This window comes from Pseudoalteromonas sp. Ld20 (assembly GCF_045064175.1).
Classification (GTDB): Bacteria; Pseudomonadota; Gammaproteobacteria; order Enterobacterales; family Alteromonadaceae; genus Pseudoalteromonas; species Pseudoalteromonas neustonica.
Genome location: NZ_JBISHB010000036.1, coordinates 1 through 115343, shown reverse-complemented (window position 1 = coordinate 115343; position 115343 = coordinate 1). Strand labels below are relative to the sequence as shown.

The following is a 115343-nucleotide window of genomic DNA, read 5'->3' as shown; positions in this document are numbered from 1 at the left end:
GTGAAGGTCATTTTTACTATTTAAGATATTAAAATGTATCGATTATTTGAGCGGATGACTAAGCCGTTCCCTGAAGATAAACCAACGCAACCGCCCTCAACCTTATTTGCCTTTTGCCGCCATTATACAAAAGGTATGGAACTGTCGCTCGTTTTCATGTCACTTAGTGCTGCGCTGCTCGCTATTTTAGAAGTATCGCTGTTCAGTTATATGGGGCAATTAGTTGATTGGCTAAGTATTCACACACCCGAAACATTATTTGTTGAGCAAAAATCTGAACTTATTAAAATGGCTGTGGTGCTATTAATTATTTTACCACTGGTGGTCTTTTTTCATTCAGCAATATTACACCAAGCTCTATTGGGTAATTACCCAATGTCAATCAGGTGGTTAGCTCATCGTTATTTACTACGTCAAAGTGTCAGTTTCTATCAAAATGAGTTTTCAGGAAGAATTGCAACCAAAGTAATGCAAACCTCTCTTGCTGTGCGCGAAACGGTGATGAAGTTACTTGATGTACTGATGTACATTGTGGTGTATTTTAGCGCTATGGTATTTTTAGTTGCCGCGGCAGATTGGAGACTGATGATCCCACTGCTGGTATGGCTTACATTTTATACCCTAATACAGCTTTATTTTGTGCCAAAACTCAAAAAAATAGCCAGCTCGCAAGCCGATGCCCGCTCAGAAATGACAGGTCGTATTGTCGACAGTTACACCAATATTTCTACCATTAAGCTTTTCTCTTACACACAACGTGAAGAACAATACGCCAAAGACAGCATGGATGTTTTTTTACAGCCAGTTTATAAACAAATGCGTTTGGTCACGAGCTTAAATTTTGCGATTCAATCCCTTAACTACCTTTTAGTGTTCAGCGTCGCTGCATTATCTTTGTATTTATGGTCGTTAAGTGCCATTAGTGCCGGTGCTATTGCGATAGCAGTAAGTTTATCACTGCGATTAAATGGTATGGCCCAATGGATAATGTGGGAGATTAGTGGTTTGTTTGAAAACATAGGCACTGTTGCTGATGGCATGAAAACACTTTCAAACCCTATTGACGTTGACGATGCCCCAGATGCTCATACTCTTAATGTGAGTGATTGTGTTATAAATTTTGAAAACGTGCATTTTAATTACGGTAAAGCTGCCAATGAAACAAATAGAGGCCCTGTGATCAATGGTCTCGATTTAAATATCAAAGCAGGCGAAAAAATAGGCTTAGTTGGTCGTTCCGGTGCGGGCAAATCAACCTTGGTTAATTTACTGTTGCGTTTTTACGATGTTGACAGTGGAGCTATTAAAATTGATGACCAAGATATTTCAAAGGTCAGCCAAGAAAGCTTACGCAAACACATTGCAATGGTCACTCAGGACACGTCATTACTACACCGCTCTGTTAAAGAAAATATCTTATATGGTCGCCCTGATGCGAGTGACCAAGAGATGTTAAACGCTGCAAAGCAGGCTAAAGCCCTCGAATTTATAGATGACCTTGAAGATAGCCAAGGTAACAAAGGTTTTGCAGCACAAGTGGGTGAGCGCGGTGTTAAACTCTCGGGCGGGCAACGCCAACGTATTGCGATCGCACGCGTACTCCTAAAAAATGCACCTATCCTTATTTTAGATGAAGCTACAAGCGCACTTGATTCTGAAGTTGAAGCTGCAATTCAAGCAAGCCTTGATGATTTAATGACAGGTAAAACAGTAATTGCAATTGCACACCGTCTTTCAACGATCGCTCAAATGGACAGACTCATTGTACTTGATGAAGGCGGTATTGTTGAGCAAGGTAGTCATGATGAATTACTCGTTCAAAATGGGATTTATGCTGCGTTATGGGCACATCAAACGGGTGGATTTATTGGGGTTGAATAGAGTACTAAAATGTCCGAATGATAAAAAAGAGCCTTAGTGGCTCTTTTTATCATTATTAATAAGTGGTTAGATTATTTACCGCGTTGCGCATCTTTTTGTGCTTTTTTAGCATCTTTGCGTTTTTGTAAAACCGCTTGCGCTTCATTACCTATATGACCTTCACCACGCGCTTGTGCCAGCTCAATTTGCTTTTGGCGCTCTGCAAATCGTTCTCTTTGTTCATCTGTAACGTTGTCAATACAGTGATGACACGATACACCTTCCATATACTCTGATTTTAGTTTTTCAGCCTCTGTGATTGGCATACGACAAGCATGGCATTGATCATACGAACCTTTTTGTAAGTCGTGATCCACCGCAACGCGGTTATCAAAGACAAAACATTCACCTTCCCACATTGTTTCTTCTTTTGGCACTTCTTCTAAGTATTTTAAAATGCCGCCTTCGAGATGATATACATCTTCAAAGCCTTGCTCTTTCATATAAGCCGTTGATTTTTCACAGCGAATACCACCCGTACAAAACATCGCTACTTTTTTATGTTTTGTAGGGTCTAAGTTTTCCTTTGCCCACTGCGGGAACTCGCGAAATGTTTTAGTATTTGGATCAACGGCATTTTGGAAAGTACCGATTTCAATTTCATAGTCATTTCGGGTATCAACTAGAATAACCTCAGGGTCTGAAATCAACGCATTCCAATCTTGTGGCTTGACGTAACTGCCAACAACTTTGAGCGGATCAACACCTTCAACACCCATAGTCACGATTTCTTTTTTAAGCTTTACTTTCGTACGATAAAATGGGCATTCATCATCAAACGACTCTTTACTCACAATGTTATCGAGGTTTGGTTGAGTATCAAGCCACGATAGTAAATTATCGATACCTTCGCGCTTAGCTGATACTGTGCCATTAATCCCTTCAGCAGCAATTAATAAAGTACCGCGTACTTCATTGGCTTCCATTACATCTAAAAGTGGTTGACGAAGTGCTTCAAATTCAGGGAGTGCAACAAATTTATACAGCGCGCATACAACAAAGTGCTCACTGGTGACATTATCTTTATGTACTGCAGTCATGGGTATTCCTATTTTGCTTTAGCCGTTATTGGCGGTAACCGAATCGTAAATCCGGCGCATTGGGGCGCATATTTTACGCATTTTACGGTTAAATGCAAAAAAAGCAGTGATAAACAGGTTTTTACTGTCGGCCAAGCACTCTACTACGCTATAATAGCGACATTATTGTTGGCTTATACCCAATTAATTGCTCATTTGGAGAAATACACTTTGCACTTTACTGATCTTGGGATTGATACTCGCCTTGAAACACAATTAGCTCATCAAGGGATCACCCAGCCTACAGATATTCAAGCCCATGCAGTGCCAACAGCACTTGCAGGTCATGACATTTTCGCTCAGTCTAAAACTGGGTCAGGCAAAACCTTAGCTTTTTTACTCCCAGCAGTTCAACGAGTCATGAAGCAAAAAGCGCTCAGTAAACGCGATCCTCGAGTACTTATCGTCGCGCCTACTCGCGAACTTGCTACACAAGTATTTACTCAGCTTCGACTTTTAATTGCGGGTACTAATATTAAAGCGGTAAAAATACTAGGCGGTGAGAATTTTAATGATCAAATTAAAGCTCTTCGTAATGATCCACAATTCGTTATTGCAACACCTGGACGTTTAGCTGATCACATAACAAAACGCTCATTACAATTAAGTGGCCTTGAATTACTTATTTTTGATGAAGCAGACCGAATTTTAGATTTAGGTTTCACCGAACAGCTAAAAATGATCAATGAACAAGCGGATCATCGCCTGCGTCAAACCTTATTGTTTTCTGCAACACTTGATCATGCCCAAGTTGATGCGCTATCACGTAATTTATTAAAAAAGCCAAAACAAATTACGCTCAGTGCCGCTAACGAACAACATTCAGACATTAAGCAAAGTTTATTTTTAGCTGATCACCTTGATCACAAAGAAGCATTGCTTGAGCACTTTTTAAAGCAAGATGATGTGGGCCAATGTATTATTTTTACAGCAACCCGTGCGGATACAAGCCGTTTAAGTGATGCGCTCAATGCAAAAGGATTTAAAGCACAAGCCTTAGCAGGTGACCTTGCACAAAATAAACGTCTTGAGATTATGGACAGCTTTAGTCGTGAAAACTTTAAGATTTTGATTACAACAGATGTCGCATCCCGCGGCCTTGATTTACTCAGTGTCACACACGTAATTAATTTTGATTTACCTAAACACGCTGAAGAGTATGTTCATCGTATAGGCAGGACAGGTCGTGCAGGTTTTAAAGGCACTGCAATTTCACTCGTTGGACCTAAAGATTGGTTAAGCTACAAAGCAATTAAAGCTTTTTTAAATGATGAACTTGAGTTTCATACCATCGAAGGGCTTAAAGGTAAATTTAAAGGTCTCCGCGAACCAAAACCTGATGCTATTTGGGCTAAAGAGCAAGATAAAGCAAAACCAAAAGCAAAGGTAATGACCAAGCGTAAGTCTAAGTCTAAAAAGCCACAAGCACCGATTAAAGCCCCCCTTAATATTGATGGCGATGCCCCAATGCGCCGTCGTAAAAAGCCAGAACAGGAATAATTATGAGTTACCTCGGAACCACCCAAACACTATTCGTTAATGAAGTAAGTAACGAAGGCGCGTACCTTGATGGTCATGACCTAGGCGAGGTTTTCTTACCAAGTAATGAAATCAAATATGAATTAGAAGCTGGCGATAGTATCAGCGTATTCATTTTCTTAGATAATGCTAACTTAGCAACAGCAACAACTAAAAAGCCATTAGCACAAGTGGGTGAGTACGCCCTGCTTCGCGTAAAAGAAATGAACAGCATTGGTGCTTTTTTAGATTGGGGTCTTGAGAAGGATGTACTTGCACCATTTAACGAACAAAAACCTAGAATGCAAGAAGGCTATTCTTATTTAGTTCGTTTGTACTTAGATAATGCAAGTGGCCGTATTTGTGCTTCAAATAACTTTAATCGCTTCATCAATAAAACTGAACCAGAATATACACCACTGCAAGAAGTACAATTGATTGTCGCCGGTAAAACGGATATTGGCTATAAAGTGTTAATTGAAGAAGCACATTATGGCGTAATTTTTTACAACATGGTGTTTAAAAACATGTTTGTTGGCCAGCGCTTAACTGGTTTTATTCAAAAAGTACGTGAAGACGGAAAAATTGACGTCATTCTTGAAAAACCAGGAATGGGAAAGGTAAGTGACCTTGGTGAAAAAATAATGGATAAATTAAAAGCCGAGGGTGGTGTCATTGCACTTGGCGATAAATCAGATCCAGAAGTAATCAAAAAAGTTTTTTCAACCAGCAAAGCTAATTATAAAAAAGCGATTGGTGGTTTATTTAAGCAAGGTTTAATTGATATAGAAGCAAAAGCAATTCGCTTAAAAGCTTAAATAACAAAAACTAACCCACTAAATTTTTATAGGGCAAGGTACACTGTTTGTAATCTTGCCCATACTCATCTAAATCTTCTTTATTTTCAATATTAAATGGCGCTAAACGTAAAACTTTTACCTCACATTTATCCTTAGCAAGATCATGAGCTGAAATACATTCTGAAACATCACTTTTCATTTGGGTTAATCTTTCTTCATTCTTCTCGCATACATGATGGATATATTTAACAAGCGTTAGCTTAAAGTCAACGAGATTGACAGGATAAATATTGAATGCATCGCTCACATTTGATGAATCATCAAATGAATTAGCAGAAACCCCATATTTATTAACCGAAAAATAGATAACAAACAACAAAATAGAAGTAATAATATATTTCATAAAAAGCCCATACAACAAACTAATATAGGCTAATATAACAGATCAGTTATAAATTGTAATTAAAAACATTGGTACTAAAGTATAGGTAAAAGTTAATTTTAAGAAATCGAATTATTAACATTTATCAAAACAGAAACAGGATCATCTGCTTGCGTTATAGGACGACCGATAACTAGATAGTCACTACCATCGTCAATAGCTTGTTTTGGTGTCATTATCCGCTTCTGATCACCTGCTGCGCTGCCTTCTGGGCGAATACCAGGTGTAACAAGTTTAAAGTCACTTCCTAATATTGATTTTAGTTGTTTGGCTTCTTGTGCTGAGCACACAACGCCATCTAACCCCGACTCTTTAGCCAGTTTTGCTAAATAAACTACCTGTTCAGCAGGTGTTTTATCAATACCGAGTCTTTTTAATTCGGCACTATCCATACTTGTTAATACTGTAACTGCAATTAATAATGGCGCTTCATCACCAAATTGTTCAAGTGCTTGCTTCGCTTTAGTCATCATTTCAACACCGCCACTGGCATGAACATTAACCATCCAAACACCCATTTTTGCAGCCGCCGTTACCGCTTTTGCAACCGTATTAGGAATATCATGAAACTTCAAATCTAGAAATACATCAAAACCTAAATCAATGAGTTCTTTAACAAAAGCAGGCCCAAAGTAAGTAAACATTTCTTTGCCAACCTTTAAGCGGCAAGTATCTGGTGATAATTGTTTAACGAAATTTAAAGCTGTTTGTTGATCATCATAATCGAGGGCGATAAGAACTTTTTTTGAATGTTCGAGAGACATAACTTTCCTAAAACTAATTGTAGAAGTAAGTGAATATTTTATAGAAAACTAAAAACCGTCTAAACCACGGCTTGGTACAATGGTTTCCCAATGTTTACACGATGGACAAACCCAATAAATTGTATGGCTGGTGAAACCACAGTGTTGACATTGAAAATCTGGTTTTGTGGCAATATAAGAGGTGACTAACTTATCGATTTGATCAAGCACATCTTTAATATCTGTATTTTGTTTAGCAAGAAGCTGTAATAAAAAACTAAAACCGCGAATTGTAGGTTGACGCTTTAAGCTATCAGTTAAAAATTTAATTGCTTGATCTGTGTGCCCTTGCTCAAGTAATGCTTGGCAATGTTTTATTTTTATCAACACCCCGCCCTTATCAAGCAATTGTAAAAGTAACGCATGAAATTGCTCAGTCAACTTTAACTGATTATAGCTGTGAGCAAGATCATCAATAAATAAAGGAGCAAAAAAAGTAAAAGTACATATCAGCTCACGCCAATAATAAATCGCTTTTACATAATCCTCTTTTGCATAAGCAGACTTACCTAATTCATACAAAGGGCGAATTGCTTTATGATTTAGACTAATAGCTTTGCGCATAACTTGTGGGTCGTTATCTATTAACGCAGCCTCACAATAAAAATTGGCTATGGCTTTAAAGTGCTGTGGCTTTGAAAATAAGTCGCTGTGAGCCTCGAACATATTAATACCTTTTTCCCATTCACGTGTTTGTGAATATAAATTAAGTATCGGTTCTAATGCATCACTGTGGTTTGCTTTTATCAACCACACTAAATGCTCTTCGGCGCCATCAAGCAAACCCGCCATAATATAATCTTCGGCAAGTTCAAGTCGGCTACTGGCAGCTTGTTGTTCATTAAGGCTTGGGTGTTTAAGCAGCAGTTCGTGAATTTTTATCGCGCGGTCTAACTCGCCTCGACGGCGAAACATAGTCGCAAGTGTAGAATAATGTTCAACAGAGTCAGCTGATACCTCAAGCAAGTTAATTAGATGCTCAAGACCTTGATCTTCTTCTCTGTCGAGTAAAAACTTTAAGCCTTTACTGTATTCAGACGTGATCTGACGATTTAGCTGATGAGCTTGGTTTTTAGCACTGTTCTTACCCATTATCCAGCCATAACCAGCCGCAACAGGCAAAAGTAAAAACAAAAGCTCAATCATAATTAAGAATCTTTATTAGCTACGAGCTTATTTTTATTTTTTTCAGGTGCTAATTTTTTTTTCAAACGGTAGTTTTGCCACTTCAATTGTGAAAACAACTTAAAGCTTATAAAGCAACCGATCACGACACCTAAAGCAAAACAGATACTTATAATCATTGCGAGGGGTAACGTATTACTGGCAATAATATAATTGATTTTCACCAAGTGCGGATTTTGCGAACCAAGTACAAATGCAAAAATTAGGCATATTGCTACCAGAATAATTTTTAATACCCTAAACAAGTAACTACTCCAACTTAATAACTAGGCAATACTCGCATTTACACGATCGCGTAATTCTTTGCCTGGTTTAAAATGTGGTACATGCTTACCTTCTAACTCAACAGTATCGCCTGTTTTAGGGTTACGACCTGTGCGAGGTGAGCGAAAATGTAATGAGAAACTACCAAAACCACGAATTTCTATGCGATCTGAGCTTGATAATGAGCCGGCCATTTGTTCAAGAATTTCTTTAACAGCATTTTCAACATCTTTCACAGGGACATGTGCGTGTTGCTCGGCTAATTGTTCTATCAATTCTGACTTAGTCATAACGTTTCCTTAAAAAGAGATAAAGGAAGGGCAACACTGCCCTTCCAATTAAGACTGATTAATTAGTCTTTTTGTGCATTTGCGAAAGCAGCTGCCATTGCGTTTTCAAACACTGGCTCTTCTTTCTTAAGCTTTTCTAGTACTTCTTTCTCTTCTGCTTCGAAAAGAGCTTTAACTGAAAGGCTTAAAGTGCGGTTCTTACGATCAACACCAACATATTTCACTTCAATTTCGTCGCCTACAGAAACAACAGTAGTTGCATCTTCAACGCGCTCTTGAGCGATATCAGCTACACGGATGTAACCTTCAACGCCTTCGATAAGTTCAACAGTTGCGCCTTTCGCATCAACTTCAGTCACTTTACCTTTAACAATAGCACCTTTTTTGTTTGCATCAAGGTAGTTATTGAATGGGTCAGCTTCGATTTGCTTAACACCTAGAGAGATACGTTCACGCTCTGGGTCAACTTGCAATACGATAGCAGTGATTTCGTCGCCTTTCTTGAATTCACGTACAGCGTCTTCGCCAGGTGTATTCCAAGAAATGTCTGAAAGGTGTACAAGACCGTCAATACCACCGTCAAGACCGATAAAGATACCGAAGTCAGTGATTGATTTGATCTTACCAGTAACTTGATCGCCTTTGTTTTGAAGACGAGCAAATTCTTGCCAAGGATTAGCAATACATTGCTTAAGACCAAGTGAAATACGACGACGTTCTTCGTCAATTTCAAGAACCATAACTTCAACAGTGTCGCCAAGGCTAACAACTTTTGAAGGATGGATGTTCTTGTTAGTCCAATCCATTTCAGAAACGTGTACTAGACCTTCAACGCCTTCTTCGATTTCTACGAAGCAACCGTAATCAGTAAGGTTAGTTACACGACCAGAAAGTTTAGAACCTTCTGGGTAACGACCAGCGATAGCTGCCCATGGATCTTCGCCAAGCTGTTTAAGACCTAGAGATACACGAGTTTTATCTTTGTCGAATTTAAGAACTTTAACTGCGATTTCGTCGCCAACATTAACGATTTCTGAAGGGTGCTTAACACGCTTCCACGCCATATCAGTAATGTGTAGTAGACCATCAACACCACCAAGGTCAACGAATGCACCGTAGTCAGTAAGGTTCTTAACGATACCTTTAACTTCTTGACCTTCAACAAGGTTAGCAAGAAGCTCTTCACGTTCTTGTGAGTTTTCAGATTCGATAACTGCACGACGTGAAACAACAACGTTGTTACGTTTTTGATCAAGCTTGATTACTTTAAATTCAAGCTCTTTGCCTTCAAGGTGAGTTGTGTCACGTACTGGACGAACATCAACAAGTGAACCAGGTAGGAAAGCACGGATTGAATCAACTTCAACTGTGAAACCGCCTTTAACTTTACCGTTGATAACACCAGTAACAGTCTCTTGCTCTTCACATGCTTTCTCAAGACGGATCCATGCTTCGTGACGCTTAGCTTTCTCACGAGAAAGGATAGTTTCACCGAAACCGTCTTCAATTGCATCTAGTGCAACATCTACTTCGTCGCCAACAGCAACTTCTAGTTCACCAGCAGCATTTTTGAACTGCTCTGCAGGGATAGCACTTTCTGATTTAAGACCAGCATCTACAAGTACAATGTTGTTCTCGATTGAGATAACTGTACCTTTAACAATAGAGCCTTGCTCTGCTTCAAAACCCTTTAAGCTTTCTTCAAATAACTGCGCAAAATTTTCTGACATACGAATATACGTCTCATATATTATTACCAATTAGCAACCATGCTGCATGGGGTTGTTAAAATAGCACTGGCATCCTGCTGGTGCATAAAATGTGTTTAGTTTCGTTTAGGAAACTTACCTTCAGATATTGCAATATCGATTAAAGTTATAACTTTATCAAATACTTGCTGAGCATTAAGCTCGCTAGTATCGAGTTCAATTGCATCATCTGCAGGCACAAGCGGCGCAACAGCACGATTCATATCGCGATCATCACGTGCTTTAATGTCTTCTAATAGACCACTTAGTGTAACATCAAGACCGCGCTCATTCAACTCAACAAAACGTCTACGAGCACGTTCTTCTGCACTTGCGGTTAAATATATTTTCAATGGCGCATCTGGAAACACGACAGTGCCCATATCTCGGCCATCTGCAACTAAGCCATTTTCTGTGCGAAATGCGCGCTGGCGGCGTAATAAGGCCTCTCTAACGCGTGGTAACGCTGCAACTTTTGACGCTGCAGCACCAACCTCTTCATTACGTATTGTAGTTGATACGTCTTCGCCTTCAAGAATAACTTTTCCAGCATTTGTTTGACTATCCACTAAAAATTGCACATCTAAATTGGCAGCTAAAGGCACTAATGCCTCTTCATTGTCCAATGCAATTTGATGGTGAAGTGCAGCCAGTGATAAAACACGATAAATAGCACCACTGTCTAATACATCCCACCCTAATTTCTCGGCTAACAAGCGACAAACAGTTCCTTTACCTGAACCACTTGGGCCATCAACGGTGATTACGGGCATTAATAACGCCTGCATTTAAACCTCCTTCAATGCACACCAAAATAAAACCGCCATATTATACGTCAGATAATTAAATTTATCCGCTTTTTGTATGTAACTTTTTATATCAACAACGCTGTACCTTAATGACTTACTGACGCTAGGGTCTTGAAAAATGTCGGAAATGTTTTATAGGTACATTTAGGATCATTAATTGTAATTGCTTTTCCACCTACTGCTACCATAGCAAAACACATGGCTATCCGGTGATCGTCGTATGTATCAATTGCAACGTCATTAAAGTGTGTTGGGGGGATAATTTCGATAAAATCTTCCCCTTCAACAACTTCAGCCCCGACTTTACGAAGCTCAGTTGCCATTGCATGTAAGCGGTCAGTTTCCTTTACGCGCCAATTATAAATATTACGAATAGCTGTAGGGCCATCTGCAAATAAAGCCACTGTTGCAAGTGTCATCGCTGCATCAGGAATAGCGTTGGCATCTATGTCTACACCTTTCAATTGCCCTTTGCGAACAACTAAGCGCTCATCATACCAATCAATTTTAGCACCCACCTGCTCCATCACTTTGGCAAAACCAATGTCACCTTGCACTGATTTAGCACCAACGCCTTTGATTTCTATTTCACCACCTGCAATCGCAGCTGCAGCTACGAAATAAGAGGCTGATGACGCATCACCTTCAACCATAATGCGTTCAATCGCTTGGTATTGCTGTGCGCCTTTTACGATAAAGGTTTTGTAATCATCATTCGCTACTGCAATACCAAAACGTGCCATTACATCGAGGGTAATATCAATATAAGGTTTTGAAACTAACGCGCCTTTAATTGTGATCTTGGTGTCACCACTGAATAAAGGGGCTGCCATTAATAGCGCGGTTAAAAATTGACTTGAAATACTGCCGTCAATTTCAACCTGTCCGCCCTTAATCTGTCCACCCACGATTTTTAGTGGCGGATAATCTTTATTTTTTAAATAAGTTACATCACCGCCAAGCGCTTGCAGTGCATCAACCAAATGACCAATAGGTCGCTCTTCCATGCGCGGTTCACCAATTAATTCGTACTCGCCTGATACAGCAGCAAGTACGGCCGTTAGAGGACGATACGCTGTACCAGCATTACCAAGAAATAATGGCTCTGATGGGGTTAATAATTGCCCGCCAACACCTTTTACTGTTGCAACTGTTTTATCATCATTGAGGCTTACACCTACACCCAATAATTTTAATGCGCCTAGCATGTGGCGAATATCGTCACTGTCCAATAAATTTTCAACAACCGTTGTACCTTCAGCAAGTGCTGCCAATAATAAAATACGGTTTGATAAACTTTTTGAGCCAGGTAATGTCACGCTACCATTTACGTTATTAATTGGCTCTAAACGTAGTTGCTCCATTAGCTGTTCTCCTTGGCAAACTTTGCCATGAAATCAACTAAAGCCTGTACACCGGCAAGTGGCATTGCGTTATAAAGACTCGCGCGCATGCCACCAACAATACGGTGTCCCTCAAGGGCTAGTAAACCAGCTTCTTTAGCGTGTGATAGAAATTGCTGATTCAAACTTTCATCGTTTAACCAAAATGGTACATTCATGCGTGAACGACAGTGTTTTGCCACTTTATTGTTATAAAATGGCGACTCGTCAATAAAACCATAAAGTAATTCGGCTTTTGCAATGTTTTGCTGTTCCATGGCTTTAACGCCACCATTTTGCTCAAGCCATTCGAACACTTCCGCTGCTAAATACCATGCAAATGTTGGCGGTGTGTTATACATACTGCCTTGCTTAACCTCTAGCGCGTAATCAAATACACCAGGTTTAGCTAAGCCTTGGCGCTCTAACAAGGTTTTACGGATGATGACAATGGCTAAGCCTGATGGACCAATATTCTTTTGCGCGCCAGCATAGATTAAATCAAACTTATTGACGTCAAATTCACGAGATAAGATCGTTGATGACATATCTGCGATTATGGGTGCAGTAGGATGACTTGGTACGTCAAATACTTCGATACCATCAATGGTTTCATTAGGGCAATAATGAATGTATGACGGATCAGCGGGGAATTGCCATTCGCTCACTGGCTTGATTGAAAATTGCTCATCACTATCATTACGTACATCAAGCTCTGTCACTTGTGTAAATTTTAATGCCTCAGTTACTGCGCCTTTTGACCATACGCCGTTTTCACAATACACGGCGGCTTTGTCATCGAGGTGCAAATTTAACGGTACTGCAGCAAATTGACCGCGACCACCACCGTGCATAAATAATATTTCAAACTCGTCACTAATATCCATCAAACGGCGTAGACTTGCTTCACATTTTGCTGTGAGCGCTAAAAACTCTTTACTTCGGTGGCTTATCTCCATCACCGACACACCTAAATCTTGCCAATCAACAAATTCTTTTTGTGCTTTTGCCATTACTTCTGGCGGCAACATTGCAGGCCCCGCACAAAAATTATATTTACTCATTACCTTTCCTCATTCCAGTAATTTAACAATAAGAGTGTATATTTATCCCCGTATCTGGGGATTAATATTATTGCTCAGTTTTATTTTAACAATAAAAAAAAGCGGCCAAAGCCGCTTTTATTTATTAATGCTATTCTGCTGGAGGGTTATCCCCAGCGTCATCATTAACAATCTCGACTACTTCAACGCTTTCGCCTTCGATAGCTTCAAGCTCATCGATTTCAATTTCTTCGATACGTTGTAAACCAACTACTTGCTCTTCGTCAATAGTTCTTATCAAAATAACACCTTGGGTATTACGCCCAACTGTAGAAACTTCGTTAACGCGAGTTCGTACTAAGGTTCCACGATTAGATATAATCATGATTTCATCGTTATCATCAACTTGAACTGCACCAACAACAGCACCATTACGCTCACTTACTTTGATTGATACCACACCTTGAGTCGCACGACTCTTCGATGGATAATCTTCAAGTAAAGTACGCTTACCGTAACCGTTTTCAGTTACTGTTAAGATAGCACCATCTGTCTTAGGTACAATTAATGAGACAACACGTTGACCTTCAGGCATTTTAATACCACGAACACCCGTTGCTGTACGACCCATCTGGCGTACACCTTTGAACTTGATTTCTGGCTTACCATTTTCATCAAGTACTGGGTTACCATTTTCATCTAATACTGGAGATTCTTCAGCTTCTTTAAAGCGAACAACTTTACCAGCATCAGTGAATAGCATGATCTCGTTGCTTCCATCAGTGATGTCTACACCAATTAAGCTATCACCATCATTTAAGTTAACGGCAATAATACCGCTAGCACGTTGACGGCTATACGCTGTCAGTGGTGTTTTCTTAACTGTACCAAATGCAGTTGCCATAAAGATGTATTTATCTTCTGCATATTCACGCACCGGCAAGATTGCTGTGATACGTTCGTCAGCCTCAAGCGGCAGTAAGTTTACAATTGGCTTACCGCGGGCAGCTCGGCTAGCAAGCGGTAATTGATACACTTTAAGCCAATATAAGCGACCAGCTGTTGAGAAACACAGAATCGTATCGTGCGTATTTGCAACTAATAAACGTTCGATGAAATCTTCATCTTTCATCTTCGTTGCTGACTTACCTTTACCACCACGACGCTGTGCTTCGTAATCAGATAATGGTTGATACTTAACGTAACCTTCGTGAGAAAGTGTAACTACTACGTCTTCTTCAGTGATCAAGTCTTCTAAACTGATATCATGCGCTGCGGCATTGATTTCCGTACGACGTTCATCACCATATTGCGCTTTAATTTCAACTAGCTCATCGCGGATAACTTCCATTAAACGCTCTGGTGTAGCAAGAATATATAAAAGCTCAGCAATTAAATCTAATAACGTTTGGTATTCGCTTAGAATCTTTTCGTGCTCAAGACCTGTTAGCTTATGTAAACGCAAATCAAGGATAGCTTGGGCTTGTTGCTCAGAAATATAGTACTGACCATCACGAATGCCTAAGTCATCAGCTAACCAATCAGGACGCGCTACATTTGCTTCACCCGCTTTTTCAAGCATGGCTTTAACATTACCTAGTTCCCACGGACGCGCAGCTAAGGCAATTTTTGCTTCAGCTGGGGTTGGCGAGTTACGAATAAGTTCGATAATTGGGTCAATGTTTGCAAGTGCAATCGCTAAACCTTCGAGCATGTGTGCACGATCGCGAGCTTTACGTAAATCAAATACGGTGCGGCGCGTTACAACTTCACGACGGTGAATAATAAACTCTTCAAGCATTTCTTTTAAATTGAAACACTTAGGTTGATTATTAATTAAGGCAACCATGTTCATACCAAACACAGTTTGTAACTGAGTTTGTGCATAAAGGTTGTTTAGAATCACTTCACCTACATCACCACGTTTGATCTCGATAACGATACGCATACCGTCTTTATCTGATTCATCACGTAATGCACTAATACCTTCAATCTTCTTATCTTTAACCAGCTCTGCAATCTTTTCGATTAAACGCGCTTTGTTTACTTGATAAGGGATTTCGTGAACGATAATCGTTTCACGATGAGTTTTTTCGTCGACTTCGATTTCTGCACGTGCACGCATGTACACTTTACCGCGACCGGTTAAATAGGCTTGTTCAATGCCTTTTTTACCATTAATAATTGCCGCAGTTGGGAAATCTGGCCCCGGAATATAATCCATTAACTCAAGGATTGTTAAATCAGGGTTTTGAATAAGGGCTAAACAACCATTCACAACTTCAGTTAAGTTATGAGGCGGAATGTTTGTTGCCATACCTACCGCAATACCCGATGAACCGTTTACTAATAAGTTAGGAACTTTCGTAGGCAATACGTCAGGAATTTGCTCTGTACCGTCGTAGTTAGGTACAAAATCAACCGTTTCTTTTTCAAGATCGGCCAAAAGCTCATGAGACATTTTCGCCATACGGACTTCCGTATAACGCATTGCTGCTGCTGAGTCACCATCAACTGAACCAAAGTTACCTTGGCCGTCTACTAGCATATAACGTAATGAGAATGGCTGTGCCATACGTACGATCGTGTCATACACAGCGCTGTCGCCATGGGGATGGTATTTACCAATTACGTCACCAACCACACGGGCTGATTTTTTGTAAGGCTTATTCCAATCATTATTAAGCTCGTTCATAGCAAACAAAACGCGGCGGTGAACAGGTTTTAAACCGTCACGTACGTCTGGTAATGCTCGTCCTACAATTACGCTCATCGCGTAATCTAAATAGGAGTTTTTTAACTCGTCTTCAATATTGACTGGCAGAATTTCATTGGCGAAATCAGTCATTTGATATCACATTCCTTCAGTATTTACCCCTAAAGTGCCACATACTGGGCGCTTGCGGGTATTTAGTTATTATTACCAAGTCATGCTACCACAATTTATTTATATTTACAGGCGCTAAATCTTTGCGATTTATTAATTTCCCCCTATATAATGGCCTCAGATTGACGAGGAAGCTTTTTATGACCGAACATCAAAATGTAGATAACGCAGAAATTGCAAAATTTGAAGCCATTGCCGAACGATGGTGGGACCGAGATGGAGAATTTAAACCTCTTCATGAGATCAACCCGTTACGATTAGACTTCATAGCCGACAAAGCCCATGGTTTGTTTGACAAAGAAACACTCGACGTAGGCTGTGGTGGTGGAATTTTAAGTGAAAGTATGGCGCGAATGGGCGCACACGTGACCGGTATTGATATGGGTCAAGAACCATTAACCGTGGCTAAATTGCACAGTTTAGAAACAGGTGTAAATGTTGAGTATATAAAAATACCAGCAGAAGAGTATGCAGCGCAGTACCCTGCTCGCTTTGATACTATTACCTGCATGGAAATGTTAGAACATGTACCTGATCCCGCTTCTATTATCCATGCCGTTGCCAAACTAGCCAAACCGGGTGCGGATGTATTTTTTTCAACCTTAAATAAAACCCCAAAAGCATATTTGTTTGCCATTGTTGGCGCAGAAAAGTTATTAAAAATGGTGCCAGAGGGAACTCACGACCACAAAAAATTTATTAAACCTGCACAACTTATTGCATGGGCAGAGCAAGCTGGATTAAAAGTACGTGCCAGCGCTGGCCTTAGTTATAACCCGCTATCAAAGCAATACAGCTTAAATACCGATGTCAGCGTTAATTATATTTTGCACTTTGAGAAACTGGCGTAATGGCTGACTCTAAAACAGCAACGCCAGTTATTAGCTATGATGCCTTTATTTTTGATTTAGATGGCACACTACTGGACACCGCAGATGATCTAGGCGCAGCGCTTAATAGCGTACTCGTTGATCATGATCAACCACAGGTTTCGGCTGACATCTATCGTCCTGCAGCTTCTAATGGTGCCATGGCGCTGCTGGAAGCCGGGTTCGGCCAGCAGTGGCATGCTCACCCAAAGCAAGGTGATTTACGCCAGCAATTGTTAAATGCTTACGCAAATAATATTGCAACGCATAGCCACTGTTTTTCTGGTATAGCGTCTTTATTAATTGCTCTTGAGCAAAAAAACATTAAATGGGGAATAATGACCAATAAACCTGGCTTTTTGACCACCCCATTAGTTTCAGCGATTACTGAATTAAAAGGCGCGCAAGCGGTTGTCAGTGGTGACACGTTAGCAGTAGCCAAGCCTTCCCCATTGCCGCTACTACACACCGCTAATTTATTAGGTGTTGAACCAACTCGGTGTTTATACATAGGTGATGCACAGCGTGACATTGTCGCAGCCAAAGCTGCAAACATGCACAGCGCTACGGCATTATGGGGATATATCCCTAGTGTAGCTGATGCAATAGGCTGGCAAGCTGATTTTAATTGGTACTCCCCTATTGATGCTTTTAACCATATATAGTGCCTAGCTAATTTTTAACCACTACATATTGTGATTGTGTTAATTTTTGTGCATTGATTGCTGATAAAAAAAGCAGCAGAAATTTATTTTTAAAATGAGATAATTTACTCAATCTGGAGTTGATTTTTATAAATTTCATTTTAATCAGAAGGTCAAAGGTTAATGCCCACTAACACAATCATGTTATCCCAACCTTATCCACAATCAAGGGTATTTATGTACCTTGCAAAAGATCGCAGACCACTCTATCTTGTGACCTAGAATTTGATAAGCACCAGATGTTGTGGCTAAGACTTATACAATTAAATTCTCGTTAAAGTAGAATTAACACAATAAAAATTTTTTTAGAAAATATTTCCTCAAGGAATACAGGCAAAATTATGAACCAACAGCTATCTGTAAGCAAACGTGACGGCCGCAAAGAGTCACTTGATTTAGATAAGATCCATCGCGTTATTGCTTGGGCCGCCGAGGGTCTAAAAAATGTCTCTGTCTCGCAAGTTGAATTAAAATCACATATTCAATTTTATGACGGTATTCGTACCGAAGACATTCATGAAACCATCATTAAAGCGGCAGCCGATCAGATCTCTAAAGAGTCTCCTGATTATCAGTACTTAGCTGCACGTTTAGCTGTATTCCACCTACGTAAAAAAGCATATGGTCAATTTGAACCACCTCGTTTATATGATCACATTGTTAAGCTAGTTGAAGACAAGCGCTACGACGCTCACTTACTGGCTGATTACACAGAACAAGAAATTGATGCATTGGACGAGTACCTTGATCATGGACGTGATTTAAACTTCAGCTACGCTGCGGTTAAACAACTTGAAGGTAAGTATTTAGTCCAAAACCGCGTTACAGGCGAAATCTATGAGAGCGCGCAGTTTTTATACATTTTAGTAGCCGCCAGTCTGTTTTCAGATTACCCAAAAGAAACACGTTTAGATTACATTAAACGTTTTTACGACGCAGTTTCATTATTTAAAATTTCATTACCAACACCAATCATGGCCGGTGTACGTACGCCGACACGTCAATTTAGTTCATGTGTACTTATTGAGTGTGGTGATAGCTTAGATTCTATCAATGCAACATCATCCGCGATTGTAAAATACGTATCGCAACGTGCAGGCATTGGTATTAATGCTGGTAGCATTCGTGCACTTGGTAGCCCTATTCGCAATGGCGAAGCCTACCACACCGGTTGTATTCCTTTTTATAAGCACTTCCAAACAGCCGTTAAAAGCTGCTCGCAAGGTGGTGTGCGTGGTGGTGCAGCCACTTTATTCTACCCGCTTTGGCATTTAGAAGTTGAAAATTTATTAGTACTTAAAAACAACCGTGGTGTTGATGATAACCGTGTACGTCACCTTGACTACGGTGTTCAGTTTAATAAACTTATGTACTCGCGTTTAATTAAAGACGATTACATCACGCTCTTTAGCCCATCAGACGTGCCTGGTTTATATAATGCATTTTTTGAAGATCAAGATGAATTTGATAAATTATATGTGCAGTACGAACAAGATGACTCAATTCGTAAAAAACGTATTAAAGCCATTGAACTGTTTTCAATGTTTGCACAAGAGCGTGCAAGTACAGGCCGTATTTACTTACAAAATGTAGATCACTGTAATACGCACAGCCCGTTCATTGCTAAAGTTGCGCCTATTCGTCAATCTAACTTATGTTTAGAAATAGCGTTACCAACTAAGCCGCTTAACAATGTAAATGATGAAGAAGGCGAGATTGCTTTATGTACTTTGTCAGCATTTAACTTAGGTGCGATTGAGTCACTGGATGAGCTTGAAGAACTTGCAGAGCTGGCTGTACGCGCCCTTGATAATCTGCTTGATTTCCAAGACTACCCAGTCCCTGCTGCAAAAAATGCAACCATGGGTCGTCGCACATTAGGTATAGGCGTAATCAACTACGCTTACTATCTTGCTAAAAATAGTAAGCGTTACTCTGATGGCAGTGCTAACGCATTAACGCACAAAACATTTGAAGCAATTCAGTACTACCTAATGAAAGCATCAAATGAACTTGCAAAAGAACGCGGTGCTTGCCCTAAATTTAACGAAACAACGTATTCACAAGGTATTATGCCAACAGATACGTATAAGCGTGATTTAGATAAAATCTGTGATGAGCCATTGCATCTAGATTGGGACACATTGCGTGCCAATATTAAACAGTATGGTATGCGTAACTCAACGTTATCTGCGTTGATGCCGTCAGAGACATCATCACAGATTTCAAACGCAACGAATGGTATTGAGCCTCCTCGCGGGCATATCAGTGTAAAAGCCAGTAAAGATGGTATTTTAAAGCAAGTTGTGCCTGAGTATGAGCGCCTAAAAGATAGCTACGAGTTATTATGGGATATCCCATCAAACAAAGGTTATTTAGAACTTGTTGGTATTATGCAAAAATTTGTTGACCAAACAATTTCTGCAAACACTAATTATGATCCAAATAAGTTTGAAGGGGGTAAAGTACCTATGAAGGTGTTACTACAAGACTTACTAGGTGCATATAAACTAGGAGTTAAAACACTTTACTACCATAATACACGTGATGGTGCTTCTGATATGCAAGACGAAACACCAGAAGTGGAAGATGATGATTGTGCAGGCGGCGCATGTAAAATCTAATCGATTATAAATATAAATTTGAAGCGGGCTTTACGCCCGCTTTATCCTGTTCGTTTTTTGAGTGATCTTATGTCTTATACTACTTTTAGCCGAAACCATAATAACCAACTACAAGAACCGATGTTTTTCGGCCAAACCGTTAACGTATCGCGTTATGATCAACAGAAGTACCCTATTTTCGAAAAATTAATTGAAAAACAACTTTCGTTTTTTTGGCGCCCAGAAGAAGTTGATGTAAGCAAAGACCGCTTAGATTTTCAAGCCTTGCCAGATCACGAAAAACATATATTTTTAAGTAATTTAAAATACCAAACTTTGCTTGATAGTGTACAAGGTCGATCGCCTAATGTTGCATTACTGCCAATTGTGTCTATTCCTGAGCTTGAAACTTGGATTGAAACATGGGCATTCAGTGAAACAATTCATAGCCGTTCATATACACATATTATTCGTAATGTAACCCAAGCCCCTGAACTTATTTTTGACGATATCGTCAGTAATGAAAAAATTAGTGAACGTGCTGATGCGGTAACTAAATATTACGACGAGTTAATTAATAAAGTTGCCGTATACAACTTATATGGTGAAGGTAAGCATGTGCTTAACGGTGAAACCGTTAATATCAGTTTATTTGAGCTTAAAAAACTTTTGTACCTTGCCATGATGTCAGTGAATATTTTAGAAGCGATCCGCTTTTATGTTAGCTTTGCTTGCTCATTTGCATTTGCTGAGCGAGAGCTAATGGAAGGTAATGCAAAAATAATAAAACTTATTGCCCGTGATGAAGCACTGCATTTATCTGGTACACAACATATTCTTAATATTATGCAAGATGGCAAAGATGACCCTGAAATGGCTATTGTAGCCGCACAGTGTCGTGAAGAAGCAATTCAAATGTTTGTTGATGCTGCTGAGCAAGAAAAAGAATGGGCTGAGTATTTATTTAAAGATGGATCCATGATTGGTTTAAATAAAGATATTCTTTGTCAATACGTAGAATACATTACCAATGCACGTATGATTGCAGTTGGCCTACCTGCACAATTTCCGAGTAACAGCAATCCAATTCCTTGGATCAGCTCATGGCTTGTTTCTGATAATGTACAGGTTGCCCCACAGGAAGCCGAAATAAGCTCATACCTTGTTGGCCAAATTGACTCGCAAGTAGATGCGTCTGACTTTGGTGATTTTGATCTCTAATGTCTGTACAAAAAACTGCAAAGGTTCACCTTGCAGATGACAGCCAGTGTTTTGACTTTAATACTGGCTGCCCTTCTCTTTTAGACTGTTTAGAACAAAACAAATTAACTGTGCCCTATCAGTGCCGCGAAGGCTATTGTGGTGCCTGTAGGGCAACGCTTATTGATGGAACTGTTAATTATAACCAAGAGCCTTTAGCGTTTGTCAGAGAAGGCGAAGTATTACTGTGTTGTTGTAAACCAAATGGCAGTATTACCCTGAGTTTTAAATGATTAAAAGACGAGATATAAACATTGGTACGTTTTAGTGCCAATCAAATTTATTCGTTTCATAGCAATGATCTTTATCGCTTATCATCAAACTTGTGTCATCTATTATAACATCCCAGCTTAAGTTTCTCGTTAAGCCAGCCCGTATATCATCAATAAACTGCTGATCAATTTCAATAATATGGCTGTTTGAAAAGAAACTCAATCGTGTCTGAACATCCGCTAGCCAATCAGTATTGGCGGCGGTCAATATAAGAAGCTCATCAACATTTTTGGCTATTTTAATTAGCTGCTCTGCATCGGGCTTATCAACACTTAGCCATGTCTTATAATGCTCGTCTAAGGCTTTAATACTAACGTCTGGCGTTAGTTTATCAAATTGCTTATTTATCACCGCATCTTTATCATAAGATAGCAGACAGTAACCAAGTAGCTTTAAAATAAAATGCTCTAAGCTCTCATTCTTAACTAAAGCCGTAGTGAACACTTCTTGGTGGTTCCGTTGCTGGCGCAAATCAGCAATAGTAAACCGAGCTTTAAAAACGCGGGTTTTATCACTCATTGCAAATACCTATGATCGGCTACTTAAAAGTAAGTATAGCGGATATAAAAATTTAAGCGGATTATTAAAAGTTATGGTATAACATTATTGATCCACTTTATTGTTGGTGTTATATTATATCACAACATAATCATCACGATGTAGTACCCATGATCCGACATTCATTAATTTCCACTGCAATAATCACTGCCCTTAGTTCATTTTCCGCTCATGCTGGCATTATCAAAGGCCAAGTATTAGATACTAATAATCAACCAATTAGTCAGGCCGATGTACATATACACGGGAAAACACAATCAATTAAAACTGATGACAATGGTCAATTCAGTATTAATGTTGATGCCAATAGTCAATTACACATAAGTAAAAGTAATTACATTGATGCACGTATTGCAGTAAATGAAGCTAGCTCGGCTCTAAATATTACACTCACCCCAACGTCTGTTGAAACGATGGTCGTATATGCGTCAGCTTTGCATAAAAACAGCTTAGAAATGATTTCGCCAGTGAGCGTACTTGCTGGTGATGAATTACGTAACAAAGCTAAACCAACCCTAGGTGAAACTCTCAAGGGAATTCCTGGCGTAAATGCCAGTTATTTTGGTCCGGTATCATCAAGTCCAATTATCCGTGGTTTAGATGGCCCGCGCGTTAAGATCACACAAAATGGATTAGACAGTAGTGATGCGTCACGCATTGGTCCTGATCACGCGACCTCAAACGATAGTTTAGCTGCAGAACAAATTGAAGTTTTACGTGGACCTGCAACCCTACTCTATGGGTCAGGTGCGATCGGCGGCGTGGTAAATGTTGTTGATAACCGAATTCCGACTGATAACATTGAACAGCTAACTGGTGCTGTTGAATACACCCATGACACGGTTTCAAATGCTAATACGTATGCAGCAAAACTGGAAACAGGTCACAACAACTTTAATTTTCATTTTGATGGTACAAAACGTACTGGTGATGATTATCAAACGCCGCGTTTTGATTTACCCGAAGAAGAGCACGAAGATCATGACGGCCATGAAGAAGAAGAACATGAAACCGCAACATCTGTAGAAAACACATTTATTGATAGTCAAACCGTTAATTTTGGTACCAGTTATGTGGGTGAACATTTTACTCTTGGTTTGGCTTACGGACGTATTGATACTGACTACGGTATCCCTGCACATGAACACCATGAACACGAACACGATCATGAGCTCGGCCATGACCACGAAGATGGTGAAGAAACGCCAGTTTATGCACGTGTAGAGCAAGATCGCTGGCAAGGTCTTATGAGCTATGCGTTGCATAATAATTGGATAGAAACGATTAACTTACGTGTTGGTTATACTGACTATCGTCATGCTGAAATTGAAGATGGTGCTATTGGTACTATTTTTAGTAACGAAACTACAGAAGCACGATTAAACATTGAGCATAAGTTTGCTAATTGGCACGGTATGGTAGGTTATCACTTTAGCGATTCTGACTATGACGCTAATGGCGAAGAAGCATTTACTCCAGCCAGTAAAACAACCAGTCATGCAATCTTTATTTTAGAAGAGCAGCAAATTGGTGATGTTACTATTGAGTTTGGTGCACGCTTAGAAGATTACACTATTGATAGCGCAATCGCAGACCATGACCATGACCATGACCATGACCATGACCATGACCATGACCATGACCATGATGAGTCAAACGCACAAACACAGCTATACAGTAAAAGTTTCACTAATTTAAGCGTCTCTGCAGGTGGTATTTGGCAGTATACGCCAGGACAAAGTATCGCACTAAGCTTATCTCATTCTGAACGAGCACCGCTTTCTGCTGAATTACTTTCAAATGGTGTTCATATTGCCACCGGCACCTATGAACTTGGCCTAGGCTATGAAATTGAAGAAGGTGAGATTCACTTTGAGCCAGAGGATATAAAGCAAGAAACATCAACTAATATTGATTTAAGTTTTAGACGCTTTAGTGGTGATTTTGGTTATACCGTTAACTTTTTTTATAACGATATTGAAAATTTCTATTATCAGCAAAATACGGGTCTAGTCTTCGATGAAGAGCATGGTTTAGAAGCTGCAGAAGAAGGTCACGAAGGTGACATGACTGTATATCAATTTGTAAGCAAAGATGCACAATTATATGGTCTAGAATTTGATGCGCATTACAAAATAAATTCAAATGCGATGATCAAGCTTTTTGGTGATTCTACAACGGCCAAGCTATCTTCTGACGATAATAACTTACCGCGTATACCTGCGAACAAGTTAGGCTCTGAGTTACAATATAATCTTAATGATTGGCAGTTTAGCTTAACCGGCACACATTATTTTGAACAAAATGACATTACCGCTTATGAAACTGCAACTGATAGCTATACATTATTTGATGCACAAGCAAATTACCAATTAACCGTTGGCCCTGTTGATACACAATTTTATATCAATATAGATAATATTACAGATGAATTAGGCTTTGTTCACAGCTCTTTTATCAAGGATAAAGCCCCTCTACCTGGTCGTAATTTTAGAATTGGTGTACGTGGTTACTTTTAATACCAATCTGGGTCGATATGGGGTCTATTTAATGACAAGTAAATTGCGTTATAACGAGGACGTGTTGACCTTTTGTGATTAATTTTGCAGCAGTATGTTTGGCATTTAGGCAAGGCAGCGCCTATGGTGTGGGTTGTTCCCCATAAATAGGCGATAACGCAGTATAAATGCCAAACATGCGCTGCCCAAAGGGTTCTTCCTAAGCAAAAATTTTTATATCCAGTGGTTCTAAATTAAAAATTTTTAACGCCGTTATAGCGTGATTTACTTCGTTAAATTGTTCAAATGTTTATGCAGATTAGTATAATATTACTTTGTAACAACAAAAAGCCGCGCTAATAAATATTAGCGCGGCTTTTTAATATCAAAATGTCTAATTAAAGAATTTCGATTAACTCAACATCAAAAATAAGCGTTGAGAAAGGAGCAATTGCAGCGCCAGCACCACGTTCACCATAAGCAAGCTCATGAGGAACATATAAACGCCATTTTGAGCCAGTGCCCATCATTTGTAATGCTTCAGTCCAACCTTTGATCACGCCACCTACAGGGAACTCAGCAGGTTGACCACGCTCATAAGAGCTATCAAAAACAGTACCGTTGATTAATGTACCATGGTAATGAGTACGTACAGTTGATTCTGCCGTTGGCTTAGCGCCTTCACCAGCAGTTAATACTTCATACTGTAAACCAGACTCAGTTACTGTGATTTCAGAACGTTTTGCATTTTCTTCTAAAAATGAAATGCCTTCAGCAGAGAGTACTTTTGACTCTTCTTCACGACGTGCTTGAATTTCTGTATTGATTTTTTCGAATGCAGCTTGGATCTCAGGGATCTCGACTTGGAAGTCGCTACCAGCATACGCATCTTTCATGCCTTCAAATACTGAATTTAAGTTTAAACCTTCGAATGGATTAGCTTTAAGTTGCTCACCCATTTGTAAGCCAATACCGTAACTTGCTTTTTCAGCATCTGTAGTAAAATTATCTGACATAATGTGTTTCACGTTTTGTTTATACCAACCTATCATGCGCTGGTATCAGTTAAAAGACGCGTCTATGCTATCATAAAAAAAAGCCCTTTTGGGCTTCTTTAAGCTTAGTTTTTATTGAGTTTTTGCTTAATTAGGCCCATTGCAAAAGTAAATACTGGCAGGCTGATTAAAATACCAGCAAGCAATGGTCTACTCAATAATGCATGCGTACCAACTAATACCGCAGGTACTACAACAACACCAACGACCCCAATAAAAAATGCACCAATCACAGGCCAATGTTTGTCATATTTTGTGATCAAATGTCCACTGAGAATATTGAAACCTAAACAATAAACAAACGACGTAAGTAAAACAGCATCAGGTTGGGCATCAATAGCCATTTTGACGAGCAAGTTGATGGCACTGTGATAGCAATAAGCAAATACAGTCCATAACAGGACATGTTTGACCACCCGTTGCACCGTGTTTAATTGGTTTTGTTGAGACATCATAAACTCCAGATAGCAAAAAGCCGCCCATAAGGCGGCTTTTTAAATATGGTGGAGAGATAGGGATTTGAACCCTAGATGGGCTATAAACCCATGCCGGTTTTCAAGACCGGTGCATTCGACCACTCTGCCATCTCTCCGTACGGCGCGGATAATAGTGGGAATGACTCTTTTTGTAAACCCCTAAAATGCAAAAAACCTAAAATAATTGATATTATAGGTTTTTTAACTCATTTTAAGACAGTTCAATAATATTGCTTAGGTCGACGAGCAATTAGTGAGCATAATGAACACGCTAATAAACTTAAGCTAACAAAGCTAATAACTTGGAATATCAAATCAAATCTGTTTAGGTCACCGCTTGGCATAATCACCAAAATAAAGGCCGGTAATACACTTAACATCACTACGTACAAACACACTTTAAATGCTCGACCAAAATCAAATCGTTTACTGCGTTGCATCCACCAAGTCAGTAAAACAAGAATACTCATCGCTGAAAAGGCCACTAAATACGGTGTTTTTGTACTCATTGCGATATAAAGAGTCAGCGCTGCGCCAACCAAGCCCCATAAGGACCACGTTAACCATTTCTCTTTTTCACGTAGAAATAAATTTCCCATCATTCTCGTCTTCTTTATCGTTATTTTTATAAGACTATCCATACACTAACAAAAAACAACAGATTAAAAAACATACTGCAGAAGAAATAGTTCAATTAATGCATCCATGCACTTCTTACAGCTAAAGCAGAGTAACACGTTTAAACTTAATATGATGTGACCAGATTTTTAGAGAAAAGTTCATTCATTTGTGAAAATGATTATAAATTTGTAAAAAAGTGTTCAGGGCTATGACGGACAGATTTTTTACAATCAACTGCTGGTGTCCCTAAATAAAGATACCCGACAATTTCATCTTCACGAGTTAAGCTTAAAGCACCTTTAACTGCATCACTCTGTGCAAAATAACCCGTGCGCCACACACCACCTAAACCTTGAGCGAAAGCTGCTTGTTGCATAGCTAACACCGCACACCCAGCACTTTGAACTTGCTCTACGCGTGGAACTTTTGGGTGAGCTTGGTATTTTGCAATAGCGATAATAATCATCGGGGCACGCAGCGGTAATTCTTTCGCACGATTAATCACTTTTTCATCTTGTTGCTCTGTAATGGCACTTTGATGATAGATCTCACCCAAACGTTCACGCCCTTCCCCCTCAACAACAATAAATTGCCATGGTGCAATACAGCCATGATCTGGCACTCGCAGCGCCGCCTGTTTAATAATACTAAGTTGATCATCATTAGGGCCTGGGGCAATCAATCGAGGATCTGATTGGCGGGTTAATAAAAGTTCAATAGCATCCATAGCAAATCTCTTATTTAAAAGAAAAGAGCATACCATTGATAGTGAACGCTGAGAAAGTGATCTGAGCCAATACTTTGAGATACTTCGTTGATAAAATAAAATGACACAAAGCGACATCTGAACACTTACTGGTTGATTAAACTCAATGATATTACAGTCTGGATCGCTGATGAAAAAAGCCGAGAGCGATATAAATTTAATCAGGAGACATAATAGAACTTCTTATCTCATATATGATTGCACTAACCTGAAACTTCCGAACTCGTAAATCACAGCTTTTATCCTATTTTAGCTGAAATAATCATTATTTAGATGTTTAAACACATACGTACATTATGCATCAACTGTTCAGAAGACATTGAACAACAAAAATCCTCCATTGTTTAATTTTTACAGTTAGACGAGTATGCGCTACAACCATCATACATTCACAAGATTGATAGTGAATATTCATTTCATATATACAAATTATGGTGCAAGTACGATAAAATCCTACCTTGTGTATAGATACCGTCAACGTAAAACCAGCTATAATTATAGTTGGGCACAAAGCTTTTTTCATTTGGGCATTACTAGTCACTGTAAATCAGTTAAAATGCTTAACTTCATATCAAGTAAAATACCGAGAGTTTTCTATGAGTTTGTATACAAAATATATGGAAGAAATCCAAACCCGTAAAACGGAACTTGGATTAAACCCAAAACCAATTGATAGTGCAGAGCTACTATCTGAAATCATCACTCAAATAAAAGATACGAACAACGAGCATCGTGAAGATTCTCTGCATTTCTTTATCTATAATACATTACCAGGAACAACGAGTGCTGCGGGCGTTAAAGCACAGTTTTTAAAAGAAATTATTCTTGGTGACGAAGCTGTAACAGAAATCACTACTGAATATGCTTTTGAGCTTCTTTCACATATGAAAGGCGGCCCTTCAATTGAAATGCTACTTGATCTAGCATTTGCTGATAACGCAGAAATTGCTGCACAAGCGACTGACGTACTTAAAACACAAGTGTTCTTATACGATGCAGATACTGCTCGCTTAGAAGCAGCATATAAAGCAGGCCACCCTGTTGCTAAAGAGTTATTAGAAAGCTACGCACAAGCTGAATTTTTCACTAAGCTGCCAGAAATTGCAGAAAAAATCGATGTTGTAACCTACATCGCTGGTGAAGGTGATATTTCAACTGATTTATTATCTCCTGGTAATCAAGCGCACTCACGTGCCGACCGTGAATTACACGGCAAATGCATGATCACACCAGAAGCACAGCAAGAAATCGGTGAGTTACAGAAAAAACACCCAAATGCAAAAGTAATGCTAATTGCTGAAAAAGGCACCATGGGCGTGGGTTCATCACGTATGTCTGGCGTTAATAACGTCGCACTTTGGGCGGGTAAACAAGCAAGTCCATACGTTCCGTTCATCAACATTGCACCAGTGGTTGCGGGAACTAACGGTATTTCACCAATCTTCCTAACAACCGTTGATGTAACTGGTGGTATCGGTCTTGACCTTAAAAACTGGGTTAAGAAGGTAGATGCTAACGGTAACACAGTAACAGATGCTAACGGCGACGCAGTTCTTGAAGAAGCGTATTCTGTTGCTACTGGTACAGTTTTAACGATTAATACCAAAGAGAAGAAATTATACAACGGCGATAAAGAGCTTGCTGATGTGTCTTCTGCATTCAGTGCTCAAAAAATTGAATTTATGAAAGCTGGCGGCTCTTATGCCGTGGTATTTGGTAAAAAACTACAAACATTTGCAGCAGAAACTTTAGGTATTGATATACCGCTTGTATATGCACCTGCTAAAGAAATATCGCATGAAGGTCAAGGCTTAACAGCCGTTGAAAAAATCTTCAACCGTAATGCCGTAGGCGTATTGTCTGACTCACCGCTACACGCGGGTTCTGATGTACGTGTTAATGTAAACATTGTTGGTTCACAAGATACAACTGGCCCAATGACGGCGCAAGAACTAGAAGCAATGGCAGCCTCTGTTATTTCTCCTATTCTCGACGGTGCATATCAATCAGGTTGTCATACAGCATCAGTATGGGATAGCAAAGCGCAAGCAAATATTCCTAAATTAATGGCGTTCATGAATAAATTTGGCCTGATCACAGCTCGTGATCCGCAAGGCGTTTATCATGCAATGACTGACGTAATCCACAAAGTATTAAACGACATCACAATTGATGACCGCGCTATTATCATTGGTGGTGACTCACATACCCGTATGTCTAAAGGCGTAGCGTTTGGTGCTGATTCAGGTACTGTGGCATTAGCACTTGCAACGGGTGAAGCGGCAATGCCAATTCCAGAGTCTGTTAAAGTAACCTTTAAAGGCAGCATGGCTAAGCACATGGATTTCCGTGACGTTGTTCACGCAACTCAAGCGCAAATGCTTAAGCAATTTGGCGGTGAAAACGTATTCCAAGGCCGTGTTATTGAAGTACACATTGGTACTCTAATGGCTGACCAAGCGTTTACTTTCACGGATTGGACTGCAGAAATGAAAGCGAAAGCATCAATCTGTATTTCTAACGACGAAACGTTGATCAAGTCTATTGAGTTGGCTAAGAGCCGTATCCAAATCATGATCAACAAAGGTATGGATAATAAAGCACAGACACTTCAAGGTCTTATCGACTTAGCTAACACACGTATCGAAGAGATCAACAGCGGCACAAACCCTGCGCTTGCACCTGATGATGTAGCTAAATACTACGCTGAAGTAGTGGTTGATCTTAATGAAATCGTTGAGCCAATGATTGCCGATCCAGACGTAAACAACGACGATGTATCTAAGCGTTATACTCATGACGTTATTCGCCCTGTTTCATACTACACTGACAAGCCAGTTGATTTGGCGTTTGTTGGTTCGTGTATGGTTCATAAAGGCGATATGAAAATCATCGCTCACATGTTACGCAACCTTGAAAAGAAAAACGGTTCAATCGTCTTTAATGCACCATTAGTTGTTGCACCACCAACATACAACATCGTTGATGAGCTAAAAGCTGAAGGCGATTGGGCAATCTTGGCTAAGTACGCTGGTTTTGAATTTGACGATGCGAAACCAAAAACTGCGGCACGTACTAAGTATGAAAATATCTTATACTTAGAACGCCCAGGCTGTAACTTATGCATGGGTAACCAAGAAAAAGCTGAACCTGGTGACACTGTAATCGCCACATCAACACGTCTGTTTCAAGGTCGTGTTGTAGCTGATACATCAGATAAAAAAGGTGAATCACTGCTTGGTTCTACACCACTTGTAGTACTTGCAAGCGTATTAGGCCGTTTCCCTACAATCGAAGAATATAAGTCTGCGGTTGAAGGCATTGACCTAACATCGTTCACACCGGTTGAAGAAGCAATGATCACTAAATTCAGTGCTGAAAAATCTGTGCCTGTCAAAGTAGTTGACGCTAGCTAATTTAGTTTAGTAATTAAAAAGCGCGTTTTAAACGCGCTTTTTTAATATTACGAGCAATCGATAAGAAATATCATTTACCAGACATTGCACAGAGCAAATTCATAAATTTCTATTTAAGTTTATAACCCCCTCCAAAAAATGAGAAATAAGAAATTTCCCTAGATGAAGCAATTAAACGCATAATTATGGACGGTCTTTGGTATATCAAAGTACTTTATCTCTCTGTCCTCAGTTTTTTACTAATTTGCTTCTTGAACATTTGTTCCGTAAAGGTGCTCAAGCATATCATTCTCTTAATGTTGAATATGCCGCTAATGAAGTAAATAGTGCTGAAAATATAGTAGAAAATCACGTACTGTTGTAGCAAAGTTCTCGTAAAAGAGTTAAAGGGTTAAAGAAAAATAATATTCTTCATATTGAGGTAGCTTGGGTATAAATATACCATGCCCGATGAAACCTACCGCTAAAACAGCAAAGCGACCTCCGTAATCGCTGCATTAAGTAATGTATGATAATTAAGCTGAAAAACACCAAAAATCATTGTTAGTATATTTATACTTTACTCTGTTAAGTGGCTATATTTTTAAATAATTTATGTCAGTAAGATAAATTAAATTAGTTCAAATGAGTCCATAAACTCATTCATTTGCCCCTTATGATCATCCGAGTTTTCGTACTGACAACTAAGGTTGTATGAATTACTCATATACTTAAAAATTTGCATTCTCAACAACTTACTATCTTTTGTCGTCACATCGAATTGATAGCCACTTACCCCCCCAACAGAGATAAACTCTTCACTATTGATGCTACTGCCATATCTGTTGAGCAGATTTCTTTTGGCAACATCTATTTGGTCATAAATATCCCCTGTCACTTCATCTGCATCTAAGTAATCAGATATTACAATACCGCAAACAAGTTCAGGCTTACGCACAAAATAACTCACTGTTTTGAATTTTCCGTAATTAGGGAGATCAATGATTTCAGATTTTTCTCTTGGCTTGTCAGGAAATGTAATCTTAAACTTATATTCACTTGAGTGGATCTCACTCATATTTGATTTAATTAGCCCTTCAGAAGAGAAGAAAAATTTATAAGCACCAAATGCAGCTGCTAGTATTAAAATATACTTAATCATTTATTGTCCTTTACGCATTATTTTTGAAAGTTAAGTATCTACAAGTATTAGTCTCTTAACTGACTTTAAACATTTACTCATCCATGCTGAATAAATTTATGGATTACCCATTTAGATTAATTCGGTTATACACAGACCATAGCTGAGTTCCTATTTTGATACAATCAATATCTTGTTTGAGTGAGTCTCGTGAAATTTTATCGACCTAATCGCTATGCTTGTGAATCGCACTCTTTACCTTCGTTACGAGAAATAAGGTTCAGAAGCTTCTATGGTGATCAAACCAATGTAATGACTGGCGGGAACTGAACTAAAAACTAAGTTTTCAACCAGCGTGATAATAATGAAGCGAGTAAATTAAACTCAATTGGTTTACTTAAGTAATCATCCATTCCAGCTTGAAAACATGCGTTGACATCTTCTTGCATTACATTCGCCGTTATCGCAATGATAGGAAGATTTTTCCATTTTTTATTTTCACGGATAATTTTTGTTGCACTTACTCCATCAAGATTAGGCATATGCATATCCATCAAAACAATATCAAAATCTTGCTGCTGTAGAATATCTAAAGCGATTAAGCCATCATTTGCTATTACTACATCTAGATTTAACTTTAGAAGCATTGCTTTGATCACCAATTGATTGACCATATTATCTTCTACAACGAGTACTGTGGCTGACACATTTGAAAAATCCAGCATTGGATCTGTGTTCTCAATTTTGTTTTCATTTTTTTCAACGGTTAAAATACTAAAAATGACCTCAGTTCCCTTACCAAATTCTGAATGAATCGTAATTTTACCGCCAAGCATTTCTACAAGCTCTTTACATAAACTTAAACCTAACCCTGAACCACCATAAACACGTGTTGTACTATTATCAGCTTGACTAAATGGCTCAAAAATATCAGCGAGTTGATCGTCTTTAATCCCGATCCCACTATCTTTCACTACACACTGCAATGTTAAATCAGCACCTTCTTTTTGTGTATTAATCGTCACATTCACATTTCCAAATTGTGAGAATTTAATACTATTACCGATTAAATTTACCAATATCTGTTTCAAGCGTGTTTTATCTGAGTAAACACTAAGTGTGTGGTTATCGCTATGCCATTGTATAATAATTGACTTTTTTATAGCTAAGGGCTGAACTATTGCGAAAACTTCATCTTGTAACTGTTGTAATGTAAACACTGAATTATCGGCTTTTAATTTTCCTTGCTCTAATTTAGAAATATCCAGTATGTCATTAATTAGCGACAATAAATGTGTTGCTGAAGTTACCCCTGTATTTACTAACAGCACCTCATCTTCTTTCAGTCCAGGAGCTGTTTGTAATAACTGCAAAGTACCTAAAACACCATTGAGAGGCGTTCTGATTTCATGACTCATATTGGCTAAAAAGCGACTTTTGGCTGTTAACGCATCACTGGCTTTTTCCGTTGCAATTTCAAATGCTTTTGTACGTTCTTCTACGCGTTTTTCAAGTTGTCCTTCTCTCATTGAAAGCTCATCACGCATGCTAATAAAAACACGTGATAGTTCACCGAGTTCATCTTTACCTGATGAGGCGATCTTCACGCTATAGTCACCTAAAGATAAAGCATGTGAAGCCTGAGTTAAGTTATGAATTGGCGCATACAGACGAACAGATAAGCGAATGGCTATAAATAAGGCTGCCACGAAAACAATAGAAAAAATTATCCAGAGAGTTTTTTGTAACTCTTTTATTCTGGAAAATATAAGTTTATTTGGGATCACTACAGCAATGCTATAACCAGCTGAAGATATTGGCGAGAAGAAAATATGCTCTTTTTCTTCAGTTTTACTATTAAATATTTCTGCAAACCCTGAATGTCCAGCCACCATACGAACCCCAATATGGTTCATCTCTTCGTTTGGCTCTTGTGTAACCCTTAACTTAACACTGACCTTTTCACCAATATTATTTAAGACCCAGCGCTCATTTTTTTTCAAAAGTTGAATTATTTTATCAGCTTCCCAGTGGTACATATAAATACCGCTATTTGATACAAGCATAAAACGTACGCCATCATCAAAAGAATTCATAACCTGTGTTTGAACTGCTTGTATCAAACGCTCGATTTCGTTCCAACCAATACTGCCACCGATCAAGCCAACAACTTGTTTCTCGTCATTTAAAATTGATGAGCTTATTACAATTTGTCTTACTCCCGTTGTATAGGAGATCATGGGTTCTGATACAAAAATAACAGGATCATTAGCTGTATTTTCACCAACGGTCGTCAACCAGTAGTCTCTTTTTTTAATTGAACGAGGTTTGGAGTTCGCGATTGAATCATCAAAAGTACGTTTTAGATTTTGAAAACTATTTCCCCCTTCAGTGTTGTAAAAACTGCCATCAATTTCACCTACAATGAATTTTTCATAGGAGCCACTACCTTGTTTTTTTTCACTGATCAAATAATCGCGCATGTTGACAAATTGCATAGACTTTATTCGTGAATCTTTTGCTAACATTGATATTTCAGCTTTTCTTTCGATAAAATATCGATCAAATATCCCTGCGGCGTTACTTACTTTTGCTTGGGCTGCAACGATACTTAAACGTTCTGCTTGCTCAGTGCCTTGTATACTCACTAAAACAAAAACCACTAATAGCGGCAATAGCGAGCTGATTAATAATACGGTGATCAAACGAGTCTTTAGTTGCATATGATGGGTTAACGATGAATGAAGTTGTAAGTCTAGACGAGCAAAGAGAAATATACGAATATTTACAGGTAAAAAGCATTATTAGCTTTTATGATTTATAGGCAGAGTAAAAGCTACGATTTATCACAAAAGTTAATGTAAAAAACGGTGTGAGATTCAGGTTAAATTACATTAAGCCAACATCGTGTTACAAAACCGATCCTGCATATTAAGGTAATTTGAGTATACAAGTAACCTAGATTCAGGTTACTTGTTAAAAATACTGATTAGTTACCAGTAGATTCTGGGCGGATTTTTTGCTGCACGCCTGTTAAGAAGTTACGTAATATTTGATCGTTACACACACGGAAGTGTTTGTTATCTGCTTTACGAGAAAAAGCACTTAGCTCATGCTTGCTTAGAATAAAATCAGTAACGGCGAGTGCATCAATAACGTCTTCAGCTTTCATGTTTAACGCTATGCGTAATTTCATTAAGATCATATTGTTATTGAGCTTATTCTCAGGCACTGGCTGCTCACCTTCACGTTTACCACGTTTAGTATTAATAAGGCCATTTAAGTAAGTCGCAAACTCAGTATCAGTAATCTCAATATAGCCTTCATCCCCTTCTTTACATAACCACGCAACAACTTGTTCCTTCGTTACTTGACAATCTGCCGCGGCAAAAATCTCAATCATTTTAGTATCAGATAAATCAAAGGTATAGCGAATGCGGCGTAAGATATCATTATTAGTCAAAGTAAATTCCAAGAGTAAAGGTATTGGTAACCAAGCAATTTGTTGCTGGTTTATTAAATAGCCACACAGTCTAACAGAGATAGCTTTATCCCACTATTGATTATTATTTTATAAAAGTATGTGGCCATTTAAAGTATTCGATCTAGTTTCCTAGTACCTTCGCAGGGTCTACACGGGTAGCTTGCCAAGCAGGATAGATCGTTGCTAACACCGCAAGTACAAATGTAACAATAACCGTTACAACAATATCTTGCCATACTAACTTACTGGGTAAAAATTCAATAAAATAGACCCCTTCTAATGGGTTACTGCCAGCAAATTGACTAAGTAAAGTAAACAACTCGCTAATATTTAACGCGACAATCACACCAATAAAAGAGCCTAAAATAACCCCAATAAACGCTTGGCTTAAACCTTGAAGGATAAAGGTCGCTAGTATCGTACTGTCTTTCGCACCCATGGTCTTTAATATAGCAATATTAGCTTGTTTTTCTCGCACTTCCATGACTAACGATGAGACAATATTAAAACTCGCGACAGCGATAATTAAAAACACCACAATATAAACGATGGTTCTAACCATTTGTATATCTTGATATAAACTACCCTGCGTTCTAAACCAGCTAGAAATATACACATAATCATCTATTGTTTGGCCAACTCGCAACGCAATTTGATGTGCATAATAAACATCCGCTACAGCTAAGCGCAACCCAGTGACTTGCTGTGAGTCATAACCTAACACCCTTTGTGCTTTTTCAAGGTGAATAAATGCAGCGGAGCTATCGATTGGGCCGCCCATTTCAATTATCCCAGCCAGCGTCAAAGTAACTCTTTTCGGTGCTAAAATGTCGTTACTCGTTTTGTTAACTTGCGGGATCAATAATGTTATTAACTCCCCCTGCGTTACACCGAGCTGTTTAACGATTTGTTGACCTAAAATAACCTCATCAAAACCTAACTGGCTAACTAATTTACCTTTCGTGTATTGATTAACCGCCGACACTTTGCTCTCTAATGTAGGATCTATGCCACGCACTTCAACCGCTTTTAGTTCACTTTTGTACTGCGCCATACCGTTAACGCTAATAAAAGGCGCGGCCCCAACCACATCTCGCTGCTGAGTAAGCTTTTGTACTTTATCAGGCCAATTATCGATAGGACGATTCGGTGCAACATATTCAACTTGCGGAACAACACTCAAAAGACGATGCACTAATTGTTGTTCAAATCCGTTGATCACTGAAAGCGCAATAATTAAAACTGCAACACCAAGTAAAATACCGACTGTTGATGCTTTAGCAATAAAACTAACAAACCCGTTCTTTTCGTCTTTACCGCCTGAGCTTGCTCTAAAACGCTTGCTCAAATAAGCACTAAGCAACATGACTTGCCTCTTTGATTGCTAATTTTCCATCATCAAGATAAGCAATTTTACCCAATTTATCAGCCAATTCTAAATCGTGTGTCACTACTACAAAACTGGTATTCAAACTGCTATTAAGTTCTTTGATCAAATCGTAAATTTTAATCGCATTTTGTTTGTCCAAGTTGCCCGTTGGTTCATCTGCTAATACTAATGCGGGCTCTGTTACAAGCGCGCGAGCAATGGCTACACGTTGACGTTCGCCGCCAGACAACATCGACGGTTTATGGCTACTACGATGCGATAAACCGACTTTATCTAACATAGCCAATGCCTTTAAATTTGCCTTTTTTGCGCTAAGACCTTTAATCAATAATGGCATCGCTACATTTTCAACGGCATTAAACTCCATCAATAAATGATGAAATTGATAGATAAAACCTAAATGCTCATTACGAAACTTAGCCTGTTCAGCACGTGAAAGTTTAGCGACTTGTTGACCTTTAATTTTAGCCACTCCACTAGTTTGCGCATCTAAAGTACCCAGTATATGCAAAAGCGTACTTTTTCCAGACCCTGAGCTGCCCACAATAGCGAGCATTTCACCCTGCTGAAGAGATAAATCCACTCCTTTCAATACTGCAACTTCACTCGCACCATCTTGATATATTTTACTTAACTTCTCACATTGAATAACTAAATCATTCATATCGCAATACCTCTGCAGGACTAACATTGGCAGCTTTACGCGCCGGGTATAAAGTGGCTAAAAAGCTCATGGTAATACTACCAATGGCAATGAGGGATAAATTCATTACGTCAAATTTTACGGGTAAAGCAATACCTGTTAATAAATTCAAACCTATCAAAGCTAATGCTTCATTAATATATGCACTTAATAGTAACCCGAATGCAGCGCCAATCCCTGTGCCAATTAAACCGTTGTAAAGGCCTTGGATCATAAAAACTTGCTGTACTTGAGAAGGCGTCAGTCCTAAAGTCTGTAATATTGCAACTTCACTTTGTTTTTCACTGACCATCATAGTTAAAGCCGAAACAATATTAAATACAGCCACTAATACTATTAGCGCCAATAGCATCGACATAACGCGCTTTTCCATAGCGACGGCCGCAAATAAGGTGCCCTGCGATTGTCGCCAGTCTGTCACCTTATATTGACTTAAAAGCGCATTTGACGATGCAATAAATGCATCCAATTCAAAGGGGTCGTTTAGCGATATGCTTAAGTTAGGCGCGCTGCTGTCAGGGAGTTTTAATACCCGTTGCAATGATTCTCCACTTGTAAATGCAAGGCCCATATCGATTTCAGAACCAGTTTCATAAATCGCTGCAACGGTAAATAAACGTTGGCTTGGCACACGCCCTAATGGCGTGTAGGTTGATGCATTTGGCATAATTACACGTACTTTATCACCTAAGCCAATGCCTAGTTTGCGCGTTAAATAACGGCTAATAGCAATATTATAACGCGTCGCCATTACGACTTGCCAATTACCCTGAATGACTTTATCGCTGATTTTATAAAGCGATGCATTTTCATCGTACAAGCCTTGTAACAGCACACCGTGCAAATCACGGTTTGTTTGTAAAATAGCTTCGCCATGACGATACAAGCTCGCCTGCTTAACAAAATCAGACACAACAACGTCTTTTTGTAGCTGGATCATATTAGTTTGAGTGTGCCCACTTGATGAGATTTCTACATGAGGGATCAATCCCAACATATTGCTCTTTAGGTTATCTTCAAAGCCATTCATCACTGAGCTGACGGTAAAAAGCGCCATTAAACCAATTGCAATACCAGCAATTGAGAAAAATGAAATAAAAGAGATAAAAGCATTCCCCTTAGAGGAACGACTATATCTCAGCCCGATAAACAGGCTAACAGGTTGAAACATAATTATTTATGATCGCATCTAATGCCAATTATGCCGCCATACTAGCATAAACTGTATTTATTTGGGTATCGTCAAAAGTGTAAAAAAATAATTAAAAATCTGATACTTGATAATGCGTTTTTAAGTTAAAATACGCCAAATTACAAGATGAGGAACCCCGTTTTGTCTTTAAAGCGATTTAAACACGTAAATTTAAAAGGTGATTTATTTGGTGGTGTGACTACTGCGATTATTTCATTGCCTCTAGCGCTGGCCTTTGGTGTTGCCTCGGGTGCTGGTGCTGAAGCTGGTATGTGGGGCGCAATCCTCGTTGGTTTATTTGCCGCCCTTTTTGGTGGTTCTACTTCATTAATATCTGAACCGACCGGTCCAATGACCGTAATAATGACCGCCGTTTTAACCACTATGCTCGCCAGTTATCCTGAGCAAGGCCTCGCAATGGGCTTTACCGTTGTGATGATGGCAGGCGCTTTTCAAATAATGCTCGGCACTTTAAAGCTTGGCAAATATATTACGCTGATGCCCTATAGCGTTATTTCAGGTTTTATGTCTGGTATTGGGGTAATACTTATTATCTTACAGTTAGCGCCATTACTTGGTCACTCCTCCCCAGGTGGCGGCGTACTGGGTACTTTGGGCGCACTGCCTGATTTAGTTATGGATTTGCATTTCTCCGAATTATTTTTAGGGTTATGTACACTCGGTATTTTATTTTACCTACCGCAAAAATTTCGACAGTATGTGCCTGCCCAACTTGTTGCCCTTGTAGTGGTAACTATAGTCTCTATCTTAATCTTCTCTACCGACGACATTCGCCGTATTGGTGTCATTCCAAGTGGCTTACCCAGTATTGTATTTCCAACTTTTACCGCCGATCTTTTTACTGAAATGGTTATTGATGCGCTTGTATTAGGTACTCTTGGTTGTATCGATACCCTATTAACCGCCGTCATTGGCGATAGTTTAACCCGTACCGAACATGACTCAGACAAAGAACTGCGTGGCCAAGGTATTGCTAATATGGTTGCTGGTTTTTTTGGCGCACTTCCTGGTGCAGGTGCAACAATGGGCACCGTAGTCAATGTACAAGTTGGCGCGCGATCCCCTCTGGCTGGGATCCTTCGGGCTGTGATCTTAATGGCTGTCGTGTTTGTGGCTGGCAGTTTAACCGAACCGATCCCTATGGCCGTACTTGCTGGTATTGCAGTGTATGTCGGCTTTAATATTCTTGATTGGAGCTTCATTCAACGCGCCCACAAACTGAGTATTTTACAAATGGCTATTATGTATGGTGTGATGCTGCTCACCGTATTTGTCGATTTAATTGTGGCGGTAGGTCTTGGCGTATTTATTTCAAATATTATTGTGATCGAACGACTTAGCCGAGAACAAGCCAAACATGTAAAAGCGATTAGTGACGCCGATGACGATGATGTACCTCTTGCCGTTGAAGAGCGTGAACTTCTAGAACGAGCTCAAGGAAAACTGCTGTTTTTCTACTTATCAGGCCCGATGATATTTAGCGTATCAAAAGCAATTGCACGCCAACATCGTCACATTAGTGAATATGAAGCCATGGTGCTTGATTTGTCTGATGTACAGATGCTTGATGTTACCGTGTCTTTAGCCATTGAAAATGCAATTCAAGATGCGTTAGATGCCAATTGTGACGTTTTCATTTACTCACCAAATCGTGATACCAGTGAACAACTAAAACGACTACAAATAAAGGATAAGCTGCCTACAAATGCTTTTTGTATCAGTCGAAGCGAAGCCCTCAATAAGGCACTTGTGAGTATGCAAAGTGTTGAGCAGGATATCTCTACTGTTATAAACTAAACTAAACTAAGCTAAGCGCTGCTACTAAATGATCGAGCAGCGCTTTCACATTAGTCGCAACAAACTGCCGTGGAGGGTATACGCCCCATACACCTTCAGGCTTTGGTTGGTTATTCGTTAGGATAGGCACTAAATTCCCCTCAGCTAAATCCTTTTCAATGTAATAATTAGGTAATTGAACAATACCAAGGCCTTTTTTTGCTGCGTCCGCCAATGCCCAGCCACTATTACACTGTAACCGCCCTGCTATTTTAATATGCTTATCACGCCCTTGTTCACATACTCGCCAATAACTGCTATTACCCACTAAGCATTGATGTTGTTGTAATTCCGCTAATGTATGAGGCTCTCCGAAGCGTTCTAAATACGCTTTTGAACAACAGATCACAAAATGACGCGCACTTAAACGCCGTGCTTTTAAACTAGAGTCTTTTAAATGACCAAGGCGAATAGCTAAATCAAACCCACCTTCAAGTAAATTTTCTTGCTCATTACTCAGTGACATCACCACTTCTAAATCTGGATACTGCTGCATAAACGTATGCACCGCCGGCATCACAAATGTTTCGCCATACATTACAGGCGCTGTGAGTTTAATTTTACCTTTTGGCGTACTTTGTTGCTCTGCCAATAGCGCTGTTGCATCGTCCATTGCGTGTTGTAAATGCTTAGTTTGATGTAAAAATGCTTCGCCTTCTTTGGTCAGTACCACTTTGCGCGTCGTACGCGTTAACAATTGCGTATTTAAGCGTTGCTCTAATTGCGTTACTTGTCGACTAATATGTGCAACGGAAACCCCTAATACTACGCTAGCACGAGTAAAACTTCCCTCTTCACCCACTGCGATAAACTCATCTATACCTAACCAACGACTCATTATTACCATACTGTAAAAGTGTTTTATTAAAATGAAGATTAACATTGTTTGAGAAACAAATAAAATAGCGTCATTGTTTTTAAGCACTGTATATAAGAGAGTCACTATGTCTGAATTTATAAAATCTAAAGCAGCTATCGCTTGGGGCCCGAATCAACCACTGTCAGTTGAAGAAGTGGATGTAATGATGCCTAAAAAAGGCGAAGTAATGGTAAAAATTACCGCAACAGGTGTATGCCATACTGATGCATTTACTTTGTCTGGTGCTGATCCTGAAGGGATTTTCCCAGCTATTCTAGGCCATGAAGGCGCTGGTGTGGTTTATGCAATTGGCGAAGGAGTTACAAGTGTATCGGTAGGCGATCATGTTATTCCTTTATACACTGCTGAATGTGGTGAGTGTAAAATGTGCACGTCAGGTAAAACAAATTTATGTTCAGCTGTGCGTGAAACCCAAGGTAAAGGCTTAATGCCTGATGGCACCACACGTTTTTATAAAGACGGTCAGCCAATCTATCATTATATGGGTTGCTCTACGTTTTCTGAATACACCGTACTTCCTGAAATCTCTTTGGCTAAAGTGAATAAAGCAGCATCGCTTGAAGAAATATGCTTACTCGGTTGTGGTGTAACAACGGGCATGGGCGCAGTTACAAATACTGCAAAAGTACAAGCTGGCGACACGGTTGCGATATTTGGTTTAGGTGGGATTGGTCTATCTGCCATTATTGGTGCAAAAATGGCTGGTGCTTCTCGTATCATCGGTGTCGACATCAACACCAGTAAATTTGATCTTGCCACCAAGTTAGGTGCTACAGATTTAATCAATCCAAAAGATTATGACAAACCAATTCAAGACGTAATTGTTGAAATGACCGACGGCGGTGTTGATTACTCATTTGAGTGCATTGGTAACGTTGATGTTATGCGCTCAGCCCTTGAGTGCTGCCATAAAGGCTGGGGGGAGTCGGTGATCATTGGTGTTGCTGGTGCAGGTCAAGAAATTTCAACTCGCCCATTCCAACTAGTCACTGGCCGCGTATGGCGTGGTAGCGCATTTGGTGGCGTAAAAGGTCGTTCACAACTGCCCGACATTGTTGAACGTTACATGGCCGGTGAGTTTGCGCTAAATGACTTTATCACTCATACCATGGGCCTTGAAGACATAAATGAAGCGTTTGATTTAATGCATGAAGGTAAAAGCATTCGAACTGTTATTCATTACTAAATTAATTGGCTGCATCGCACTGCGGTGTAGCCGTTAACAAAGAGAGAGTTATGTTAGATAATTTAAGCGCTACAAAAGTAAATGGTGGCTGGCATAAACAGTACAGCCATATTTCCACCAGCACTCATTGCCAAATGCGTTTTGCCATTTTTTTGCCACCAGGGGCCAGCCAAACCAATAAAGTGCCTGTGTTGTATTGGTTATCAGGCTTAACGTGTACTGACGAAAACTTTATGCAAAAAGCCGGTGCACTTAAAAAAGCGGCAGAGCTTGGCATAGCAATCGTTGCACCTGATACTAGCCCTCGCGGTGATAATGTCCCCGACCTAGACAGCTATGATTTTGGCCAAGGTGCAGGCTTTTACCTAAATGCGACACAAGCTCCCTATAACACGCACTACAACATGTACGATTATATTGTTCATGAATTGCCAGCGCTTGTTGAGCAGCACTTCCCCGTGACGACTAAAAAAGCCATTAGTGGTCATTCTATGGGTGGTCATGGTGCAATGGTCATTGCACTACGTAATCCAAAAAGTTACAGCAGTGTGTCAGCATTTAGCCCAATTACAAACCCAATTAATTGCCCTTGGGGACATAAAGCTTTTAGCTTGTATTTAGGTGATGATCAAATAATGTGGGCTAATTACGACAGCTGTGAACTTATGAAAAATACGAGCAGCGATGACTTTTTACCCATGCGTGTTGATCAAGGTGATGCCGATAGCTTTTTAATCGATCAACTTAAGCCAGAAAACCTAACAGCCGTTGCTAAACAGATAAACTTTCCGCTTACACTACATATGCAGGCAGGCTATGATCATAGCTACTATTTTATAAGCAGCTTTATTGACGAACACTTATCATTTCATCATAGTCATTTGCGTAGCTGATTTTTTTATTCACATGGGGTTTTTCAATTGTAACGTCTTGGCATTCTTTAATTGTTCGAGAAATACGCCTGCAAACATTCGATGTCTGCGGTTTAATTTGATCTTTAATAAACCCCACTACAGCACTGTCTATTTGAAACCCTAACTCAGAAAAAGAAAGGGTGTTTACATCACCATCAACAATAAATGTTTTGGGTTCGGTATGCGGCCCCGATTGCGCAAGATCAGCATCATAATTCTCATCAGCTTTAGAATAAGCGGTACCATCAATTAATACACCCGCCACTGTACAGCCTGTTAGTAATTGGCATAATACCAAGGCACTAAAAATAAGTCTTAACATAATACAAACAACCTTCTATAAATTTAAACTCCATCTGACATGACTATAAACGAATTAAGTAAAAACACTGTTAAAAACTGTAAGAGGAATTAATTAATTGAATATGCTATACTTTCGTCGAAATTTTATTTCTATGTACACTCAATAATTCCGGGGAATATCAATGTCCACCACAGAAGAAAAATCCAAACTCAATCCACCTGTATTTTACACAGCCTCCGCGCTGATTATTATGCTCGTGCTATTTACTGCATTAGCCCCACAAAGTGCTGATGTCTTTTTTAACGGCTTACAAAGTGTCATTGTGCAAAATGCCAGTTGGTTCTATGTACTTACCGTTGCCATTATTTTGATCACCGTCGTTTTTTTAGGCTTGTCGCGTTACGGTAACATTAAACTTGGCCCTGATCATTCAACACCTGACTACAACCACATGACTTGGTTTTCTATGCTCTTTAGTGCGGGTATGGGGATAGGCCTGATGTTTTTTGGCGTAGCCGAACCTGTGATGCACTATATGAATCCACCTACAGGTGATGCTGCGACTGTTGAAGCTGCACGTGAAGCGATGAAAATCACCTTCTTCCATTGGGGATTACATGCATGGGGAATTTATGCGATTGTCGCATTAATATTAGCTTTTTTTAGCTACCGACATGGCCTGCCATTAACTCTGCGCTCTGCGCTATACCCCCTTATTGGCGATAAAATATATGGTCCGATCGGCCATGCGGTTGATATTTTTGCCGTTATAGGTACCGTGTTTGGTGTTGCAACATCCTTAGGCTATGGCGTATTACAGGTAAACTCCGGACTCAATTACTTATTTGATGTCCCTGTAGGCATTGTTACCCAAGTCATTCTTATTGCCGCAGTCACCGGTTTGGCAATTGTCTCTGTCACAACCGGCCTTGATAAAGGTATTCGCCGTTTGTCAGAGCTAAACATGGGCCTTGCGGTCATCATGTTGCTATTTGTATTAATACTTGGTCCTACTGTTTATTTGTTACAAGCTTTTGTACAGAACGTGGGCTCTTATGCTTCAGATATAGTCAGTCATACTTTTAACTTATTTGCCTACGAAAAAACTGAATGGATGGGCGGCTGGACTATTTTATATTGGGGTTGGTGGATGTCTTGGGCACCGTTTGTTGGCTTGTTTATAGCCCGAGTTTCCCGTGGTCGTACAATCCGTGAATTTGTTATGGGTGTACTCTTTATTCCAACTGGCTTTACCCTTATGTGGATGACATTCTTTGGAAACTCAGCCATTGATTTGATCATGAATCAAGGCGTTGCCAGTTTAGGTGAAGCGGTTTCAAAAGATGTTGCGATTTCTATTTTTGCATTTTTAGAAAACTTCCCAATGTCAGGAATTTTATCATTCATTGCCACTTGTATGGTTATTGTATTTTTTGTTACATCGTCTGACTCAGGCTCAATGGTGGTCGACATGTTATGTTCAAATGGTAAAGACAACACACCTATGTGGCAGCGTATTTATTGGGCTGGTGGCGAAGGTGTTGTTGCTGCAGTCTTGCTCATGGTTGGCGGTTTAGGTGCTCTTCAAACCATGACTATAGCCAGTGCCCTGCCCTTTGCAGTTGTACTGCTAATAGCGACGTATGGCTTGATAAAAGCATTACGGGTAGACATTGCTAAACGTGAAAGTTTACAAATGAACATAGCCCCTATAGCCCCCACTTTACCAGGCAGCGAAGGTGCAAGTTGGCAAGAGCGACTAAATAATATTGTTGATTTTCCTAACAAAGCCAATGTAAACCGTTTCGTTAAATCAATTGCGTTACCGGCAATGGAAAATGTCTCTAAAGAGCTTAAAACACATAGTCTTGATGTTGAAATTGACTTAGAGCAACTTGAACGCGGGCATGTTAGTTTAAAAGTATTGCTTGGCGAGGAAATTGACTTTTTATACGAAGTTAAACGCCGATCATATGAAAAACCATCTTATACACAAGATGAAGATGAAGATGACGACAGTGATAATAATTACTATCGAGCAGAAGTTCATTTACGTGAAGGCGGTCAAGATTACGATGTTATGGGCTGGTCTAAAGAAGCTGTGATCAATGATATTATCGACCAATATCATAAACATATGCACTTTTTACATACTCTTCGCTAACTTCCAATAGTGCTTTATACCAATCAGCGTAGATATGGGGTCTATTTAATTCGTTAAATTGTTCAAATATTTATGTAGATTGGTATAAATGTTACAGGAGTAAGCTTGCTTGTTCCTGTAACATTTATAGGTTTTTGATTTTATTTTATACTCAACAGCAGTCCTACCCAATAAGTAATATCCCCTCGCTAGTCTGTAAATATTACCTTGCTCAAATCCGTAGTAAATAATTAAAATATTGTAAGTAATTAATAATAAATGTTTTTATATTTGGTTCGTTCTTTGCCTACTTCATTAGGGGCTAAGGCTAGACAGGATCAAAGATGGAACTCAACTTACAATGGCATGAAATAATCGATAACCTAATCCATTTAGGGATCGCCTACATGCTGGCATTACCTATGGCGTTCGACCGAGAGCGATCAAATCATGGTGCAGGCCTGCGCACTTTTCCACTTGTTGCTGTCGCATCTTGTGGTTACGCTTTAGTTGGTATGTCTGTGCTTACTTCAACCGAAGCTGAGTCTAAAGTTCTCGAAGGTATAATCACCGGGATTGGCTTTATTGGCGGTGGAGCCATTTTAAAAAATAAAAATTCAACTTATGGCACAGCAACCGCCGCAAGCATATGGAATATGGGGTTAATTGGTATAGCGGTGGCATTTAGTCGTTACGAAATTGCCTTACTAATGGCTATTATCAACTTTATAACCCTGCGTTACGTAAAAAGATTAAAGTAAAAATGTTTATTTTTGTTGATATTATTTGCCATCTATTTAGATTTTAATAATGCATTTTATCTTTTAGTTGGTATAGACTTGCTTGGAAAATATAAATATTTATTGATTGTTGTGTTCTTTGTGAAAAAAGAGACGCTCACAAGTTTAGTTAAACGCAAGAACCGCCTATAAAGTAAATACAGTCAATAGTGTAATTGAATAGCCATTTTATGAAAGCCTGATTTTTCTGACGGATAATATCCATCGTAATACAAGTTTAACCAACAAATAGAGCAACTTATTTCAAGTTAAATTCTAGGCTAAAAAATAAAAAGGCCGCAAATGCGACCTTTCTATATAAAACGAACAAGCAGATTATTTTGTATAAGCGCGCGGCATCTCAGACTCTGCCATATAACGGTCACGTAACTTATCTTGGCGAGACTCGGTTGTTACCTCTTCGCCATTAATAAACATTTTTGTAACGTGGCTGCTTAGTTCAAATGGGTCGTTATTCCACATTACTAAATCTGCGGCTTTACCCACTGCAACACGGCCAGCATTGATACCAAACACATCAGCAACATTCGCTGTGATGGCATGTAATGCGCCTTGTTGGCTCATCCCGTAAGAAACTGCGTTGCCTGCATCAAAACGAAGCTGATAAACATTGTGGCTGCCATCACCTGCGATAGCAAAAATAACTTTAACACCCGCTTTTTCAAGCTCGCCTGCGTTATTTAGATTCGCATGGAGTGAATCAAAGCTGCCAGGTAAGTTATCCATTGCACTGATAATAACAGGTACGTTTGCTTCAGCTAATTGTGCTTTAACTACCACAGCATCTTGTGCGCCAGAGATCACCAAGTTAAGTTTAAATTGCTGTTTTACTTTGAGCAGCTCAAGAATGTCAGACGCACGTGATGCACTTACAAGTAATGGCATTTCACCTGCTAACACTTTAGTAAGCACTTTATCTTCTGTACTTGGTTTAGCGTCGTCTTTTTTATCTTTTTTGCTGGTTTTTTGCTGATGTGCTTCAAACTTATCGATTAAGTTTTTAAGCGACATTGCACGAGAGCCTTTACGCTGCTCACCTAGATTAACCACAAGTGCTGCATGTGTTTGGCTGACGCTATCAAATTCACCACTTAAATCAACTACGCTTGCTAAACCTGCAAAGATGCTATCGCCACCATGCGGTGTGATCACATCACGTGTTATACCGCCTTTACGTGCGTAAGGGATCAAGCTACTGCGTGGATTAAAAGCCAAGCTTGGGTCAAAGTCGATCCCTGCTTTATCATCACCAGCATCACGCGAGCCTGCCACAGCGCCCACTTCAACTAAACCTAGCTGGTTCATGCTACCGATAAAGCCGGCAGTTACAATTTGGCCTTTCGCATCAATGATGGTATCTGCTTCAACTTTTGTTGGATTGATGGCAATAATTTTGCCCTCATCCATTATAATACTCGCGCCTTGTAAAATACCTTGCTCTGTTGAGGTATGCACAGTTGCGTTGATGATAGCCACTGACTCGGCGTTAACGCCAGTACTTGCTAATAAACCAGCAGCAACTAGCGAGAGCGCAAATGAATGTGTTATTTTTGTCATTCTAGTTACTCCTTATTTTTGACCTAACATAAAATCGCTTTGTGCTTGGTAAGCATCGTCATGGCGATCATATACTTTTGCACCATCTACAAATACTTGCTCAGCTTTTGCATACACACTAAAAGGATTCTGATTCCAAATTACCACATCACCTTGCTTACCCGCTTCTAGTGAGCCTGTTTTATCAGCTATACCTAATGATTTAGCGGCATTTGAAGTGATCCACTTAATCGCATGCTCTTCAGATATATTAAAACCATTGTCATTAGCGCGGAACATCACCTTGCCAGCTTCTTGGTTTAAACGCTGAATTGTCGTGTCTGAATCTGAGTGAACTACTGCACATGAATTTTTCACGGCATCAACGATAGCAACGTTTTCTTGAACCATGTCGTAAGCTTCCATTTTAAAGCCCCACCAATCAGGCCAAAGTGCTGCACACGAACCATTATCAGCTAACATTTCTGCAATTTTATATGCTTCAATACCGTGATGGAATGTGCCTGCGTGGTAACCAAACTCTTTAGAAAGATCAATCATCATTGCCATTTCTTCGGCTTTGTAACAATGATTATGGATCATTACTTCGCCTTCTAGCACGCCACGTAACGTATCAAATTTAATATCACGATGCGGTACTTCAGGGTTTTTACCCGCAGCGTAATCACTGTCATATTTATCCCACTCACGCTTATATTCAGCAGCGTCAATCCAGGCTGTACGGTAGCCTGCCATATTTCCCATACGTGTTGATGGTAAAATACCTTTGCGACCATATACGCGTTTAGGGTTTTCACCACACGCCATTTTTAAACCATAAGGTGCATCTGGGAACTTCATGCTTTGCATAGTATGCGCTGGCACATTTTTTAAAGTAACGCCACGCCCGCCAAATAAGTTGGCAGAACCAGGCAGGATTTGTAATGACGTAATACCACCTTCACGCGCACGATTAAAGCCTGGATCTTGTGGCCAAACAGAATGTTCGACCCAGACCTCAGCTGTATTTGGGCTGGTCATTTCATTACCATCTTGGTGTGATTCAACCGATGGATTTGGGTACGCACCTAAATGCGAATGTACATCAATAAGACCTGGTGTAACCCATTTGCCTTGTGCATCAATTGTATTATCAACTTGTACTGTTAAATCTTTACCAACTTGTTGTACTTTCCCATCAATAAGTAGTACATCAGCTTCTTCTAAACGCTCACCCGTACCAGTTAATACGGTCGCATTAGTAATTAAGGTGCTTGTTGATTTAAGTGCTTGATATGTACTTGGATAAGGATTTTTATTAATTGTAACTTTTTCATCTTGTGGTCCGCTGTCTTGGCAACCGGCTAACGCCACACCAAGAGCAACAACCAACAATGAAGGAGCAAATTTTTGCATCATGTTTATCTCTGTTGTTTTTTTATTACTTTATATAAATACACGCAATAAAGCCAAAAAATAAGCTAGAGCCTCATTTATATAAGATGAATGTAAGCAACTAAATGTTTAAATAATATTATTTCTTAATATAGTTGATATACAGTTTCTCCAATGCACCTTCTGTCGTTAAGCTTGGATCTTTAGTTATAAAGTGCTTTACGGTTCGCGTGACAAAGTCTGAATTTTGTTTATGTAATTTAGAAAAATCTTTAATTAAGCAATTACCATCTTTTGCTGCTGTGACTTTATCGTGACGATGACGGTACTGACTCAGCGCTTTATTAAAGTCACCTTGGTAATCTTCGACCAAAATTTTATAAAAATCACTTTTTTGTACTTTTAAGTTGCTTATGCAGTAATTTAAAGCTTCTTTGAAATCGTAAAAAACGAGTCCTTCAACATCAAACTCTGCGGTTTTTTCACGTACCGTTACTTTAGCTTCCTCTGTGGCATAACTGAAGCCGCCAAACGCAAGACGCTCTGCGGCTTCTGCACCGAGCTTCATACCGGCTTTAATACTGTGCGCAAATTCATCACTCATATCGCCAAGTTCATTTTCATGCCACATGTTATACACTCGCAACGGCTTTGCGTATTTAGTGCCGAGTTTACTTTTTAGCTTAGTAAAACGCTCATCAATCGTCATTAAACGTTCATTATGTAATATTGCATGACACTCATAACACGCTGCAATACTTATAAAGTCAGCTTCTTCGCCTAAGTCGATAATACTTTGAAGCATATGCAATGGCGGGCAATGATCGCGCTCTGTTGCTTCACAGCCACAATAAAAGCAACGATTAAAATTATGCTGCTCACAAGCATATGCTTGCTGGTAATAACTCGCCAATGTTTTACTCACAGTGTCTCCTAATAGACCGATATCTTTATAATCATGGCGATCATAACAGGGTTTTAAAATATGTCAGTATTACAGCACGATAAAGTGCATTTACTCTAAAGTAAATGGTGTGTAAAACCAATGAAAACAGATTGAAAACCAACCAAAATCAATAAAAAAGTTAAAAAATAATTCTAGTTAAATATGTCAAAAAACACATATTAAACATCTTATTTTCATGCGCTTAGATATTAATACACACATCCACATACCGTGTTACATTTTGTCGATTTTCATTTACAGCATTATTAAAGAATTTAGCCAATAATGAACTCGTCAACAAGATAACTTATATCAAAAACACTGGAGAATGATGATGAATACTTTAACAACCACATTATGTACTACATTACTTTTAGGCACAGCAGCACTTACATCAACTAACACAGAGGCTGCGCAATTTGTTGCAGCGGATAACAGCCCTGGTACACAAATTTGTATGTCTGTAGCGTCAAATAAACCAATAAAGCTCTCAATGGCGATGAGAGAGTTACGCGTAAGTAAAAAAGTAGCCACTGATAAACTAAGCTGTAACAACATGAGCATGGAAAATTTTGCAGGTACTTATGGCTTTAATAGAACAGCAAAACTCTTAAATTTAAAAGCTGAAACAAATACATCAATACAAGATTTAGCTAAACTAGATCAACAAACAATTATGGTTGTTGCAGGTTCAAAATAATATGCGTTACTTTATTTAAGCAGGCGAGTTGTTGGCCTGCTTAAAAATTTGCATATGTTTAATACGTTTAAATTACATTAAAGTAGAGCGGCAATTAAACCAAACATTCCACCAAATACTCCCCCCCACACGACCAACCAACCTAAATGTTCACGGATCATGGTTTGAATAATATCTTTAACCATTTTTGGCGTTAGTTCATCTAAGCGATCATCGACCAAGCCAGAGACCGTTGAATATAGCGAGTCACTCGCTATACCTGATTGCGTCAATTTTTTATTTACCAACGCTTTAAAATCATCAGTTTCGCTCATACTTAATAATGAACCGCGCATTTTATCAATAAATGCTTCGCGCATAGGCTCTACCGCAGCACTGCCACCAAACATTGCTAACATACTGCCAAACTGAGATTGCTCAATTACTTCTAGTAAGCTGTCAAACGCAGGGTTTAAATCAACCTCGTTGATGACAGGTTGAAGATCAACATTGATATTTTTATTACCCAACAATTGGGCTATCTTTTGCTCTGAAAAAAACTCGGTCAAAATAAGATTTTTTATCGCAACCTTAAAGCCCGCAAATTTTAATTGAATAACGCCTGAGCCATATAAAAAAGGGACTTTTTCAAACAACATATGCACAGCGAGTAAATTAGTTACAGCCCCCGATAAAGCAAACAAGCCTATAGACAACACAATTGCTTGATCATAAAAATAACCAATAACCACTAAAACACTCGCAATCACATTAGTGATAAGGCTTTTGTTCATCATTTTTTCCTCTTAGTAGTACTTAACAATATACGTATATTTATTAAATACGAATTTTACTCTCAAGAGATTGTTTATTTAACTACTTTTTGCCATAGTTTAAACATATGTATAAAAGGTGAGCAATCTCATGTGGAATACGGTTAACGAACAAATCAGCCAAGCCATGCATTTTGACTTTAAGCACACCAACAAGCGTCAACTTCAAAGCACTAGCAGCGATATGCTATTTAAAATAAGCGATGGCACACACTCATTTCTTGTTAAAGTAGCCCATCGAAATAATTTAGAACGCTTTGAGAATGACGCTTACAATTTAAACTTGCTGACCAAAGAAAGTATGTTCATGGTACCAGACTGTATTACAACTGGGTCAAATATTGAATACTCCTTTATTGCCTTAGAATGGCTGACGCTTGATCAACAGCCTCACACTAACTGGCATATTATGGGACAACACTTAGCTCATTTACATTTAAAACATCAGCAAGCCATGTTTGGTTTTGATCATGACAATTTTATTGGTGCAACTGCTCAGCCTAATCGCTGGCATAAAAAGTGGGATGTATTTTTTGCTGAAGAACGTATTGGCTGGCAACTACAGCTTTTACATGAAAAAGGTATAGAGCTTGTTGACCACAATTATTTTGTAGGGTTAATCAAAAGTATGCTTCACAGCCACATCGTAAGTCCGTCACTATTGCACGGTGACTTTTGGCGAGGAAACCTAGGGTTTATCCATAGTATTCCCAGTGTATTTAACGCCAGCTGCTATTATGGTGACCGAGAAGTAGATATTGCGATGAGTGAACTGTTCGCGCCCCTTCCTGAAGCTTTTTACATCGCCTATAACAAACATTACCCATTGGCTTCTGGCTATGAGCAACGCAAGAAAATTTATCAACTTTACCCTATATTAAATCATGCGAATGTATTTGCGGGCCACTATCTCACTGAAGCAAAACAACAAATAGAACAATTAATGAAATAAATGCAATTATATGCTTTCGTTGATGTCATAAACCAGTAATACAGTCTATATTTAAGTTACTCTTTAATTAAACATACCAAGTAATGAAAGGCTTTATACCCAAACCACCCTAGGCCAAATATTAACATGCAACTTTAATCAACTTGGCTCTGGTAACTTATGTAAGCATTGCTAGGTTGAGGCATTTATGAAAAATCATCTATCACAACGGATCAGCTGCCCACATTGTGGCCACCATATTCACATAACACTTGACGCAAGTGATGGCGATCAAGATTACTTTGAAGACTGCACCGCCTGCTGTAACCCTATTCATTTTAATATGCATATTGATTACGCAATTAACAAAATAGAGCTACATATTGACAGTGATGACGAACAGATTTTTTAATGCTGATTAGCTAAATAGTTTTCAACGGTATTAATGATCGTAAACGTTTGTTGGTCAACTTCAATGTTTATCACGTCACCGCTTTTTGCATTGCCAAGGTTTGTGATTGAAAGCGTTTCAGGGATAAGGTGCAACCAAAACCCATCTTCATCGGTTTCCCCCACCGTTAAGCTAGCACCATTAATTGCAACAAACCCTTTGTAAAGTACGTATTTTTGCCACTTTTTAGGTAAAGTTAGATACATTTTACAATTATCTTGCGAGTGAATAATGTTACTTATATTAGCTGTGCAATGTATATGCCCAGAGACTATGTGACCGCCTAACTCAGTACCGAATGTCATTGAGCGTTCGTAATTAACTGTACTACCAATTTTTAGCTTACCTAAATTGGTCAGGTTCAGCGTCTCGTCAATCACATCAAAATAAACATGGGCAAGACTGCTATTATCTAATGAATAAAATTTAACGGCGGTTAAACAACAGCCATTAATTGCAATACTCGCCCCCAGTTCCAGTTTATCAATAAACTGTACCGGTATAGATAATACTAATCGTAACACACCATGTTCATGGTTATTTGATACTACCAATGCTTGAGTTTGCACTATGCCTGTAAACATAAATCTATTCACCTTTTCAAATCTGACCATTGTAATTTTCAGTGTTAAGTGTACCTGAACCAATATTTTTTTACTTTATTGAAAGTAGACTCATCGTTTATAATTTTTTATTCATTACGGATCGATTACACTAGTAGACCACTTTATCTTATTTTGCATGCAATATGACTTTTTGTAATTGGGAAGCTAAACGCCTTATATCTCTTGCGATCCCAGTATTTTTAGCACAAGTAACGCTCGTTTTAATGTCAGTGGTTGACACCATCATGGCAGGACAAGTTAGTCCAACTGATCTTGCTGCATTATCAATTGCAACCGGCATTTGGAATCCGGCCATGCTCGCGCTCCAGGGAATACTTTTAGCTCTAACAGGTATTGTTGCCCAGTTTAGTGGCGCCAATGATAAAAACGGTATTAGCCATTATTTTCAGCAAGGTTTATACCTTGCGGGTGTATTAAGCATAGTGGGTATCTCCATTGCTTATTTTGCCGATATTATTATCTTCAAACTTGATACAAGTGCAGCTATTGCTACCATGGCAAATGACTATATTCACTTTGTTAAGTGGGGAGTATTCGGTTTTTTATTTTTTAGTGTCTATCGTAATATTACCGAAGGAATGGGCATGACTAAGCCCGCTTTTTATATCAGCCTTATTGGCCTTGCGATCAACATACCTGCCAATTATATTTTTATTCATGGCAAGTTTGGCATGCCCGCTTTAGGTGGTGCTGGTTGCGGGATAGCCACGGCTCTCGTGTTTACGGCCATGGCCATTACACAAGTAATTTACTGCCAACTAAGTAAAAAAGTAGATGCTCAAACACTGCTTGCTAACTTTCAAAAACCACAACTCACTACCATGTGGACGATTACAAAGGTGGGAATTCCGATATCACTGGCTACTTTTTTTGAAGTTACTTTATTTGCCTGTATTCCATTATTTATAGCTCATTTAGGCGCTGTCGCCGTGGCGGGGCATCAAATTGCAGCAAGTGTAACAACACTCTTATTCATGATGCCCTTGAGTTTATCTATCGCTATCAGTATTCGCATTGGTAATTTATATGGGCAACATCATTATGAACAGCTCAAAAAAGCAATCTCCACAAGCTACATTTTAGCCGTGATGATTGCCATACTCCTTGCTACTCTTACATTTTTTGGCCGCGATATCATTAGCCACTTATACACAGATGATGCCCGTGTAATTGCATTAGCCACCTCAATCATGGTTTTAGCGTGTATATACCAGCTACCCGATGCGCTACAAGTAGCCGCCAATGGCATATTACGAGGCCTAAAACACACCACCCCTATCTCATACATTACATTTATTTCGTATTGGTTAGTTGGCTTTGCTCTAGGTTACGTTTTAGCACGCACAGATTTAATTGTGCCAGCTATGGGCCCACATGGTTTTTGGATTGGTATTATTGTAGGCTTAAGTGTTGCCGCCATTTTATTAATGCTAACCGTTGCGAATAGATTCAAACATGAGCCACTTAAAAACGCTTAAAACAGATAATCAGCACAGTAACCAAACTTGGCTGTTTGGTTACTTATTTACATTGTTAAGCTGCTTATTACTCAGTGCCTGCACAGATAATCCCAGCGATGTTTATCTACAATACCAACAACGCCTAGCCAATACATTAGAACAACCGCTAAGTCAGGCTCCCGAACTCAACAATATAGTGTTAACGCCTATTCATTATGAGCAAGAAGCGCTAACAACCCAGCAATTAAGTCTATTACAACTGGCACAGCTTTCTCATTGCAAACTAAATACCCTCATTGCTGAACGTAATAGTCAATTGGGTAAACTTGCAACGCCTGCCAGTCAATTAATCTATCAAATTCAATTTATTCAACTCGCACCCGCTTGTTTAGAGAAACTAGAACCTAGCTCAAAAAGTTATCTTGCAATCAAAGGAGAGTTAAATAATAAAAAGCAGCAGTTAGTAGTGCAGTTCAATCAATTGCTTTATAACGATCCAGAATTAAAACGGACATGGCAACTCACCAGTTATACATTAGATACTAACCTAGCTGGCCTTACCGAGACTGAAGCTGCACTAAATCAGTTAGCAACGTTGAAACAGCAAATTAAGCAACAGCAATATGCACAGATAGATACCCAAGCGCTCTACCCACTTTTGTCACAATTGCACCAATATAACTTTAATCAAGCCCTGATAAGCGCCGTACGTCAGCAAACACAGTTAAATAATAGTACCAGTGACTATTTGGCAAACGTTGATCTAACCATGCTATGTAATCCACTGAAGAATAAACGCCAAGCGCAGATCGTGAGTAACATATTCAAAAAATATTACTTAGCGCAATTACAACCTTACCAAGCACAACTATCAGGAGCGTTAGAGCGTTTAATGCCGCTATACCAAGCCCTTTGGCTAAACTCTACAAGCATGCAACCGCAAATAGCAGCCCTGTTAAGCCCAAGCCAGCCTAGTAATTTACTCATAGCATTTAAGGATTCAGCTAAAAGCCATGTATTTTGGTGGCAAAATTTTTATAAAACGTGTGAAATCAGCCCAATATGAGTAAAAAAACGGCAAACGAACTAAAAAACACGTTTCCCGCTTGATTCACTAAAGCACACGCTATATATTAGCGACCGTTGTTAAGCAATTAACACAACTTAAATTTATGATACGACCGTAGCTCAGTTGGTTAGAGCACTACCTTGACATGGTAGGGGTCGGTGGTTCGAATCCACTCGGTCGTACCAAATTTATGTGAATATAAAATAAAAGTACAATCGAAAGAAAAAGCACTCCCTACTCTTGATCACCCGGTCCAAGGGTCAGTAGCTCGAATTCACTCGGTCGTACCAAATTTATGTGAATATAAAATAAAAGTACAATCGAAAGAAAAAGCACTACCTACTCTTGAACACCCAGTCCAAGGGTCAGTAGCTAGAATTCACTCGGTCGTACCAAATTTACGTAAAGCAATTCAAAAAATTGTACGACTGTAGCTCAGTTGGTTAGAGCACTACCTTGACATGGTAGGGGTCGGTGGTTCGAATCCACTCAGTCGTACCAATTCTAAATATTAAAACTCTAAAAAGAAAAAGCACTCCCTACTCTTGAACACCCGGTCCAAGTGTCGGTGGTTCGAATCCACTCGGTCGTACCAATTCTAAATATTAAAACTCTAAAAAGAAAAAGCACTCCCTACTATTGAGCACCGGTCCAAGAGTCGGTGGTTCGAATCCACTCAGTCGTAAGCGTCTAGCAAAGTGCACCTGCCAGTAATTCGTCAAACCGATTAAGCTATTTCTGAATTTCAATTAGGAGATAGCCATGAGAAAAACACGTAGCCTTGAGCAGTGGCGTAACATTATCGAAGAACAACAAGCCAGCGATTTAACTATTACTGAGTTTTGCCAGCAACATGCTTTATCAAAAACAAGCTTTTATGCGGCACGAAGTAAGCTTAATACTGAATCCAGTCGTTTTGTTCAAGCAAAAGTCACTAAACACGTCGCCCCCACCGAACAGCAACAGCTGATTATGGTTACTATCGGCAGCGTGAAAATTAGCTTCCCACCCACAATGCCTGTCGCTTATTTGAGTCAATTGTTGCGTGAGCTTGCCTTATGAAAATGTTTGTTGAACCCGCGCGTATTTACTTGCATCGTGACGCCGTGGATTTTCGAAAGTCCATTGATGGTCTGGTCGCACTCGTTGAAAGCGAGCTTGAACGTGATGCTTACACTGGCGCATTATTTTTGTTCTGCAATAAATCGAAAGATAAACTCAAGCTGGTTTACTGGGATAAAACGGGGTTTGCTTTGTGGTACAAGCGCTTAGAAAAACAAAAGTTCAAATGGCCAAGTAAAGTCAGTTTGCAAGAATTTGAACTCAGTCCTGGGCAATTGGATTGGTTGTTGTCGGGATATGATGTGCTTGGTCATGAAGAATTGCAGTATCAATTAATCCATGCGCATAACCGAGTAAAATAATCTTTAACATCACCGTGGGCGGATACGCTGCCGCGCCTGTTTTGTCGTTGTTATACCACGCGTCAAAGCCCGACAAGTCGAGTTTATTTTCGACAATATAACAAAGCGCATACTCAAATGTGCCTGGCAGGATTTGCTCAGAAAAATTGATAGGAATGAATTTATTTTGGCAGGATAAGTCAGGCTCGTAGTTGGCCATAACGGTTTACCGTGGGTGAATAATATCTATTAGATCACAGTAACCCAGTGGATTCAAGGTTAAAAAGCAATCAAGTCAAATGTGTAGAATCAGTTCCTAAAAAGAGTAATTCTACAGCCACAACGCCTCACTAAGAGGCAAAAAATTGTTGGTTAAAATAAGCGACGCAGGAGCAAAAACCAACTGTTTTTTGTCCTTTTAAGTGACTTGTTATATGTATTATTCACCGCGCCAAATAAATTCTGCTTCTTGAGTTATTTTATTAAATTCCCTTTCGTCAATATCACCCTCAGCAAAGCGTTTTTCTGCATCAAGCATTTTGAGATGATACTCATATTCGGTTGCAGCTAGAACATACCCTAATTCTCTTTCAGTTATTTGACCACTTTTAAAATGGCTCATCGCCAATTTTTTATTCCATGGTGTACCTTCTGGAGACTTAGGTAGTGTGTAATCTCTATCTAAGGGTAAGACACCAGAAATTTTATAACCCTTATCAATTAAATCCTTAGCGCACTGATAAAGCATATAGTCTATAGAATCTTCCAATCCATAAAAATGTAAGTAATATCCTGCCATACACTCACCAACTTCTTTACCTGAATCATCAACAATATGTATAACTCGGTTGGAACAACCAACAATAGAGGACAATAGAAGAAGACTAATTATTATTTTTCGATACATTGCAGAACCTAATTTACATATAACGTCTTAGTATTTATACGTTACGTTGTTTGTATCGTATAAATACCTTGTTGAACGAAGCATACTCCTCACTCAACATTTTTATTGGTATGCTTAATGCTATAGGAATTCTCTTTTTTAGGGAAGTTGTTGATTGCAGTTTTATTGGACACCTATTTACCACTAGACGTGTTAATTACTGTTTATTTATTTCATTTTTACGCTTTTTTATATCGTTTCTTGCCTGCTGTTATCTTTTTTGCTTATTTTAGGCAGCACCAAATCTAAGCTGATCCTCTGTTACACCAACTTAGTTAACAAGTTATTTTTAACGGTTCGACTTACTATTAACCACTATTCATTATGATGCTTCCCGTCGCTAGGCCGTCTATTTTTGCATCCTTTATACAGAGGCTTTTCAGTATCAGCCGCCCTTGCTTACATGATGGACACGGCCAATTAACGCTAACCGGCACTGGTGTCTCTGACTTTCCTTGATTTCCAGCCTCATACTTACCTATTTGTGCGCTGATAATATCCCGCTTTTTGGCTCTACACGCACTGGCTAAAAAACCGTAGTGTCGTATTCGCATAAATCCACTTGGGAGCACATGCAGTAAATAGCGCCTGATAAATTCTATGCCCGTTAATGTCATTCGCTTTATTTTGCTGTCTCGGTAGTCTTTATAGCTAAACGTGACACTTTCTTTTGTTACCTGTTTGAGTCGTCCTTCATGCAACATGCCTTTACGTGTGTAGCGCCCAAGGTATTTCAACACCGTTTTCGGCTCGGTCAAATTCACCTTGCTGTGAACGCACCATGACTTTTTCATGAGCAATTCGCTTTGAGGTATCGTTAGTTTATGTGCCCTAATGGCTGCTAGCATTTTTGCTCTAAACACGGTTGCTAAGGCTTTTACTGCAAATAAATACGGCTTTTAAACACCGCGCCACTCACCTGACGATGTTAATACGCCACCTGGAATTAAACAGTGCAAATGAATATGTTGAGCAAGGCTTTGCCCCCATGTATGTAACACCGCAGTCATTCCTAACGTGCCTTGTAACTGTTTTTTACGCTGCGCAAACTGACTGAGGGTTTGCCATACAGCATGAAATAAACAGCTGTAAATCTCACGCGGATATTGCCTTGCTAATCCATTTAGTTCATGAGGGAGTGTAAATACCAGATGAAAATAAGGCGCATTGATAACATCTTTACTTTGTTGTTCACTCCATTGCTCGCTAACATGCCCTTGGCACTGCGGACAGTGTCTATCTCTACATGCGCAGTACACTGTTTTATTATGCTCGCAGCGATCACACTGCCATTGCTGAGTACCTAACTTAACTGTTCGACAGTCCTGTATGTGCTGACACACTCGCTGTTGTTGATAGGTTAATGCATGGACTTTTTTATAGTTACTGAGATGTTGCGCTAAGATATCTGCAACATGATGCGTCGTTGCCATCTTAGTCCTCCTCCCACGCAGCTATAAAATCATGGCTACTATGTGCCATCTCTGGCAACCAGTGTAAATAACGCTCTGTCGTACGAATACTCGTATGTCCCAACTGCTTTTGTAACTGGTGAAGCGACATACCTGCTTCAATTTGATGTGTAGCATAAGCGTGACGCAAACTATGCGCGGATACATTTTTTGCAATCTCAGCCCGCGCTACCGCACGTTTTAATCCACGACTAAACGTTTTTGCATCTATCGCTTTTTCTTTATCCCAATTAGTGCAAAACAGTATACTGCCAAGGGAAAAGCCTGCTATATAAGCGTTTAATCGCCTTGCTGCGCTTTTAGGTAATATGACACGACGGTCTTTATTCCCTTTTCCTGCTCTAACCCATAGGCAGTCTTGGCTAAATTCAATATCAACAACCCGTAAATTCAGTAATTCACTTATTCTGAGTCCACAGCCATAACAAATACAAAGCATGACTTTTTGTTGTGCAGATACCGTATTTAAAAACAGGCGATGAACCTCATCCCGTGTTAGCAGTATCGGTATTTTGTGTGCTTTTTTAGGCAATACAATATCAATGCTGAATGAGCGCTGTAGTACATATTTATATAAAAAATTAACGGCATTGAGTTTTACTGCAATCGTTGCACGCGACAAGTGCTGTGTTAGGTTTACATACCTAAAATACGCCTCAAGCTCTTCCTTATTAATTAAGTCAGGCGATTTATCGTAGTAATTAGCTAACTGAGCGAGTGCATTTATATAAGATTCTTCGGTACGTGGTGAGTAGCCTCTTAAACGGATCTCGTCTATGACGCGTTGTCTTAATGGGGTCATTGGTTTTCTCCGGTAAATGGGGGAAGTCCCAATGACAAGTGTGGCAATTATGCTGAAGGTTGCTAGCTCCGCGTAGCGGCTTTGTTCAACGCCTAATTAACAGGCAAAAAATTGTTGGCTAAAATAGCGACGAAGGAGCAAAAGCCAACTGTTTTTTGTCCTTGTTTAATTTCTTGTTAGGCTTTGTTTAATCTTCAGCCACAACTCTTAATGGTTTTGGTTTTAACTCATACGCCTTTAATAACAATTTTGCCTGCTTGTCATCAATATATATTGATGTCCTATTTATTAAAACGTGCTTTGTATGGGATGCAGAACGCATCAATAACAGCTTAAATGCCTCTTCTCGGAAGTCTTTCGTTAGAAATGGTTGGGTACTAACTTTCATAAAAGCTTTGGCCATATGCTCCCATATTTCTATTTCTCTATCTGGGTTGTGATCTCTAGAGAAGTTTTCTAGAGCCTTTGATTCTTCATTCGGAAACACTTCACAAAAAACATCATTTATTGTGATTACTCTTTGCTTTTGTTTTTCAGTTAATATGCTTGTGTTAATAGGTGATTGACTAATATTAGAAATATCCATTACCACAGAATGGCTAGAATATTCTTCTTCAGTATTTTCAATAGTTGTTTCTAAATCAGATTTTTCATCAATAAATACAGAAATATTATCTGAACCAAAAAGGTTTAAGCAAACTGATAAAACAGTTTTTTTGGCGACTTGAACCGGAAGATGAAAAAACTCACGTCGCTTGTTCTTTCTATATGATGCTAGTACTTGATGTATATATTTCTCTGCTTTAACACAATCAGGGACACCACAGAAATATGCCACCTCAAAATGTTCAGGTACTCCAGTAGCTCCCCAATAGATTTGTTTAGCTCTTATGACAGGAGTTGCTTTGGTTCTTCCTATTTTAACCACATATGGTTCATATGATGGATTCCTCAATACATAAACAAATTCCATTTCCTGAATCCTTAACCGTACCTATTAAAAAGCCTAACAATTTTGTCTATGACATTTGTCGTTTTATAAACCGACAAATGTCCATATATTACAATGCATTTATCTTAGCCCTCAAATAAACACATGTAAACAATTAGTTAACTTCACCTCATATTTTAGAAATGCAGAAATACACCAAAATGGTAGAGATCAGTAATATTGGACAAAAATAAAACACTGTCTACATATACAGCATTTCACTTTAGAGATTCACACTCTCAAATCACCTTTCATTGACGATTAAAATACTGTAAAAATCCTTTGGCTTGAAAAAGTGGTTTTAAGTTAGGCTTACTGTAGTGACGTAAAGTAGCGTGACTTTAGGTGTTACTTTAGAGTGTTACTTTCAAAACTGCTCAGCTTTAGCGTTACATAAAATTGCTGCGACATAACGTGCTTTTAGTAACACCGCTAATAAGAATAAATGAATAGCAGATATTGCTATAGGCCTTCTACTATCATTTCTTTGATTTTTTGGGCTTTTACAAAGTGGTCTAATTGATGGGTTTGTATCCACCACGTTGCAGCTTCCATTAGCGACTGCGGATCATCATTTTTATTTGCAAAAAAAGCATAAAATGACAACCCTACATTGGGCCCTTTTTGTGCGATTTTTTTATTACATACAGTTATGATTTTTTCTCTAAGTTGCGCATTCATTGTATTCGGGGCCTCTTACTTTAATAAAATGCATTACCGTTTTTTAACTTTAAGCAACTGTAATGCATATGACTAACAAGTATGTAGTTATAGTTTAAAGTAGTTAAATAAACTAAACAGCTGCTTTTTCAAAATATTTTATACTCGGCGCTGATGCTAAAAATGATGCAAGTTCAGCAAGCACTCCATTATTATCGATATGCTCAATATAGGCACGGTGGTGTTTAACACTAAGCCACTGCTCTTCTATCAACATTTCTGAGTTTGGTTTATCAAAATAAATCGTTACATCTAAACAGCCGTTAAATGCCCTTACTGCGGGTAAGTGTTTTTCTAAAAATGGCAGTAATAATTCGAGTTGCCCTGATTTTACACAACAATTAAGCGTTACTCTTATACTCATGCCTTTCTCCTGTGATTAATGAGTTGTTGTATTTAATCACCGCTAAAAAATATAACTGCTCAAAAACCATCAAAAGTAACGTTTTTAAATCAATTACTTTGTTTAAATTGTTTTGGCGTTATGTTGTACTTCTTTTTAAACAATTTAATGAAATGGGAGACGTTTTCGTAACCTAAATCTGCTGCTATATGTGTGACGGTTAACTCTGTTTCTTGTAAAAGTTGGTAGGCTCGAACCAAGCGTTTCTCTTGTAGCCACTGGTTAGGCGTAACACTGTAAAGAGATTTAAAGTCTCGTGTAAATGTTGATACACTTTTACCGGATAAATTAGCTAAATCTTTAATTGTTAACTTAAGGGTATTAGGGTTATTTAGCAGCCGCGTGATATTACGCTTCGGTGGGTAAGTTGTGTGCTTTGATTGTACGAGCGTTTGATAAATAGCTTTGTCGTAAATTGCTAATAAATGCAGTAACTCTAAAAGCTTAACTTTTAACAAAGGCGCTGTATTACAGGTTCGTTTATGCAATTTTTGAATTGAATCAAAATAGGTTTTCACTAAATCATCGCATTGAATATTAAGCAACGACGTAGCGCTGACAGTCGTACTCGGCTGACTTTTATTTACTTTGTATGTGCTTAAAAATTCGCTGATCACATCCTCATCAAAAAAAGTTAAGTACGCTTTTAACGATGAGGTTGTTCTTACATAATCTGAATGCACGTTAAGCCCTTGCGGTAAAAATACAGCACTGCCAGCATGCAGCTCATGTGTTTTATTTTCAGATGTTGTAATGGTTTCTTGCCCACTTTCAATGTACACCAAACACGGTGTATTCGTATAAAATTCAACATCTACTAAATCATGGCGAAGGCTTTTATAAAAAATCCCTGTATTTGCGGTGTGTAGCAGCGGCACAACATCCGTCATTGTATAAAGTGACTGGGGTAGTACTAATATATTTTTTTTACTGTGATCAAATACGCTGTTCATTTATCACCTATAAAAACGTGCAATCAGTGTTCTTTTGTTAACATCCTGCACTGTATTTTATTCGCCGGCCGAGCATGGTAAATACGTGTAGTTGAGTATTAATTTTTTACTCTAACACTTTTAATATTCGTTCTTTACGCGGTATATAGTAATTATCGTAATTTAATGACACTATCACCCGCTGCGCTTTGCCGAGTAACTCTTTACGTGGCACTAAGCCTATCATTCTTGAATCTGCACTGTTGTCTCGGTTATCGCCCATTGCTAAATACATGTCTTCTGCGATTGTAATTGGCGCAAAGCTTTGTATGGTGGAGCGCTGCTTATCAACTTTTACAAGGTGTTTAATGCCATTTAAGTTTTCGATTCTTATTTGGTTTGTTGTGTTGTCTGTTGAGGTGTCATAACTGAGTTTTTTACCGTTAATAATTAGCTCATTATTAACTAATGCAACCGTGTCGCCAGGTACACCTATAACGCGTTTAATTAATCGATTATCAGCTGCCACTGAATCAAATACTATAATATCGCCCGCACTTGGCTCAGCTATTCTCGCAAGCGATATTTTTGTAAAAGGAACTCTTAAGTCGTAGGCCATTTTATCTGTGAGGATTCTATCACCTTCAACAATTGTTGGTTTCATCGAACCTGTAGGTACTTCATACCAATCAGCTACTGCGCTCCTAAATACACACATTAACGAAATGAAGACGATAAGTGAGCGATTATTTCGCCAAATTTTATATAGGCTTTTCATGTTAGATTATCCATAAAAGTGGGTTATATAATAGACTTGGCAAATAACCTTAGGTTCATAAAACATGTAATAAACAATGTAACAAACTATGAATACAAAAGAGGATAAAATATAGGACGATAAATAAAAGTAAAGCGCGCTTGGCGCGCTTTACTTTTATACATTACTTAGGGCTTAACGTGATTTTATTGCTTTTTATTATTGATTTTTAAACTGTGCTTTTGCTTGTTCAACTTGGCCTTGATCAATGCCAAGTGAATCAGCCGCTTCTTTAATTAAATGTGGTTGGGTCATTACGACTGCCATTAATTGCTGTAGTTTTTCAGGCGGTATACCAAGTTGTTGCACTAGCGCCATTGCCATCATAGGGTTTTGTGTAAATGCTTGAAAAAGTTCATGTACTTTTTCGTCACTTACGTTGTGCTCTTTTAGGGTTGCTATAATTGGGTTCATTGTATGCCTTGGATTGCTTTTTTCAGTTACCCTAAGTTATATGGGCAAACTTTAATTTTTAAACTACTCAACGAGTAATACAACCTTTCCTGCATTTTCGTTTCGCTCAAGTATGGTATGCGCTTTTGCTGCGTCTTGCCATGGTAGGGTTTTATAAATATTAAAATCAAACGTTTGATTGGCTATATCGTCATAAAACCTTGCTACAAACGCATCGCGCAGCTGACGTTTAAAGGTTTGGCTGCGGTTGCGAAGTGTTGAAGCATGCAATGAAATGCGTTTTTGTAATAAGCGTGCAAAATCCACTTCTGCAAAGCGCCCGTCTAAAAATGCCAACATCACAATTTGGCAATCTAATGCGGCAATGGCTGCATTTTTATTTAAATAACGCCCTGATACCGGATCAACAATCACATTTGCTGTTAAATTATGCTGTTGCATATAATCAACAAAGTCATCTGTTTTATAGTTTATGGCATGGTCCGCGCCGAGCGCTTTGCCGTGCTGACATTTTTCATCGCTCCCTGCGGTGATAACCACAATTGCACCGGTGCGTTTAGCCATTTGAATGCAGGCGCCACCTACACCGCTGGCCCCAGCATGAATAAGCACAGTGTGCCCTTGCTGCAAATTACCTAGTTGGAAAAGCGCACCAAATGCCGTTAAATACACTTCGCTAATGGCTGCACCCTGCGCCATTGTTAAACCACTCGGTAAAACCATTAATTGCGCTGCATCTACTGCTACATATTCACTATAAGCGCCACCAGCGCACAACGTAAATACCGCTTTATTAAGCCAGCTATTATCAGCATCTGCGCCAAGTTCAATGACTGTGCCGGCACATTCTAATCCTAATATGGGGCTATCGCCTTGCGGAGCTGGGTATTTACCTTGTCGCTGCATGCAATCGGCGCGATTAACGCCTATCGCAGCCACTTTAATCAATACTTCGTGCGCTTTTAATTGCGGTTTAACGGTTTCGCTGAGTGATAATTGCGCATGTTGATGGGAAATAAATTGCATAGGTGCTCCCTTTATTAATCGATTTTACGCCATACTTCGGCTTCAATTAACTTACCATTTTCAGTTAAAGAATGATGCCACAAGTTCCCTTCAATTTTATAATCAAAGGCCATTGTTTTACCAAGTAATGAGGGGATATTGCCATATGCGAACGTCTCAACAAACTGTTCATTTTTTAAAGTGTATTGCCCGCCACCAGCATAGTGGAACTTGCCATTTTTTTGGGTAATATAGTTAAAATGCGTTGCAGTAATCAGTTTTACTGAGGTCAGCTCTGGTGCTTTAGCACTCACAAACCCATCTTCAACGGCGTATTTGCCTTGCACAAACTCCCAGCTGCCTAATAGTGGATTAGCCACTGCTATTGGCGAAGCAATTAATAAACTTGCTAACAATAAAGATTTCATACTATTTCCTTGGTTTTATTTTGAGGAATAATATACCCTTTTTCGCACCCAACATTCATTAGACTTTAATAGTGGTATTACTATACCCAAATCACCTCAAGATGCAGGATTCAGCGTTTCACAGGGGCTTAATATCAAGGCGTTACTTTGCAACAATGGCAGTCCCTTTTAAGAAGTAACAACGATGAGAGTAAGCGCCTGTGAAACGCCCAATGGGTTGGTTTAAAAGCGATTTATACTGTGTTATTGATTTTAACAAGGGAACAACCATTATTTGCAATCAATGCCTTGTCTAAATCGCTTTTAACTCCAACTGCAACTCGCATCTTGAGGTGGTTTGGGTATAAAGCGCCAACTTTGTTTATAAGGGTACACATCAGCCAGATGCCCTGCATTGATTTGGTTTTGACATTGCTGCCAAAATTCAGGGCTGAATAAATTGTGATGTTGCTGGCAAAAATAACTAAACGCCTGCCTGTTTGCGCTAAAAAAAACGTTAAATTGACTTGGAAATACGTCGTTTTCGGCTACATCAAAATAGCTTTCGCTACTGATCTCATCAAAGCTATTTTGGCTCGTTGGTAAATCTCTAAATTCGCAATCTGTTAATGGGCATATTTCATCGTAATCATAAAACACCACACGGCCCCAACGTGTCACGCCAAAATTTTTCATCAGCATATCACCAGGAAAAATATTAGCCTCAGCTAAATCTTTAATTGCTTTACCGTAATCGTGCATTACGTTACTAAGCTGTTTGTTGTCACACTGATTAATGTATAAATTAAGCGGGGTCATTTTACGCTCAACGTACACATGTTTTAGCACGAGCGCTTTATTTGAAATTGCCATGCTGTTGCCAATACTCGCGCGCATTTGCTCAAGCAGTTCATCGCTAAAACGGCTTAAATCAAATGCCAAATAGCGAAACTCATGCGTGTCGACTAAACGCCCTACTCTGTCGGCTTGTTTTACAAAATCGTATTTTGCCATTACTTGTGCTTTAGTGGATGTTTTGGGTGCGCTAAATCTATCTTTGATCACCTTGTAAACATAATCAGAGTGCGGTGTCGTAAATACCAGCATCACCATACCTGGAGTCCCTGGGGCAATAATGTACTTATCGTGTGTGGGGCTATTTTTAGTCGTGTCTACTTTGTAACGGTAAAATTCAGTTTTAGCGTGTTTAATAAAACCTATGGCATTAAATAACTCAAATCGTTGCTTATGTGGCATTAACACTGACAGGTAATCTACATAACGGGCTGGTTGATCTGTATCAACCATAAAATAAGTACGTGCAAAGCCAAACAGTAAACTGAGTTGATCAGCCCCCATCATCACAGCATCAAGCTTTAAGCCATTTTCAGTATGTAATATCGCCACTGCAAAAGGCATATTATCGCCATTTTTAGCAATGCATCGGCCAATTAAATAACAGGCTTTATTTCTAAAAAATAATGAATTAGCGTATTCAATAAAACCATCATTTAGATTCATCAATTCATATACTTGGCGACATTGCTGCTTTGCTCCTAGTGTTAAAGTACGCTGTAAAGCATCAACATCCTTGTGTAAATCTGTAAATTTAACCCGAAAAGCTTGGCGATAAATTAGTTGTGCTACAGCATGAGTAAAGCCATTTTGTAATGAAATTCGGCTCACTAAATTGTCAAATGGTCTTGGTTTAGCGCGGTACTTAGCTTTTAAAACAAACAAATGAACAGTGCGTATTTTTTTATCGTCCCAAATAGAGCCAAATGTTGAATTAAAAAATGTGTGCGCAATGGGCTGGTTTTCGTGATTTTCGACCATTTCTCCATAAATGTGTTTTGCTTGCTCCCATAGCCGTGGGTCATGTAGTTCTTTAAAAGCAATTATTCGCACTGCATTACTCACGCTTTTAACTTGGCGCTCATACACTTGTAAGCGCTCGCGCATTGCTGATTGCACATCTAACCATTGTCGTTGCTCAAAGCGACTTTGTGCACCCAAGGTAATATTTAAAAATGCAGCAAACATGCCTTCAAACCCAGCAAATACAGCCCGTGCTAGTTTAGTTGCAATAACATGCTCTATGGCATCATTCGGTGAAGCCGCTAACAGTGTTTGTGTGTTTTGTTTGGGCATATTTTTATCACTTATGGTGGCTATGTAATTTTATGGGTTTACACACCTTAGCAAGCAGGCTTTAATTTAGATAATTAATACAGCGAATGAATAAGATTGATCAAATGAATATAAGAAATGTCGATCTCAATCTACTGGTGTACTTAAATGTACTCATAGATGAGCAAAATGTCTCTAAGGCGGCAAATAAATTAGCGTTAACACAGCCTGCAATGAGTAATGCACTCAAGCGTTTACGTGATTTATTTGACGACCCGCTACTTGTTCGCGCCGCAGGCTCTATGACTCCGACTGCAAAAGCCTTAAGCTTAAAGCCAGAAATAGAGGCGTTGTTAAAAATGGCCGAGGCAATTACTCAGCCCAGTGATGTTTTTGATCCTACTACTGCACACATGACATTTAGAGTGATGGCAAATGACTATTTAGAATCAACCTTAATCGCTCCATTTATAACCGCACAGCTTAATAAACACCCAGGACTTAATTTTGATGTACTCAGTCCTAGCGATGTAAACCTGCAAGATATGGAAAAAGGCACTATTGATTTAGCGATTAATCGCTTTAATGGTTTGCCGCGATCTTTTCATCAATCCAGTGTGTGGCGGGATAATTATTGCTGTTTAATGCACCCTGCAAACCCCTTTTTACAGCAGCCCAATTTAAACCAATATTTGGCCTCAGAACACATTTGGGTTAATCGTGCTGGCTGGGGGGCTGAAGCTGCGGTTACTAATAAATCAGGGAGCCAAAAATTAGGCTGGGTAGATGAGGCACTCTGGCAATTAGAGCAGACCCGCCATATTAGGGTGTTTACCCGTCATTACATGGTGGCAAGTTTATTGTGCCAATCTCCCCAGCTAATCGCAACATTACCAAGACGACAAGCAATGCTACTAACCAAACACACTGACTTAGTGATCAGCCCTGTACCATTTCAAATAGTGCCTATAGAGGTAAAAATGATCTGGAGCCCACTACTGCACCATGCAAGCCCGCATCAATGGTTACGCAGAGAATTACAAAATTTTGCTGCAACAATTGCGGATCGCTGAGATTGTTCAAACCAATCTTTAAAAACTTATGCTACGATTCAATCCAATTCACGATATTGATTAAATCAATATCAGTTATTGAAAACAACAATTTCATAAATAGTGTTCTTAGGGCTAGAGTGAAGTCATACCAAATGAGTTAGCCACTAAAATTAAGAGACAACATTATGATGCAAACTACAGCAAGCTTTACCCAACAAGACGGATTATTCATCGATGGTCATTTACATGCTTTTATTGAGCAACAGCTATGTAAAAAAATGACGATAGATTGTGACGATGTGTATCAGGCATTAGCCACATTAGTTGATGAGTTTGGTTGCCAGTGCCGTAAAAACAAACACCTTGAAGATGATAGCTTAGACGTGCAAACATTATTGCATGCGTACAAAGTTGAACATAATCATCCTCATTGTCATGTTGATGCGCAAACAACAACCGCGGTACTCGATGAATATTGTTGCCAGGTGCCTGCAATCATTGTGGTTGCGTTAATGGATACCCTAAGCGGCACACCTAGCGATGAACATGATGCAAAGGCTATTTATCACCGTGCTGCAACCCTTGTTAACCGCCCTTGTATGTATCGTGCAGAACTTAGTAACGCCAATGCAGCCTAAGCTATGAGTGCTTTAAATGCTCGATTATCCTTTGTGTAAAATCACTGCAACTTAGGGTAGTCGAGTTATGTGGATCTTCTTGTAAATCAAAGGTCAATTCACCCGCTGCAAATGTGTATTGCAAAGCACGCTCTATCTGATCTGCTGCTTCATGCCACTTCATAAATCGTAGCATCATTACCGCACTTAAAATGCTACTTGTTGGATTAGCGCTATTTTGACCAGCTATTCGCTCAAAAGTCCCGTGCGTTGGTTCAAAAAAAGCCACTTCATTATTTAAGTTTGCCGCAGGCATGATGCCAATCCCTCCCACTTGTGCTGTTAGCATATCAGCTAAATAGTCACCATTTTGATTGGTTGTCACGACCACATCAAATTGCTCAGGGTTCATCAGCGCTTGTTGATGCATGTTATCAGCAATCACTTCTTTAATAACCAGTGGTGCTAAGCCTTCTCGCGGAATTTCAAGCCAACGACCATTACTATGTGGTACTGCTGAAAACTCATTCTGTGCAAGCGCAAAACCCCAGCGTTTGAATGCACCATCAGTAAATTTAAGCACATTACCTTTATGCACAACAGTGACTGAGTCACTTTTTTGCTCCAGCGCATAATTAATTGCATAGCGAACTAAACGCTGTGACCCTTCTTTGGAGATATTCTTAATGCCAATACCACATTGCTGATCAAAGCGTAGACGAGTAACGCCCATTTCTTGACATAAAAAGTCCAACATTTTTTCAGCTTCAACACTGCCAGCTTGCCATTCTATGCCAGAATAAATATCTTCTGAGCTATCGCGGATCACCACAATGTTAGTTTTTTCAGGATGTTTCAGTGGCGAAGGTAATACACTGTAGCCTTTAATAGGCCGCATATTGACAAACAAATCCATTTCATGACGAAGGGCTACATTGAGTGAACGAAAACCACCACCAATCGGTGTGGTTAAAGGGCCTTTTATAGCAATTTTAAACTGCCTAACAGCATGTATTGTTTCTTGCGGAAACCAATCACCATCGTAAAGCTGCGCTGCTTTTTCACCATTGAACACTTCCATCCAGTGAATTTTACGCTGTCCTTGGTAACACACATCAACAGCGTGATTTACCACTTTTCGCATACAGGGTGATATATCTTGCCCAACGCCATCACCATCAATATAAGCAATAATAGGTTGTAGAGGAATATGCCATTGGCCTTGTTCATCAATGCTAATCTGTTCGCCATTTGGCGGCACGTCAATATGTTGATAGCCCATAATATTCCTATGTGTTTGTATAAAAAACATAACAATTAAACCATGCTTATAATGATCTGTCGTAGTTAGAGCATCTATAGTTACTATTCAACAATAAAATAATCATGCTAAAACAGTTTTTTGTTGAGCGGTATGTGAACAAAATGCTGAGGACAATAAATCTTTTGGGTTAACGCTCAGTAGCAGATCGCGTGGCTGTGGGGTCACAGTCTAAATAATAAATTCATTGTTTAACTGGGGATATAATCGAGTCCATTTTAGCTAATAATCCATTAACTAAACGACTATCCAAGGTGATGCTATCTGCTTTGAGCGACTTATCTAAACAAACAGCTTGCTGATAAAGCGCATCGCAATCAAACATCCCTGCTGTCCCTTTTATCATATGAATACTTTTTGCTAACCCATCTATATCACCGCTGCCAAACTGGGCCGCAATGGTATCTCTTTGATTTTTTAACCCTTCAATATACGTTTTTTTCAACGCATCAAATTCATGATCAGGCAATTTAACTTCTTCGTGCATTTCTATATCAAGATAACTGGCAATTTTATGGCTAAACTGACTGCGATCTATTGGTTTTGCAATGTGATCAACAAATCCTTGTTTTAGATAACGATCAATCTCATTTTTCATCGTATTTGCCGTCAATGCAACTATTGGTGTTGTTAAACCCGTCGCCTGCATCATATGAATAGCTTGCTCACCATCCATCACTGGCATTTGAATATCCAATAAAATTAAATCAAATTGATTATCAAGTGTTGCTTGCACTGCATCTTGCCCGTTTTCCACTGCCGTAACTGTTAACCCCATACGCTGTAAAATACGCTCGATTAACTGACGGTTCTCAGGGTGATCTTCAGCAACGAGTACTTCACCCACTAAGTTGCGTTGGCATTGTGAAGAGACTAAATCTTTTGGTTGCTCAATTGATATATCTTCAAAGCTGTTAACCCAGCGTGTTTTTTCAGTTATTTGTAACGCTAAAGCTAGGCTAAACTCACTACCGCTGCCTACTTCAGAATGAACGCTGATATCACCATCTAATTTTTGAGCCAAACTTTTTGATATATTTAAGCCTAATCCAGTTCCACCATATTTACGCGTGTTCGTTGCATCAGCTTGGTAAAATGGGGTAAATAACTCTTGCTGCTCAGCAAGGGTCATACCGATGCCCGTGTCTTTGACTTTGATCCACAATTGATCTTTTTCACAACTTACTGATAGTTCTATATTTCCAACGGTCGTAAATTTAATCGCATTAGCAGCAAGATTTAATAGTATTTGCCGTAAGCGTGTTGGATCAGAAATAATCCAATCAGGTAAAGGAAATTCATAATTTACATTAAATTTTAGGCCTTTATCTCTAATTTGTTTACCAAGTATAGATTCAATATGCGCAATGGTTGAAAATAAATCAGTTTCAACTAACGATATTTCTAATCGGTTTGCTTCAATTTTTGACATATCTAAAATATCATTAATTAAGCCTAAGACGTGCCGACTATTTTGCAAAATAACGCGAATACCGTGATTACGCTCGTGAGGCTTTATGTCCCCTAAAATGATCCCATCTGCATAGCCAATAATAGATGTCATAGGGGTACGAATTTCATGGCTCATATTCGCTAAGAAACGACTTTTTGCTTCACTTGCATCCCTTAGCTCTTCAGCTAACTGTTCAAGCTCTTGTGTGCGCAGCTGCACTTTTTGCTCTAAATTTTTAGTTAACTCAACATTATCGTCATGTAAAAGGCTAAATTTATTTGCAACTGCAAATGCCAAGAGCATCGCATCCAGTGATGTACCTATAAGACCCAGTAAATACAAATCAATCGCTATAGGAGGTATCAAACCTAGGTTAGTCAGATTCCCAACCATATTAGGGATCGCCATAGCAAGGTAAGCCATTACAAAATAACGCGCTGGTTTAAACCCACTCATCCAGCTTCGCACACCAATAAACATGCCTAAGCATAAGGTTGCACCGGTAACAAAAGTGGCCCATATAAAACCAAAACCAGGCCATAAAATTGCAAATGGTACGCCTAACGTAGCAACCGCCCCGAGTAATAACGACGCAATGGATAATCTCGGTGAGGTTTCTTTAAGCTTAAGTAAGCTGTTATAAAATAAGATGTTTGTAAGGGGAATAAGCGTAAAGCCTAACCAATGCAAATGTGCATTGTAATAGCCAAATATTTGATCCGGAATATGGAAAAACTGACTCCATGCAAACACCCAACATGCAGTAAACATTGCATAATAAAGGTGTGTCACATCGCGCGCACCAAAATAAATCAGTAAATTATATAACCCTAGAGCAATCCCCACCCCAAAACACAACAGCATTATCATGTTCTGTAAGGTAATTTGAGGAAAAAAATCATCGTAAGGTTTTAAAACTAATTTAGGCGGAGTATAAAAGTAGTCACTTTCAAATTTAGTGACTAATACATAACGCTTCCCTGGGATCAGCGTTATTTTATTACCGTATTGAAATGCGAATTCATTTTTTTCTAAGCCACCTGTAATATAACGTGCTACAGGTGCGCTAGGCGTATCGAGATCATAAATACGTGTTTCAACCCTAGACACCAACGTATTATATGGATACAGGACTAATTCAGTTAATTTAGTTTGGTTTTCTAAAGGTAAAACAAGCCAATAACTACCACCAAAATAGGTTGTACGATTTTGCGGCTTTTTATTTAAGATCCACGTTTCGAGCTCGTCACTTGTGCGCGCAAAACCACTGTGATTACTTTGCAACACAGAACCTACTTGCAAAAGATTGGTTTCATGCTGCTGTTCATCATAAATGAAAAGATCAGGCATACTCGCCGCAGTCGCTGTACCGCAATACAGCAAACTAAAAAGCATAAATATTATTACTTTAAGGCTTAAGGCTGCCTTTACTTCCATATAACGCACCTTAATCTATCTGCATGTTTTTAAAACTGATAGCTAACATCAAGCCCATACCGGCGACCTTCACCTTTAAAGTCTTCTAGCATACCTAAGAATGGGCCTAAATCAAATTTCAAATGAGAGTAATGCGTTTCAAATAAATTTTTTCCCCACAATATCATTGACCACTGATCCATCTGATAACGAATATTACCGTTAACTAAACTATAGCCGTCTTGAAAGGCATAGGGGTTTTGGTTCTGATCAAAGTAATAATCAGATTGATAATCAATAACCAGTTGAGTTGTTAGTGGATTATTTGCAAGCTCAAATGCATACTCTATCGCTGCCGAAACATTCCACTTAGATGTAAAAGGTAGGCGGTTATTGGTCAAACTATTGCCAAGTGGATCTACAAACTCTTCAAACTCGGCATGCGGTATATAACCCAGTGAAAAACGCATTGATAATGCATCATTGGCTTTATAATCAAACTCTGCTTCTAAACCGTAAATAGTAGAATCACCAACGTTTTCTAACAGCTGAACTGGCGGGCTTTGTGGCGATGCTGATGGTTGATTCATAAATACTTGTTGATCATTATAATCATAATAAAATGCAGCCCAATTCATTCGCACACCGTGCTCAGGCCACCAAGATTTAGTACCAACTTCATGGGAGTTTAGGCGTTCTTTATCATAGGCGGCCAACTCAGCTTGCTCTGGTGATGATAAAAACCCACCATTATAACCCCCGCTTTTTGCACCGTTTGCAAACCTATAATATGTGTTTGTGGTCTCACTTAGTTGATAATTTACAGACAACTGTCCTGAAAACCCGTTGTCGCTTTGCTCTCCTTTCACATGATAAAAAGGCACTATAGCGCCTTCTAGGTCGCTAGGATCAACAATGGCATTTAATTGAGAGAGTGAATCGTACTCCAGTGATTCATACGAATAACGAAGCCCTGCCGCAATCCACCACTTCGTACTTAGCTGATAATCAAGTTGGCTAAACAAAGCAAGACTTTGCGTATCAATTTGATTGTCGTAATAAAATGTTGCAGTTAAATTTGTGGGCAAAATACCACGATAATCACGTAATATATCATTTACATTATTTTGCTTTATCGATTCGTCAGCAAAATAAATTCCAGTTGTGAGAGTATGATCACCAAATTGTGTTGCTAAACGTAACTCTTGAGTAATAAAGTCTGTATCTAGCCCTAATGAACCTTCACAAAGACGCTGTGGAGAACCATCACAATTAAACGCATGGTCTCGCTCCAACTGATTATAACTTGATATGGAGACGAGCTCATTTTCAGAATTTATTTGCCAGTTTAAATGTGCACTAAAACCTTTACCGTCGCTTTTATGAGGCGAGTCATTATTTACGCTCACGGTATAAAAGTCGTCGCTGCCATCGTTAAAACCAAAATTATCAAAGCAATTTTGAGAGCCCGCTTGTTCAACAGAGCACGGCTGCAATGTTAGCGGATTAGCTACAATCCCAATACTCCCCACAGGCTGTACAATTCCTTGCCAATCTTCAATGTGTCCTTTTAATAATAGTTGAACATTGTCAAAGTCGGTTAACAAAGAAATACGCGCATTTGTTTGTTGCATACCTGCGGTAGGTGATTGAGTATAAATGTTTTTTGTAGAATACTCATAGTCTTGATGATTAAGCGCCACGCGCAAAGCGCTATTTTCGCTAATTTGAGTGTTATACATACCATCAAGAGTTACTGAATTATTATTGCCAGCACCAACACTCAGGTAACCCGTTTGGGCAAACTCAGGGCGTTTTGTACGAATCAATATCGCCCCACCGGTAGAGTTTCTACCAAATAATGTTCCTTGGGGACCACGCAGTATATCCACTTGCTCAATATCAAAAAAGTTAACTATTTGATTGCTCGCAGAGCCAACCGCCACGTCGTCAACGTATATTGCCACTGGCGATGTATTCGCAGTATTATAATCTACTAAACCAACCCCACGAATGTTAACTGCCGGCGGTGTGCCTTCAGCTGCGTTTTGACTAATTTTTACATTAGGTGCGAATACTGAAAGCTCTGTCGTGTCTTTGTAATGTTGAGATGTTAATGCCTCTCCTTTTACATGACTGACCGCAATACTTACTTTTTCAATCGCTTGAGCGCGTTTTTGCGCATACACTTCTATCACTTCCATGTTACTTTTTGACACCACAGCAGCTTCATTTTGCGCCTGAAGACTCAATGGCAAAATTAAACTTGATGAACACAATAACAACACATGATTTGAAATTGGTTTGCATAGGCTTTTCATTCGTAACAGACCTTTATCCTAGGAGTATGTAAATATACTGTAATTATTTATAATTATAGACTAATTAATTACTAAAAGTAGTCTAAATATCAGTAACTTTAGGTAGTTTTTGTCGGCTCAAATGCATTTTCTCCACTTATATATTGTGGATATCCACATAATGCTCGCGCTGTCTGCATTCCTGCCATAACAGCCGCTTCAACACAACCGGCATTCACACCCGTTTTGATCCAATCCCCTGTTATAAATAAATTACTAAACTGCGTACCATCCGTCGCTAAACGATACTGGCTCGAACCTGCTACAGACAAAACATAGCGTTCACTCGGGTCAACATTAACTCGCCAATATTGTTGATCTAAACGCGCTTTGCCTGACACATCATTTGCATATAATACTGACCAATCAAAGCCATTTTGATCATAAGCTAATGGCCATAATGGCTGCATATTAGTCGTTACCAATTGTGTTAAATTCGTTTTTACATCAGCTTTTGCTCGCGCTGGGAACGTGTGGTCACTTTGTGGTGGATATTCTGCACAGGCAAAGGCACTGCAAAAATAGGCAATGTTTTTTGGACTGTTATTCAATGGCCATTGCTCTTTGTCTACTAAGTTTTGCATTGCAGCCCACGTGTCAAATGGTTCGCTAAAACCACTTAAAATCGGCCCTTCTTCGCTTGGCGGCATATACTCCCAACCAAGCTGCTGATCTGTTTTATTTAACCAAAGCTGGCTGGCTTGCGTTGCTACCGTAAGAACATTTTTAGCTTGTGCAGCAAATGCATCATCAATAGCTAATAAACGCGGGCAAATATGTTCCAATGATGCAACAGAAACACCAAGAATAAGTTGATCAAAATCGTGTTTGAAACGCAATGTTTTGTGAGGCAATGGCTGACCAAATTCAGCTTGATAACGACTTGGCCAGTCTGTCCAAAAAGACTCTAAATTAATATTATATTGCTGTAATAGCGTCGCTTGCGCTGTATTAATTTGATTATAAAGGGGCTCACTTGGCCAGCAAGGTAAACTTTTAACATCAACAAGGGGTTGATACTCAGTATTATTTTTCAGTTCAACCTGTTGTTGCAATTCAATTTCTGTTACACAACGCTTACCATTACTATCATAGCCAGGCGTAATATTTTGAAGTTGATGGAAAAACTCAAACTTAACCCCTCTTTGCTTTAAGAGCTCATAAAGTGGTGAAAAAATCACATCCCCCATTCCAGCCTGCATTTTCCACATAACACCACCACGATAGCATAATGCGATTCTCAACATTGCTAATGCTGCAACCCCAGCTTCTACATTCGGTTTGCTAAAATCCCCTTTAGGGTATGCAAACACTAAATCATAAAACCCACGCACAGGGGCCGAATCCACACTGTATTGTTTATTCGCGCCATTTTTTAGCAGCCATTGGCGAAAATCATACTTATTAATAACACCAAAACCATCACGGTAAACTTTGTCTTTGATTAGCCCGACAAGCATTGCAATTGCAAGATCAGCACAAATATATAAGCGTCTTAATTGTGCATTTTCATCCATTAACTCTGTCAATTCTTGATTAAGCCAGCGCTTTAACTTTCTGACGATATACCAAATTACTAAGCTATCTTTTTTCTCAGATATTTGAGGCTGTAATGTATTTTTATTTTGTGTAAATTCATTTAATTTATCGACCAGTAAGCTGGGCGTTGATGTGATCTCTTGACTTAAGTTTTGTATATCATGTGTAAACGTTTTCCACGCATCACTGCCATCAGTGGCTAGCTCTTGAACATGTTGGTATAGGTGTTGTAGTAAATATTTATCACGTGTTTTTTTAGTTGTTAATTGTGTACTTTTAGCTTGTTGATTTGCTGCAATTTCTAGTTGCGGGATCCATTTTTTTAACCACGCAAGGGTCATTTTAATAAAATCCCATGCTGTAATATCTAAACTGCCGTTTGCAGGGTTACCCGGTAAAACAGGAAAATCAATTGGCCACGTTTCCCACTCATTATCTATATGCTCTTCTAAGGCAATAAAACTATGTGGTTTAAACGCTTGTTGCCACGTGCTTAATGCGCATGTTGTAGGGCGATTTAATTTATTGTAAACCGTTTCGATTGCTTTAAAGCTGTTTACATATGCTCCAAACCAAACATGTAAACCATGTTCTTCTATACGCTCGCCCATCGCTGCATTTCGCCCACTCGCTCCTTTTCCCCCTAAACGCCACCCTTGCTGATAAACAGTAATTTCGCGATGCTGCTGCCAATCATCTTGCTCAGTCAAATACAACGCAGCAGTCATAGCAGCAACCCCACCACCGATAATGGCTATTTTTTCATTACTCATACTATTTTCCTTTATAGAGGGAGGACTTGAGAAGCTTCAAGTTGGTCAAAATCCATGCATATATAAAAAGGTAAATACACATCTTGTGGGCCTACTTTTAAGCCAAACATTTCAGCCAATGGAAAACTATCCAACTGCTCTATTTGTAATTGAAAGTCTGGCTTTAAGAATTTAAATTTATGGATTTCTTTAATTTCTGATGGCGAGTGCATCACAGCTTGATATACCGCTAATTTGCCTTGACCATCTGGGAATTGCTTAAATAATATTTGGTCCATTTGTGGATTAACAAACCCACTAAGCAATTGCTTTAATAAGGAAAAGTCTATACCCATGTGTTCCCCATCAAACAAATTTGCCACACGATCACCAAAATCTTCCAACGTTGATAAAACACTTTCGTTATTTTCTTTAGCTGTGGTTGTTAAGGAAAGTAGCTGGTGTGTCTCTAATTTAGATGATGGAGAGAAATGTTTAAAGCAATCTAGCGATAATGAAAAATCAGTTAGTTTGTTAACAGAGCTAGGCATTTTATATTCACACATATATTTATTGTAGCCCCATGTCTCTCGTCCATTTATGAGTGCATAAATATTATTGACACAAATAAATGCTGGGTACCAATAAAGATGCGTAATATCTTCATCATCTCCTTGCTTTTCTACCTTTACAACTGGCAACCAAACAATAATATCTGTTTCTTGCATCCAACCATGTTCGTTAAAAGGTGGTGTTAATGAGGCGATTTTTTCAATATCAGTAAATGTCAGTAGCGCGTACTCACCCAGCCCTTTAAAGTAAGTGTCCTCTGTTGCTACTGTATTAAGTGTATTACTTATATACGCTTGAACTTTTGTTTGATCTATTTTTATAAAAAAGCCATACATGTTTGCATTAGTCATCCGACATGGCGGCTTTGCTACAGGGTTAGATAAGAAGTGACGATATAGCTTATGTTGGTCAGTCATATAATAAATTAATCTAAGTTAAAAACTTAGTATAGCCATACAACTAATCAATATACTAGTTTGTAGCATTTAATTAATACAATACAACTAGGGCGTGTTGACCTTTGTGGATTGAAATTTGTTCAACCTAGGGGTGATTTAATCGCGGCGCGAGGTTTGTAACCTAGCGGGCTAAGTAAAAACCGAGCAAAGCTTCCGCGTCCTGCTCACGCCCCTTACCTACATCCGTGTAGGTAACAAAGAGTTAATCACCCCTAGGAAAAACCCTTTGGGCAGCGCATATTTGGCATTTATACTGCGTTATCGCCTATTTATGGGGAACAACCACACATCATAGGCGCTGCCTTGCCTAAATACCAAATAGACTGCTGCAAAATTAATCATGAAAGGTCAACACGCCCTATAAGTCATCACTAAACAGTCGTTTACTAAAATATAAGTAACCTTGATTATCAAAATTATTTGATAATGGATTCATAAAGCCATGACCATAGTCACACTGAAAACAGCTGACGTTCGCTTTTGTTTGTAGGCTTGTGATAATAACGCTCACATCAAAATGTGCCTCTTGATAAGGAAATATCAATTCGCATGGTATTGTTGCTGGTAAATTTAAATTATAACGAATTTGATTTGGATAAAATGCCACGAGCTTTTTGATATAGCGATTTTTAGTACATGCTTGGCTACGCCATGCGGCTGCCCCCCCAGCACTAAAACCAATAATTGTGGTATCCGTTTTTATATTATCTAACACTTTATTTAGTTTTTGAAAATAACCGTCATGCCCACACTGAGATATAAACTGTTGATATTGCAGCTCCTCGTCAATAACGGGCTGTAGTTGAGCATCGTATGGATCTACAATAATAAACTCACCATTCAACGCTTGTGCAAACTGTGTCAAATATGATGTTTTTCCAAAAATATCACTCACAATAATGTAATTCATCTATTGTCCTCGCTTTTTCGTGCCTCAAAATACAGTATTTATAATTAAAAAACTATAAAACAACAAAAATGCTTGCCTAAACAAATTTACTGAGGTAAAGTTTCTTCTTGGTCCTAAAAAAGCCTCGCGGTTAACCTCTTTACCCTGATCCAGTAAGCCCCGCAAAACGTATATTTTAAAGCTAAGTTATTGTACGGCGAGAACCCCAAGTCAAACTACGACATATTTTTTAAATAGTCGCATAAATGTCATAAAGATCGTCAACACTATAATGAAGCTAAACACGAAACAGTCTATCTAATCATGTTTTAACTGCTAATATGAAATTAGCGACATAGAAAAGATAACAAGAAAAAAGTGAGTTTTATTATGTCTTATAATTACAATGGATCTATGATCCAAATCGCACATCCAGTGCAATCAATTTCAGTAAATAAACAACGTGTTATTTTTTCTGATACGCAAGGTTTAAAGAATGCCTTGTTTACAAAAGCAAGTGACGCACGTCAGTTTGTTAAATGGCTGAAATCCAATTAATTTATATTAAATTGTATTATTGCTATTGAATTACGCCAGCCTTTGCTGGCGTTTTGCTTTTTTCCAAGAAACTATTTAACTAACTGCTACACTTACTGATAGTAATCATTTTTTAGTGGTATAAATAATGACAGGTGTGTATCTAACTCTATTTTTATTTTTTTTATCTAGCACCACGGTACACGCTAAAACAATTGACTGGGTAGTCACCGACTTCGCCCCATATTATATTTTTAATGATCAATATGCGGGTACAGGGCGTGACGAAAGTGTTATCTCTTTACTTGAAGAGCAACTACCAAACTATACCTTTAAGCGAGTTATTTTACCTTCGAGCAGAACTGTTCGCGAAGTCTCGAACCCAAATCACACCTATTGTATGCTCTCGCTGTATCAAAGTGAGCATCGCCGTGAACATATAGCATTTAGTGAGCAAGCTTCCACTATTGGCTTATCACCTTCCATCGCTATCCATAAAGAACTCTTACACAGCCTAAAATTAGATCCTAACGCCCAAATTTCACTAAAAAAATTGTTAAGTGAATACAAACTCACCTTAGGCATATCAATGAGCCGTTCTTATGGAGAAACGATAGACGACGTAATAAATACTAATGCTGATGCATCTATCATTATTCGTCCGGGACGGGATACACTCGCAAGCTTAACTTATATGCTAAAAAAGAAACGCATAGATATATTGTTAGGCTATCCGAGTGAGCATTTTTATTTAGCTAAATCTATGGGCTTTGATGATGAGTTGATACAGCTACCACTAACCGAGGCGTCAGAACTCAGTTTTGGCTATATTGGCTGCACTAATACCGCACAAGGTAAGCAGCACATAAAAACTTTAAATAGCGCACTGGCAATCATAAAAGAACAGCCTAGTTATCACGAAGTATTAATACGTTGGTTACCTGATAATTTAAAGCCCTTACTTGAGCAACGTTTACAAGCAAACAAAAACGCCTCAACTAAGTGAGGCGTTTTTTCTAACTATTTGTCCGAATATTACTGCGCCTAAACTTTGCTTATTTACGTATGCCTTCAATAAATAAACCAATATCAACATGTGTTGATGCAGGCCCAAGATTATAATCAATACCAAAATCAGCTAATTTCAGGCTGGTTTCACCTTCAAAACCAACACGATAACCACCCCATGGATCTTTTCCTTCACCTATTTTATCTATTTCAAAAGTAATGCTTTTAGTGACGCCATGTAATGTAAAGTCACCCGTTACTTTTGCTTCATCGCCTTTAGCATCAAATACAATACTGGTGCTTTTAAAACTTGCTTGTGGAAACTTATCAACATTTAAGAAATCTTTTCCTCTTAAATGTTTGTCACGTTCTGCATGATTTGAATCGATACTTTTAGTATCAATATTTACCATGATCTGTGATGCATTTGGGTTAGCTGAATCATAATTAAAGCCACCATCAAATGTATTAAAACGACCATGTAACCAACTGTAACCTAAATGTTTAATTTTAAAGTTTACAAATGCATGAGCGCCTTGAGTGTCAATCACATAGTCTGCTGCGTGTGCAGTGCTTGCGCCAAATAATGTTGCTGCAACAGCAGCAGATAGTAGTAATTTTTTCATTTATTAATCATCCTTTAATGGTTTGATCATTCTAATTAAGGTTTTATCTTTATCGATAAAATGATGTTTTAATGCCCCAAGTGCATGTAACGTTACTAAGCCGATCAAACTACATGCCGCCCAGTAATGAACTTTACCTGCAATATCTGCCTGATTTTCTACCGATAAGTCAATTGCGGGAATACTAAATAACGTAAACACCTCAATCGCACGACCATCCGCAGTCGAAATCAAATACCCTGAAATAACAATACCAATCAATAACATGTAGATAAGTAAATGTGCAAAGTGCGCGACTTTATTCACTACTTTACTTGAACCTTCAACAGGTTTTGGCTGTGTGCTCATTACCCGCCACGCTAATCTAAATATCAATAATGCCGCAAGTGTGATCCCTATACTTTTATGTAAATCCATCGAACCACGATACCAGCTATCGTAATAAGTAAGCTCGACCATATATAAACCTAGGCCAAAAAGACCTATAACTATCAATGCCATCAGCCAATGCAAAACAATGGTAACTAAGCCATAACTCGAGTGAGTATTTTTAAACATAGAAAGACTCCCTAAACCAGTAATGCCAGAATAGCCCGTCCCTAACTAAAAGAAAATAGCGAATAACAAACAAGTTATGTGCATATATGCACATAACTTGTTACGGGTTTGCGAGTTAAAGCTTCACGACAATTACTTTGAGTGGGTGAAATTAGTTTTGTTCAACTAAGCCAATATATATTTGTGTGGTTGGATCGACTTGTAGGCAACTGATCAACCCTTCTTTAATTAGTTCTAACATCGCGATAAAACTCACTACCACCCCGCTGCGCCCTTCGTCAAAGGTGAATAAGTCAGTGAAAGGAAGCTGTGAACTGGCTTGTGATAGTTTTTGTAATATTAAGCTCATTCGTTCACGGGTTGATAGTGCTTCAGCTGTGATTTGATGGTGTTCCAGCGTTTTTGCTCGTGCCATCACATCGCTAAGGGCAAACAATAAATCCTTTAGATCTACATCAGGGAGTAACTGCGCTTGCTCATCTTGCTCTGGCACTAGCGCCTGTGCAATATAAATATCACGACCAACGCGTGGAATATCGTCAAGATTTTCTGCGGCTTGCTTAAATTGTTCGTACTCTTGTAATCGGCGTATTAGTTCAGCCCGAGGATCTTCCTCTTCTTCCAGTTCTTCATGTTTGGGCAATAATAAGCGCGATTTTATTTGCGCTAACAAGGCTGCCATTACTAAATACTCGCCTGCTAACTCAAGTTGAAACTCGGTCATCATTTCAACATAATGAACATACTGCTCTGTAATACTAAAAATAGACAATTCAAGAATATCGAGTTTATGTTTTTTAATTAGATACAGAAGTAAATCAAGCGGCCCTTCGAAGGTTTCTAAAATAACTTCAAGCGCATCAGGCGGAATATATAAGTCTTGCGGCGTATTCATTACTTCTTTGCCATGCAAAAAAGCCAGCGGCAGCTTTCGCTGCGCCAGCTCTTGTGTTTGAGCTACCTGTTCAGTGACACGCTCACTCATGGTGTTTAACAAGGTTATTCAAATGGAGTTGTATCACCGCAGCCAACACGTAGCACTTCAACTGTATCTTCTGAAAGATCAATCACTGTCGTTGCTTGTTCGGCTAAGTAACCGCCATGAATAATTAAATCAACCAAAGGGCCTATGCGATCGCGAATTTCATCTGGATCAGATTCTGTAAACTGCTCACCGGGTAATATTAATGAACACGACATCAATGGCTCGCCTAATTCAGCGAGTAACGCACAGGTAATTGGATGCTCTATTACACGAATACCAATGGTCTTTTTCTTGTCATTTAATAGCCGTTTAGGGACTTCTTTAGTTCCTTTGAATATAAATGTGTACGGCCCAGGAGTATTATTCTTAATTAGCCTGAACAATTGATTATCTACGCGAGCATAGGTCGAAAGCTCAGATAGATCGCGACACACTAATGTAAAATTGTGGTGTCTCTCAATGCCACGAATACGTTCAATACGCTCTTTGGCTTGTTTATTCCCTAAATTACAGCCTATTGCATAGCCTGAATCTGTCGGGTAAACCACTACCCCGCCTTTCTTAATTATATCGACTGCTTGATTAATTAATCGTGGTTGTGGATTATCTGGATGAATATGAAAAAAATCACTCATGTGTTACTCCTTCTTGCCCTTCCCAAGTTTGCCAAACGCCTTGGCAATCTTTTGGCAGATATAAGTTTTTTCCTAATTCTAGCCAACTAGTAGGAAAATGAAAATCAGACCCTTGCGAGCACAGTAAGCCGTATTCACGGCTCAATTCACCCAAGAACTGTCGCTCAGTGGGTGCTTGTTGTGGTTGTGCAACTTCCATTGCATCGCCACCAGCATCTTTAAACTGACTTAATAATTTGCGCAGCCACTTATTCGACATTTGATAACGCCCAGGATGGGCAACAACGGCGACGCCACCTGCGGCGTGAATTGCCGTAATCGCCGTTTTCATGTCACACCAATCACTTGGCACATACCCTGTTTTTGCACGACCAAGGTATTTTTTAAATACGCCTGGTATTGTGGTTGCAACACCACGCGTGATCAGCGCTCTTGCATAATGCGCGCGGGTTATCTGTGCATCACCAGCAAGCTCCTGCGCTTGTTCATAAATGCCATCAAAGCCATTTTTTTCTAAGCGCCGGCCAATTTCTATTGCTCTAGCAGCACGCTTTTGTTGCTGTATAGTGAGTAAACTGGTCAATGCTTCTTCATTGATATCTACATTTAATGCCACAATATGGATCTCAAAACTTTCCCACTTGGTGGAAATTTCAACACCTGTGATCAAGGTTAATGGCAGAGACTCGTTTTTTATATAGGCTTGAGCGGGTTTCACCGCAGCGATAGTGTCATGATCCGTAATCGCAAACACATCTATATTTTTTTCAACTGCACGCAATAATAACTGCTCAACACTTAGTTGCCCGTCAGAATGCGTAGTGTGGCTGTGTAAATCGTATTTTATCAAAAGAGAAGACTGCTCATATTAAATGTGCCAAAGTTGTTATTAAGTATAACAAAAAATTTTAATAAATTGTTTTTAATAAATACTTGACATTAACGCCGTTGATACGGTTTACTGTAGCCACTTGAGACACATTAAGAACAAAAACAATGACCAATTCAATCCAAAACACTATCTGGTGGTGGCACTCGTAAATTATCGGGTGACGAATTGTCGTGTCTAACACATTCAAACCCGCTTATTGCGGGTTTTTTTATATTTAAATTTTAGGGTAACAAACATGAATAACGTAGCAACTCTTACACATCATTGGTGGTGGCGCCTGGTATAGCGGGACGGTAATGGTCTATCTAAAACATAGATATCGTTATTCAAACCCCGCATAGCATAGCTTGCGGGGTTTATTTTTTTGAGGGAATGAGGTTTGATTTTTAGTCATATAACAACAACGCCAGGTGAAGTTACCAGCATCACCCAAGTGCGAGAGTACATCCATAGCCCATTAGCTCTTTACGGGCTGCTTGATAAAGACAACTCATTGTTATTAGAGTCAGCCGAAATTGATTCTAAAGACAGTGTTAAGAGTTTAATTTTAGTCGATTGTGCGCTTAAAATTATCTGCGCGGGTAAAACAGTTACGGTAACAGCGCAATCTAATAATGGTCAGCAATTGTTGCCTTATTTACAAAGTAAGTTAGAAAATTGCCACACTCAACTAAGCGAACAAACCCTGACTATTGAGTATAAGGGCTGTGATAGCGACATTGATGAAGCCACTAAGCTTATCGCCGATAACGCATTTAGTGCTCTACGCTGCTGTATAAATAATATTAACAGCACCACTAACAATCCTTTTTCGCTATTCTTAGGCGGTGTATTTGCCTACGATATGGTGGCCAACTTTGAACAACTAAGTGATGTTCCTGATGGCGATAACAGCTGCCCTGATTATGTATTTTATTTAGCCGAAACCCTTGTCATTATTGATCATCAAGCTAAAACAACGGAGCTCATTGGAAATGTGTTTAACGGCCCTGATGTTCATGCTAATTGCTTTGAGGTAGGAAAGAAGCTTGAACGCTTAAATACATTATGCGACCAAGCTGATAATTTTAGTGCAACACAAACAATGGGCGCCAGTGATGTAACTGTTGATATCAGCGACGAAGTTTACTGCCAACAGGTCAAAAGTTTGAAAAAACACATTGTTGATGGTGACATCTTTCAAGTTGTTCCATCGCGCACTTTTTCACTGCCATGTGCAAACTCGCTACATGCTTACAGCCAACTAAAAAAACAAAACCCAAGCCCGTATATGTTTTACATGCGCGATAGTGAATTTGCTTTGTTTGGTGCATCTCCGGAGTCAGCTTTAAAGTTTTGTGCACAGTCACAACAAGTTGAAGTGTATCCAATTGCAGGCACCCGCCCCAGAGGTAAGTTTGCCAATGGTCAAATTAATCCTGATTTAGATAGCCGTATTGAGCTTGAGCTACGTAATGATCAAAAAGAACGTGCTGAACATTTGATGCTGGTCGATTTAGCACGTAACGACGTAGCCCGTATTAGCGTACCCGGTACTCGTCATGCCAAAGAACTATTAAAAGTAGACCGCTATTCTCAAGTCATGCATTTAGTGTCTCGCGTTGTGGGGACTTTAAAACCTGACCTTGATGCCTTGCATGCTTATCAAGCCTGTATGAATATGGGTACACTTGTTGGCGCACCTAAAGTCAGTGCCGCAGAGCTAGTACGTCAAACTGAAGGTAAACGTCGAGGAAGTTACGGTGGCGCGGTAGGTTACCTTACTGGTGATGGGGCAATGGATAGCTGTATTGTTATTCGCTCAGCCTTTGTAAAAAATAACATAGCCTACGTTCAAGCAGGTGCTGGTGTGGTACATGACTCTGACCCGCAATCTGAAGCAAACGAGACTCGCGCTAAAGCACAAGCAGTTATCACAGCGATTCAATCGACGTATCAAGGACACTAAAATGAGCGTAACTAACACTAAACTAACGGATGTAAAAATCTACTTTTTAGATAACTTTGATTCATTTAGTTATAACTTAGTCGACGAACTTTCTATGTTAGGCAGCGATTTAGTGGTATATCGTAACAACATAGATGCACAGGTTATTTTTGAAAAAATGTGCAACGAAACTAAGCCGGTCATTTTAGTGCTATCACCCGGTCCAGGTACGCCTTCAGCCGCAGGCTGTTTAATGGCATTGATTGAACTATGTAAAGGACACTTCCCCATGCTGGGGATTTGTCTTGGCCAACAAGCATTGACACAAAGTTATGGCGGGGTTATTGGCCATGCTGGCGAAACCGTACATGGTAAGTCGTCAATCATTGAACTTGGTGAACACCCTGTTTTTACAGGCATGGGCAAGCGTATGCCTGTGGCACGATATCATTCACTTATGGCAACGCAGGTACCTGATAGTGTAAAAGTAATTGCTAACTATGAAGCAATTCCAATGGCAATCTATCATGCGCAAGATCATGCTTTGGGTTATCAATTTCATCCTGAGTCTATTTTGACGCCAAATGGCGCCGCGCTACTTCAACAAAGTATGCAATTTTTAGCTAACGCAAAGCAGTAGAGGACTTTATGTCAGTAAATCAACAATCAGCCACGCACAACACAAGTGCCCTCATTGATGTGTTACTTACACAAACATCATTAAGCTTTAGCCAAAGCCAACAGTTATTTGATGCGATAATGCAAGGTAAAGTAAATAATATTGCGCTCTCAGCATTATTAGTCGCATTGAAACTCAAAGGTGAAGTAAGTGACGAAATTGCAGGCGCAGCTGCTTCCATGCGTGCTAATGCCGTTCCTTTTAATACAAAATTAGCAATGTTAGCTGACAGTTGCGGCACTGGCGGCGATGGCTCAAACACCATTAATATTAGTACTACCGCAGCCATTGTTGCAGCCGCCTGCGGGATTAATATGGTCAAACACGGTAACCGCAGTGTATCGAGTAACTCAGGCTCCGCCGATTTACTCAAAGCGCTGGGTATTAATATTGATATGACACCAGATCAAGCCGTTGCGTGTTTAGAACAAACTGGGTTTACCTTTTTGTTTGCGCCGCATTACCACAGTGGCGTACGCCATGCGATGGAAGTACGGACAACGTTAAAAACCCGTACTATTTTTAATATTTTAGGGCCTTTAGCAAACCCCGCAGCACCTGAAGTGCAATTGCTCGGTGTATACGACGAAAACTTATGCTTAGCGATGGCGAAAACACTAAAAACCCTCGGTACAAAGCGCGCTATGGTAGTTCATGGTTCCGGCACCGATGAAATCGCCTTGCATGGTAAAACGACCGTTGTAGAGCTTAATAATGGAGAACTTCGCCAGTACACACTCAGCCCTGCTGATTTTGGTCTTGCAAACTATTCACTTGAACAACTCGCCGGTGAAGGTCCAGAATATAACGCCAATGCCAGTCGCGCCATTTTAGCAGGCACAGGGACGGATGCGCATAATGCAGCAATTATCGTCAATGTTGCCGCACTGTTGTATCTCACTGGTAAAGTCGAAAACTTTAAAGCAGGCGCACAACACGTCGTTGAGGTTTTAAAAAGTGGTCGCGCCTTAAACACATTAAACACTATTGTAGAGCAAAGCCATAAAGCCGTAACAAACTCAGAGGTAACCAATGGCTAACGTATTAGACAAAATCGTCGCAGATAAGAAAATAGAGCTGGCTGAGCGTAAAGCAAAGCGCCCCCTTGAGAGCTTTAAAGCACAAGCAGTACCAACAAATCGTGATTTTTATAAAGCCTTAGCAGCACCTGGTACACAGTTTATTTTAGAGTGTAAAAAAGCTTCTCCTTCGAAGGGCCTGATTAGAGAGCCATTTGACTTAGCTGAAATTACAAATGTTTATAAAAACTACGCCACCTGTATTAGTGTATTAACAGATGAAAAATACTTTCAAGGAAGTTTTGATTACCTAGAGTTTGTACGCAGCCAAGTTGAACAGCCACTGATCTGTAAAGACTTCTTTATTGATGAATACCAAGTTTACATGGCTCGAATTTATGGTGGCGATGCAATATTGTTAATGTTATCAGTGCTTGATGATAAACAGTATCAACTATTGGCAAGCGTAGCGCGCAGCTTAAACATGGCTATTTTGACTGAAGTGAGCAATGAAGAAGAAGTAGTGCGTGCATTAGCTCTTGATGCACAGATCATCGGTATTAATAACCGTGATTTACGTGATTTAAGTACTGATTTAGCTACAACCGAAAGACTGCGTACACTTATTCCTAATGACAAAGTCGTGATCTCTGAATCTGGTATCTATACCCATCAAGATGTAAAACGCTTAGCACCTTTGTGTAATGGCTTTTTAATTGGCAGTTCATTGATGGCTGAACGTGATTTAGAACGCGCGTGTCGTCGTGTAATTTTAGGTGAAAACAAAGTCTGTGGTTTAACTCGCAGTGAAGATGCCATTAATGCTTATAAAAGTGGTGCGGTATTTGGTGGATTAATTTTTGCGCCTAAATCACCGCGTTATGTTGACCTTGATTGCGCCTTACAAATAACTCAAAGCGCCCCGCTCGCTTATGTGGGTGTATTTGTAAATGAAAGCATTACAAATGTCGCTGAGCATGCAACAAGCTTAAAGCTATCTGCAGTGCAATTACACGGCCAAGAAGACAATGATTACATAAATACACTGCGCCCTTTACTGCCGCGTGGCTGTCAAATTTGGAAAGCTCAAGCAATTAAAGATAGCTTGCCTGAACCTATTAGTGGCGTTGATCGTCACCTATACGATACCCACAGTGATACACAAGCTGGCGGTACAGGTAAAACATTTGACTGGGCAATTTTAAAAGATGTAAAACAGCCGTTTATGCTCGCAGGTGGTTTAAATGCAGACAATATTCAAGGCGCTTTATACCAAGGTGCTCATGGCCTAGATTTAAACTCTGGGGTTGAGCAAAGCGCAGGCAAAAAATGCCAACAAAAATTAAATGATGCGTTTATCAGCATCCGCAAATATTGAGGTTAATATGAATAATCCAGCTTACTTTGGCGAATTTGGCGGCATGTTTGTCCCAGAATTGCTTGTTCCAGCGCTAAAACAACTAGAAAATGAGTTCAATAAATCACAAACAGATCCAGCTTTTCAAGTTGAACTTGAAAAGTTACTTAATGAATATGCCGGTCGCCCTACACCGCTTACATTAACCCGTAACTTAATTAAAAACCCAAAAGTAAAACTATACTTAAAACGTGAAGACTTACTCCATGGTGGCGCGCATAAAACCAACCAAGTATTAGGTCAAGCATTATTAACAAAGCGCATGGGCAAAAAAGAAGTTATTGCTGAAACGGGTGCCGGACAACACGGGGTAGCCACAGCACTTGCATGCGCACTACTGGGTTTAAAGTGCCGTATTTACATGGGCGCAAAAGACGTTGAACGTCAGCAACCTAATGTATTCAGAATGAAACTAATGGGCGCAGAAGTTATTCCTGTAACCGCAGGCTCTGGCACACTTAAAGATGCTGTAAATGAAGCGCTGCGTGACTGGTCAGCAAATTATAAAGAAGCACACTATTTACTGGGCACAGCCGCAGGCCCTCACCCATTCCCAACCATTGTCCGTGAGTTTCAAAAGGTAATTGGTGAAGAAGCAAAAGAACAAATATTAAAAGCAGAAGGTCGTTTGCCTGATGCTGTACTAGCCTGTGTTGGTGGTGGCTCTAACGCCATTGGTATGTTTACTGACTTTATTGACGAACCTAGTGTTAAATTAATCGGGGTCGAGCCTGCGGGTAAAGGCCTTGATACTCACGAACATGGCGCAACAATTTGCAAAGGCACCAAAGGTATTTTACACGGTACATATACTTATATTATGCAAAACGATGATGGCCAGATAGAGGAATCATACTCTGTTTCAGCAGGTCTTGATTACCCTGCAGTGGGCCCACAACATGCATTTTTACATGAAACTGGCCGGGCTCAGTATGTGGGTATTACAGATACAGAAGCACTTGAAGCATTTCAGCTACTGGCTAAAAATGAAGGGATTATTCCTGCGCTAGAATCAAGCCATGCGCTTGCTTACGCACTCAAGTATGCGGAGCAGCTAACTGAGGAGTCCATTTTAGTGGTCAATTTAAGTGGCCGTGGTGATAAAGACTTAGCACATGTTATGGATGTACTTTCAAAAGGAGAAAACGCATGAGCCAAACTGACCAAAAAACCGACCGCTACGGCAAAATGTTTGCAGCATTAAGCGAGCAAAATCAAGGCTCATTTGTCCCATTTGTGACTATAGGTGACCCAAATAAAGAGCTTAGTGTTGAAATAATTAAAAGTTTAATTGATGGTGGCGCAGATGCGCTTGAATTAGGGATCCCATTTTCAGACCCTATTGCTGATGGCCCGGTTATTCAAGCGGCAAACATTCGCGCCCTTGATGTACACATTAACACGCAAGATTGTTTTGATATCATTAAGCAAGTGCGCCAATACAATGCAGATATTCCAATTGGCTTACTGTTATATTCAAACTTGGTGTTTAAACGGGGCCTAGAAGCTTTTTATAAAGATGCCAAAGCGGTCGGTGTTGATTCAATTTTAGTGGCTGACGTACCACTTCACGAATCTAAAATGTTTCGACAAGCTGCAATGAGTAATAACATTGACCCAATTTTTATCGCCACACCAAATGCGCCTGATGACACACTACGTCAATGTGCATCTTATGGCCGCGGTTATACCTATTTGCTTTCACGTGCTGGTGTGACAGGTACTGAGACCAAAGCACAAATGCCAGCGAACTCTATTGTTACTAAACTAAAAGAGTATCACAGTGCACCAGCATTACTCGGTTTTGGTATTTCAACGCCGGAAGATGTAAAGGCAGCCTTGGCTGCTGGCGCTGCTGGCGCTATTTCAGGCTCTGCGGTGGTTAAAATTATTGAAACAAACCTTGATAACCCGCAAGCTATGTTAAGTGGTTTAAAAGAGTTTGTAGCTACGATGAAAGCGGCTACAGTACGTTAAAACACCATTCATTAAAAAAGGGCCTGAATAGGCCCTTTTTATTTAACAATGCCTCAAAGGTTATCTTTTAGCGCTTTGGCGGGCTTAAAAACCGGCTTGTTAGCGCCTTCAATTTCAATCACTGCGCCCGTTTGCGGATTACGCCCTGCTCTTGCCGGATAATAACTTAACGCAAACGTACCTAAACCATTAACTTGCACTTGATCGCCTTCTGATAATGACTTAGTTATAGCCGCTAACATACTCTCTAAAGCTGCTTTAGAGTCTTTTTTAGTTAATTCACTGTGTGCTGACATGGCACTGATAAGTTCTGCTTTATTCATAAAATGCTCCTAAAGACGCCGCTAAACCTAACTAGGTTCACGGATTTTGGTAATGGTCGAATACAAAGCCAAGCAGGCTAAGGGTTAGTTACCCCTAAGTCAACCTTGTAAAGAACACAATAAGTTGATACAACCACTGCAATTATTTTGGTGTTATACAAGTTTTATCAAATTGGTATTAAAATTACGGGCATTCTATGCATGCAATAATTGAATTCATTCCGCTTATTTTATTTTTTGTGGTCTTTAAATTGACTGATATCTACTGGGCAACAGCCCTATTAATGGCTGCCACATTGATTCAGGTGACTTACTCTTATTTTAAAACAGGTAATGTCCCTGTACGCCAATGGCTATTTTTTGCCATTGCCATCATTTTGGGCACGCTGACACTGGTTTTTCATGATGAACAGTTTGTTAAATTTAAAGCGACCATTATTTATGCGGTAATTTCTTTAAGCTTACTCATCAGCCGCTACTTTTTTGGCAAAAACTTAGTCAAGAAAGCACTGAGTTCAGTTTTGCAAACAGCATTTGAATCAGAGCAAGAGGTTGCCGTACCAGAGTCTCTCTGGGATAAACTCAACATGTTATGGATGGCCATTACTGCCGGAATATCAGCATTAAACATTTACATTGCCTATAACTTCTCACTCGATTTTTGGGTTAACTTCAAAGTATTTGGTTTAATGGGGATTACTTTTATCAGTATTTTTACCACTATGATCATATTGTATAAATACTTACCTGATGAAGATGACGAAGTCGATAGTAAACACCTTTAACGTCATAAATCTGTCGTCTTTACTTGTTAGCCTAGGATACAAAATCACGCTGAGACGACCTTGAACGCCAATCAATACCGCTGGTTTGAATTTACACTTATATTTATTTGCTTGCCTTTAATTGGGTTTTATCTGCGTGCTTATTTAGCAAACTGGCTGATCCCCGCACTTATTATATTAATGAGTGTATGCGGCATGCTCTTACTTGGTGATCCTCACTTTAAACGCTTTAGGATTACCAGCCTTGGCCAATTTTCGGCTGTTAAACGTCGGTTGTTTAGTTTCTTTTTTATAGGTGCTCTATTTTCTGGCGTATTCTACGGAATAATTAATCAAGGAAATTGGTTTGTTATGCCACGAAACTCACTTCAAGACTGGTTAATGTTACTCATTCTTTATCCTGTTTTGTCTGTGATGCCACAAGAATTAATATTTAGAACCTACTTTTTTCATCGATATAAGCGCATTATGCCAAACAAAACGGTGCGAATTCTCGTCAGTGCCACGGTATTTGCATTAGCGCATATTGTTTATGCTAATTGGGTGGCTGTAATACTCGCATTTATTGGCGGTTTATTATTTGCGTTCACCTATGCACAAAGCCGTTCGACGTTTGTGTGTGTAATTGAGCATAGCTTGTGGGGCTTGTGGATGTTTACATTGGGGATAGGACAATATTTAGATTCTGCAATAGTGCCTTAAACAAAAGCCGCGCTAAATAGCGCGGCTTTTGAATCAAAAACTACCTAACTTAAAAACCAAATATACTCACTGCAAAAAATTTCGTCGCAACAGTATTTACCAATATTACTGTTAATATCACAGGAATAAACGTAGAAAGAGAAAAGTTTACGTACTTTTCAGTAAAGCTACCCGCATAACTAGGGCAACCTTGGCTTAACTCTTCACTTAAGCGAACTTTCTTCCAGCGGTACATAACAAATAAACATACCATCAAACCATTAAGCGGTAAAATTGTGTCGTAAAACACATCATACACAATATCAAATAAGCTTTTTGAACCACCGCCATAGTTGGTAAATGATGTTAATCCTTCAACCATACCAAATGACATTGTGCACAATACTGTCAGTACACCAATACTACCCGTTAAGATAAGCAACGCCATTTTACGGCTGATACCTTTACGATCACATAATGTTGCCGTTGGTACTTCAACGATTGATACTAATGATGTTATCGCCGCAAAAAATACTAATAAGAAAAAGATAAACGCAACAATTGATGCGCCTACATAACCAATATCAGTTTGTAGTGCTAACAATATTTTTGGTAGAAATTCAAAAATCATTGATACAGAAGAATCTGAAAGCTTAGTTGGGTCTGTCTCTGGATTAAAACTAAAGATTGCTGGTAACACCATTAAGCCGGCAATAAATGCAACTAACGAATCTGTTACCGCAACCATTTTAGCACTGCCTACAATGTCGTCTTTTTTAGAAATATACGATGCATAGGTCATTAAAATACCCATACCTAAAGACAATGAAAAGAATGCTTGTGCTAATGCACCATTGAGTACGCTCGCGTTCATTTTAGTAAAGTCAGGGATAATATAGTATTTAACACCTGCCATAGCATTATCAAGGGTCAGTACATAAACAACCAACGCGATTAATAATACAAACAACGCTGGCATTAAAAATTTCGCTGCCTTTTCAATCCCTTGCTTAACACCACCGACAAGAATCAAGTTAACAATTAGCGCCACAACCGCCATATAACCGAACACGCTTGAGCTATTTATAAATACCCCAAAACTTTTAGGGTCAGCCAACATATCTAAATTACCGAGTGCTACTTGACTTAAATAACCAAATATCCACACGGTGATAACCATATAAAAAACAGCAATCATAAAGGGGGTTAATACAGCTAAAAAGCCTGCAAACGTCCACTTTTTATCATTACCAGAGAGCAACTTATATGCATTTAATGGATCTTTTTGTGCTTGGCGGCCCATTGCCATCTCAGCCATCATTACGGGTAAACAAATAAAAACGACAAACAGTGCATAAATAAGTAAGAATGCACCACCACCATTTTTTGTTGCCGAGACAGGAAACCCAACTAAGTTACCTATACCAACTGCAGAGCCTGCCGCTGCTAATATAAAACCTAGGCGAGAGCTAAAGTGCTCACGATTATCGCTCATTTAAAAACCTTATTATTATTTTTTAACATCCCAGCGACTCTAACAGTGTTGTGCTGGGCTTTTCAAGCATATTCAGTTTAAAAGTATAATGTGGCTGTAAACCACACAGTCAACAAATCAAAGGTTAAGTAATCGCAATTTATTCGCCTAACAGATCTGCTGTGCTAATATCGAAACAATTTCAATAATATTAAAATGTAGAGAACACACTATGCTGTATATGATTTACTCAACTGATGTTGACAAGAGCTTAGCGTTTAGAAAGGCAGCCCGACCAGCCCATTTAGCACGTTTACAAGAGCTAAATGAACAAGGCAGATTACTCACTGCAGGCCCTCTTCCTGCAGTTGATAATGATGACCCAGGTGAAGCTGGTTTTACAGGCTCTTTAGTTATTGCTGAATTTAACTCGTTAGAAGCTGCACGTGAATGGGCTGCTGCCGACCCTTATGTCAGTGGTGGGGTATATGACAATTCTGTTGTTAAACCCTTTAAAAAAGTATTCCCAGCTTAAACCTTAAAATTATACCCAAACCAACTCAAGATGCAGAATTCAGCGCTTCACAGAGTTGGTTTAAAAGCGAATTATACGGCGTTATTGATTTGAACAATAGAACCACTATTATACCAATCAGCGTAGATATGGGGTCTATTTAATGACAAGAACACTGCGCTATAACGGGCGTGCCTAAATCGCTTTTAATTCCAACTGAAACGCGCATATTGAAGTGGCTTGGGTATATCCCTAGTCTCATAATTGCAATTTGAGCTGCACAGTTCAGTGTTTGTTCACGAGTTGTTAATTAAACTCATCCAGCTTAAATCATGTTTTTCATGATTTTTACTTGAGTTTTAGCTAGTTGGTTCATTAAACTAACAAGGTCTGGTTTAGGAGTTGCCCATCATGCGTATGTTATTAGCCCTTGGCGTCGTCATTTTTACACTATTTTCGTTCTCTTTTTCGAATAATAGTTATGCTGACTCTCAGGTAAATAAAACACCCATCACAAAAAAACAAGCGGTTGAGCTTGCTAAAAAAATAGAAGATGGTAAAACTCTCAAAATTACCGTACAAAATGACGTTTATACCGTAAGAATATTAAAAGCTGACGGCCATGTTGTCGACATTCACGTAAATAAAAAAACCGGCGAAGCGAAAAAGGATTAAAAAATGCGAATTTTAGTAATTGAAGATGATTTACACCTAGCAGATAATCTACGCAATGCATTAGAAAAAGAACGCTATAGTGTTGATCTATGTCATGACGGCGAAGCTGGTTTATTCCATATCACTGAATACCCTCTTGATATGGCGGTCGTTGATTTAGGTTTACCAAAAATAGATGGTATTGAACTTATCAATAAAGCGCGAGCGCAAGGGATTACCATTCCTATACTTATATTAACTGCACGCGATCGTTGGCAAGATAAAGTAGAAGGCCTTGATGCGGGCGCTGATGACTATCTAACAAAACCATTTCATGTTGAAGAATTGATTGCACGTTGTAATGCCCTCATTCGACGCAGTGCAGGTAAAGCAAATCCAGAAATGACTGCTGGACCAATTAAAATTCATACGCGCTCACAACAAGTATGGGTTGATGACAGAGAATTAAGCCTGACGGCCTATGAATACAAAGTTCTTGAGTATTTAATGGTTAACCCGCAAAAAGTAATCTCTAAATCTGAATTAACCGAGCATATTTATGATCAAGATTTTGATTTAGATTCAAACGTCATTGAAGTGTTCGTACTGCGCTTACGTAAAAAGCTCGACCCTGATGGCACACTAAACCCGGTAGAAACCCTACGTGGACGTGGTTACAGGCTCAAAAGCCAGTGGTAGCGTCGCAAATATCGCTTAAAATAAGGCAAGGATTTATCCTTGTCTTTGTTTTATTGGTCGCCTTACCTATTTTATTTTTCTCTATTGGTAAGGCATACTACGCGTCATTAATCGAAGCCACCGAAAAAACCCTCGAAGCCCATTTATACTCATTAATTTCAGAGGTTGATTTTACGGAACGCGGCATTATTATGCCCAGTACCATTTTAGCCCCAGAACTGAACCGTTTAAATTCTGATACGTATGCAATGATCTATCGCGATGAACAGCCCGTTTGGCATTCTGAGTCTGCGGTTAATGTAAATTTTGCCCCACAAAGTATCGAAGCACGTGCTGGCTCTGCTGATTTTCGCCGTATTGAGTACAAAGGGACTGCTTATTGGCAATTAAGTCTAACGGTCATTTTAGGTAATATTGATCAATCGGAACAAGCGCGCTTTATATTATTAAAGCGTAATGATGCCCTACTGCGTTTAATGGACGGTTTTAAACAAACACTCGTCAATTGGATGTATGTAATGGGTGTTGCAATAGCAGCATTAATGGCTATTGGGTTTGTTTGGAGCGCACGTCCGCTACAGCGTCTTGATAAAGAGATAAAAGCCATTGAATCGGGTGATATTCAAGAAATAAAAGGCCTATATCCCATAGAGCTGCAAACAATAAAAGCTGATTTAAATCTACTACTGCAGACCCAACAACGTCAAAAAGAGCGTTATCGAGCTTCTTTAAGTGACTTAGCACACGCGCTTAAAACGCCTTTGGCCGTGTTAAAATCAAGCCCACTGGCCAATGACGCTGATGCTCAAGAACAACTTGATCGTATCAACGTAATGATCGAACATCAATTAAAGCGAGCTGCAACTGGTGCAGCTGATACATGGAAAAAACAAACCATGATCAAGCCTGTTATTGATTCAATACTCAGTGCTATGAGCAAAGTTTACCGAGACAAAGATATTATTTTTACTTGCGATGTCACTGACAAGCAGTACTTTTTAGGTGATAAAACCGATTTGCTTGAACTATTAGGTAATTTAATTGATAACGCATGTAAAGCGTGTCGTTCACAAGTGGCTATCCATGTAATACAAGATAAAAACCTCAGCGTTGCTATAAGTGATGATGGCCCTGGCGTACCTATTGATAAACGTGAGTCTTTACTCACTCGCGGAACTCGCTTAGATACATATGAAAATGGCCATGGTGTAGGAATGGCAATTGTGTCAGATTTAGTAAAATCGTATAACGGGACACTTACCATTTTAGATTCTCACACCTTAAATGGTGCTAACTTTATATTAGAGTTTAATTATAATGATAAAAAATAATAGCTTAACTTTACTATGTGCATTAATACTGCTCTTTACTGAAAATGCTTTAAGTATGGATGACTGTATCTTAGATGATAAAGCGACTACCAATGAAGCTAAAAAGTATATTCAATGTTTAGATAGAAACATTGCTAACTTAAAGAGAACACAAAAAACGTGGATCAATAAGCTCAACTTAGATTTAGAAAAAATTCAAGAGGATACGGGGAACACGCAACTTTTACCTATATTTACTCGTAGTTTAACTTCCCACACTCGCTTTTTAGAAGACAGCTGCCGTTGGCGCTATCTGCAAAAGATGCCCAACGCCACCCAAGCGGCAATAGTATATAAACGCTGTGAGATTTTACTATTAGAGCAATACATAGCCACTTTAAAACAACCTTTATAGGTAGCGTAATGCGCACCTAAGTAACCAACACAGGTAACGTGTTGGTTACAATTTTAGTCAAAGCTATTCTTTTGACCCTTCTAGTTCTTCACCATTTCCTAATAAAGTTGCTAGCCATCGGCCTTCTTCACTGGTCTCGAGTGCGATTTTCACTATCATTGTTAATGGTACAGACAGTAACATGCCAACCGTACCTAATAGCCAGCCCCAAAAAATCAATGACAAAAATACGACCAATGTAGATAAACCAAGCCCCTTACCCATGTATTTTGGCTCAACAATATTACCCATAACTGTATTAATTGTTAAGTAACCCGCCCCAACAAAACCAGCGATTAAAGGGCCTTGGGTTATTAATGCAAGGAGAACCGCAGGAATAGCAGCAATAATAGAACCGATATTAGGGATATAATTAAACATGAAGGCGATTACCCCCCACAACACAAAGTAGTCAACGTTCAAAGTCCACAATAATAATGCTGCCAGTAAACCCGTACCAAGACTCACCACCGTTTTAATCGCTAAATATGAGTTAATTGAATTTAAGAAGCGGTCTATCTGCTTCATCTTCATATCAGGATCATCTAACGCCATATGAATTTTATGGCTTAACATTGGCCCTTCAAATAACATAAATACTACGGTCAAAATAATTAAGAACAGGTTTGCCATCACTCCACCAAGCCCAGTTAACATACCTGTGGCAACATCAATCATTTTTCCGGGATCAAACATCGATATGAGCTGTTCTTTATTAATTAATATGTTATAGCTCGCAGCGACATCCACCAGCCAAATAAACTCTTCTTTAAGTTGTGCTTTATATTGTGGTAAATCTTGTGAAAAATCAGTGAGTGATTGACCAACTAGGCCACCAAGACTTACACCGACACCCACTACCATTAGCATGACAAGCATAATGGCAATACCTTTAGGTATTTTATAGCGACCAAAAAAACTTAATAAAGGATTACAAATAATGGCAATAAATCCAGCTAATACAAACGGGATAACAATAACACTTGCTGCTTTTATACCTGCTAAACCAATTACTAATGCCGCGAAAATAACTAAACTTTTGTTTACTCCAGTTAATCCAGCCAAACTATAATCCTTGAAAATAAAAACTGCGGTTAGTGTATGTGAAAAGTTAATCAAATGAAATATTTGCAAAGTGATCAAAGCCGTCTATCTTTCGTATAACATTAATATTGCTACTAAAAAGAAACCTCTTATGCACATATTGATCACTGGCGCGACTGGCTTAATCGGCGGCTATTTATGCTCCGCATTGAACAAGGACCATAAGCTAACAGTACTTACTCGCAATATAAGTAAAGCAACGCAACAACTTGGACCAAACATTCATTACATTGATGCCCTCACTAGCGTTGATTTTAACGACCTAGATTGTGTTATTAACTTGGCGGGTGAACCCATTGTAAATAAACGTTGGAGTGATAAACAAAAGTGTATTCTGCGTAATAGTCGTATTACACTGACCCAACAAATTAGTAATGCGATAAAGCAATGCCATACACCACCGCATACGTTTATATCAGGCAGTGCTATAGGGTTTTATGGCAGGCAATCCAGCACCCACATTGACGAGCAGTTTGTTGATGTAACACCTGAATTTAGCCACCACCTATGCAATGATTGGGAACAAGCAGCACTGAGTGCTCAGTCAACTGATACCCGCGTATGCTTACTACGTACCGGTATCGTCTTAGCAAATAATAACGGTGCTTTAGCAAAAATGCTGCCCCCCTTTAAACTGGGTTTAGGTGGACCTATTGGCAGTGGTCGCCAAGGTATGTCATGGATACATATTGAGGATATGATTAATCTAATTATCCACATGCTCACGCATTCACAACTCAGTGGTGCAATTAATATGACCGCACCAGCGCCAGTATCAAATGCCGAGTTTAGTCAACATTTAGGGAAAGCATTGAACCGCCCCGCTAAAATTCCAATGCCTGCATGGATACTAAAATTAGCAATGGGTGAAATGGCTGATTTATTACTTTACGGTCAATATGTACAACCGAAAAAAGCACTTAATAGCCACTATAATTTTAGTTACCCTACATTGGACCTAGCATTAGAAAACCTATTGGGATGATAATAAATAACCATAAGATGAGGAATCAAAAAACAATAATTTAATACTACCTTGCTATTTAAACGCTAATAAATAATACTTGCATCACAATTGTAATTATTGACTTAAATCGGTCAATCGAGCTGAGCAAATTATTAATGCTTCATTTACCTACTGTAATTAGCATATCGCTGCTGTTGAATATACTCATCGGCGGCTTTTTTATTACCGTTTATAATTATAAAAAACAACGGTGTTACTTATATTTAGGGGCTTCTTGTGCTGTGTTTGTTGTTGCACAAATTTTTGCTTGTTTACGTATTGTTTTAGACAATACATTTATTACCCACTACCTTGCTGATTTGTGTATAATAATTAGCCCTGTATTGGCGATTATTGGTTTACAAAAAGTGACTCATACTCATAGCCGTACTAGCCGTCATTTTTTAACCTTAATTTTTGTAAGTGCTATTATATTACTCCCTATTTACGCGGTTACCGCTGGGCAAATGGTCACTAGCATTATTATTGCAACGCTCTTTATGTACGCAGCTTATTTAGTACATAAAATGAAATGCGCCGCTCCTATACAGCAAAAAATACTCTCAGCGTGTTTTATTAGCCACAGTATTATTATGTACATACAAAGCATGATGCTAGCAGCCCCGCATATAACAAATACAGTGCTTGATTTTCATCAACCTCTACAAACTATTTTGATCAACCACATTATTTTGGCAACTGCTACAGCCCTAGTATTACCATTTTTATTATTTGTAAATATTGAAGAAAAACTTCAACGCCTTGTCAATCACGACACGTTAACGTGCTTGTTAAATCGTCGTGGTTTTTTTATGCAAGGACAAGCACTGCTAAAACAAGGTGTTGCACATCAACAATCTTTTGCTGTTGTTATGATCGATATAGATCATTTTAAAAGAGTGAATGATAGATATGGTCACAGCACGGGTGATACCGCAATAAAATGGATTGCTCAACATATTATGGCACAGCTGAATGACCACGATATTGCTGCGCGTATTGGTGGTGAAGAGTTTGCCTTATTGCTCCCAGATCAATCGTTATATCAAGCTAAAGAAACTGCACAGCGCTTGTGTGATGCCATAAGGGAACATAGCTTACACTTTAAAGGTAACTCTATTGATTTATCAGTAAGTGTAGGGATCAGTAGCAGTTATGATGCGAATGCATCTATTAAGACACTGTTAGATCAAGCTGACAAGCGTTTATATATTGCAAAAGCTAAAGGCAGAGATCAAGTTGTTATTTGCGACCATCAAGCAGGCCAAATGGTAAACAACACAATGTAAATGCAGCTTTCTTGATTCACTTTTAGAGACTGGATTTACATGCTTAATCAGGCTCCAAAATTAGCATTTCCTATCGCTTTATAGATTATACTAATCTGCGTAGATATGGGGTCTATTTAATGACAAGAAAATTGCGCTATAACTAGGGCGTGTTGACCTTTGTGGATTGAAATTTGTTCAATCTAGGAGCGATTTAATCGCGGCGCGAGGTTTGTAACCTAGCGGGCTCGATAACTGCTCCTGCGTTATTCTACTAGCTCACATCCATGTGAGAATAAGTAAAAACCGAGCAAAGCTTCCGCGTCCTGCTCACGCCCCTTACCTACATCCGTGTAGGTAACAAAGAGTTAATCGCCCCTAGGAAGAACCCTTTGGGCAGCGCATGTTTGGCATTTATCCTGCGTTATCGCCTATTTATGGGGAACAACCACACAGTATAGGCGCTGCCTTGCCTAAATACCAAATAGACTGCTGCAAAATCAATCACGAAAGGTCAACACGCCCTAGGCAAAAATCTTTATATCTAGTTGTTCTAAATAAAAATTTCAACAACGTTATAGCGTGATTTAGTTCGTTAAATTGTTCAAATATTTATGCCGATTGGTATTACCCCAGACAATATGCGTAATCCCTTGCTTTTTGAATATATCAGTAGCTTCAAGACTCAAACTCAATGGCACATCATCCGCTACAAATAACCACACTCGATCAGTCGGGAGCTCAGAGAGCATCTCAAAAATCAGTTGGTTTATAGCTTCTTTTTCACTGAGATTGTATGTTGTTTTATCATGTGAAAATCGCAACGATCCACTGCGATTCAATGAGACTCTAATGGCTGGGTTGTGCGCGCACCAGTTGCGATAACTACCACAATTATCAAGCATTGTGCCTTTAATTACCTCAACTGCGGTCTCTTTTTGAAAAGAAAACAACATAACAAAAAAAATTAACAATACAAAACCTAAATCCATGTAAGGCTGGGTATTTAAAACGCCTGTAGTTAATCCATTTTTTCGTTTTTTTCTCATACTGTATACTCCTGCCTAATACAGCCATTCATTTATTGGTAACTTTATAGTTTTATTATTTATAAACAATGCGCTAATGGTAACTTTTGTATCCCTGCTGTAACTAACTCACTGAGTATTTTTATAAACGGCTCTATAATTCTTTGCGCGACACTTCGGCTTAACCACCAGTGTGAATAACATTTTTAACGAATAACACATGTTTGTGCAAACTTTGAAATACTGTGCGCGGTATCTGACATGCTTTTTACACAGTCTTTTTTATTACTTTTTATATCTATTGCCATTAATGTTTACAGTAAACTTTACATCTGCACTGTTTAGTCACACACTAAATCATCACTAATAAGTTTCTAAAATCAGAATGAAATCATTTATTACACTTTGCACTATTACGCTTATGTTACTTTTAAACGGTTGTGGTAGTGAAGATTCACCAAAAGGTGAAAACAATACACCAGGCAATAGCGCCGCATTATTCTTTGATGTGTTATATAACGAAAAAGATCTTACTAAAGCCAGTAGTATGGCTACGCCAAAAATGGCTAGGATCATGAAGTCCTATGGCACCGCTAAACAATTTGCACGAAACTTAATTAACATGCAATTTGATGAAGTGACGATTGAAGTTGATATGACCAATATGAGCTTGAGAGAGCAATATGGTGACAAAGCAAATATTAACCTCATTTTTACCGGCTATCTTAATGGGAATAAAGTCGATGATATGCGCAGTGTAAAAATGGTACGTAAAAAAGGCAACTGGTACGTTGATAAAATAAATGCAGACCCTTTCGCACGCTAAATCTAAACATAATTGCAAGCCTTGTTTATAACAAGGCACGTACTTTAACTGACTTTGCAGCCTCTAACAAATATCAGGTTACCGAGGTTTGGAATCGAGCGGGCTAAGTAAACCCGCGTCCTACTCACGCCCCTAGAAAGAACCCTTTGGACAGCGCGCCTGTTTGACATTTATACTGCATTATCGCCTATTTATGAGAAACACCACACACCATAGGCGCTGCCTTGCCTAAATACCAAATAGACTGCTGCAAAATCAATCAGTAAAGGTCAACACACCCTAGCTATATTCAGCCTTTGATGATTGCCCACACCCCTAGTTCAAAATCCTTTTACATGTATAGCCACACCACCCCATTCGCTAAGTGATTAAAACGCCTAAATATTGAAGCAATATGTTGTGTTTATAAAGTATAAGTAAATGCAATTTTCTCGCATTAAGATACAATGGCGCCACAATCAAAGTTATTAAATATTAGCCCCTAAGCGCTACTTTGTAGACTACGCGAAAAAGAGAACTTAAGATGATCCGAACGGTACACCTCACTCTACCAGCCTTATTATGTAGTATATCAACGTTGTCATTCGCAGCAGACGAGACCGATACAAAAAGTATAGAAAAAATCACTATTGAAGCGTCACCAACAGCGAACAAAGAACCTGTCGGTACCTTCGACTCTCCAGTTTCTAACTTAGAATACGACCCTCGGGTTGATTTACAATCACGCAATATGGCTGAAGCGCAAGCAGATGTGACTATTCGCGGCGGTATTTTTGAAAACACTGGTTTTAGAGTCGGCAGCGCCACTTTATTTGATCCACAGTCAGGCCATTACTTTGCTGAAATTCCTATTGCGCCACAGATGTTAACGAGCCCTAAAGTCATAACAGGGGTAGATAACGCACTTTATGGTGTCAATAGTTCAGTCGGAACGGTCTCTTTTGGTTGGAAGCCAATTAACACAGGAGGTAGTGTATCGCTTGGTGCTGGTAATAATGATTTTAATCGACAAAGCTTACATGGCGCTGTTAGCCTACCGCTAGAGGGAGTTAATGAGTGGCGTGTGGGAGTTGAAGGTGAGTTTTCTCACTCTCAAAGCGATGGCTCAATTGATAATGGCGATCATGACTTTAGCCGCGCATCAACACGTGTACAATTAACCGGCCCTCAATCACAAACCGACCTGTTCTTTGGCTATCAAGAAAAGTTTTTTGGCTGGCCAAATATGTATACGCCATTTAATGTAAATGAAACCGAAGATCTTGAAACCCGCTTAGTGATGCTAAACCATCAGCAAGAATACGCAGCCGACAGTGAGTTTGAAATATCTGCATATTATCGTAAACATAACGACCATTATGTTTTTTCACGTGAAAACCCATCTATGTTTGAGGCGTTTCATGAGAGCGAAGTAAAATCACTGGCGCTCTCAGGTCGTCATGCTCGCAATGATTCATTCGCGCTCAATTACTCTGCGCAGTATATTGAAGATTCGATTGAATCAACGACTTTAGAAAATAACTTTACGTCGCGCAGTTACTATAAGGTCAGTATTTTACCTGAATATAAAGTAACACTTGAAACTAATCAAAGCATTACTATGCGCCTTGGTGCCACTTTTGACGATACAAATAGAGACGATTCTGACATTTCACTCATTGGTGATGTTACTTGGAATACAGTAACCCAAGATGGTACTGAACGAGCACTTTATTTATCGTACGCACAAGCAAGCCAAGTGGCTGGTTATACTGCCATTGGCGGTAGTGACTCTGGAGGCTTATTTAGAAGTAACTATTCGCTTGAACGTGAAGTAACTAAAAACCTAGAACTAGGCTTACTTTTTGAGCAGCAAAATTGGGTGTTTAACTCTGCCCTCTTTTATCGCCAAGATGAAAATTTAACCGATTGGACCTACAGTTTAAATTCAACATCAGCCCGCTTTGCAAACCCGGTTGATATTGATACATCTGGCGTTGAATTTTTTGCCACTAAACATTTTGATACCGCAGAAGTTATTGCAAGCTACACCTTCTTAAATAAATCAGAAGATTATGGCGTTGCAGACATAGATGCCAGTTTTTACGCATTAAACTACCCTGATCACAGGCTAACCCTTGGCGCGATTTGGACCCCAAGCGATTTACTTGAGTTTCGCATTGATAATGAATGGCGTAAACAACACGAAAACACGCTTAGAAATGGTGATGATGACGCGTTATTTACGCACCTAACCTTAAAAATAACGCCACATCAATTTGAAAACTTTTTTATTACGCTTGCAGCGGATAACGTGTGGGGCGAATCATTTGAAGAGATCCCAGGCACCCCAGGACGTGGTGAACAATATACACTCAGTGCAACCTACAGCTGGTAACAGCATATAAAGCCTTCGCAAAGGAGGCTTTAGTTCCTATACCCAAACCATCTCAAGATGCTGTTTCAGTAGGAATTTAAAGCGATTTAGGCAAGGTATTGATTGCAAGCAATAGTGATTTTATTATTAAAATCAATCCCTTATAAAATTAGCGCAGTATAAATCGCTTTAAAACCAACCCGTTGGGCGTTTCACAGGGACTTACTCTCATCGTTGTTACTTCTTAAAAAGGATGGCCATTGTTGCAAAGTAACGCCTTGATATTAAGCTCCTGTGAAACGCTGAATTCTGCATCTTGAGGTGGCTTGGGTATATAACCTAAGCAAAAACGCCCTATAAACATTCTTCAAACCAATGACGCGTAAAAAATGTGTGTATAAATTTTACGTTAGGTCAGCTCTTCTAGCTCTGTGATCAACGCTAAAGCATGTGCGTTACTGGTACCGCAAACATCCAAAGTAGCACTAAAATCACTGCACACTTTAGGGCGACTTTCATCGCCAAATAGTTTGCATAAATTGCCTTCATCCAGCTGAATACAACGTTCTCCGGCCTTTTTACCATTAGGCATGCCGGGAATTGGCGAGCTGATACTTGGCGCAATACAGCACGCACCACACCCTAAACGACACGTCATTGTTAATGTATTCATACTTGCCCTTTTTGTACCTTACTTATCTACTTTGTTAACTGTGTAATGACTTGTTACATCTTCATACGGTTTTAAAATATTTTATTCTCTATAATTACTCTGTCACCTAATTATGAGGAAAGCCCTGTGGCTACTAAAAAACAAATTATTCTACCTATCGCGGTACTGGTTGGCGGGATTGCACTTGCTGCAGGCTTCTCTTCAATGAAGAAACCACCAGAAGAAAAACCAGCAGTTGATACTCGCCCGTTAGTATCAACAACGGCTGTCCACCTTGACCCAATAAACTTGGATGTAAAATCCTATGGTGTAGTAAAAGCAAAAGATCACACCATGCTAGTTGCCCAAGTAAGTGGGCAAGTTGTATTTGTCTCTGAGCAATTTGTTCAAGGCGGATTCGTCAAACAGGGCGATATTCTAGCACGAATTGATCCAAATGATTATGAAGCTGCATTGATTGAAGCACAGGCTGGCATGGCACAAGCAAGCGCTGATTTAGAAATTGAACGTGCTCAAGCACATGTAGCACAAGCTGAGTGGGATCGCATCAAAGATAATTCAAGCCAAGTAATTCCATCGCAGTTGTATTTACGTAAGCCACAACTAGCAGAAAAACTAGCCCGCTATCGTGCGGCGCAAGCCTCTGAAAAACGAGCTAAACGTAATTTAGAGCGTACATATATCAAAGCCCCTTATGATGCAATTATTGCAGCGCGTGATATTAGTTTAGGCAGCGTGGTCAATCCAGGTAATAAATTTGGTGAATTAAGCTCAACTTCCATTGCAGAAATACGCCTTCCAGTTGCAGACAAAGAACTGCAATATTTGATTAATGGTGGTATTGGCGCCACAGTCACTCTTAGTGCTGATTTTGCAGGGAAACCAACGCAATGGCAGGCAAAAGTAGTTCGCAGTGAAGGCGTGATTGATCAAAAAAGCCGCATGAGCTATTTAGTCGCACAAATTGCAACCCCATATGCTAGTGAGCAACCTTTGCGTTTTGGCTCTTACATTAATGCGACTATTTCAGGGCGTGAATTAAACAATGCGATTGTTGTACCGCACCATTTAGTAAAGGACGGCAAAATTGTCGTACTCAACGATGATTTAACATTATCATTCAAAACAATTGATATAGTTAGAGAATACAACGGCATGGTGATAGCATCACAAGGCCTAACGGAAGGTCAACAACTAATAACCTCTGCGCTTGAGTACCCAAGTGAAGGTATGCTGGTAAAAATTAATGATGCTGACAAGCCTCTTGGTGCAACCCAACTTGCATTGAAAGAGGAATAAAAAATGACCATTCATAGCGAAAAGGGCTTAATTGCTTGGTTTGCTCGCAACCCTGTTGCGGCCAACCTCTTAATGATTTTTATTCTCGTGGGCGGCATTTTAACGGCGTTTTCTATTCGTAAACAAATGTTTCCGCAGTTTGAAAATAACTGGATCAGCGTGCAAGCGGTGTATCCTGGTGCAGCGCCACAAGAAGTAGAAGAAGGCATTACCATCAAGGTCGAAGAAGCACTTGAAGGCCTTGAAGGTATAAAACGTAAAATCACCTACTCAAACCGCAGTTTTTCTCAAGCATGGATTGAAGTCGCAGAAAAATACGACACCCAAGAAGTACTAGATGAAATAAAGATGCAAGTTGACTCAATCAACACTTTTCCAGCTGAAATGGAACGCCCTGTTGTTCGTCACGATAAGTTTGAGCAAGAAGTAATGATACTCGCTCTGTATGGCGATATGTCGAACCATCAGCTCAAAGAGCTGGGCAATAATATTAAAGATGAACTCCAAGCCCTGCCATTAATAAACCTCGTTGAATTTAACAGTGGCTTAGACTATGAAATAGGCATTGAAGTCAGTCCAGATAAACTACGTGAATATGGCCTAACCTTTAGGGATATTTCAGGGGCTGTACGCGCGTTTTCAGCCAATATGTCAGCGGGGCAAATACGCTCTGAGAATGGCTATATTTCAATGCGGGTTGAAAAACAAGCGTACCGTGGTAATGAATTTGAAAAGCTTCCTCTAATTTTACTCCCTGATGGCGCACAAGTCTTTTTAGGCGACGTTGCGACCATCAACGATGGCTTTGAAGAAGGCTTACAATACTCTAAATACAATGGTAAAAACTCACTCTCATTTGAAGTCAACGCGTCAAAAGATCAAGACATTACTAAAATTGCTAAAGTCCTCAAGCAATACCTTGCAGATAAAGCCGATACATTACCTGCGGGCGTAAAGTTAACCCCTATTGTTGATCTAACTTACTACCTTGAAGGTCGATTAGATATGATGATCGATAACATGGTATGGGGCGGCATTTTGGTTATGGTGGTACTCGCCTTATTTTTACCACTGCGCTTAGCTTTTTGGGTAATGATGGGTTTACCTGTGTCGTTCCTTGGCGCATTTTTGATGATGCCAGTGGGCTTTTTAGATGTCACAATTAACTTAGCATCGCTGTTTGCCTTTATATTAGTGCTAGGAATTGTCGTTGATGACGCGATAGTCGTAGGTGAATCTGCCAGTGCCGAAATAGAAAAGTACGGCCACAGTCTTGATAATGTTGTACGCGGCGTTAAACGCGTTGCTATGCCCGCCACTTTTGGTGTATTAACCACCATTGCAGCTTTTTTACCGCAAACTTTAGCTACAGGCCCAGGTGCTGCGTTTTCTAAAGCCATTGGTGGCGTTATTATTCTATGTTTGATTTTCTCGTTAATTGAGTCAAAACTTATTTTACCTGCGCATATTGCCGCAATGAATCCACGTAAACCAAACCCTAAAAATCCACTGCACCGCTTACGTAACGTAATGGATGGCGGATTAAGACGCTTTGTAGAAAATTATTACACACCGTTTATTAGTCGCTGTATTCATTATCGCTATACCGTTATTATTGGCTTTGTCTGTGTATTAATCGTCAGCGGCGGTATGTTTGCAGGTGGCCTCGTTAAGTTTGTTGCTAACCCTAAAATACCTCATGACTTTCCGCGTATTTCCGTCGAAATGAACTTAGCATCATCAGAGCAAGCAACACTAGAAACTGCGCGTAAAATTGAGCAAGTCATTATAAATGTTGATAATCAGCTTAAAGAACAATATGGCACTGCTATGGTTCGTGATTTATCAGTAAGCTTACGCGGTCGTACTAATGCCAGCATCATGGCGATATTGGTTGAGCCAGACCTACGCCCTATTGATACCTTTGCATTAAGTGCACTTTGGCGTGAACAAATGCCACCTCTGTCTGGTGTTAAAACATTAACCATTCAAGATAGCATTATGAATGGGGGCCGAGATGATGGCGATATTAGCTTCCGTCTTGAAGGTAAAAACGTTGATAAACTTAAAGAAGTTGCCGCAAAACTGAAAGAAAAACTTAATACATTGGAAGGCGTGGGTGATGTAAATGACTCAATGCAAAGTGCAACAGATGAAGTACAACTTGATTTAAAACCACTTGCTTACAGTATGGGATTAACCCTTGCTGATGTTGCTTCCCAAGTAAGCTTTAGCTACTACGGCCTTGAAGCACAGCGCATTCTTCGCGATGGCGAAGAGATTAAGGTGATGATCCGCTACCCTGAAGATGCCCGTAACTCAATCAGCGACATTGACAGTGTACGTATTGTTACGCCAAGTGGCGCGGAAGTACCGCTGGCTGAAGTCGCCGAAGTTAAATTAGTTGATGGTGTGAATAGCATTCGCCGTGAAAACTCTAAACGTACCATTAATGTGTGGGCATCTGTTGATACTGATCAAGTTGAACCGTTTGCCATCGCAGAGCAAATTCGCGATGAATATTTACCTTCATTATTAAAAAGTTACCCCGGTGTACAGAGCAGTGTTGCTGGACGTATTCAAGAAGAGATGGACAGCGTTGCAGAGCAAGTACGTGATTTTGCTTTATCAATGATGATTATTTTTGCACTTTTAGCAATTCCGCTACGATCATACTCGCAGCCATTAATTATTATGTCGGTGATACCGTTTGGTGTCATAGGTGCCATGTTTGGCCACATGGTACTGGGTATGACGATGAGTGGTTTGTCAATTTTCGGTATTATCGCGGTGGCCGGTGTGGTGGTAAATGACTCGCTGGTTATGGTTGATTTTGTAAATAAAGCGCGCGCTGATGGCGTTGCAATTAAAGATGCCGTAACTCAAGCAGGCGCACGACGCTTTAGAGCAATACTACTCACCTCTATCACTACATTTATTGGTGTAATGCCCATCATTATGGAAACCAGTCTACAAGCGAAGATTGTTATTCCGATGGCAGTGTCACTTGCGTTTGGCGTACTGTTTGCCACGGTTATCACTTTAATACTGATCCCATGCCAATACGTGGCGCTAGAAGATGCCAAACGAGTTATTCGTAAATGGCGTGGTAAAGAAGCGCTAGTCGATGGTCAACCTGTTGCAGTAACGCCAACCAATACATAAAATTTAACATCCCAACCAACTAGCCCGCACTGTTTACAGTGCGGGCTTTTTTATATTAATAATCACAACAACCGTGAATTTAGTACATAAAATCAACATTATAATTATTTACTTAGCACACAATCCACGCTACAAATAGACGATAAAACGAACTAAAAACAAATAAGGACGCACATGCTATCAAAACAACTCGTGTTACTTTACTCTTTTTTAATAGTATCCCTCGCATTATTCTCTGGTGCTACAAACGCCAATAATCAACAGCAAAAAATGGATTCTTTTATCCAAAAATACCATGACTTAAAACAGTTTAACGGCAATATTTTAGTGGCAAAACAAGGCAAAGTGATTTTTGAAAAAAGCTATGGTTATGCCAATTTTGAATGGGATATTAAACATACACCCAATACAAAATTTCGTATTGGCTCAATCACTAAGCAATTCACCGCAATGCTGACTTTACAACTAGTACAAGATGGTAAAATAGAGCTAGACAAACCCATCGCCACTTATTTACCCGATTACCGACCAGACACCGCGCAGCAAATTACCGTCAGGCAATTACTTAACCACACCTCTGGGCTTACTAATTACACTCAAGCTAACAACTTTCGCCAGAACTATAGCCGTAATCCGTATAGCGTAGATGAGTTCATTAAACTGCTATGCAGTGATGATTTACTCTTCGAACCCGGCAGTAAATTTCGCTACAGTAACTCAGGGTACTTTTTATTGGGCGCAATTATTGAAAAAGCATCAGGCAAAACGTATCAACAACTTTTGCAAACAAATATTTTAACGCCTCTTGGTATGAGCGACAGTGGTTATGACTCAAGTAGTAATATCATCAAATATCGCGCTAGTGGCTACAACAATAACTTAGATGGTTATACTAATACTGCTTATTTGGATATGTCGATCCCCTATGCGGCAGGCTCTATGTACTCGACTGCTCGTGATTTAGTTAAGTGGGATCAAGCACTTTACACAAATAAACTGCTCAATAATGAGCTAAAAAGTCAAATGTACACCACCTCAACACAACGTAATTACGCACTGGGTTGGGAAGTAAATCAATTAAAGACGCAAAAGTATGGCAAGCCACTAACTCAAATCCAACACGGAGGGGGGATTAATGGTTTTAATGCATTTATTAGTCGTATTGCTGAGGAGCAATTATTGGTGGTTATTTTAAATAATACTGGCGGAGCGCCATTAACTCCGATGGCCGAAGGATTATTAAATATTTATTATGACAAACCCTATAAAATCGCCACAGAAAATGTTGATAGCCAACTTATGTGGACTCCCTCTTGTCAACAACAAAAACTTTTAACACAAAGAAATAAATGCATACTTATGTACGAGCTCTAAACTGAGAAGCTATCTCTGGCTCTTTGATATTTACGCGAACTGGTTGT

At 39.3% G+C, this 115343-nt stretch carries 102 protein-coding genes, 3 tRNA genes and 1 pseudogene; 48 read left to right on the top strand and 58 right to left on the bottom strand.

The window, feature by feature from the left end; all coding sequences use genetic code 11:
- The first annotated feature begins 33 nt into the window (after window positions 1-33).
- Window positions 34-1881 carry an ABC transporter ATP-binding protein gene (locus ACJJVX_RS13135; protein ID WP_054203635.1) on the top strand — a complete coding sequence of 616 codons (1848 nt, stop codon included), beginning with the start codon at window positions 34-36 and terminating at the stop codon, window positions 1879-1881.
- Window positions 1882-1952: 71 nt separating this feature from the next.
- Here ACJJVX_RS13135 and ACJJVX_RS13130 read toward each other — a convergent pair whose 3' ends face one another.
- Window positions 1953-2960 (bottom strand): rhodanese-related sulfurtransferase, encoded by a 1008-nt coding sequence (locus ACJJVX_RS13130; RefSeq protein ID WP_054203634.1) that lies wholly within the window; start codon window positions 2958-2960, stop codon window positions 1953-1955.
- A 210-nt stretch (window positions 2961-3170) separates the two neighbouring features.
- Here ACJJVX_RS13130 and ACJJVX_RS13125 point away from each other — a divergent pair, with 210 nt between their 5' ends.
- Together ACJJVX_RS13125 and ACJJVX_RS13120 are read left to right on the top strand one after the other, a co-directional pair.
- A complete protein-coding gene (locus ACJJVX_RS13125; protein WP_054453526.1) occupies window positions 3171-4499 on the top strand; it encodes a DEAD/DEAH box helicase in 1329 nt (442 codons plus the stop codon).
- A 2-nt stretch (window positions 4500-4501) separates the two neighbouring features.
- Window positions 4502-5335: a S1 RNA-binding domain-containing protein gene (locus ACJJVX_RS13120; protein WP_054203633.1), complete on the top strand. Its 834-nt coding sequence runs from the start codon at window positions 4502-4504 to the stop codon at window positions 5333-5335.
- Between the two features lie 10 nt (window positions 5336-5345).
- On the opposite strand, the gene ACJJVX_RS13115 is transcribed toward ACJJVX_RS13120, so the two are convergent.
- From ACJJVX_RS13115 to gyrA, 10 genes are all read right to left on the bottom strand, one after another.
- On the bottom strand, window positions 5346-5720 hold the full coding sequence (locus ACJJVX_RS13115; protein ID WP_054203632.1) for a hypothetical protein: 375 nt from the start codon (window positions 5718-5720) through the stop codon (window positions 5346-5348).
- A 98-nt stretch (window positions 5721-5818) separates the two neighbouring features.
- A complete protein-coding gene (gene pyrF, locus ACJJVX_RS13110; RefSeq protein WP_054203631.1) occupies window positions 5819-6523 on the bottom strand; it encodes an orotidine-5'-phosphate decarboxylase in 705 nt (234 codons plus the stop codon).
- Window positions 6524-6571: 48 nt separating this feature from the next.
- Window positions 6572-7708 (bottom strand): lipopolysaccharide assembly protein LapB, encoded by a 1137-nt coding sequence (gene lapB / locus ACJJVX_RS13105; RefSeq protein WP_054203630.1) that lies wholly within the window; start codon window positions 7706-7708, stop codon window positions 6572-6574.
- A 2-nt stretch (window positions 7709-7710) separates the two neighbouring features.
- Window positions 7711-7992, bottom strand: coding sequence for a lipopolysaccharide assembly protein LapA domain-containing protein (locus ACJJVX_RS13100; protein ID WP_054203629.1), 282 nt, complete (start codon window positions 7990-7992; stop codon window positions 7711-7713).
- A gap of 21 nt (window positions 7993-8013) precedes the next feature.
- Window positions 8014-8301 (bottom strand): integration host factor subunit beta, encoded by a 288-nt coding sequence (gene ihfB, locus ACJJVX_RS13095; RefSeq protein ID WP_016707218.1) that lies wholly within the window; start codon window positions 8299-8301, stop codon window positions 8014-8016.
- Between the two features lie 62 nt (window positions 8302-8363).
- The gene (gene rpsA / locus ACJJVX_RS13090; RefSeq protein ID WP_029216020.1) at window positions 8364-10031 is read right to left on the bottom strand and encodes a 30S ribosomal protein S1; all 1668 of its coding nucleotides are present in this window, start codon (window positions 10029-10031) and stop codon (window positions 8364-8366) included.
- Between the two features lie 95 nt (window positions 10032-10126).
- On the bottom strand, window positions 10127-10837 hold the full coding sequence (gene cmk / locus ACJJVX_RS13085; protein ID WP_054453454.1) for a (d)CMP kinase: 711 nt from the start codon (window positions 10835-10837) through the stop codon (window positions 10127-10129).
- Window positions 10838-10944: 107 nt separating this feature from the next.
- On the bottom strand, window positions 10945-12222 hold the full coding sequence (gene aroA, locus ACJJVX_RS13080; RefSeq protein WP_405631801.1) for a 3-phosphoshikimate 1-carboxyvinyltransferase: 1278 nt from the start codon (window positions 12220-12222) through the stop codon (window positions 10945-10947).
- Window positions 12222-13304, bottom strand: coding sequence for a 3-phosphoserine/phosphohydroxythreonine transaminase (gene serC / locus ACJJVX_RS13075; RefSeq protein ID WP_405631799.1), 1083 nt, complete (start codon window positions 13302-13304; stop codon window positions 12222-12224). The genes aroA and serC overlap by 1 nt, the downstream gene beginning before the upstream one ends.
- A gap of 130 nt (window positions 13305-13434) precedes the next feature.
- Entirely contained in the window at window positions 13435-16131 is a 2697-nt protein-coding gene (gene gyrA / locus ACJJVX_RS13070) for a DNA topoisomerase (ATP-hydrolyzing) subunit A (RefSeq protein ID WP_054203625.1), read from the bottom strand.
- A gap of 179 nt (window positions 16132-16310) precedes the next feature.
- Between gyrA and ubiG the strand changes: the two genes are divergently transcribed.
- The 5 genes from ubiG (at window position 16311) to yfaE (ending at window position 21839) form a co-directional block, all read left to right on the top strand.
- Window positions 16311-17021, top strand: coding sequence for a bifunctional 2-polyprenyl-6-hydroxyphenol methylase/3-demethylubiquinol 3-O-methyltransferase UbiG (gene ubiG, locus ACJJVX_RS13065; RefSeq protein ID WP_054203624.1), 711 nt, complete (start codon window positions 16311-16313; stop codon window positions 17019-17021).
- On the top strand, window positions 17021-17704 hold the full coding sequence (locus ACJJVX_RS13060; protein WP_054453449.1) for an HAD family hydrolase: 684 nt from the start codon (window positions 17021-17023) through the stop codon (window positions 17702-17704). The genes ubiG and ACJJVX_RS13060 overlap by 1 nt, the downstream gene beginning before the upstream one ends.
- A gap of 380 nt (window positions 17705-18084) precedes the next feature.
- On the top strand, window positions 18085-20367 hold the full coding sequence (nrdA, locus tag ACJJVX_RS13055) for a class 1a ribonucleoside-diphosphate reductase subunit alpha (protein ID WP_405631794.1): 2283 nt from the start codon (window positions 18085-18087) through the stop codon (window positions 20365-20367).
- Between the two features lie 69 nt (window positions 20368-20436).
- Complete coding sequence (gene nrdB / locus ACJJVX_RS13050) at window positions 20437-21567, top strand: class Ia ribonucleoside-diphosphate reductase subunit beta (RefSeq protein WP_054203621.1); 1131 nt, start codon at window positions 20437-20439, stop codon at window positions 21565-21567.
- Complete coding sequence (gene yfaE / locus ACJJVX_RS13045) at window positions 21567-21839, top strand: class I ribonucleotide reductase maintenance protein YfaE (RefSeq protein ID WP_054203620.1); 273 nt, start codon at window positions 21567-21569, stop codon at window positions 21837-21839. Before nrdB ends, yfaE begins: the two co-directional genes overlap by 1 nt.
- A gap of 31 nt (window positions 21840-21870) precedes the next feature.
- On the opposite strand, the gene ACJJVX_RS13040 is transcribed toward yfaE, so the two are convergent.
- Window positions 21871-22398 carry a YaeQ family protein gene (locus tag ACJJVX_RS13040; protein ID WP_054453443.1) on the bottom strand — a complete coding sequence of 176 codons (528 nt, stop codon included), beginning with the start codon at window positions 22396-22398 and terminating at the stop codon, window positions 21871-21873.
- A 149-nt stretch (window positions 22399-22547) separates the two neighbouring features.
- Between ACJJVX_RS13040 and ACJJVX_RS13035 the strand changes: the two genes are divergently transcribed.
- Entirely contained in the window at window positions 22548-24956 is a 2409-nt protein-coding gene (locus ACJJVX_RS13035; protein ID WP_405631790.1) for a TonB-dependent receptor, read from the top strand.
- Between the two features lie 377 nt (window positions 24957-25333).
- Here the strand turns inward: ACJJVX_RS13035 and ACJJVX_RS13030 are convergent, their stop codons facing one another.
- From ACJJVX_RS13030 to ACJJVX_RS13010, 5 genes are all read right to left on the bottom strand, one after another.
- Window positions 25334-25951, bottom strand: a complete 618-nt coding sequence (locus tag ACJJVX_RS13030) for an FKBP-type peptidyl-prolyl cis-trans isomerase (protein WP_054203617.1) — start codon at window positions 25949-25951, stop codon at window positions 25334-25336.
- Window positions 25952-26055: 104 nt separating this feature from the next.
- On the bottom strand, window positions 26056-26442 hold the full coding sequence (locus ACJJVX_RS13025) for a hypothetical protein (RefSeq protein ID WP_169326437.1): 387 nt from the start codon (window positions 26440-26442) through the stop codon (window positions 26056-26058).
- Between the two features lie 49 nt (window positions 26443-26491).
- Window positions 26492-26582 (bottom strand) — tRNA-Ser (locus ACJJVX_RS13020).
- Between the two features lie 105 nt (window positions 26583-26687).
- Window positions 26688-27065 (bottom strand): hypothetical protein, encoded by a 378-nt coding sequence (locus tag ACJJVX_RS13015; RefSeq protein WP_054203683.1) that lies wholly within the window; start codon window positions 27063-27065, stop codon window positions 26688-26690.
- A 200-nt stretch (window positions 27066-27265) separates the two neighbouring features.
- Window positions 27266-27814 carry an NAD(P)H nitroreductase gene (locus ACJJVX_RS13010; protein WP_405631788.1) on the bottom strand — a complete coding sequence of 183 codons (549 nt, stop codon included), beginning with the start codon at window positions 27812-27814 and terminating at the stop codon, window positions 27266-27268.
- A gap of 635 nt (window positions 27815-28449) precedes the next feature.
- On the opposite strand from ACJJVX_RS13010, the gene ACJJVX_RS13005 reads away from it, so the two are divergent.
- Entirely contained in the window at window positions 28450-31269 is a 2820-nt protein-coding gene (locus ACJJVX_RS13005; protein ID WP_169326350.1) for a bifunctional aconitate hydratase 2/2-methylisocitrate dehydratase, read from the top strand.
- 610 nt (window positions 31270-31879) lie between these two features.
- On the opposite strand, the gene ACJJVX_RS13000 is transcribed toward ACJJVX_RS13005, so the two are convergent.
- From ACJJVX_RS13000 to ACJJVX_RS12975, 6 genes are all read right to left on the bottom strand, one after another.
- Complete coding sequence (locus tag ACJJVX_RS13000; RefSeq protein WP_405631785.1) at window positions 31880-32410, bottom strand: hypothetical protein; 531 nt, start codon at window positions 32408-32410, stop codon at window positions 31880-31882.
- 317 nt (window positions 32411-32727) lie between these two features.
- Window positions 32728-34917 carry an ATP-binding protein gene (locus ACJJVX_RS12995; RefSeq protein WP_405631782.1) on the bottom strand — a complete coding sequence of 730 codons (2190 nt, stop codon included), beginning with the start codon at window positions 34915-34917 and terminating at the stop codon, window positions 32728-32730.
- Window positions 34918-35378: 461 nt separating this feature from the next.
- Window positions 35379-35852 carry a DUF1456 family protein gene (locus tag ACJJVX_RS12990; RefSeq protein WP_054203611.1) on the bottom strand — a complete coding sequence of 158 codons (474 nt, stop codon included), beginning with the start codon at window positions 35850-35852 and terminating at the stop codon, window positions 35379-35381.
- A gap of 142 nt (window positions 35853-35994) precedes the next feature.
- Entirely contained in the window at window positions 35995-37239 is a 1245-nt protein-coding gene (locus ACJJVX_RS12985; RefSeq protein ID WP_405631781.1) for a lipoprotein-releasing ABC transporter permease subunit, read from the bottom strand.
- Complete coding sequence (gene lolD, locus ACJJVX_RS12980) at window positions 37229-37927, bottom strand: lipoprotein-releasing ABC transporter ATP-binding protein LolD (protein WP_054203609.1); 699 nt, start codon at window positions 37925-37927, stop codon at window positions 37229-37231. Before lolD ends, ACJJVX_RS12985 begins: the two co-directional genes overlap by 11 nt.
- Window positions 37920-39137: a lipoprotein-releasing ABC transporter permease subunit gene (locus tag ACJJVX_RS12975; RefSeq protein ID WP_170173583.1), complete on the bottom strand. Its 1218-nt coding sequence runs from the start codon at window positions 39135-39137 to the stop codon at window positions 37920-37922. Before ACJJVX_RS12975 ends, lolD begins: the two co-directional genes overlap by 8 nt.
- Window positions 39138-39284: 147 nt before the next feature.
- Between ACJJVX_RS12975 and ACJJVX_RS12970 the strand changes: the two genes are divergently transcribed.
- Window positions 39285-40976, top strand: a complete 1692-nt coding sequence (locus ACJJVX_RS12970) for a SulP family inorganic anion transporter (RefSeq protein ID WP_405631779.1) — start codon at window positions 39285-39287, stop codon at window positions 40974-40976.
- 1 nt (window position 40977) lies between these two features.
- Here ACJJVX_RS12970 and ACJJVX_RS12965 read toward each other — a convergent pair whose 3' ends face one another.
- Window positions 40978-41853, bottom strand: a complete 876-nt coding sequence (locus ACJJVX_RS12965; protein WP_170173584.1) for a LysR family transcriptional regulator — start codon at window positions 41851-41853, stop codon at window positions 40978-40980.
- 106 nt (window positions 41854-41959) lie between these two features.
- On the opposite strand from ACJJVX_RS12965, the gene ACJJVX_RS12960 reads away from it, so the two are divergent.
- A complete protein-coding gene (locus ACJJVX_RS12960) occupies window positions 41960-43081 on the top strand; it encodes an S-(hydroxymethyl)glutathione dehydrogenase/class III alcohol dehydrogenase (protein ID WP_054203606.1) in 1122 nt (373 codons plus the stop codon).
- Window positions 43082-43131: 50 nt separating this feature from the next.
- A complete protein-coding gene (fghA, locus tag ACJJVX_RS12955; RefSeq protein WP_405631777.1) occupies window positions 43132-43974 on the top strand; it encodes an S-formylglutathione hydrolase in 843 nt (280 codons plus the stop codon).
- Here the strand turns inward: fghA and ACJJVX_RS12950 are convergent.
- Window positions 43928-44317, bottom strand: coding sequence for a hypothetical protein (locus ACJJVX_RS12950; RefSeq protein WP_054203604.1), 390 nt, complete (start codon window positions 44315-44317; stop codon window positions 43928-43930). The genes fghA and ACJJVX_RS12950 overlap by 47 nt on opposite strands.
- Before the next feature lie 163 nt (window positions 44318-44480).
- On the opposite strand from ACJJVX_RS12950, the gene betT reads away from it, so the two are divergent.
- Window positions 44481-46463, top strand: a complete 1983-nt coding sequence (betT, locus tag ACJJVX_RS12945; protein WP_082355617.1) for a choline BCCT transporter BetT — start codon at window positions 44481-44483, stop codon at window positions 46461-46463.
- 323 nt (window positions 46464-46786) lie between these two features.
- Window positions 46787-47203: an MgtC/SapB family protein gene (locus ACJJVX_RS12940; protein ID WP_054203602.1), complete on the top strand. Its 417-nt coding sequence runs from the start codon at window positions 46787-46789 to the stop codon at window positions 47201-47203.
- A gap of 354 nt (window positions 47204-47557) precedes the next feature.
- On the opposite strand, the gene ACJJVX_RS12935 is transcribed toward ACJJVX_RS12940, so the two are convergent.
- The 3 genes from ACJJVX_RS12935 to ACJJVX_RS12925 form a co-directional block, all read right to left on the bottom strand.
- Window positions 47558-48799: an amidohydrolase family protein gene (locus ACJJVX_RS12935; protein WP_405631773.1), complete on the bottom strand. Its 1242-nt coding sequence runs from the start codon at window positions 48797-48799 to the stop codon at window positions 47558-47560.
- A gap of 12 nt (window positions 48800-48811) precedes the next feature.
- Complete coding sequence (locus ACJJVX_RS12930; protein ID WP_170173602.1) at window positions 48812-50194, bottom strand: amidohydrolase; 1383 nt, start codon at window positions 50192-50194, stop codon at window positions 48812-48814.
- Between the two features lie 118 nt (window positions 50195-50312).
- Window positions 50313-51098, bottom strand: coding sequence for a hypothetical protein (locus ACJJVX_RS12925; RefSeq protein ID WP_170173587.1), 786 nt, complete (start codon window positions 51096-51098; stop codon window positions 50313-50315).
- A gap of 355 nt (window positions 51099-51453) precedes the next feature.
- Between ACJJVX_RS12925 and ACJJVX_RS12920 the strand changes: the two genes are divergently transcribed.
- Window positions 51454-51819 (top strand): DUF3718 domain-containing protein, encoded by a 366-nt coding sequence (locus tag ACJJVX_RS12920; protein WP_405631771.1) that lies wholly within the window; start codon window positions 51454-51456, stop codon window positions 51817-51819.
- A gap of 77 nt (window positions 51820-51896) precedes the next feature.
- Here ACJJVX_RS12920 and ACJJVX_RS12915 read toward each other — a convergent pair whose 3' ends face one another.
- Window positions 51897-52592: a hypothetical protein gene (locus ACJJVX_RS12915; protein ID WP_054453431.1), complete on the bottom strand. Its 696-nt coding sequence runs from the start codon at window positions 52590-52592 to the stop codon at window positions 51897-51899.
- A 130-nt stretch (window positions 52593-52722) separates the two neighbouring features.
- Here ACJJVX_RS12915 and ACJJVX_RS12910 point away from each other — a divergent pair, with 130 nt between their 5' ends.
- Together ACJJVX_RS12910 and ACJJVX_RS12905 are read left to right on the top strand one after the other, a co-directional pair.
- On the top strand, window positions 52723-53583 hold the full coding sequence (locus tag ACJJVX_RS12910) for a fructosamine kinase family protein (protein WP_054453429.1): 861 nt from the start codon (window positions 52723-52725) through the stop codon (window positions 53581-53583).
- A gap of 187 nt (window positions 53584-53770) precedes the next feature.
- Window positions 53771-53974 (top strand): CPXCG motif-containing cysteine-rich protein, encoded by a 204-nt coding sequence (locus tag ACJJVX_RS12905; protein WP_054203596.1) that lies wholly within the window; start codon window positions 53771-53773, stop codon window positions 53972-53974.
- Here ACJJVX_RS12905 and ACJJVX_RS12900 read toward each other — a convergent pair.
- Window positions 53971-54597, bottom strand: a complete 627-nt coding sequence (locus ACJJVX_RS12900; protein ID WP_054203595.1) for a riboflavin synthase — start codon at window positions 54595-54597, stop codon at window positions 53971-53973. The genes ACJJVX_RS12905 and ACJJVX_RS12900 overlap by 4 nt on opposite strands.
- Window positions 54598-54761: 164 nt before the next feature.
- Here ACJJVX_RS12900 and ACJJVX_RS12895 point away from each other — a divergent pair, with 164 nt between their 5' ends.
- From ACJJVX_RS12895 to tnpB, 6 genes are all read left to right on the top strand, one after another.
- Window positions 54762-56117: an MATE family efflux transporter gene (locus ACJJVX_RS12895; protein WP_405631769.1), complete on the top strand. Its 1356-nt coding sequence runs from the start codon at window positions 54762-54764 to the stop codon at window positions 56115-56117.
- Window positions 56095-57165, top strand: a complete 1071-nt coding sequence (locus ACJJVX_RS12890) for a DUF3080 family protein (protein WP_405631767.1) — start codon at window positions 56095-56097, stop codon at window positions 57163-57165. The genes ACJJVX_RS12895 and ACJJVX_RS12890 overlap by 23 nt, the downstream gene beginning before the upstream one ends.
- Window positions 57166-57276: 111 nt before the next feature.
- Window positions 57277-57353, top strand: a tRNA-Val gene (locus tag ACJJVX_RS12885).
- 239 nt (window positions 57354-57592) lie between these two features.
- A tRNA-Val gene (locus ACJJVX_RS12880) sits at window positions 57593-57669 on the top strand.
- 261 nt (window positions 57670-57930) lie between these two features.
- Window positions 57931-58230, top strand: a complete 300-nt coding sequence (tnpA, locus tag ACJJVX_RS12875; RefSeq protein WP_405631764.1) for an IS66 family insertion sequence element accessory protein TnpA — start codon at window positions 57931-57933, stop codon at window positions 58228-58230.
- Window positions 58227-58592, top strand: coding sequence for an IS66 family insertion sequence element accessory protein TnpB (gene tnpB / locus ACJJVX_RS12870; protein WP_405631762.1), 366 nt, complete (start codon window positions 58227-58229; stop codon window positions 58590-58592). The genes tnpA and tnpB overlap by 4 nt, the downstream gene beginning before the upstream one ends.
- Window positions 58593-59010: 418 nt before the next feature.
- On the opposite strand, the gene ACJJVX_RS12865 is transcribed toward tnpB, so the two are convergent.
- From ACJJVX_RS12865 to aceK, 12 genes and pseudogenes are all read right to left on the bottom strand, one after another.
- Window positions 59011-59478, bottom strand: a complete 468-nt coding sequence (locus ACJJVX_RS12865; RefSeq protein WP_405631760.1) for a hypothetical protein — start codon at window positions 59476-59478, stop codon at window positions 59011-59013.
- Between the two features lie 347 nt (window positions 59479-59825).
- Window positions 59826-60950, bottom strand: a pseudogene (locus ACJJVX_RS12860) (IS91 family transposase).
- A 1-nt stretch (window position 60951) separates the two neighbouring features.
- Window positions 60952-61791 carry a tyrosine-type recombinase/integrase gene (locus ACJJVX_RS12855; protein WP_405631757.1) on the bottom strand — a complete coding sequence of 280 codons (840 nt, stop codon included), beginning with the start codon at window positions 61789-61791 and terminating at the stop codon, window positions 60952-60954.
- A gap of 187 nt (window positions 61792-61978) precedes the next feature.
- Window positions 61979-62764, bottom strand: a complete 786-nt coding sequence (locus tag ACJJVX_RS12850) for a GIY-YIG nuclease family protein (RefSeq protein WP_405631754.1) — start codon at window positions 62762-62764, stop codon at window positions 61979-61981.
- Window positions 62765-63244: 480 nt separating this feature from the next.
- Window positions 63245-63463: a DUF6500 family protein gene (locus ACJJVX_RS12845; protein ID WP_054206280.1), complete on the bottom strand. Its 219-nt coding sequence runs from the start codon at window positions 63461-63463 to the stop codon at window positions 63245-63247.
- A gap of 112 nt (window positions 63464-63575) precedes the next feature.
- Window positions 63576-63866 (bottom strand): putative quinol monooxygenase, encoded by a 291-nt coding sequence (locus tag ACJJVX_RS12840; RefSeq protein WP_170174198.1) that lies wholly within the window; start codon window positions 63864-63866, stop codon window positions 63576-63578.
- 89 nt (window positions 63867-63955) lie between these two features.
- Window positions 63956-64858, bottom strand: a complete 903-nt coding sequence (locus tag ACJJVX_RS12835) for an AraC family transcriptional regulator (RefSeq protein ID WP_405631751.1) — start codon at window positions 64856-64858, stop codon at window positions 63956-63958.
- Between the two features lie 106 nt (window positions 64859-64964).
- Window positions 64965-65615 (bottom strand): signal peptidase I, encoded by a 651-nt coding sequence (gene lepB, locus ACJJVX_RS12830; RefSeq protein ID WP_169328023.1) that lies wholly within the window; start codon window positions 65613-65615, stop codon window positions 64965-64967.
- 198 nt (window positions 65616-65813) lie between these two features.
- Window positions 65814-66068 (bottom strand): DUF2999 family protein, encoded by a 255-nt coding sequence (locus tag ACJJVX_RS12825; protein ID WP_054206276.1) that lies wholly within the window; start codon window positions 66066-66068, stop codon window positions 65814-65816.
- A gap of 63 nt (window positions 66069-66131) precedes the next feature.
- A complete protein-coding gene (locus ACJJVX_RS12820; RefSeq protein WP_054206275.1) occupies window positions 66132-67094 on the bottom strand; it encodes a zinc-binding dehydrogenase in 963 nt (320 codons plus the stop codon).
- A gap of 14 nt (window positions 67095-67108) precedes the next feature.
- Window positions 67109-67501, bottom strand: coding sequence for a hypothetical protein (locus tag ACJJVX_RS12815; RefSeq protein WP_054206274.1), 393 nt, complete (start codon window positions 67499-67501; stop codon window positions 67109-67111).
- A gap of 303 nt (window positions 67502-67804) precedes the next feature.
- On the bottom strand, window positions 67805-69631 hold the full coding sequence (aceK, locus tag ACJJVX_RS12810) for a bifunctional isocitrate dehydrogenase kinase/phosphatase (RefSeq protein ID WP_405631747.1): 1827 nt from the start codon (window positions 69629-69631) through the stop codon (window positions 67805-67807).
- 104 nt (window positions 69632-69735) lie between these two features.
- Between aceK and ACJJVX_RS12805 the strand changes: the two genes are divergently transcribed.
- Complete coding sequence (locus ACJJVX_RS12805) at window positions 69736-70683, top strand: LysR family transcriptional regulator (RefSeq protein ID WP_170174202.1); 948 nt, start codon at window positions 69736-69738, stop codon at window positions 70681-70683.
- 170 nt (window positions 70684-70853) lie between these two features.
- On the top strand, window positions 70854-71303 hold the full coding sequence (locus tag ACJJVX_RS12800; RefSeq protein ID WP_405631906.1) for a hypothetical protein: 450 nt from the start codon (window positions 70854-70856) through the stop codon (window positions 71301-71303).
- Window position 71304: 1 nt separating this feature from the next.
- Here ACJJVX_RS12800 and icd read toward each other — a convergent pair whose 3' ends face one another.
- The 6 genes from icd to ACJJVX_RS12770 form a co-directional block, all read right to left on the bottom strand.
- Window positions 71305-72564, bottom strand: a complete 1260-nt coding sequence (icd, locus tag ACJJVX_RS12795; RefSeq protein WP_405631744.1) for an NADP-dependent isocitrate dehydrogenase — start codon at window positions 72562-72564, stop codon at window positions 71305-71307.
- Window positions 72565-72787: 223 nt separating this feature from the next.
- Entirely contained in the window at window positions 72788-75493 is a 2706-nt protein-coding gene (locus ACJJVX_RS12790) for a 7TM diverse intracellular signaling domain-containing protein (RefSeq protein WP_054206271.1), read from the bottom strand.
- Between the two features lie 29 nt (window positions 75494-75522).
- Window positions 75523-77793, bottom strand: coding sequence for a TonB-dependent receptor (locus tag ACJJVX_RS12785; RefSeq protein WP_405631741.1), 2271 nt, complete (start codon window positions 77791-77793; stop codon window positions 75523-75525).
- Window positions 77794-77891: 98 nt separating this feature from the next.
- The gene (locus ACJJVX_RS12780; RefSeq protein ID WP_405631739.1) at window positions 77892-80144 is read right to left on the bottom strand and encodes an NAD(P)-binding protein; all 2253 of its coding nucleotides are present in this window, start codon (window positions 80142-80144) and stop codon (window positions 77892-77894) included.
- An 11-nt stretch (window positions 80145-80155) separates the two neighbouring features.
- On the bottom strand, window positions 80156-81112 hold the full coding sequence (locus tag ACJJVX_RS12775; RefSeq protein ID WP_170174207.1) for an acetoacetate decarboxylase: 957 nt from the start codon (window positions 81110-81112) through the stop codon (window positions 80156-80158).
- Window positions 81113-81512: 400 nt separating this feature from the next.
- A complete protein-coding gene (locus ACJJVX_RS12770) occupies window positions 81513-82064 on the bottom strand; it encodes a hypothetical protein (protein WP_054206267.1) in 552 nt (183 codons plus the stop codon).
- Between the two features lie 369 nt (window positions 82065-82433).
- On the opposite strand from ACJJVX_RS12770, the gene ACJJVX_RS12765 reads away from it, so the two are divergent.
- Window positions 82434-82601, top strand: a complete 168-nt coding sequence (locus ACJJVX_RS12765) for a hypothetical protein (RefSeq protein WP_167349706.1) — start codon at window positions 82434-82436, stop codon at window positions 82599-82601.
- Between the two features lie 127 nt (window positions 82602-82728).
- Window positions 82729-83586 (top strand): TIGR02285 family protein, encoded by an 858-nt coding sequence (locus ACJJVX_RS12760; protein ID WP_342883979.1) that lies wholly within the window; start codon window positions 82729-82731, stop codon window positions 83584-83586.
- Window positions 83587-83635: 49 nt separating this feature from the next.
- On the opposite strand, the gene ACJJVX_RS12755 is transcribed toward ACJJVX_RS12760, so the two are convergent.
- From ACJJVX_RS12755 to ACJJVX_RS12735, 5 genes are all read right to left on the bottom strand, one after another.
- Window positions 83636-84214, bottom strand: a complete 579-nt coding sequence (locus tag ACJJVX_RS12755) for a YceI family protein (protein WP_169328031.1) — start codon at window positions 84212-84214, stop codon at window positions 83636-83638.
- Window positions 84215-84217: 3 nt separating this feature from the next.
- A complete protein-coding gene (locus tag ACJJVX_RS12750; protein ID WP_405631735.1) occupies window positions 84218-84772 on the bottom strand; it encodes a cytochrome b in 555 nt (184 codons plus the stop codon).
- Between the two features lie 151 nt (window positions 84773-84923).
- Complete coding sequence (locus ACJJVX_RS12745; protein WP_054455484.1) at window positions 84924-85757, bottom strand: ScpA family protein; 834 nt, start codon at window positions 85755-85757, stop codon at window positions 84924-84926.
- A gap of 14 nt (window positions 85758-85771) precedes the next feature.
- The gene (locus tag ACJJVX_RS12740) at window positions 85772-86392 is read right to left on the bottom strand and encodes an L-threonylcarbamoyladenylate synthase (protein WP_054206263.1); all 621 of its coding nucleotides are present in this window, start codon (window positions 86390-86392) and stop codon (window positions 85772-85774) included.
- The gene (locus ACJJVX_RS12735) at window positions 86385-87242 is read right to left on the bottom strand and encodes an RNase RNM (protein ID WP_054206262.1); all 858 of its coding nucleotides are present in this window, start codon (window positions 87240-87242) and stop codon (window positions 86385-86387) included. The genes ACJJVX_RS12740 and ACJJVX_RS12735 overlap by 8 nt, the downstream gene beginning before the upstream one ends.
- A gap of 421 nt (window positions 87243-87663) precedes the next feature.
- On the opposite strand from ACJJVX_RS12735, the gene ACJJVX_RS12730 reads away from it, so the two are divergent.
- From ACJJVX_RS12730 to trpA, 6 genes are read left to right on the top strand one after another with little or no spacing between them, the layout of a single operon-like run.
- A complete protein-coding gene (locus ACJJVX_RS12730; protein ID WP_054206261.1) occupies window positions 87664-89232 on the top strand; it encodes an anthranilate synthase component 1 in 1569 nt (522 codons plus the stop codon).
- Window position 89233: 1 nt separating this feature from the next.
- Window positions 89234-89851 (top strand): aminodeoxychorismate/anthranilate synthase component II, encoded by a 618-nt coding sequence (locus ACJJVX_RS12725; RefSeq protein WP_170174210.1) that lies wholly within the window; start codon window positions 89234-89236, stop codon window positions 89849-89851.
- Window positions 89852-89859: 8 nt separating this feature from the next.
- Window positions 89860-90930, top strand: coding sequence for an anthranilate phosphoribosyltransferase (gene trpD, locus ACJJVX_RS12720; RefSeq protein WP_405631730.1), 1071 nt, complete (start codon window positions 89860-89862; stop codon window positions 90928-90930).
- On the top strand, window positions 90923-92287 hold the full coding sequence (gene trpCF / locus ACJJVX_RS12715) for a bifunctional indole-3-glycerol-phosphate synthase TrpC/phosphoribosylanthranilate isomerase TrpF (protein WP_170174211.1): 1365 nt from the start codon (window positions 90923-90925) through the stop codon (window positions 92285-92287). The genes trpD and trpCF overlap by 8 nt, the downstream gene beginning before the upstream one ends.
- A gap of 7 nt (window positions 92288-92294) precedes the next feature.
- The gene (gene trpB / locus ACJJVX_RS12710) at window positions 92295-93479 is read left to right on the top strand and encodes a tryptophan synthase subunit beta (protein ID WP_054206284.1); all 1185 of its coding nucleotides are present in this window, start codon (window positions 92295-92297) and stop codon (window positions 93477-93479) included.
- Window positions 93476-94303: a tryptophan synthase subunit alpha gene (gene trpA / locus ACJJVX_RS12705; protein ID WP_054206257.1), complete on the top strand. Its 828-nt coding sequence runs from the start codon at window positions 93476-93478 to the stop codon at window positions 94301-94303. The genes trpB and trpA overlap by 4 nt, the downstream gene beginning before the upstream one ends.
- A 53-nt stretch (window positions 94304-94356) precedes the next feature.
- Here the strand turns inward: trpA and ACJJVX_RS12700 are convergent, their stop codons facing one another.
- The gene (locus ACJJVX_RS12700) at window positions 94357-94626 is read right to left on the bottom strand and encodes an HU family DNA-binding protein (RefSeq protein ID WP_054206256.1); all 270 of its coding nucleotides are present in this window, start codon (window positions 94624-94626) and stop codon (window positions 94357-94359) included.
- Window positions 94627-94823: 197 nt separating this feature from the next.
- On the opposite strand from ACJJVX_RS12700, the gene ACJJVX_RS12695 reads away from it, so the two are divergent.
- On the top strand, window positions 94824-95411 hold the full coding sequence (locus ACJJVX_RS12695; protein ID WP_054206255.1) for an inner membrane-spanning protein YciB: 588 nt from the start codon (window positions 94824-94826) through the stop codon (window positions 95409-95411).
- A 60-nt stretch (window positions 95412-95471) separates the two neighbouring features.
- Window positions 95472-96113 carry a CPBP family intramembrane glutamic endopeptidase gene (locus ACJJVX_RS12690; RefSeq protein WP_054206254.1) on the top strand — a complete coding sequence of 214 codons (642 nt, stop codon included), beginning with the start codon at window positions 95472-95474 and terminating at the stop codon, window positions 96111-96113.
- A gap of 49 nt (window positions 96114-96162) precedes the next feature.
- Here ACJJVX_RS12690 and ACJJVX_RS12685 read toward each other — a convergent pair whose 3' ends face one another.
- On the bottom strand, window positions 96163-97587 hold the full coding sequence (locus tag ACJJVX_RS12685) for a sodium-dependent transporter (protein ID WP_054206253.1): 1425 nt from the start codon (window positions 97585-97587) through the stop codon (window positions 96163-96165).
- Between the two features lie 211 nt (window positions 97588-97798).
- On the opposite strand from ACJJVX_RS12685, the gene ACJJVX_RS12680 reads away from it, so the two are divergent.
- From ACJJVX_RS12680 to ACJJVX_RS12660, 5 genes are all read left to right on the top strand, one after another.
- Window positions 97799-98101, top strand: a complete 303-nt coding sequence (locus ACJJVX_RS12680) for a YciI family protein (RefSeq protein ID WP_054206252.1) — start codon at window positions 97799-97801, stop codon at window positions 98099-98101.
- 390 nt (window positions 98102-98491) lie between these two features.
- Window positions 98492-98755 (top strand): PepSY domain-containing protein, encoded by a 264-nt coding sequence (locus ACJJVX_RS12675; RefSeq protein ID WP_054206251.1) that lies wholly within the window; start codon window positions 98492-98494, stop codon window positions 98753-98755.
- A gap of 3 nt (window positions 98756-98758) precedes the next feature.
- Entirely contained in the window at window positions 98759-99433 is a 675-nt protein-coding gene (locus ACJJVX_RS12670) for a response regulator transcription factor (protein ID WP_016709350.1), read from the top strand.
- Window positions 99427-100764 (top strand): ATP-binding protein, encoded by a 1338-nt coding sequence (locus tag ACJJVX_RS12665; RefSeq protein ID WP_054206250.1) that lies wholly within the window; start codon window positions 99427-99429, stop codon window positions 100762-100764. The genes ACJJVX_RS12670 and ACJJVX_RS12665 overlap by 7 nt, the downstream gene beginning before the upstream one ends.
- Window positions 100751-101158 (top strand): hypothetical protein, encoded by a 408-nt coding sequence (locus ACJJVX_RS12660; RefSeq protein WP_405631724.1) that lies wholly within the window; start codon window positions 100751-100753, stop codon window positions 101156-101158. The genes ACJJVX_RS12665 and ACJJVX_RS12660 overlap by 14 nt, the downstream gene beginning before the upstream one ends.
- Window positions 101159-101221: 63 nt before the next feature.
- Here the strand turns inward: ACJJVX_RS12660 and ACJJVX_RS12655 are convergent, their stop codons facing one another.
- Window positions 101222-102262: an AI-2E family transporter gene (locus tag ACJJVX_RS12655; RefSeq protein ID WP_054206248.1), complete on the bottom strand. Its 1041-nt coding sequence runs from the start codon at window positions 102260-102262 to the stop codon at window positions 101222-101224.
- 130 nt (window positions 102263-102392) lie between these two features.
- Here ACJJVX_RS12655 and ACJJVX_RS12650 point away from each other — a divergent pair, with 130 nt between their 5' ends.
- Both ACJJVX_RS12650 and ACJJVX_RS12645 read left to right on the top strand, forming a co-directional pair.
- Window positions 102393-103286 (top strand): TIGR01777 family oxidoreductase, encoded by an 894-nt coding sequence (locus ACJJVX_RS12650; RefSeq protein WP_054206247.1) that lies wholly within the window; start codon window positions 102393-102395, stop codon window positions 103284-103286.
- A 137-nt stretch (window positions 103287-103423) separates the two neighbouring features.
- A complete protein-coding gene (locus ACJJVX_RS12645) occupies window positions 103424-104596 on the top strand; it encodes a GGDEF domain-containing protein (protein WP_054206246.1) in 1173 nt (390 codons plus the stop codon).
- 566 nt (window positions 104597-105162) lie between these two features.
- On the opposite strand, the gene ACJJVX_RS12640 is transcribed toward ACJJVX_RS12645, so the two are convergent.
- Window positions 105163-105624 (bottom strand): biopolymer transporter ExbD, encoded by a 462-nt coding sequence (locus tag ACJJVX_RS12640; protein ID WP_054206245.1) that lies wholly within the window; start codon window positions 105622-105624, stop codon window positions 105163-105165.
- A gap of 400 nt (window positions 105625-106024) precedes the next feature.
- On the opposite strand from ACJJVX_RS12640, the gene ACJJVX_RS12635 reads away from it, so the two are divergent.
- Together ACJJVX_RS12635 and ACJJVX_RS12630 are read left to right on the top strand one after the other, a co-directional pair.
- Window positions 106025-106429 carry a hypothetical protein gene (locus ACJJVX_RS12635; protein WP_405631904.1) on the top strand — a complete coding sequence of 135 codons (405 nt, stop codon included), beginning with the start codon at window positions 106025-106027 and terminating at the stop codon, window positions 106427-106429.
- A gap of 523 nt (window positions 106430-106952) precedes the next feature.
- Window positions 106953-108806 (top strand): TonB-dependent siderophore receptor, encoded by a 1854-nt coding sequence (locus ACJJVX_RS12630; RefSeq protein ID WP_054206243.1) that lies wholly within the window; start codon window positions 106953-106955, stop codon window positions 108804-108806.
- 388 nt (window positions 108807-109194) lie between these two features.
- Here ACJJVX_RS12630 and ACJJVX_RS12625 read toward each other — a convergent pair whose 3' ends face one another.
- A complete protein-coding gene (locus tag ACJJVX_RS12625; protein ID WP_054206242.1) occupies window positions 109195-109458 on the bottom strand; it encodes a YkgJ family cysteine cluster protein in 264 nt (87 codons plus the stop codon).
- Window positions 109459-109584: 126 nt separating this feature from the next.
- On the opposite strand from ACJJVX_RS12625, the gene ACJJVX_RS12620 reads away from it, so the two are divergent.
- The 3 genes from ACJJVX_RS12620 to ACJJVX_RS12610 all read left to right on the top strand — a co-directional run bounded on the left by ACJJVX_RS12620 (window position 109585) and on the right by ACJJVX_RS12610 (window position 115296).
- Window positions 109585-110757, top strand: a complete 1173-nt coding sequence (locus tag ACJJVX_RS12620) for an efflux RND transporter periplasmic adaptor subunit (RefSeq protein ID WP_054206241.1) — start codon at window positions 109585-109587, stop codon at window positions 110755-110757.
- Between the two features lie 3 nt (window positions 110758-110760).
- Window positions 110761-113922: an efflux RND transporter permease subunit gene (locus tag ACJJVX_RS12615; protein ID WP_054206240.1), complete on the top strand. Its 3162-nt coding sequence runs from the start codon at window positions 110761-110763 to the stop codon at window positions 113920-113922.
- A gap of 174 nt (window positions 113923-114096) precedes the next feature.
- Window positions 114097-115296: a serine hydrolase domain-containing protein gene (locus ACJJVX_RS12610; protein ID WP_405631719.1), complete on the top strand. Its 1200-nt coding sequence runs from the start codon at window positions 114097-114099 to the stop codon at window positions 115294-115296.
- Window positions 115297-115343: the final 47 nt, after the last annotated feature.

Excerpts from the sequence above, each read along its gene's own strand:
- ACJJVX_RS12685 (WP_054206253.1), bottom strand. The coding sequence starts at position 97,587 with ATGAGCGATAATCGTGAGCACTTTAGCTCTCGCCTAGGTTTTATATTA.
- ACJJVX_RS12725 (WP_170174210.1), top strand. The coding sequence starts at position 89,234 with ATGAGCGTAACTAACACTAAACTAACGGATGTAAAAATCTACTTTTTA.
- ACJJVX_RS13060 (WP_054453449.1), top strand. The coding sequence starts at position 17,021 with ATGGCTGACTCTAAAACAGCAACGCCAGTTATTAGCTATGATGCCTTT.
- aceK (WP_405631747.1), bottom strand. The coding sequence starts at position 69,631 with ATGCCCAAACAAAACACACAAACACTGTTAGCGGCTTCACCGAATGAT.
- trpB (WP_054206284.1), top strand. The coding sequence starts at position 92,295 with ATGAATAATCCAGCTTACTTTGGCGAATTTGGCGGCATGTTTGTCCCA.
- ACJJVX_RS12615 (WP_054206240.1), top strand. The coding sequence starts at position 110,761 with ATGACCATTCATAGCGAAAAGGGCTTAATTGCTTGGTTTGCTCGCAAC.
- rpsA (WP_029216020.1), bottom strand. The coding sequence starts at position 10,031 with ATGTCAGAAAATTTTGCGCAGTTATTTGAAGAAAGCTTAAAGGGTTTT.
- ACJJVX_RS12740 (WP_054206263.1), bottom strand. The coding sequence starts at position 86,392 with ATGAGTGATTTTTTTCATATTCATCCAGATAATCCACAACCACGATTA.
- gyrA (WP_054203625.1), bottom strand. The coding sequence starts at position 16,131 with ATGACTGATTTCGCCAATGAAATTCTGCCAGTCAATATTGAAGACGAG.
- ACJJVX_RS12850 (WP_405631754.1), bottom strand. The coding sequence starts at position 62,764 with ATGGAATTTGTTTATGTATTGAGGAATCCATCATATGAACCATATGTG.
- ACJJVX_RS12970 (WP_405631779.1), top strand. The coding sequence starts at position 39,285 with ATGAGGAACCCCGTTTTGTCTTTAAAGCGATTTAAACACGTAAATTTA.
- serC (WP_405631799.1), bottom strand. The coding sequence starts at position 13,304 with ATGAGTAAATATAATTTTTGTGCGGGGCCTGCAATGTTGCCGCCAGAA.
- ACJJVX_RS12995 (WP_405631782.1), bottom strand. The coding sequence starts at position 34,917 with ATGTTAGCAAAAGATTCACGAATAAAGTCTATGCAATTTGTCAACATG.
- ACJJVX_RS12775 (WP_170174207.1), bottom strand. The coding sequence starts at position 81,112 with ATGACTGACCAACATAAGCTATATCGTCACTTCTTATCTAACCCTGTA.
- ACJJVX_RS12820 (WP_054206275.1), bottom strand. The coding sequence starts at position 67,094 with ATGCAATTTATTTCCCATCAACATGCGCAATTATCACTCAGCGAAACC.
- pyrF (WP_054203631.1), bottom strand. The coding sequence starts at position 6,523 with ATGTCTCTCGAACATTCAAAAAAAGTTCTTATCGCCCTCGATTATGAT.
- icd (WP_405631744.1), bottom strand. The coding sequence starts at position 72,564 with ATGGGCTATCAACATATTGACGTGCCGCCAAATGGCGAACAGATTAGC.
- ACJJVX_RS12900 (WP_054203595.1), bottom strand. The coding sequence starts at position 54,597 with ATGTTTACAGGCATAGTGCAAACTCAAGCATTGGTAGTATCAAATAAC.
- cmk (WP_054453454.1), bottom strand. The coding sequence starts at position 10,837 with ATGCAGGCGTTATTAATGCCCGTAATCACCGTTGATGGCCCAAGTGGT.
- ACJJVX_RS12670 (WP_016709350.1), top strand. The coding sequence starts at position 98,759 with ATGCGAATTTTAGTAATTGAAGATGATTTACACCTAGCAGATAATCTA.
- ACJJVX_RS12975 (WP_170173583.1), bottom strand. The coding sequence starts at position 39,137 with ATGTTTCAACCTGTTAGCCTGTTTATCGGGCTGAGATATAGTCGTTCC.
- ACJJVX_RS12800 (WP_405631906.1), top strand. The coding sequence starts at position 70,854 with ATGCAAACTACAGCAAGCTTTACCCAACAAGACGGATTATTCATCGAT.
- ACJJVX_RS13040 (WP_054453443.1), bottom strand. The coding sequence starts at position 22,398 with ATGAGTGATAAAACCCGCGTTTTTAAAGCTCGGTTTACTATTGCTGAT.
- ACJJVX_RS12760 (WP_342883979.1), top strand. The coding sequence starts at position 82,729 with ATGACAGGTGTGTATCTAACTCTATTTTTATTTTTTTTATCTAGCACC.
- ACJJVX_RS12825 (WP_054206276.1), bottom strand. The coding sequence starts at position 66,068 with ATGAACCCAATTATAGCAACCCTAAAAGAGCACAACGTAAGTGACGAA.
- trpCF (WP_170174211.1), top strand. The coding sequence starts at position 90,923 with ATGGCTAACGTATTAGACAAAATCGTCGCAGATAAGAAAATAGAGCTG.
- betT (WP_082355617.1), top strand. The coding sequence starts at position 44,481 with ATGTCCACCACAGAAGAAAAATCCAAACTCAATCCACCTGTATTTTAC.
- ACJJVX_RS12790 (WP_054206271.1), bottom strand. The coding sequence starts at position 75,493 with ATGGAAGTAAAGGCAGCCTTAAGCCTTAAAGTAATAATATTTATGCTT.
- ACJJVX_RS12645 (WP_054206246.1), top strand. The coding sequence starts at position 103,424 with ATGCTTCATTTACCTACTGTAATTAGCATATCGCTGCTGTTGAATATA.
- tnpB (WP_405631762.1), top strand. The coding sequence starts at position 58,227 with ATGAAAATGTTTGTTGAACCCGCGCGTATTTACTTGCATCGTGACGCC.
- ACJJVX_RS13010 (WP_405631788.1), bottom strand. The coding sequence starts at position 27,814 with ATGGATGCTATTGAACTTTTATTAACCCGCCAATCAGATCCTCGATTG.
- ACJJVX_RS12635 (WP_405631904.1), top strand. The coding sequence starts at position 106,025 with ATGTTACTTTTAAACGGTTGTGGTAGTGAAGATTCACCAAAAGGTGAA.
- lapB (WP_054203630.1), bottom strand. The coding sequence starts at position 7,708 with ATGATTGAGCTTTTGTTTTTACTTTTGCCTGTTGCGGCTGGTTATGGC.
- ACJJVX_RS13000 (WP_405631785.1), bottom strand. The coding sequence starts at position 32,410 with ATGATTAAGTATATTTTAATACTAGCAGCTGCATTTGGTGCTTATAAA.
- nrdB (WP_054203621.1), top strand. The coding sequence starts at position 20,437 with ATGTCTTATACTACTTTTAGCCGAAACCATAATAACCAACTACAAGAA.
- ACJJVX_RS13030 (WP_054203617.1), bottom strand. The coding sequence starts at position 25,951 with ATGTCAGATAATTTTACTACAGATGCTGAAAAAGCAAGTTACGGTATT.
- ACJJVX_RS12700 (WP_054206256.1), bottom strand. The coding sequence starts at position 94,626 with ATGAATAAAGCAGAACTTATCAGTGCCATGTCAGCACACAGTGAATTA.
- ACJJVX_RS12960 (WP_054203606.1), top strand. The coding sequence starts at position 41,960 with ATGTCTGAATTTATAAAATCTAAAGCAGCTATCGCTTGGGGCCCGAAT.
- ACJJVX_RS12680 (WP_054206252.1), top strand. The coding sequence starts at position 97,799 with ATGCTGTATATGATTTACTCAACTGATGTTGACAAGAGCTTAGCGTTT.
- trpD (WP_405631730.1), top strand. The coding sequence starts at position 89,860 with ATGTCAGTAAATCAACAATCAGCCACGCACAACACAAGTGCCCTCATT.
- ACJJVX_RS12910 (WP_054453429.1), top strand. The coding sequence starts at position 52,723 with ATGTGGAATACGGTTAACGAACAAATCAGCCAAGCCATGCATTTTGAC.
- ACJJVX_RS12785 (WP_405631741.1), bottom strand. The coding sequence starts at position 77,793 with ATGAAAAGCCTATGCAAACCAATTTCAAATCATGTGTTGTTATTGTGT.
- lolD (WP_054203609.1), bottom strand. The coding sequence starts at position 37,927 with ATGAATGATTTAGTTATTCAATGTGAGAAGTTAAGTAAAATATATCAA.
- aroA (WP_405631801.1), bottom strand. The coding sequence starts at position 12,222 with ATGGAGCAACTACGTTTAGAGCCAATTAATAACGTAAATGGTAGCGTG.
- ACJJVX_RS12650 (WP_054206247.1), top strand. The coding sequence starts at position 102,393 with ATGCACATATTGATCACTGGCGCGACTGGCTTAATCGGCGGCTATTTA.
- ACJJVX_RS12815 (WP_054206274.1), bottom strand. The coding sequence starts at position 67,501 with ATGAAATCTTTATTGTTAGCAAGTTTATTAATTGCTTCGCCAATAGCA.
- ACJJVX_RS12890 (WP_405631767.1), top strand. The coding sequence starts at position 56,095 with ATGAGCCACTTAAAAACGCTTAAAACAGATAATCAGCACAGTAACCAA.
- ACJJVX_RS12770 (WP_054206267.1), bottom strand. The coding sequence starts at position 82,064 with ATGAATTACATTATTGTGAGTGATATTTTTGGAAAAACATCATATTTG.
- ACJJVX_RS12765 (WP_167349706.1), top strand. The coding sequence starts at position 82,434 with ATGTCTTATAATTACAATGGATCTATGATCCAAATCGCACATCCAGTG.
- ihfB (WP_016707218.1), bottom strand. The coding sequence starts at position 8,301 with ATGACTAAGTCAGAATTGATAGAACAATTAGCCGAGCAACACGCACAT.
- ACJJVX_RS13025 (WP_169326437.1), bottom strand. The coding sequence starts at position 26,442 with ATGTCTCAACAAAACCAATTAAACACGGTGCAACGGGTGGTCAAACAT.
- ACJJVX_RS12915 (WP_054453431.1), bottom strand. The coding sequence starts at position 52,592 with ATGAACAAAAGCCTTATCACTAATGTGATTGCGAGTGTTTTAGTGGTT.
- ACJJVX_RS12865 (WP_405631760.1), bottom strand. The coding sequence starts at position 59,478 with ATGTATCGAAAAATAATAATTAGTCTTCTTCTATTGTCCTCTATTGTT.
- ACJJVX_RS12845 (WP_054206280.1), bottom strand. The coding sequence starts at position 63,463 with ATGAATGCGCAACTTAGAGAAAAAATCATAACTGTATGTAATAAAAAA.
- ACJJVX_RS12940 (WP_054203602.1), top strand. The coding sequence starts at position 46,787 with ATGGAACTCAACTTACAATGGCATGAAATAATCGATAACCTAATCCAT.
- nrdA (WP_405631794.1), top strand. The coding sequence starts at position 18,085 with ATGAACCAACAGCTATCTGTAAGCAAACGTGACGGCCGCAAAGAGTCA.
- ACJJVX_RS12895 (WP_405631769.1), top strand. The coding sequence starts at position 54,762 with ATGACTTTTTGTAATTGGGAAGCTAAACGCCTTATATCTCTTGCGATC.
- ACJJVX_RS13130 (WP_054203634.1), bottom strand. The coding sequence starts at position 2,960 with ATGACTGCAGTACATAAAGATAATGTCACCAGTGAGCACTTTGTTGTA.
- ACJJVX_RS12840 (WP_170174198.1), bottom strand. The coding sequence starts at position 63,866 with ATGAGTATAAGAGTAACGCTTAATTGTTGTGTAAAATCAGGGCAACTC.
- ACJJVX_RS12745 (WP_054455484.1), bottom strand. The coding sequence starts at position 85,757 with ATGAGTGAGCGTGTCACTGAACAGGTAGCTCAAACACAAGAGCTGGCG.
- lepB (WP_169328023.1), bottom strand. The coding sequence starts at position 65,615 with ATGAAAAGCCTATATAAAATTTGGCGAAATAATCGCTCACTTATCGTC.
- ACJJVX_RS12805 (WP_170174202.1), top strand. The coding sequence starts at position 69,736 with ATGAATATAAGAAATGTCGATCTCAATCTACTGGTGTACTTAAATGTA.
- ACJJVX_RS13035 (WP_405631790.1), top strand. The coding sequence starts at position 22,548 with ATGATCCGACATTCATTAATTTCCACTGCAATAATCACTGCCCTTAGT.
- ACJJVX_RS12630 (WP_054206243.1), top strand. The coding sequence starts at position 106,953 with ATGATCCGAACGGTACACCTCACTCTACCAGCCTTATTATGTAGTATA.
- tnpA (WP_405631764.1), top strand. The coding sequence starts at position 57,931 with ATGAGAAAAACACGTAGCCTTGAGCAGTGGCGTAACATTATCGAAGAA.
- ACJJVX_RS12625 (WP_054206242.1), bottom strand. The coding sequence starts at position 109,458 with ATGAATACATTAACAATGACGTGTCGTTTAGGGTGTGGTGCGTGCTGT.
- ACJJVX_RS12835 (WP_405631751.1), bottom strand. The coding sequence starts at position 64,858 with ATGAACAGCGTATTTGATCACAGTAAAAAAAATATATTAGTACTACCC.
- ACJJVX_RS12660 (WP_405631724.1), top strand. The coding sequence starts at position 100,751 with ATGATAAAAAATAATAGCTTAACTTTACTATGTGCATTAATACTGCTC.
- ACJJVX_RS13120 (WP_054203633.1), top strand. The coding sequence starts at position 4,502 with ATGAGTTACCTCGGAACCACCCAAACACTATTCGTTAATGAAGTAAGT.
- ACJJVX_RS13115 (WP_054203632.1), bottom strand. The coding sequence starts at position 5,720 with ATGAAATATATTATTACTTCTATTTTGTTGTTTGTTATCTATTTTTCG.
- ACJJVX_RS12750 (WP_405631735.1), bottom strand. The coding sequence starts at position 84,772 with ATGTTTAAAAATACTCACTCGAGTTATGGCTTAGTTACCATTGTTTTG.
- ACJJVX_RS13005 (WP_169326350.1), top strand. The coding sequence starts at position 28,450 with ATGAGTTTGTATACAAAATATATGGAAGAAATCCAAACCCGTAAAACG.
- ACJJVX_RS12610 (WP_405631719.1), top strand. The coding sequence starts at position 114,097 with ATGCTATCAAAACAACTCGTGTTACTTTACTCTTTTTTAATAGTATCC.
- ACJJVX_RS13135 (WP_054203635.1), top strand. The coding sequence starts at position 34 with ATGTATCGATTATTTGAGCGGATGACTAAGCCGTTCCCTGAAGATAAA.
- ACJJVX_RS12985 (WP_405631781.1), bottom strand. The coding sequence starts at position 37,239 with ATGTTGCTTAGTGCTTATTTGAGCAAGCGTTTTAGAGCAAGCTCAGGC.
- ACJJVX_RS12695 (WP_054206255.1), top strand. The coding sequence starts at position 94,824 with ATGCATGCAATAATTGAATTCATTCCGCTTATTTTATTTTTTGTGGTC.
- ACJJVX_RS12675 (WP_054206251.1), top strand. The coding sequence starts at position 98,492 with ATGCGTATGTTATTAGCCCTTGGCGTCGTCATTTTTACACTATTTTCG.
- ACJJVX_RS12930 (WP_170173602.1), bottom strand. The coding sequence starts at position 50,194 with ATGCAAAAATTTGCTCCTTCATTGTTGGTTGTTGCTCTTGGTGTGGCG.
- ACJJVX_RS12920 (WP_405631771.1), top strand. The coding sequence starts at position 51,454 with ATGAATACTTTAACAACCACATTATGTACTACATTACTTTTAGGCACA.
- ACJJVX_RS13015 (WP_054203683.1), bottom strand. The coding sequence starts at position 27,065 with ATGGGAAATTTATTTCTACGTGAAAAAGAGAAATGGTTAACGTGGTCC.
- ACJJVX_RS12935 (WP_405631773.1), bottom strand. The coding sequence starts at position 48,799 with ATGACAAAAATAACACATTCATTTGCGCTCTCGCTAGTTGCTGCTGGT.
- ACJJVX_RS12755 (WP_169328031.1), bottom strand. The coding sequence starts at position 84,214 with ATGAAAAAATTACTACTATCTGCTGCTGTTGCAGCAACATTATTTGGC.
- ACJJVX_RS12855 (WP_405631757.1), bottom strand. The coding sequence starts at position 61,791 with ATGACCCCATTAAGACAACGCGTCATAGACGAGATCCGTTTAAGAGGC.
- ACJJVX_RS12950 (WP_054203604.1), bottom strand. The coding sequence starts at position 44,317 with ATGTTAAGACTTATTTTTAGTGCCTTGGTATTATGCCAATTACTAACA.
- fghA (WP_405631777.1), top strand. The coding sequence starts at position 43,132 with ATGTTAGATAATTTAAGCGCTACAAAAGTAAATGGTGGCTGGCATAAA.
- trpA (WP_054206257.1), top strand. The coding sequence starts at position 93,476 with ATGAGCCAAACTGACCAAAAAACCGACCGCTACGGCAAAATGTTTGCA.
- ACJJVX_RS12640 (WP_054206245.1), bottom strand. The coding sequence starts at position 105,624 with ATGAGAAAAAAACGAAAAAATGGATTAACTACAGGCGTTTTAAATACC.
- ACJJVX_RS12780 (WP_405631739.1), bottom strand. The coding sequence starts at position 80,144 with ATGAGTAATGAAAAAATAGCCATTATCGGTGGTGGGGTTGCTGCTATG.
- yfaE (WP_054203620.1), top strand. The coding sequence starts at position 21,567 with ATGTCTGTACAAAAAACTGCAAAGGTTCACCTTGCAGATGACAGCCAG.
- ACJJVX_RS12905 (WP_054203596.1), top strand. The coding sequence starts at position 53,771 with ATGAAAAATCATCTATCACAACGGATCAGCTGCCCACATTGTGGCCAC.
- ACJJVX_RS12965 (WP_170173584.1), bottom strand. The coding sequence starts at position 41,853 with ATGAGTCGTTGGTTAGGTATAGATGAGTTTATCGCAGTGGGTGAAGAG.
- ubiG (WP_054203624.1), top strand. The coding sequence starts at position 16,311 with ATGACCGAACATCAAAATGTAGATAACGCAGAAATTGCAAAATTTGAA.